At 70.4% G+C, this 85,510-nt stretch carries 79 protein-coding genes and 5 pseudogenes; 35 read left to right on the top strand and 49 right to left on the bottom strand.

What is annotated here, in order from left to right:
* Nucleotides 1–332: 332 nt before the first annotated feature.
* Complete coding sequence (locus ACFT7S_RS30845; RefSeq protein ID WP_382737433.1) at nt 333–1,334, bottom strand: GlxA family transcriptional regulator; 1,002 nt, start codon at nt 1,332–1,334, stop codon at nt 333–335.
* Between the two features lie 73 nt (nt 1,335–1,407).
* On the opposite strand from ACFT7S_RS30845, the gene ACFT7S_RS30840 reads away from it, so the two are divergent.
* Entirely contained in the window at nt 1,408–1,992 is a 585-nt protein-coding gene (locus ACFT7S_RS30840) for a cysteine hydrolase family protein (protein ID WP_382737432.1), read from the top strand.
* Nucleotides 1,993–1,995: 3 nt separating this feature from the next.
* Here ACFT7S_RS30840 and proC read toward each other — a convergent pair whose 3' ends face one another.
* The 3 genes from proC to ACFT7S_RS30825 form a co-directional block, all read right to left on the bottom strand.
* The gene (gene proC / locus ACFT7S_RS30835; protein ID WP_382737431.1) at nt 1,996–2,805 is read right to left on the bottom strand and encodes a pyrroline-5-carboxylate reductase; all 810 of its coding nucleotides are present in this window, start codon (nt 2,803–2,805) and stop codon (nt 1,996–1,998) included.
* Between the two features lie 61 nt (nt 2,806–2,866).
* Entirely contained in the window at nt 2,867–3,628 is a 762-nt protein-coding gene (locus ACFT7S_RS30830) for an ABC transporter permease (RefSeq protein WP_382737430.1), read from the bottom strand.
* Nucleotides 3,625–4,449 (bottom strand): ABC transporter ATP-binding protein, encoded by an 825-nt coding sequence (locus ACFT7S_RS30825; protein ID WP_382737429.1) that lies wholly within the window; start codon nt 4,447–4,449, stop codon nt 3,625–3,627. Before ACFT7S_RS30825 ends, ACFT7S_RS30830 begins: the two co-directional genes overlap by 4 nt.
* A gap of 360 nt (nt 4,450–4,809) precedes the next feature.
* Here ACFT7S_RS30825 and ACFT7S_RS30820 point away from each other — a divergent pair.
* Nucleotides 4,810–5,034, top strand: a pseudogene (locus ACFT7S_RS30820) (SulP family inorganic anion transporter); the annotation flags it as partial.
* Between the two features lie 31 nt (nt 5,035–5,065).
* On the opposite strand, the gene ACFT7S_RS30815 reads toward ACFT7S_RS30820, so the two are convergent.
* On the bottom strand, nt 5,066–5,617 hold the full coding sequence (locus tag ACFT7S_RS30815; protein WP_382737428.1) for a hypothetical protein: 552 nt from the start codon (nt 5,615–5,617) through the stop codon (nt 5,066–5,068).
* A gap of 34 nt (nt 5,618–5,651) precedes the next feature.
* Nucleotides 5,652–5,954: an SH3 domain-containing protein gene (locus tag ACFT7S_RS30810; RefSeq protein ID WP_382737427.1), complete on the bottom strand. Its 303-nt coding sequence runs from the start codon at nt 5,952–5,954 to the stop codon at nt 5,652–5,654.
* A 123-nt stretch (nt 5,955–6,077) separates the two neighbouring features.
* Between ACFT7S_RS30810 and ACFT7S_RS30805 the strand changes: the two genes are divergently transcribed.
* Nucleotides 6,078–8,312 carry a PQQ-binding-like beta-propeller repeat protein gene (locus ACFT7S_RS30805; protein WP_382737442.1) on the top strand — a complete coding sequence of 745 codons (2,235 nt, stop codon included), beginning with the start codon at nt 6,078–6,080 and terminating at the stop codon, nt 8,310–8,312.
* 55 nt (nt 8,313–8,367) lie between these two features.
* On the opposite strand, the gene ilvD is transcribed toward ACFT7S_RS30805, so the two are convergent.
* The 4 genes from ilvD to ACFT7S_RS30785 form a co-directional block, all read right to left on the bottom strand.
* Nucleotides 8,368–10,218, bottom strand: coding sequence for a dihydroxy-acid dehydratase (gene ilvD, locus ACFT7S_RS30800; RefSeq protein WP_382737426.1), 1,851 nt, complete (start codon nt 10,216–10,218; stop codon nt 8,368–8,370).
* 159 nt (nt 10,219–10,377) lie between these two features.
* Nucleotides 10,378–10,995, bottom strand: coding sequence for a TetR family transcriptional regulator (locus ACFT7S_RS30795; protein ID WP_382737425.1), 618 nt, complete (start codon nt 10,993–10,995; stop codon nt 10,378–10,380).
* Nucleotides 10,992–11,816, bottom strand: a complete 825-nt coding sequence (locus ACFT7S_RS30790) for a sugar phosphate isomerase/epimerase family protein (RefSeq protein ID WP_382737424.1) — start codon at nt 11,814–11,816, stop codon at nt 10,992–10,994. The genes ACFT7S_RS30795 and ACFT7S_RS30790 overlap by 4 nt, the downstream gene beginning before the upstream one ends.
* Nucleotides 11,817–11,954: 138 nt before the next feature.
* Nucleotides 11,955–12,902, bottom strand: coding sequence for a Ppx/GppA family phosphatase (locus tag ACFT7S_RS30785; RefSeq protein ID WP_382737423.1), 948 nt, complete (start codon nt 12,900–12,902; stop codon nt 11,955–11,957).
* A 40-nt stretch (nt 12,903–12,942) separates the two neighbouring features.
* On the opposite strand from ACFT7S_RS30785, the gene ACFT7S_RS30780 reads away from it, so the two are divergent.
* The gene (locus tag ACFT7S_RS30780) at nt 12,943–13,785 is read left to right on the top strand and encodes a hypothetical protein (RefSeq protein ID WP_382737422.1); all 843 of its coding nucleotides are present in this window, start codon (nt 12,943–12,945) and stop codon (nt 13,783–13,785) included.
* A 73-nt stretch (nt 13,786–13,858) separates the two neighbouring features.
* Here ACFT7S_RS30780 and ACFT7S_RS30775 read toward each other — a convergent pair whose 3' ends face one another.
* Nucleotides 13,859–15,658 (bottom strand): hypothetical protein, encoded by a 1,800-nt coding sequence (locus ACFT7S_RS30775; protein ID WP_382737421.1) that lies wholly within the window; start codon nt 15,656–15,658, stop codon nt 13,859–13,861.
* Nucleotides 15,659–15,829: 171 nt separating this feature from the next.
* On the opposite strand from ACFT7S_RS30775, the gene radA reads away from it, so the two are divergent.
* Together radA and disA are read left to right on the top strand one after the other, a co-directional pair.
* Entirely contained in the window at nt 15,830–17,242 is a 1,413-nt protein-coding gene (gene radA / locus ACFT7S_RS30770; RefSeq protein ID WP_382737420.1) for a DNA repair protein RadA, read from the top strand.
* A gap of 80 nt (nt 17,243–17,322) precedes the next feature.
* Nucleotides 17,323–18,447 (top strand): DNA integrity scanning diadenylate cyclase DisA, encoded by a 1,125-nt coding sequence (disA, locus tag ACFT7S_RS30765; protein ID WP_382737419.1) that lies wholly within the window; start codon nt 17,323–17,325, stop codon nt 18,445–18,447.
* A gap of 116 nt (nt 18,448–18,563) precedes the next feature.
* Here disA and ACFT7S_RS30760 read toward each other — a convergent pair whose 3' ends face one another.
* Complete coding sequence (locus ACFT7S_RS30760) at nt 18,564–19,304, bottom strand: hypothetical protein (protein WP_382737418.1); 741 nt, start codon at nt 19,302–19,304, stop codon at nt 18,564–18,566.
* Between the two features lie 313 nt (nt 19,305–19,617).
* Here ACFT7S_RS30760 and ACFT7S_RS30755 point away from each other — a divergent pair, with 313 nt between their 5' ends.
* The 5 genes from ACFT7S_RS30755 (at nt 19,618) to cseC (ending at nt 24,198) form a co-directional block, all read left to right on the top strand.
* Nucleotides 19,618–20,520, top strand: a complete 903-nt coding sequence (locus ACFT7S_RS30755; protein WP_382737417.1) for an A/G-specific adenine glycosylase — start codon at nt 19,618–19,620, stop codon at nt 20,518–20,520.
* A 155-nt stretch (nt 20,521–20,675) separates the two neighbouring features.
* The gene (locus tag ACFT7S_RS30750; RefSeq protein WP_382737416.1) at nt 20,676–21,314 is read left to right on the top strand and encodes a SigE family RNA polymerase sigma factor; all 639 of its coding nucleotides are present in this window, start codon (nt 20,676–20,678) and stop codon (nt 21,312–21,314) included.
* A complete protein-coding gene (locus ACFT7S_RS30745; RefSeq protein ID WP_382737415.1) occupies nt 21,302–22,045 on the top strand; it encodes a hypothetical protein in 744 nt (247 codons plus the stop codon). The genes ACFT7S_RS30750 and ACFT7S_RS30745 overlap by 13 nt, the downstream gene beginning before the upstream one ends.
* A 30-nt stretch (nt 22,046–22,075) precedes the next feature.
* Nucleotides 22,076–22,789 carry a two-component system response regulator CseB gene (gene cseB, locus ACFT7S_RS30740; RefSeq protein ID WP_382737414.1) on the top strand — a complete coding sequence of 238 codons (714 nt, stop codon included), beginning with the start codon at nt 22,076–22,078 and terminating at the stop codon, nt 22,787–22,789.
* Nucleotides 22,678–24,198, top strand: a complete 1,521-nt coding sequence (cseC, locus tag ACFT7S_RS30735; protein WP_382737441.1) for a two-component system sensor histidine kinase CseC — start codon at nt 22,678–22,680, stop codon at nt 24,196–24,198. Before cseB ends, cseC begins: the two co-directional genes overlap by 112 nt.
* Nucleotides 24,199–24,254: 56 nt before the next feature.
* Here cseC and ACFT7S_RS30730 read toward each other — a convergent pair whose 3' ends face one another.
* A complete protein-coding gene (locus ACFT7S_RS30730; RefSeq protein WP_382737413.1) occupies nt 24,255–25,838 on the bottom strand; it encodes an MDR family MFS transporter in 1,584 nt (527 codons plus the stop codon).
* Nucleotides 25,839–25,981: 143 nt separating this feature from the next.
* On the opposite strand from ACFT7S_RS30730, the gene ACFT7S_RS30725 reads away from it, so the two are divergent.
* The gene (locus ACFT7S_RS30725; RefSeq protein WP_382737440.1) at nt 25,982–26,566 is read left to right on the top strand and encodes a TetR/AcrR family transcriptional regulator; all 585 of its coding nucleotides are present in this window, start codon (nt 25,982–25,984) and stop codon (nt 26,564–26,566) included.
* A gap of 7 nt (nt 26,567–26,573) precedes the next feature.
* Here the strand turns inward: ACFT7S_RS30725 and ACFT7S_RS30720 are convergent, their stop codons facing one another.
* Nucleotides 26,574–27,293, bottom strand: coding sequence for a M23 family metallopeptidase (locus ACFT7S_RS30720; RefSeq protein ID WP_382737412.1), 720 nt, complete (start codon nt 27,291–27,293; stop codon nt 26,574–26,576).
* 514 nt (nt 27,294–27,807) lie between these two features.
* Here ACFT7S_RS30720 and ACFT7S_RS30715 point away from each other — a divergent pair.
* The 4 genes and pseudogenes from ACFT7S_RS30715 to ACFT7S_RS30700 all read left to right on the top strand — a co-directional run.
* Nucleotides 27,808–27,969, top strand: a pseudogene (locus tag ACFT7S_RS30715) (hypothetical protein); the annotation flags it as partial.
* Between the two features lie 366 nt (nt 27,970–28,335).
* Complete coding sequence (locus tag ACFT7S_RS30710) at nt 28,336–28,773, top strand: NACHT domain-containing protein (RefSeq protein WP_382737443.1); 438 nt, start codon at nt 28,336–28,338, stop codon at nt 28,771–28,773.
* Between the two features lie 19 nt (nt 28,774–28,792).
* Nucleotides 28,793–28,996: pseudogene (locus ACFT7S_RS30705) on the top strand (NACHT domain-containing protein); the annotation flags it as partial.
* A gap of 160 nt (nt 28,997–29,156) precedes the next feature.
* Nucleotides 29,157–29,453 carry a hypothetical protein gene (locus ACFT7S_RS30700; RefSeq protein WP_382737411.1) on the top strand — a complete coding sequence of 99 codons (297 nt, stop codon included), beginning with the start codon at nt 29,157–29,159 and terminating at the stop codon, nt 29,451–29,453.
* 172 nt (nt 29,454–29,625) lie between these two features.
* Here ACFT7S_RS30700 and ACFT7S_RS30695 read toward each other — a convergent pair whose 3' ends face one another.
* Nucleotides 29,626–32,154: an ATP-dependent Clp protease ATP-binding subunit gene (locus ACFT7S_RS30695; RefSeq protein WP_382737410.1), complete on the bottom strand. Its 2,529-nt coding sequence runs from the start codon at nt 32,152–32,154 to the stop codon at nt 29,626–29,628.
* Nucleotides 32,155–32,584: 430 nt separating this feature from the next.
* On the opposite strand from ACFT7S_RS30695, the gene ACFT7S_RS30690 reads away from it, so the two are divergent.
* Nucleotides 32,585–33,169, top strand: a complete 585-nt coding sequence (locus ACFT7S_RS30690; RefSeq protein ID WP_382737409.1) for an SCO3374 family protein — start codon at nt 32,585–32,587, stop codon at nt 33,167–33,169.
* On the opposite strand, the gene ACFT7S_RS30685 is transcribed toward ACFT7S_RS30690, so the two are convergent.
* From ACFT7S_RS30685 to ACFT7S_RS30640, 10 genes are all read right to left on the bottom strand, one after another.
* Entirely contained in the window at nt 33,148–33,483 is a 336-nt protein-coding gene (locus ACFT7S_RS30685) for an Lsr2 family protein (RefSeq protein ID WP_382737408.1), read from the bottom strand. The genes ACFT7S_RS30690 and ACFT7S_RS30685 overlap by 22 nt on opposite strands.
* A gap of 144 nt (nt 33,484–33,627) precedes the next feature.
* Nucleotides 33,628–34,197, bottom strand: a complete 570-nt coding sequence (locus ACFT7S_RS30680) for an amino-acid N-acetyltransferase (RefSeq protein ID WP_382737407.1) — start codon at nt 34,195–34,197, stop codon at nt 33,628–33,630.
* Nucleotides 34,198–34,206: 9 nt separating this feature from the next.
* On the bottom strand, nt 34,207–34,641 hold the full coding sequence (locus ACFT7S_RS30675; RefSeq protein ID WP_382737406.1) for a BlaI/MecI/CopY family transcriptional regulator: 435 nt from the start codon (nt 34,639–34,641) through the stop codon (nt 34,207–34,209).
* 114 nt (nt 34,642–34,755) lie between these two features.
* Nucleotides 34,756–34,935: a hypothetical protein gene (locus ACFT7S_RS30670; protein ID WP_362848058.1), complete on the bottom strand. Its 180-nt coding sequence runs from the start codon at nt 34,933–34,935 to the stop codon at nt 34,756–34,758.
* A gap of 68 nt (nt 34,936–35,003) precedes the next feature.
* The gene (locus tag ACFT7S_RS30665) at nt 35,004–35,603 is read right to left on the bottom strand and encodes a hypothetical protein (RefSeq protein WP_382737439.1); all 600 of its coding nucleotides are present in this window, start codon (nt 35,601–35,603) and stop codon (nt 35,004–35,006) included.
* 136 nt (nt 35,604–35,739) lie between these two features.
* Nucleotides 35,740–36,537 (bottom strand): type III pantothenate kinase, encoded by a 798-nt coding sequence (locus ACFT7S_RS30660; RefSeq protein ID WP_382737405.1) that lies wholly within the window; start codon nt 36,535–36,537, stop codon nt 35,740–35,742.
* Nucleotides 36,537–37,574: a carboxylating nicotinate-nucleotide diphosphorylase gene (gene nadC, locus ACFT7S_RS30655; protein ID WP_382737404.1), complete on the bottom strand. Its 1,038-nt coding sequence runs from the start codon at nt 37,572–37,574 to the stop codon at nt 36,537–36,539. The genes ACFT7S_RS30660 and nadC overlap by 1 nt, the downstream gene beginning before the upstream one ends.
* Nucleotides 37,571–39,316: an L-aspartate oxidase gene (locus ACFT7S_RS30650; RefSeq protein ID WP_382737403.1), complete on the bottom strand. Its 1,746-nt coding sequence runs from the start codon at nt 39,314–39,316 to the stop codon at nt 37,571–37,573. The genes nadC and ACFT7S_RS30650 overlap by 4 nt, the downstream gene beginning before the upstream one ends.
* Entirely contained in the window at nt 39,313–40,365 is a 1,053-nt protein-coding gene (gene panC / locus ACFT7S_RS30645) for a pantoate--beta-alanine ligase (RefSeq protein ID WP_382737402.1), read from the bottom strand. The genes ACFT7S_RS30650 and panC overlap by 4 nt, the downstream gene beginning before the upstream one ends.
* Complete coding sequence (locus ACFT7S_RS30640) at nt 40,362–41,327, bottom strand: Rossmann-like and DUF2520 domain-containing protein (RefSeq protein WP_382737401.1); 966 nt, start codon at nt 41,325–41,327, stop codon at nt 40,362–40,364. The genes panC and ACFT7S_RS30640 overlap by 4 nt, the downstream gene beginning before the upstream one ends.
* Nucleotides 41,328–41,507: 180 nt before the next feature.
* Between ACFT7S_RS30640 and ACFT7S_RS30635 the strand changes: the two are divergent.
* Both ACFT7S_RS30635 and ACFT7S_RS30630 read left to right on the top strand, forming a co-directional pair.
* Nucleotides 41,508–42,330 (top strand): annotated as a pseudogene (locus ACFT7S_RS30635) (beta-eliminating lyase-related protein).
* A 347-nt stretch (nt 42,331–42,677) separates the two neighbouring features.
* Complete coding sequence (locus ACFT7S_RS30630; RefSeq protein ID WP_382737438.1) at nt 42,678–43,790, top strand: DUF5937 family protein; 1,113 nt, start codon at nt 42,678–42,680, stop codon at nt 43,788–43,790.
* A gap of 21 nt (nt 43,791–43,811) precedes the next feature.
* Here ACFT7S_RS30630 and ACFT7S_RS30625 read toward each other — a convergent pair whose 3' ends face one another.
* Nucleotides 43,812–44,486, bottom strand: a complete 675-nt coding sequence (locus ACFT7S_RS30625; RefSeq protein ID WP_382737400.1) for a response regulator — start codon at nt 44,484–44,486, stop codon at nt 43,812–43,814.
* Nucleotides 44,487–44,549: 63 nt separating this feature from the next.
* Nucleotides 44,550–45,755, bottom strand: a complete 1,206-nt coding sequence (locus tag ACFT7S_RS30620) for a sensor histidine kinase (protein WP_382737399.1) — start codon at nt 45,753–45,755, stop codon at nt 44,550–44,552.
* A gap of 96 nt (nt 45,756–45,851) precedes the next feature.
* Between ACFT7S_RS30620 and ACFT7S_RS30615 the strand changes: the two genes are divergently transcribed.
* A complete protein-coding gene (locus tag ACFT7S_RS30615; protein WP_382737398.1) occupies nt 45,852–46,847 on the top strand; it encodes an SAM-dependent methyltransferase in 996 nt (331 codons plus the stop codon).
* A gap of 50 nt (nt 46,848–46,897) precedes the next feature.
* Entirely contained in the window at nt 46,898–48,040 is a 1,143-nt protein-coding gene (locus ACFT7S_RS30610) for an NADH-quinone oxidoreductase subunit D (protein ID WP_382737397.1), read from the top strand.
* Nucleotides 48,041–48,072: 32 nt separating this feature from the next.
* Here the strand turns inward: ACFT7S_RS30610 and ACFT7S_RS30605 are convergent, their stop codons facing one another.
* From ACFT7S_RS30605 to ACFT7S_RS30590, 4 genes are all read right to left on the bottom strand, one after another.
* Entirely contained in the window at nt 48,073–49,104 is a 1,032-nt protein-coding gene (locus ACFT7S_RS30605; RefSeq protein ID WP_382737396.1) for a hypothetical protein, read from the bottom strand.
* 103 nt (nt 49,105–49,207) lie between these two features.
* Complete coding sequence (locus tag ACFT7S_RS30600; RefSeq protein ID WP_382737395.1) at nt 49,208–50,185, bottom strand: glycine betaine ABC transporter substrate-binding protein; 978 nt, start codon at nt 50,183–50,185, stop codon at nt 49,208–49,210.
* A gap of 46 nt (nt 50,186–50,231) precedes the next feature.
* On the bottom strand, nt 50,232–50,906 hold the full coding sequence (locus tag ACFT7S_RS30595) for an ABC transporter permease (protein ID WP_382737394.1): 675 nt from the start codon (nt 50,904–50,906) through the stop codon (nt 50,232–50,234).
* A gap of 3 nt (nt 50,907–50,909) precedes the next feature.
* Nucleotides 50,910–51,629, bottom strand: a complete 720-nt coding sequence (locus ACFT7S_RS30590; protein WP_382737393.1) for an ABC transporter permease — start codon at nt 51,627–51,629, stop codon at nt 50,910–50,912.
* A 141-nt stretch (nt 51,630–51,770) separates the two neighbouring features.
* Here ACFT7S_RS30590 and ACFT7S_RS30585 point away from each other — a divergent pair, with 141 nt between their 5' ends.
* The 6 genes from ACFT7S_RS30585 (at nt 51,771) to ACFT7S_RS30560 (ending at nt 56,107) form a co-directional block, all read left to right on the top strand.
* Nucleotides 51,771–52,958: a betaine/proline/choline family ABC transporter ATP-binding protein gene (locus ACFT7S_RS30585; protein ID WP_382737392.1), complete on the top strand. Its 1,188-nt coding sequence runs from the start codon at nt 51,771–51,773 to the stop codon at nt 52,956–52,958.
* Nucleotides 52,959–53,112: 154 nt separating this feature from the next.
* Entirely contained in the window at nt 53,113–53,910 is a 798-nt protein-coding gene (folP, locus tag ACFT7S_RS30580; protein ID WP_382737437.1) for a dihydropteroate synthase, read from the top strand.
* Nucleotides 53,907–54,389 (top strand): nuclear transport factor 2 family protein, encoded by a 483-nt coding sequence (locus ACFT7S_RS30575; protein WP_382737391.1) that lies wholly within the window; start codon nt 53,907–53,909, stop codon nt 54,387–54,389. Before folP ends, ACFT7S_RS30575 begins: the two co-directional genes overlap by 4 nt.
* A gap of 190 nt (nt 54,390–54,579) precedes the next feature.
* Nucleotides 54,580–54,939 carry a dihydroneopterin aldolase gene (folB, locus tag ACFT7S_RS30570; RefSeq protein ID WP_382737390.1) on the top strand — a complete coding sequence of 120 codons (360 nt, stop codon included), beginning with the start codon at nt 54,580–54,582 and terminating at the stop codon, nt 54,937–54,939.
* On the top strand, nt 54,936–55,547 hold the full coding sequence (folK, locus tag ACFT7S_RS30565) for a 2-amino-4-hydroxy-6-hydroxymethyldihydropteridine diphosphokinase (protein WP_382737389.1): 612 nt from the start codon (nt 54,936–54,938) through the stop codon (nt 55,545–55,547). The genes folB and folK overlap by 4 nt, the downstream gene beginning before the upstream one ends.
* A gap of 68 nt (nt 55,548–55,615) precedes the next feature.
* Complete coding sequence (locus ACFT7S_RS30560) at nt 55,616–56,107, top strand: DUF3180 domain-containing protein (RefSeq protein ID WP_382737436.1); 492 nt, start codon at nt 55,616–55,618, stop codon at nt 56,105–56,107.
* Between the two features lie 162 nt (nt 56,108–56,269).
* On the opposite strand, the gene folE is transcribed toward ACFT7S_RS30560, so the two are convergent.
* The 6 genes from folE to dacB all read right to left on the bottom strand — a co-directional run bounded on the left by folE (nt 56,270) and on the right by dacB (nt 63,889).
* Complete coding sequence (folE, locus tag ACFT7S_RS30555; RefSeq protein WP_382737388.1) at nt 56,270–56,875, bottom strand: GTP cyclohydrolase I FolE; 606 nt, start codon at nt 56,873–56,875, stop codon at nt 56,270–56,272.
* A gap of 160 nt (nt 56,876–57,035) precedes the next feature.
* The gene (ftsH, locus tag ACFT7S_RS30550; RefSeq protein ID WP_382737387.1) at nt 57,036–59,099 is read right to left on the bottom strand and encodes an ATP-dependent zinc metalloprotease FtsH; all 2,064 of its coding nucleotides are present in this window, start codon (nt 59,097–59,099) and stop codon (nt 57,036–57,038) included.
* 217 nt (nt 59,100–59,316) lie between these two features.
* Entirely contained in the window at nt 59,317–59,856 is a 540-nt protein-coding gene (gene hpt / locus ACFT7S_RS30545) for a hypoxanthine phosphoribosyltransferase (RefSeq protein ID WP_382737435.1), read from the bottom strand.
* 84 nt (nt 59,857–59,940) lie between these two features.
* Nucleotides 59,941–61,029 carry a tRNA lysidine(34) synthetase TilS gene (gene tilS, locus ACFT7S_RS30540; RefSeq protein ID WP_382737386.1) on the bottom strand — a complete coding sequence of 363 codons (1,089 nt, stop codon included), beginning with the start codon at nt 61,027–61,029 and terminating at the stop codon, nt 59,941–59,943.
* A 189-nt stretch (nt 61,030–61,218) separates the two neighbouring features.
* Entirely contained in the window at nt 61,219–62,355 is a 1,137-nt protein-coding gene (locus ACFT7S_RS30535; RefSeq protein WP_382737385.1) for a zinc-dependent metalloprotease, read from the bottom strand.
* Nucleotides 62,356–62,404: 49 nt separating this feature from the next.
* Entirely contained in the window at nt 62,405–63,889 is a 1,485-nt protein-coding gene (dacB, locus tag ACFT7S_RS30530) for a D-alanyl-D-alanine carboxypeptidase/D-alanyl-D-alanine-endopeptidase (RefSeq protein WP_382737384.1), read from the bottom strand.
* A gap of 86 nt (nt 63,890–63,975) precedes the next feature.
* Between dacB and ACFT7S_RS30525 the strand changes: the two genes are divergently transcribed.
* Together ACFT7S_RS30525 and ACFT7S_RS30520 are read left to right on the top strand one after the other, a co-directional pair.
* A complete protein-coding gene (locus ACFT7S_RS30525) occupies nt 63,976–64,470 on the top strand; it encodes an inorganic diphosphatase (protein WP_014155500.1) in 495 nt (164 codons plus the stop codon).
* Between the two features lie 177 nt (nt 64,471–64,647).
* On the top strand, nt 64,648–66,342 hold the full coding sequence (locus ACFT7S_RS30520; RefSeq protein WP_382737383.1) for a threonine/serine exporter ThrE family protein: 1,695 nt from the start codon (nt 64,648–64,650) through the stop codon (nt 66,340–66,342).
* Nucleotides 66,343–66,359: 17 nt separating this feature from the next.
* On the opposite strand, the gene ACFT7S_RS30515 is transcribed toward ACFT7S_RS30520, so the two are convergent.
* Nucleotides 66,360–67,085: a DedA family protein gene (locus ACFT7S_RS30515; RefSeq protein WP_382737382.1), complete on the bottom strand. Its 726-nt coding sequence runs from the start codon at nt 67,083–67,085 to the stop codon at nt 66,360–66,362.
* Nucleotides 67,086–67,231: 146 nt separating this feature from the next.
* Between ACFT7S_RS30515 and ACFT7S_RS30510 the strand changes: the two genes are divergently transcribed.
* Entirely contained in the window at nt 67,232–67,597 is a 366-nt protein-coding gene (locus ACFT7S_RS30510) for a YbjQ family protein (protein ID WP_328910891.1), read from the top strand.
* A 45-nt stretch (nt 67,598–67,642) separates the two neighbouring features.
* Here the strand turns inward: ACFT7S_RS30510 and ACFT7S_RS30505 are convergent.
* A pseudogene (locus ACFT7S_RS30505) lies at nt 67,643–68,402 on the bottom strand (MerR family transcriptional regulator).
* A gap of 137 nt (nt 68,403–68,539) precedes the next feature.
* Here ACFT7S_RS30505 and ACFT7S_RS30500 point away from each other — a divergent pair.
* Both ACFT7S_RS30500 and ACFT7S_RS30495 read left to right on the top strand, forming a co-directional pair.
* The gene (locus tag ACFT7S_RS30500; RefSeq protein ID WP_382737381.1) at nt 68,540–69,820 is read left to right on the top strand and encodes an ion channel protein; all 1,281 of its coding nucleotides are present in this window, start codon (nt 68,540–68,542) and stop codon (nt 69,818–69,820) included.
* Nucleotides 69,821–69,970: 150 nt separating this feature from the next.
* Complete coding sequence (locus ACFT7S_RS30495; RefSeq protein ID WP_382737380.1) at nt 69,971–71,398, top strand: glutamate decarboxylase; 1,428 nt, start codon at nt 69,971–69,973, stop codon at nt 71,396–71,398.
* A 12-nt stretch (nt 71,399–71,410) separates the two neighbouring features.
* On the opposite strand, the gene ACFT7S_RS30490 is transcribed toward ACFT7S_RS30495, so the two are convergent.
* The 6 genes from ACFT7S_RS30490 to ACFT7S_RS30465 all read right to left on the bottom strand — a co-directional run bounded on the left by ACFT7S_RS30490 (nt 71,411) and on the right by ACFT7S_RS30465 (nt 76,997).
* Nucleotides 71,411–72,241 (bottom strand): ABC transporter permease, encoded by an 831-nt coding sequence (locus ACFT7S_RS30490; RefSeq protein ID WP_382737379.1) that lies wholly within the window; start codon nt 72,239–72,241, stop codon nt 71,411–71,413.
* The gene (locus tag ACFT7S_RS30485; RefSeq protein WP_382737434.1) at nt 72,238–73,185 is read right to left on the bottom strand and encodes an ATP-binding cassette domain-containing protein; all 948 of its coding nucleotides are present in this window, start codon (nt 73,183–73,185) and stop codon (nt 72,238–72,240) included. Before ACFT7S_RS30485 ends, ACFT7S_RS30490 begins: the two co-directional genes overlap by 4 nt.
* Before the next feature lie 78 nt (nt 73,186–73,263).
* Nucleotides 73,264–73,905 carry a PadR family transcriptional regulator gene (locus ACFT7S_RS30480; protein WP_382737378.1) on the bottom strand — a complete coding sequence of 214 codons (642 nt, stop codon included), beginning with the start codon at nt 73,903–73,905 and terminating at the stop codon, nt 73,264–73,266.
* 30 nt (nt 73,906–73,935) lie between these two features.
* Nucleotides 73,936–74,499: a DinB family protein gene (locus ACFT7S_RS30475; protein ID WP_382737377.1), complete on the bottom strand. Its 564-nt coding sequence runs from the start codon at nt 74,497–74,499 to the stop codon at nt 73,936–73,938.
* A gap of 95 nt (nt 74,500–74,594) precedes the next feature.
* On the bottom strand, nt 74,595–76,052 hold the full coding sequence (locus tag ACFT7S_RS30470) for an aldehyde dehydrogenase family protein (RefSeq protein ID WP_382737376.1): 1,458 nt from the start codon (nt 76,050–76,052) through the stop codon (nt 74,595–74,597).
* Nucleotides 76,053–76,115: 63 nt separating this feature from the next.
* Nucleotides 76,116–76,997, bottom strand: coding sequence for a helix-turn-helix domain-containing protein (locus tag ACFT7S_RS30465; protein ID WP_382737375.1), 882 nt, complete (start codon nt 76,995–76,997; stop codon nt 76,116–76,118).
* 342 nt (nt 76,998–77,339) lie between these two features.
* Here ACFT7S_RS30465 and ACFT7S_RS30460 point away from each other — a divergent pair, with 342 nt between their 5' ends.
* Nucleotides 77,340–77,867 (top strand): ATP-binding protein, encoded by a 528-nt coding sequence (locus tag ACFT7S_RS30460; protein WP_382737374.1) that lies wholly within the window; start codon nt 77,340–77,342, stop codon nt 77,865–77,867.
* 89 nt (nt 77,868–77,956) lie between these two features.
* On the opposite strand, the gene ACFT7S_RS30455 is transcribed toward ACFT7S_RS30460, so the two are convergent.
* Complete coding sequence (locus tag ACFT7S_RS30455; protein ID WP_382737373.1) at nt 77,957–78,199, bottom strand: DUF397 domain-containing protein; 243 nt, start codon at nt 78,197–78,199, stop codon at nt 77,957–77,959.
* A 251-nt stretch (nt 78,200–78,450) separates the two neighbouring features.
* On the opposite strand from ACFT7S_RS30455, the gene ACFT7S_RS30450 reads away from it, so the two are divergent.
* Nucleotides 78,451–78,957 carry a hypothetical protein gene (locus ACFT7S_RS30450; RefSeq protein ID WP_382737372.1) on the top strand — a complete coding sequence of 169 codons (507 nt, stop codon included), beginning with the start codon at nt 78,451–78,453 and terminating at the stop codon, nt 78,955–78,957.
* Between the two features lie 10 nt (nt 78,958–78,967).
* On the opposite strand, the gene ACFT7S_RS30445 is transcribed toward ACFT7S_RS30450, so the two are convergent.
* The 3 genes from ACFT7S_RS30445 to ACFT7S_RS30435 all read right to left on the bottom strand — a co-directional run bounded on the left by ACFT7S_RS30445 (nt 78,968) and on the right by ACFT7S_RS30435 (nt 83,580).
* Entirely contained in the window at nt 78,968–81,124 is a 2,157-nt protein-coding gene (locus tag ACFT7S_RS30445) for an FUSC family protein (protein WP_382737371.1), read from the bottom strand.
* A 97-nt stretch (nt 81,125–81,221) separates the two neighbouring features.
* Complete coding sequence (locus ACFT7S_RS30440; protein WP_382737370.1) at nt 81,222–82,412, bottom strand: DUF2786 domain-containing protein; 1,191 nt, start codon at nt 82,410–82,412, stop codon at nt 81,222–81,224.
* Nucleotides 82,413–82,668: 256 nt separating this feature from the next.
* Nucleotides 82,669–83,580: an NADP-dependent oxidoreductase gene (locus ACFT7S_RS30435; RefSeq protein ID WP_382737369.1), complete on the bottom strand. Its 912-nt coding sequence runs from the start codon at nt 83,578–83,580 to the stop codon at nt 82,669–82,671.
* A 98-nt stretch (nt 83,581–83,678) separates the two neighbouring features.
* Here ACFT7S_RS30435 and ACFT7S_RS30430 point away from each other — a divergent pair, with 98 nt between their 5' ends.
* Nucleotides 83,679–85,394, top strand: coding sequence for a bifunctional 3'-5' exonuclease/DNA polymerase (locus ACFT7S_RS30430; protein ID WP_382737368.1), 1,716 nt, complete (start codon nt 83,679–83,681; stop codon nt 85,392–85,394).
* The last annotated feature ends 116 nt before the right edge of the window (nt 85,395–85,510 follow it).

Raw genomic sequence — 85,510 nt, 5'->3', positions numbered from 1 at the left:
CGATTCCCGGTCGAAGCGGGTTTCGCCTTTAAGTTCTTCGCTTTCGCGTTTCCCTTTCCGGCGAGTCCGACTCTATCAGATCCTTTCGGGCCTGATTCCCAGTCAGTGGGGGGTCGCCTTCCCGGCTGTTGGGCCGTTCCGACGAGTGAGACTTTAGCGAATCCCGGGCCCCGACGCTAATCGGGTCACGCTCGTTCGAACGCGGATTCCTCATTTCGCAAATGCGCACAGAAATCGGTGCGACAGCTGTCGCTCGCTTCACGTGGTTCTTGCGGAATGGCTGTCCGGGGACCGACCGGGGTCGGCGCTCACGTCGGACAACTCGGAGCACATTACGGATCCGTGCGGGGAGTGTCAACCCCCGGCCGGGGCACGGAGTCGTGGAAGGCCAGGCGGTAGTCGCGGGGGCTGGTGGCGAGGTGGGTCGCGAAGTGCTGGCGCATGGTGATCTCGCTGCCGAAGCCCGTGCGGCGGGCCACTTCGGGGAGGGGGAGGTCCGTGCGTTCCAGGAGCTTCTGGGCTGCGGCGATGCGTTGGGTGATCAGCCAGCGCAGGGGTGTCGTGCCCGTCGTCGCCTGGAAGTGGCGGGCGAAGGAGCGCGGGGACATACCGGCGTGGCCGGCCAGGGTCGCGACCGTGTGGGGTTCGGCCAGGTGGGTCAGGGCGTGGGCGCGTACCGAGGCCAGGGTGTCGGCGTTGCGGTCGGTATGAGGGGTGGGGTGCTCGATGAACTGAGCCTGGGTTCCGGTGCGGAACGGGGCCGTGACCATCGAGCGGGCGATCGTGGCCGCGGCTTCCGCGCCATGGGTCGTACGCACCAGGTGGAGGCAGAGGTCGATGCCGGCTGCGGTTCCTGCTGAGGTCCAGATGTTGGTGTCGTGGATGAACAGGGCGTCCTGGACCACCGTGACGTGGGGGTGGTGGGTGCGGAGGAGGCCGCTGAGGTTCCAGTGGGTGACTGCCTGGCGGCCGTCGAGCAGACCCGCCTGGGCCAGGGTGAATGCTCCTCCGCAGAGCGCCGCGATCGGGGTGCCGGCGGTGTGCGCGCGGCGGAGGGCGTCGAGGACCGGGGCAGGGGCGGGTGTCACGTGGTCGTCGAGGCCGGGGACCACGATGAGGTCGGCGCGGGGCAGCCAGGTGAGGGTGCGGTCCGGGGTGAGGGTCAGGCCGCCGCGGAGCGGGATGGGGGCGGGGTGCGCTGCTGTGCGACGCAGGTCGAACGCGGGTACGCCGCGGTCGGTGCGGTCCACGCCCCAGACCTCCGTGATGACGGAGACGTCGAAGGCTCTGATGCCGGGGAAGGCGAGGAGTGCGATGCGCGTCTTGGCGGCCATCGTGGCAGTAAAGCATCGATCGATGGCTTTTGTTGGTCTGGGTCGGCGGCCTGCGGGGGCACAGGATCGGGGCATGGAGATTTCGGAGAACGCGGCGCTGGTTGTGGTGGACGTACAGGAAGGGTTCGAGGAGGAGGCGTACTGGGGACCTCGGAACAATCCCGATGCCGATCAGAACATCGCCGGGCTGATCGATGCCTGGCAGTCGAGTGGGCGGCCCGTCGTCTTCGTACGGCATGACTCGCCCAAGCCCGATTCGCCGCTGCGGGTGGACTATGCCGGTAACGGCTTCAAGAGCTATGTGGAGGAGCGGCGGGGGAAGGGGAGCGGGCCCGAGCTCTTCGTGACGAAGAGTGTGAACTCCGCCTTCTACGGGGAGCCCGATCTGGGTTCCTGGTTGCGGGAGGGCGGAGTGCGGCAGATCGTCGTGGCCGGGATCCAGACCAATATGTGCGCGGAGACGACGGCGCGGATGGGCGGGAACCTCGGGTACGAGGTGTTCTTCCCGCTGGACGCCACGTACACCTTCGACGGGGTGGGGCCCTGGGGGTGGACGCTGAGTGCGGAGGAGCTGGCACGGGCCACCGCCGTGTCGCTGCACGGCGGTGGGTTCGCGCGGGTGGTGCGGAGTGCGGAGCTGGCGGCGGCGGTGGGGTGACGGTCAGCCGTTGCCGGTGGCCAGTTCGCGGCTTCGGTCCCGGGCGGCTTCGAGGGCGGCGATGAGGGCGGCCCGTACGCCGTGGTTCTCCAGCTCACGGATGGCGCTGATGGTGGTGCCGGCGGGGCTGGTGACGGCTTCGCGGAGCTTGACGGGGTGTTCGCCGCTGTCGCGGAGCATGACGGCGGCGCCGATGGCGGCCTGGACGATCAGGTCGTGGGCCTGGGCGCGGGGCAGGCCGAGGAGGATTCCGGCGTCGGTCATCGCTTCGACGAGGAAGTAGAAGTACGCGGGGCCCGAGCCGGAGAGGGCCGTGCAGGCGTCCTGCTGGGATTCGGGGACGCGGAGTGTCTTGCCCACGCTGCCGAAGATCTCCTCGGTGTGGGCGAGATGCTCCGGGGTGGCGTCGCTGCCTGCGGAGATGACGGACATGCCCTCGTCCACCAGGACGGGGGTGTTCGGCATGACGCGTACGACCGGGGTGTGCGCGGCGAGGCGTTCCTCGATGAACGCGGTCGTGATGCCGGCGGCGGCGCTGATGACCAGGCGGTCGGCGGTGAGGTGGGGGGCCAGTTCGTCGAGGAGCTTGCCCATGTCCTGCGGCTTGACCGCGAGGATGAGGGTGTCGGCGCTCTTGGCGGCTGCGGCGTTGGTGACCGGTTCGACCCCGTACCTGGTGCGGAGTTCTTCGGCGCGCTCGGAGCGGCGTGCGGTCACGAGGAGGTCGGCCGGGCGCCAGCCCGCCCGGATCATGCCACTGAGCAGGGCCTCGCCGATCTTGCCTGTGCCGAGGACTGCGACTGTCTGGGTCATGGGTTCACCCTCCGGGCGGTGCTCTGTTCGTCTTTCTCCGCGTCATCCTCGCACCGGGTCGTCAGGCCGTGCGGCGGCGGAGGGTGGCCGCGCCCAGGCAGAGGACGAGGAGCGCGCAGCCCGCGACGACGAGGATGTCGCGGAAGAAGTCGGCGGTGATGTCGGTGTGGAGGAGGACCTCGTTCATTCCGTCGACGGCGTACGACATGGGCAGGACGTTCGAGATCCATTCGAGTACGGGGGCCATCTGGTCCCGCGCGATGAACAGGCCGCAGAGGAGCAGCTGCGGGAAGATCACGGCCGGCATGAACTGGACGGCCTGGAACTCGGACGCTGCGAAGGCGGAGACGAACAGGCCGAGGGCCGTGCCGAGCAGCGCGTCCAGCAGCGCGACCAGGAGCAGCAGCCAGGGTGAGCCGGTGACGTCGAGGCCGAGCACCCAGACGGAGAGTGCGGTGGCCAGGAGGGACTGGGCGACGGCGACCGTGCCGAAGGCCAGGGCGTAGCCGGCGATCAGGTCGCCCTTGCCGAGGGGCATGGCGAGGAGGCGTTCGAGGGTGCCGGAGGTGCGTTCGCGGAGGGTGGCGATCGAGGTCACCAGGAACATCGTGATCAGCGGGAAGATGCCGAGCAGTGAGGCTCCGATGGCGTCGAAGGTCTGCGGGCTGCCGTCGAAGACGTACCTGAGCAGCGTGATCATCAGGACCGGGATGAGCAGCAGCAGCGCGATGGTGCGGGGGTCGTGACGGAGCTGCTGCAGGACGCGGGCGGCCGTGGCCGTGGTGCGGGCGGGGGTCAGGGCGCGTGGGGTGGTGGTGTTCATCGGGTCGTCTCCTGGCGGGTGGCGGTCGCGGATGCCTCGTCGACCAGGTGGAGGAAGGCTGCCTCGACGGTGTCGGAGCCGGTGCGGGTGCGCAGGGCCGCGGGGGTGTCGTCGGCGAGGATCTCGCCCTCGCGCATCAGGAGGAGCCGGTGGCAGCGCTCGGCCTCGTCCATGACGTGCGAGGAGACGAGGATCGTCGTGCCCCGCTCGGCGGCGAGGGTGTGGAAGAGGTTCCACAGGTCGCGGCGCAGGACGGGGTCGAGTCCGACGGTCGGTTCGTCGAGGACCAGGAGTTCGGGTGTGCCGAGGAGGGCGACGGCGAGGGATGCGCGGCTGAGCTGGCCGCCGGAGAGGGCGCCGCCGAGGGAGTCCGCGTGGGAGGCGAGGTCGACGTCGTCGATGGCCCGGGTGACGGCTTCCCGGCGGGCGGTCCGTTGGTGGCGGCCGGGCTGGAGGACGGCCGCGAAGTAGTCCAGGTTCTGCCGGACGGTGAGGTCGGTGTAGACGGACGGGGCCTGGGTGACGTAGCCGATGCGGGGGCGGAGTGCGGGGTGGCCGGCCGGGTGGCCGAGGACGTCGAGGGTGCCGGTGACCCTGGCCTGGGTGCCGACGACGGCGCGCATGAGGGTGGATTTGCCGCAGCCGGAGGGGCCGAGGAGGCCGGTGATCCTGCCGGGTTCGACGGTGAAGCCGAGGCTGCGCAGGACGGTGCGCTCGCCTCGTACGACGGTGAGGGCGCGGGCCTCGATGGCGGGGATGGGCGTGGGTACGGCCGGCTTTTCGGGTGGTTCGGGGCTGTCCGCGTGCAGGAAATTCATCATGTGATGAATTTTGGTTCCGGCCCAGCCCTCTCGTCAAGAGACTGACGGGGCGCGGGCGGTCGGGGGCGTGAACGGAGGTGGTGATTCCACTCCTTTGCGCTTCTACTGGTCCGCCTTCCGGGCCCGGTGGTCGGCTCCCGTAAAACGGGCCTGCCGCCGGGCTGACCGTGTTGGTCTACGAAGCGGTTCAGCTGTACGGGGCACGCGCCCTCGGGGTTCTGGTGCTGGCCGCCGGGCAGCTGTACGTACTTGCGGACGCGACGGCTCCCGAGTCCATGGCCCGGAAGCTCACCGGCCGGAGCGACGGCTCTGTTCGGGCTGCCGGTGCATGTGGAGGTGACGGGCGTGGAACAGGCGGAGGGCACTGTCCGGGTACGGGTGGTGGGCAACACGACCTTTCTCCGGCTGCCGAAGCTGCTCGACGCGCTGGAGGCTCTGCCGCGCGGCCGGAGTGTGGAGCTGGATCCGAGCGGGCTGCGGCACACGGACCACGCGTGCGCGGCCGCGCTGGAGGCGTGGGCCTGGGCGCGGGCGGCGGGTGTGCGGGTGCGGCGTGCGGGCGTGGGCCTGGTGCCCGGCGGGTAGCGGCCGCCTCGGTCCTGGGTGCCGAGCGGGGTTACTTGCGCTTGGGGCGCTTACGGGCTGCCGGGTTTCCCGTACGGGCCGAGCGGCGCTTCGCGTACTGGGCGAGCGCGGCCTCGTACTCCGTACGCCGCAGCTTCTCGCCCGGGGCTTCCGTGAGCGCGCGGAAGAAGTAGGCGAGCAGTGAGCCGACGAAGCCGATGGACTTGAGGCCGCGCAGATTGTCCTCGCGCGCCGGGTCCGCGGGCCGGCGGCCGAAGCCCTCCCAGGTCTTGCGGAAGGCGATGGCGCTGCAGATCGCGAACATCAGGACGACCAGCAGGCCTACGAAGCTGCCGACGTCCGCGATCTCCAGGCCCTGGTAGGCGAAGCGGAGTACGAAGCAGGCGGCGACGGCCGCGGCGAGCGAGCCGACGGCGACGCCGGCCCGCCGCAGCCCGTAACCGCCGTCGTGGCCGACCCAGGTCGTACCGAAGAAACGGATGGGCTCGGGCTGCGGGCCGGCCGCGGTGGAGCCGGCGGGCTTGGGGCCGGGACCGGGACCGGGGGTTTCGCTGTTCTCGCTGTTCTCGCTGTTCTCGCTCACGGAGTCGATTATCCCCGGTCGGCGTCGGTAGCCGTCAGTCGCAGCGCGGGGCGACGTACCCGTCACTGCCGGTCTTGACGTACGCGTCCGCGACGAACTCGCCGTCGGCGACGTTGTCCCAGAGGTTGGTGGTGCCGTAGGGACCGGTGATCCACTCCCCCGGCTTCTGGCAGTAGACCGGGACGCTCATTCCGTACGGGAGCGTCCGGACGATCCCGTACTTGGTGCCCGGTCCGCGCCGGACGTTGACCCGGTATCCAGGTGCGATCGGATAGCGCGTCACGCCGTCCGATGCGATGGTCGCGCTCTCCACAGTGACGTTTTCTTCCACGGCCATGAGGGCCTCCCCCGTTGGAAACAATTCGTGCGACGCGCAGGCTAACAAGCCCCACCCCGATCGCACACACCATCGACTAGGCTCCGTGCGTCGCGCTTGCGCACGAACACACGGGGGTGGGCGATGCCGCCGCTGCGAGGTACCGGATTCGGTCCGGAAGCGGAGCATCCTGAGTACGCCGGGCAGTACCGACTTGAGGCATGTCTCGGAGCGGGCGGCATGGGTGTGGTGCACCTGGCGCGCTCCGCATCCGGGCTCCAGCTCGCGGTGAAGATCGTGCACCGGCAGCATGCGGCGGACCCGGAGTTCCGGGCACGTTTCCGGCAGGAGGTGGCGGCGGCCCGACGGGTCAGCGGCGCGTTCACCGCGCCGGTCGTCGATGCCGATCCGACCGCCGCGCTGCCCTGGATGGCCACGCTGTACGTGCCTGGCCCGACGCTCTCCGAACAGGTGAAGCGGAATGGGCCGATGGCGCCCGCCGAGCTCCGCAGGCTCACCGCGGGCCTGGCCGAGGCGCTGCGCGACATCCATCGGGCCGGTGTCATCCACCGCGATCTCAAGCCGAGCAACGTGCTGCTCTCCGACTCGGGGCCCAAGGTCATCGACTTCGGGATCTCCCGGCCGTACGACAGTGATCTGCGCACGGAGACCGGGAAGCTGATCGGCTCGCCGCCGTACATGGCGCCCGAACAGTTCCAGCGGCCGCGCGAGGTCGGGCCGGCGGCGGATGTGTTCGCTCTGGGGGCCGTGCTGGTCCATGCCTCGACCGGCCGGGGGCCCTTCGACTCGGACAGTCCGTACATCGTGGCCTACCAGGTCGTGCACGACGAGGCCGATCTCGCCGGGGTGCCGGCGGATCTGTCGCCGCTGGTCGCGCGGTGCCTGGCCAAGGACCCGGCGGAGCGGCCCACTCCGGACGAGATCATGACGGCGCTCGCGCTGCAACCTCCGTCGTACGAGGCTGCCGCGTTCATACCTGCGCAGCGTCGGGCGGCCGCGGTGCGGGGGCCGGCGCAGGCGTTGGTGCGGGGAGCGGGCTCGGGCTCGGGCTCGGAGATGGGATCGGGCTCGGGCTCGGATACGGCGACGCACGTACGGGCGTCCGGTGCGGGTTCCGGTTCGGTGCGGATACGGAAGCGCGGGGTCCTTCGGTCTCGGTGGGCGGCGGCCGGCGCGGTGCTGCTCGTCCTGGCCGTCGGGGGCGCGGGTGCGGTCGGGCTCTGGGGCGGGGACGGCTCTTCGGGCGGTTCGGTGCGGGCGGGGAGCGGCAAGGGTGCGGTGCCGGCTGCCTTCGTGCCGTGGGTGACGCCGTTGCCGTCGCCCGGCGGGTCGACGCCGGTCTGTTCGGGGACGGGCGGTGGGCTGTACTGCGCGGCTGCCGGATTCGGTACGGCGCTGCTCGATCCGGTGGACGGCAAGGTGGCCTGGTCCCATCGGCAGTCCTCGGGGGACACGCCGTCGGTGGGGGTGCTTTCGGGCGGAGTCGTCCACGCCTCCGATCCCGGTGAAAGGCTCCGGGTGTACGACGCGGACAAGGGCGGAGAGCTCTGGGACAAGGACCTGTCCGCGTACCTCGGTGTCCCCTTCTCGGCCGGGGACACCCTGCTGATGACCCGGGAGAACGGCACCGCCGAAGGACTGGACGGCAGGACCGGCGCGTCCCGCTGGGTGCGGGCGGTGCCCGGTCATCTGCGGCCCGACTACGCGCTGCACGACGAGGGGTCCGGGCTCGCGTACGCCTTCGAGCACGCGGCCGACGGCGCCACGACGCTGGTCACGGCCCTCGAAGCCGCTACGGGGCGCACCGCGTGGCAGCACCGGCTGGACGGGACGCTCACCCCGGTGGGCGCGCCGGGCGGTGCGCTGGTGCTGACGGCCATGAACGCAGAGGCCCAGACCGTGGGGCTCGTCCGCTACGAACCGGTGCACACGGCGGTCACACGGCTGGCGCTGCCCTTCCGGATGAACGAACCGGAAGTGGTGATGGGCGGAGACAACGCCTATCTGCTCGCACGGGACGGCACGCTGCTCGCCATGGACACCAGCAGCCCGGATGGCACGGACGCGGGAAGCGGGAAAGCCGAGCTGTGGCGCCTGGAGACCGCGGCCGGGCGGACCTCACCACCCGTACTGGCAGGTGGGAACCGGCTGTGCTTCTCGGCGGCCGACGGACGGCTGCTGGCCGTCGACACGGAGCGCGGAACGCTGCTCGGTCAGACCCGGCCCCGGCTGCGGGCGGGAAAGCTCACGTACGCCTCGACGCTGCCCGCGCCCGTGGCCATCGGACGGACCGTCTACGGAATGTCCCCCGACGGTTCCGTATTCGCGGTCGACGGGCGCAGTCCCGCCGACTGGTGAGGCCCTGGGAACCGGTCGGTGACCGGGGCCCAGGGCCGTGGAGCGGTCCGACCGGTCAGCCGAGCTTGGAGACGTCGCGCACGGCGCCCCGGTCCGCGCTCGTCGCCATCGCCGCGTAGGCGCGCAGGGCGGCCGAGACCTTGCGCTCGCGGTTCTTCGGCGCGTAGACCCCGTTCAGTGCCTCGCGGCGGGTGGCCAGCTCGGCTTCGGGCACGAGGAGTTCGATGGAACGGTTCGGGATGTCGATCCTGATCCGGTCGCCGTCCGCGACGAGCGCGATCGTGCCGCCCGATGCCGCCTCCGGCGAGGCGTGGCCGATGGAGAGGCCCGACGTACCGCCGGAGAAGCGGCCGTCGGTGATCAGGGCGCAGCTCTTACCGAAGCCGCGGCCCTTGAGGAAGGAGGTGGGGTAGAGCATCTCCTGCATGCCGGGGCCGCCGCGCGGACCCTCGTAACGGATGACGACGACGTCTCCGTGGGTGATCTCCTTGCGGAGGATCTTGTCGACGGCCTCGTCCTGGGACTCGCAGACGACGGCCGGGCCCTCGAAGGTCCAGATCGACTCGTCGACGCCCGCGGTCTTCACGACGCAGCCGTCCTCGGCGAGGTTGCCCTTGAGGACGGCCAGGCCGCCGTCCTTGGAGTACGCGTGCTCGACGGAGCGGATGCAGCCGCCCTCGGCGTCCGTGTCCAGGGTGTCCCAGCGCTCGGACTGCGAGAAGGCGGTCGCCGAACGGACGCAGCCGGGCGCCGCGTGCCACAGCTCGGCGGCCTCGGCGGACGGTGAACCGCCGCGCACGTCCCACGTCTTGAGCCACTCGGCGAGGGTGGCGGAGTGGACCGTGTGCACGTCCTCGTTCAGCAGGCCGCCGCGGTAGAGCTCACCGAGGATGGCGGGGATGCCGCCCGCTCGGTGCACGTCCTCCATGTAGTACGTGCCGCCGGGGGCCACGTTCGGCGCGACCTTGGCCAGGCACGGGACGCGGCGCGAGACCGCGTCCATGTCCGCGAGACCGAAGTCCAGCTCGGCCTCCTGGGCCGCGGCCAGCAGGTGCAGGATCGTGTTGGTGGAGCCGCCCATCGCGATGTCGAGGGCCATGGCGTTCTCGAAGGCGGCGCGGGTGGCGATGTTGCGCGGCAGGACGCTCATGTCGTCCTGCTCGTAGTGGCGCTTGGTGATCTCGACGATCGTGCGGCCGGCGTTCTCGTACAGAGCCTTGCGCGCGGTGTGCGTGGCGAGGACCGACCCGTTGCCGGGCAGGGCCAGGCCGATGGCCTCGGCCAGGCAGTTCATCGAGTTGGCGGTGAACATGCCGGAACAGGAGCCGCAGGTCGGACAGGCGTTCTCCTCGATACGGAGCATGTCCTCGTCCGAGATCTTGTCGTTGACCGCGTCGGACATCGCGTCGACCAGGTCGAGACTGCGGACCGTGCCGTCGACCAGCGTGGCCTTGCCGGCCTCCATCGGGCCGCCGGAGACGAAGATCGTCGGGATGTTGAGGCGCAGCGCGGCCATCAGCATGCCGGGCGTGATCTTGTCGCAGTTGGAGATGCAGATGAGTGCGTCCGCGCAGTGCGCCTCGACCATGTACTCGACGGAGTCGGCGATCAGGTCGCGGGAGGGGAGGCTGTAGAGCATGCCGCCGTGGCCCATCGCGATGCCGTCGTCGACGGCGATCGTGTTGAACTCACGGGGGACGGCGCCCGCCGCCAGGATCGCGTCGGAGACGATGCGGCCGACCGGCGCGAGGTGGGTGTGCCCCGGGACGAACTCGGTGAAGGAGTTGGCCACCGCGATGATCGGCTTGCCGATGTCCTCGCTCGCTACGCCCGAGGCCCGCATAAGGGCGCGGGCGCCCGCCATGTTGCGGCCGTGGGTGACAGTGCGGGACCTCAGCTGGGGCATCTCGCTCGCTCCTTCGACAGAAAAGACTGTCTTCGAGCCTACGCCTCGGCTCCAAGATCTGGACAGTGTGTCCGGAATGCGGGATGTGGTGCTCGGTGGGTGGGCGAGTGGGCGGACCGGGGTGGAATGGGCGGGCTGGGATGCGCGGCCCCGGAATGGTCAGGGCGCCGTCAAGTACCTCTGGAGCGTCGGTGCCACCATCTCGATGATCTTCTCCGGGTCCGCCGACGCCAGCGGTTCGGCCTGGATGACGTACCGCAGGATCGCGATGCCGATCATGTGCGAGGCGGCCAGTTCCGCGCGGAAGGTCGGATCGGGTACGTCCAGTTCCGCCGCGATCCGCTCCAGCAGACGCCTCAGCACGAAGCCCCGCAGTACCTTCGCGGCCGCCTCGTGGGTGAGGGCGGAGCGGATGATCGCCAGCAGGGGGGCCCGGGTCGCCGGGTTCTCCCATACGGAGATGAAGTAGCGGGCCAGCCGCTCCCCCAGGCCGTCCGTGGAGCCGCCGAGGACGGCGGGGATCACCAGGGCGGGCTCGAAGGAGACCTCGATGGCCGCCGCGAAGACCTCGTCCTTCGTACCGAAGTAGTGGTGGACCAGTGCGGCGTCCACGCCCGCCGCCTTGGCGATGCCCCGGATCGAGGTCTTGTCGTAGCCGCGCTCGGCGAATTCGGTGCGGGCGGCTTCGAGGATGCGGGTACGGGCGTCGGGGCCGGCGGCCTCCGTCGTACGCGAGGGACGGCCCCGGCGGCGGGGGGCGGGAGCGTCCGGCGTCATGCGCGAGGGACCTGCGCGGCGGACGCCAGGTGCAGCCGGGTGAAGGCCAGCGCCTCCGCGAGGTCGGCCTCACGTTCGGCGGAGGACATGGCGCGGCGGGTGTTGACCTCGATGACGACATGGCCGTCGAAGGAGGTGCGGGCCAGCCGCTCCAGCAGCTCCGCGCAGGGCTGGTCGCCGCGGCCCGGCACCAGGTGCTCGTCCTTGCTGGAACCCTTGCCGTCGGCGAGGTGGATGTGGGCGAGCCGGTCGCCCATCCGGTCGACCATGGCCAGCCCGTCGGTGCGGGCGGTGGCGGTGTGCGAGAGGTCCACCGTGAAGTGCCGGTAGTCGTCGTTCGTGACGTCCCAGTCGGGGGCGTACGCGAGCATCTCGCGGTCCCGGTAGCGCCACGGGTACATGTTCTCGACGGCGAACCTGACGTCCGTCTCGTCGGCCATGCGCCAGATGCCGGTGACGAAGTCGCGTGCGTAATTGCGCTGCCAACGGAACGGCGGGTGTACGACGACGGTCGACGCCCCGAGCTTCTCCGCCGCCGCCTTCGCCCGCTGGAGCTTCACCCACGGGTCGGTGGACCAGACGCGCTGCGTGATGAGGAGACAGGGGGCGTGGACCGCCAGGATCGGCACCTGGTGATAGTCCGAGAGCCGCTTCAGTGCCTCGATGTCCTGGCTGACCGGGTCGGTCCAGACCATGATCTCGACACCGTCGTAGCCCAGGCGCGCAGCAATCTCGAAGGCCGTCGCCGTCGACTCCGGATAGACCGAAGCAGTCGACAGGGCGACCTTCGCATCCGGAACGCGCACCACTGGTTCTGCCACCAGAACAGGGTACGGGCAGCGGTGCGCGTCGCCGGGGGATCTTGACCGAAAGTGACCAGGGCCATGGCAGATGGGTGGGTGGGTGTCCTCGTGCCCGGCCCCGGGGACCGGACAGAGCGGCCCCCGGCGGCGGTGCCGTCAGTTCAGGGCGGCCTGTCCCGTCGGGAGGTGGTCCAGTCGGCGCAGGATGACGCCCTCGCGCAGCGCCCAGGGGCAGATCTCCAGCTCCTCGACGCCGAACAGGTCCATCGCCCCCTCGGCGACCAGCGCCCCGGCCAGCAGCTGCGCGGACCGTCCCTCGGAGACCCCGGGCAGGTCACCCCGCTGCTCGACGGTCATCGCCGCCAGCTTCGGGACCCACTCCTCCAGCGCCTTGCGGGTGAGGACGCGCTGTACGTACAAACCCTCCGTGGAGCGGGCGGCGCCCGCGATCCTGGCGAGCTGCTTGAAGGTCTTGGAGGTGCCGACGACACGGTCGGGGCCGCCGAAGCGGGTGAACTCGCCGACGCTCCGGGCGATCCTGGCCCGCACATGGCGGCGCAGCGCCTTCACCTCCAGCGGGTCCGTCGGGTCGCTGGGCAGCCAGGCCGCGGTGAGGCGCCCCGCCCCGAGCGGCAGCGACACCGCGGCGTCGGGCTCCTCGTCGATCCCGAACGCGACCTCCAGCGAGCCCCCGCCGATGTCCAGGACGAGCAGCTTCCCCGCCGACCAGCCGAACCAGCGGCGGGCCGCGAGGAACGTGAGCCGCGCCTCCTCCTCGCCGTTGAGGACGGCGAGGTCGACGCCCGTCTCGTCCCGCACCCGCGCCAGCACCGTATCGGCGTTGGTCGCCTCCCGTACGGCGGAGGTGGCGAAGGGCAGCACGTCCTCGCAGCCCTTGTCCTCGGCAGCCTGGACCGCACCGGCGATGGTCGACACGAGCCGGTCCACCCCCACCGGGCCGATCGCCCCGTCCGCGTCGAGGAGCTCGGCCAGCCGAAGCTCCGCCTTGTGCGAGTGCGCGGGCAGCGGGCGGGCGCCGGGGTGAGCGTCCACCACCAGCAGATGAACCGTGTTCGACCCCACGTCGAGGACTCCGAGTCTCATACCCGGAACGCTACTGCTCCGACGGACTTACTCTTGGCGCGTGCCAAAGACGAAAAAGGCGAAGCCGGACAAAGCCACGAAGAAGCAGAAAACGAAGCGGGAGATGCAGCAGCCGGAAGCGAAGGGACAGGCCAGGCCCGACGAGACAGGGATCGACTTCGCGCGGGCCTGGGTGGAGTTCCCGGACCCGGCGGACGACGAGCAGATCTTCCGCTGCGACCTGACCTGGCTGACCTCCAGGTGGAGCTGCATCTTCGGAAGCGGCTGCCAGGGCATCCAGGCGGGCCGCGCGGACGACGGGTGCTGCACGCTGGGCGCCCACTTCTCCGACGAGGACGACGAGAAGCGGGTGGCCGGCCATGTCGCGCGGCTGACTCCTGATCTGTGGCAGTTCCACGACGTCGGTACGGAGACGGGCTGGGTCGGCATCGACGAGGACGGCGAGCGCCAGACCAGGCGCTGGGAGGGCTCCTGCATCTTCCAGAACCGGCCCGGTTTCGCGGCCGGCGCCGGCTGCTCCCTGCACATCCTGGCGCTGCGCGAGGGCAAGGAGCCTCTCGAAACCAAGCCGGACGTGTGCTGGCAGCTGCCGATCCGGCGTACGTACGACTGGATCGACCGCCCGGACGACACACGGGTGCTCCAGGTCTCGATCGGGGAGTACGACCGCAGGGGCTGGGGCCCGGGCGGTCACGACCTGCACTGGTGGTGCACCTCGGCGACGTCGGCGCACGGGGCCGGGGACCCGGTGTACGTGTCCTACCGCCCGGAGCTCGTCGAGCTGATGGGCAAGCAGGCGTACGACCGCTTGGTCGAGCTGTGCGAGGAGCGGTTGTCCTCGCTCCTGCCGATGGCACCGCACCCGGCCGACCCGACGGGCTGATGCGGCCCTTTGGGCTGACGCGACCTTCGGGCTGAGGTGGCTTTCGGGCTTACGTCAGCCCGTCGGGCTTACGTCAGCCCGTCGGGTCCGGGGTCGTCGGGCTCGTTCCCGGGTCCGTGGGCGTGGTGGGGTCGCTCGGGCCGGGCGACGACGGCGGGTCGGTCGGCTCCGTCGGGGTCGGGGTCGGGGTCGGCTCGGTGGGAGTCGGGGTCGGGTCAGGTGACGGCGTCGGGTCCGTGGGGGTGGGCGTAGGAGTCGGTGTCGGTGTCGGCGTCGGCTCCGCCGGCTCCGACGGGGTGGAGGGCTCCGAGGGGCTGATCGGGTCCCCGGGCGGCGGCGCCGTGGCCCCGTACCCGTCGATCACGACCACGGACCCTTCGGGGTCGAGGCCGACCCGTGCGCGCCACGGTCCGTCCGGCTCGGCCGCGTGGTTCACGGAGACACGGATCGTGACGCTCCGGCCGGGGGCGAGCGTGCCGGACGTGCTGCTGAGGTGGAGCCAGGGCGCGTCCACCCAGGCCGACCAGGAGACCGGTTCGCTTCCGGAGGCCGTCAGGGTGATCGTCGTGCGGTCGCCGGACGTGCGGGCCGTGACTGACAGGCTGCCGGGAGCATGTCGGCCGCCGGTGCTGATCACCTCGGCCGAGACGTCCGGGGTGCGGGCACCGGGCGTGAAGCGGCCGTTCTTGTCGGGGCGGGCGTTGCCCGCGTTCTCGTAGTGGTCGTACGCCTCGTCTTCGAGGCCGCCCGCACCATCCATCTCCGTCGCCGCGACCGAGGCACCGGCATGCCCCTCCCCCGTCTGCGGCGCCCCCCGGTAGGCGGCCCACAGGGCGATCACGGGGGCGGCGACGACGGTCGCGACCACCGTGGTCGTCAGGACCCGGGCGCGCAGCCGGTCCCGGCGGGCCGCGTGGTCCTTGGGGTCCAGCGGGAAGCCCGCCCGGTCGAAGCGCGGGCCGCCCGACCGGGAGCGCTGGGCGTGGGCCATGGCGACCTGGACGGAGGGGAGCGGCGCCTCGACGACCGGGAGCCCGGCGGTGGGGCTGACGGTCGCGCCGGGCCAGGGGCCTGCGGCGCCGGCCCGTTCGGCGGCGCGGCGGCAGCGAGGGCAGTCGTCGACGTGCCGGACGAGTTCGCGGCGCAGGGCGGCGGAGAGCAGGACCTGGTGGTCGCCGGTGAGCCGGGCGACGGTGGGGCAGTTGCCGGTCTCGACGACGGCGAGGGCGGCCCGGGTCCGCTCCACCTCGCAGGCGGCGGCGGCCAGGAGTTCCCGGGCGACGAGGGGTTCGAGGCCGAGGACGGCGGCTACGGCGCGTGGGGGGAGCCGGTGGCGCACCGCGAGTTCCAGTGCTTCGCGCTGCTCGGGGGTGGTGCCTGCGGCCTCGGGCCAGGCCAGCTGGGCGAGTTCGCGGCGGTGCGCCTCCGCAGCGGGGGACTCGGAGGGCGCCGGGACGGCTGCTTCCTCGGGGTCCCCCGCGGCGGGTGCGGGGGCTTCCGGTGCGTTCCTGGGCGTGCGGCGGGTGGCGCGCGCGCCCCCTTTGGCCGACTGGCGGTGGGCCTGGCGGCCGCGCTTCTGCTCGGTGAGCTTGCGCAGGCACATCCACCTGGCCAGGGCGTACAGCCAGGATTTACGTTCCTCCTCGCCGGTCGGGCACCGGCTGTCCTGCCGTTCGGCGACGACGAGGACCGCGCCGAGCGCCTCCGTCGCCGCCTCGTGATCGCACAGTACGGAGAGGCAGTAGGTGAACAGGCCGTCGAGATACGGCTCGTAACGTGCGGGCGGTCGCTGAGCCGACGAGTGGGGAGCGCGGCGGTGCGCCCGGTGTGCGCCGGTGATGTGTGTGGAGGTCTCCAGCCTGGTGCTCGTCACCTGGCGACCGTAGGCAGGGAAGGCACACCCTTAGCACCTCTTGACCACATTTAATCCTTACGGGTGAACGTATCCCTCAAAAGAGGACAGCAATTCCGGTTTCTGGCGGAAGCCCCCGTGTGCGCCCCTGCGCCGGTCGGGACTGTCAGACCTCACCTATACGGTGGCGCCATGGCTGCCCGTACGAAATCCGCGAAGGACCGGCCGTCCTACCGCTGCACCGAGTGCGGCTGGACGACCGCCAAGTGGCTCGGCCGTTGCCCCGAATGCCAGGCATGGGGGACGGTCGAGGAATTCGGCGGCGCCCCTGCCGTGCGCACGACGGCTGCCGGCCGCGTCTCCACCGCCGCCGTCCCCATCGGCCAGGTCGACAGCCGCCAGGCCACCGCCCGCTCGACCGGCGTCGGCGAGCTCGACCGCGTCCTGGGCGGGGGGCTCGTGCCGGGCGCCGTCGTGCTGCTCGCGGGCGAACCAGGTGTCGGGAAGTCGACGCTGCTGCTGGATGTGGCGGCCAAGGCGGCGAGCGAGGACCACCGCACGCTGTACGTCACGGCCGAGGAGTCCGCGAGTCAGGTGCGGATGCGCGCCGACCGGATCAAGGCCATCAACGACCACCTCTACCTCGCGGCGGAGACCGACCTGTCCGCGGTCCTCGGCCACCTGGACGCGGTCAAGCCGTCCTTGCTCGTCCTCGACTCCGTACAGACCGTGGCCTCGCCCGAGATCGAGGGCGCGCCCGGCGGTATGGCACAGGTCCGGGAGGTGGCCGGGGCACTCATCCGGGCCTCCAAGGAGCGCGGCATGGCGACGCTGCTGGTCGGCCATGTCACCAAGGACGGCGCGATCGCCGGGCCGCGGCTCCTGGAGCACCTCGTCGATGTGGTGCTGTCCTTCGAGGGCGACCGCCATGCCCGTCTCCGTCTCGTCCGGGGCGTCAAGAACCGCTACGGGGCGACGGACGAGGTCGGCTGTTTCGAGCTCCACGACGAGGGGATCACCGGTCTCGCCGACCCCTCGGGCCTCTTCCTCACGCGGCGCGACGCGCCGGTTCCGGGGACGTGCCTGACGGTCACGCTGGAGGGCAAGCGGCCGCTCGTCGCCGAAGTGCAGGCGCTGACGGTCGACTCGCAGATCCCTTCGCCCCGGCGCACGACCTCCGGTCTGGAGACGTCCCGGGTGTCGATGATGCTGGCGGTGCTGGAGCAGCGGGGGCGGATCAGTGCGCTCGGCAAGCGGGACATCTACAGTGCGACGGTCGGCGGCGTGAAGCTGACCGAGCCCGCCGCGGACCTGGCGATCGCGCTGGCCCTGGCCAGTGCGGCGAGCGACACCCCGCTCCCCAAGAACCTGGTCGCGATCGGCGAAGTTGGCCTTGCGGGCGAGGTCAGGCGCGTGACGGGGGTGCAACGCCGACTGGCCGAGGCGTACCGCCTCGGGTTCACGCACGCACTCGTGCCGAGCGACCCGGGAAAGGTGCCGTCGGGTATGAAGGTCACGGAAGTCGCCGACATAGGCGATGCCCTCAGAGTGCTCCCGCGCCGGTCTCGTCCGGACGGACCACAGGAGGACAATGCGCGCCGGTAGACTTTGCCCTGGTCTCGCCCGCCCGTACGAACGGTATTAGGGACGCAAGGGCACCGCAAACCTGTGACCGGAGGAGTGCAGTGGCAGCCAACGACCGGGCAGCATCGCCCGGAAAGTCCGGCCAAGGCACCAGTAACGAGGCGCTGATGCGCGCCTCGTTGAGCGCGGTCGCGCCCGGAATGGCCCTGCGGGACGGCCTGGAGCGCATCCTCCGGGGCAACACCGGCGGGCTGATCGTTCTCGGCATGGACAAAACAGTCGAATCCATGTGTACCGGCGGATTCGTGCTGGACGTGGAGTTCACCGCGACGCGGCTGCGTGAGCTGTGCAAGCTCGACGGTGCGTTGATCCTGGACAAGGACATGACGAAGATCCTGCGGGCCGGCGTGCAGCTGGTTCCGGACGCGTCCATCCCCACGGAGGAGACCGGCACCCGGCACCGCACGGCGGACCGGGTCTCGAAGGCCTGCGCCTTCCCGGTCGTATCGGTCTCCCAGTCGATGCGCCTGATCGCGCTGTACGTGGACGGGGAGCGCCGGGTCCTGGAGGAGTCCTCCGCGATCCTGTCGCGCGCCAACCAGGCGCTCGCCACGCTGGAGCGGTACAAGCTCCGGCTGGACGAGGTCGCGGGCACGCTCTCCGCGCTGGAGATCGAGGACCTGGTGACCGTCCGGGACGTGACGGCCGTCGCGCAGCGCCTGGAAATGGTCCGCCGGATCGCGACGGAGATCGCCGAGTACGTGGTGGAGCTGGGCACGGACGGCCGGCTCCTCTCCCTTCAGCTGGACGAGCTGATCGCGGGCGTGGAACCGGAGCGGGAGCTTGTCGTACGCGACTATGTGCCGGAGCCGACGGCGAAACGATCCCGTACGGTCGCCGAGGCGCTGACCGAGCTGGACGCGCTGTCCCATACGGAGCTGCTGGAACTGCCGGTCGTCGCACGGGCCTTGGGGTACAGCGGCTCGCCGGAGACGCTGGACTCCGCGGTGTCGCCGCGGGGATTCCGGCTGCTGGCGAAGGTGCCGAGGCTGCCGGGCGCGATCATCGACCGGCTGGTGGAGCACTTCGGTGGTCTGCAGAAGCTGCTTGCCGCGAGCGTGGACGACCTTCAGACGGTCGACGGGGTCGGGGAGGCGCGGGCGCGGAGCGTGCGCGAGGGGCTTTCGCGGCTGGCGGAGTCTTCGATTCTCGAGCGGTACGTCTAGAGGGGCGGCGAGGTGGGGCGGGTGCCGGTGCGTCGGCGGCCGCCCTTGTCCTCAAACGCCGGACGGGTTGCGGCGGATCAGGGTCGTGACCCCGGCCATGATCCGCCGGACAGGTCCTAGTCCTTCGGCAGGACGAAGGAGGCTCGTTGGAGCGGTTCGCCCGGGGCCTTGGCTTCGAGGAGGTACGTGCCGGGGCCTGCCTCCGTTGTGGGGGCGGAAGCGCACTCGGGACTGCTCTTCTTACGGTTCCACTCCACCGTGTGGACGACCGTCGCGCCCGCGGGGACCTTCAGGAACAGGTGGCCCGGGGCTGCCGGGCAGTCCTCGGAGGACCAGATGCGGTCGTCCTCGCCGCCGGCCTCGGTGATGGTGAGCACCGCGTTCTTCGGGCCGAAGTCGGCCTTGCAGGCGGTGGCCGAGGTGTTCTTGGCGATCAGCTGGAACACCGGCTTGTCGTCGGGGCCGTAACTGACCGCCGTCTTCAGGCTCAGCCGCAGCGCCGCGGGCTTGCAGTCGGGGAGCGAGGAACCGGCCGGTACCTGCTCGGCACCCGAAGAGCCTCCGGAAGCGCTGCCCGAAGCCCCGCCGGAACCGGCGGTGTCCGTGCTGCCCGTACCGCCTGTGTCGCCGGGCCCGGTGTCGCCCGTGTCGCCCGGCCCGGTGTCGCCGTTGCTTCCGTCCGAGCCCGCGTCCCCGTCGGAGCCGGACTCGTCGCGGCCGCCCGGCTGTTGGCTGATCGCGGGTCCCGAACCCGAAGGCCCGGGCGTGATCGAGGGTGCGGGATCAGGTCCGCCGGCCTTCGCGTCGCCGGTGTTCCCGTCGCCCCCACCGAAGGTGACGGCCCATGCGATCAGCAATGCGAGCAGCCCAATCAGCGATGCCGCAACTGCCCTCCGTCGCCAGTAGATGGAGGAGGGAAGCGGCCCGACCGGATTGCGCATAGATCCCACGGCGCAAACTCTACGAGAGATCCGGCCCAACTCCCGCCCCACCCGCCGCTCTGATCGTCAAGTTTTGCGGATCATCATCACGGAGTTCCCCGAAGACAGGTCCCCGACACGGGCACAGGGGACAGAACGGGTGGCGTCATCACCCCGTGGGCCCTCCGGAAGGGCGACACCCCTGCGCCCGTGACCATCGCCCTCCCTTCCGTGCCAGGATCGTCGGGCGATGACTGCCACGACTTCGACACACACGCCCCCCGCATCCCTCCATACCCCCGTCATCGGATGGTTCGAGCAGCACGCCCGCGATCTCCCCTGGCGCCGCCCCGAAGCGGGCGCCTGGGGTGTGATGGTGAGCGAGTTCATGCTGCAGCAGACCCCGGTGAGCCGCGTTCTCCCCGTATACGAGCGGTGGGTGGCCCGCTGGCCACGCCCCGCCGACCTGGCCGCCGACGCGCCGGGTGAAGCGGTCCGCGCCTGGGGCCGCCTCGGTTATCCCCGCCGGGCCCTGCGCCTGCACGGGGCCGCGCAGGCGATAACGGAACGGCACGGCGGCGACGTGCCGAGCGAGCACAACCAGTTGCTGGCGCTGCCCGGCATCGGCGAGTACACGGCGGCGGCCGTGGCCTCGTTCGCGTACGGCCAACGGCACGCGGTGCTCGATACGAACGTCCGCCGGGTGTTCGCCCGCGCGGCCACCGGCATCCAGTACCCGCCGAACGCGACCACCGCCGCCGAGCGCAAGCTCGCCCGGGCGCTGCTCCCCGAGGAGGACGAACGCGCGGCCCGCTGGGCCGCCGCGACGATGGAACTCGGCGCGCTGGTGTGCACCGCCAAGAACGAGGACTGCTCGCAGTGCCCCATCGCCGGGCAGTGTGCCTGGCTGCTCGCCGGGAAGCCCGCGCACCAGGGACCGCCGCGCCGGGGCCAGACGTACGCCGGTACCGACCGGCAGGTGCGGGGCAGGCTGCTCGCCGTCCTGCGTGAGGCGGTGGCACCGGTCGGTCAGTCCGCGCTCGACGCGGTGTGGGACGAGCCCGTACAGCGTGCGCGGGCGCTCGACGGCCTGGTCGCCGACGGCCTGGTCGAACCGCTGCCGGACGGCCAGTACCGGCTGCCGCTGACCTGAGCCCCCGGCCGGGCCCCCGGCCGCCTGCGCTGTTACACAACCGATGGGCAGCCGTGCGTCCGCGTATGGCTGCTCCGGACAGCCTCGTGACAACGCCTCCGTAGCGTCTCCGACAGCAGTGAACACGGGGTTCCACGGGGACGGAGGCGGTTGTAATGGCGCAGGGCGAGGTGCTCGCATTCGAGGACTACGTACGCACCCGGCAGGATGCCCTGCTGCGCAGTGCACGGCGTCTCGTCCCCGACCCCGTGGACGCGCAGGACCTGTTGCAGACCGCTCTGGTGCGTACGTACGGCCGCTGGGACGGCATCGCCGACAAGTCCCTCGCCGACGCCTACCTGCGCCGCGTCATGATCAACACGCGTACGGAGTGGTGGCGGGCCCGCAAGCTCGAAGAGGTCCCCACCGAGCAGCTTCCCGACGCGAGCGTCGAGGACGGTACGGAGCAGCGCGCCGACCGTGCCCTGCTGATGGACGTCCTGGGTGTACTGGCTCCCAAGCAGCGCAGCGTCGTCGTGCTGCGACACTGGGAGCAGATGAGCACGGAGGAGACGGCTGCTGCACTCGGTATGTCGGCGGGTACGGTGAAGAGCACGCTGCACCGGGCGCTGGCGCGACTGCGCCAGGAACTGGAGAGCCGCGAGGCTGCGAGCCAGGAGGCCCGCAGCCGCGAGGCAGCCGCGCGTCGCGCGCCCGGATCGCCGGTGCGTGCGCACACACCGGCACGTGCACACACACCGGTGCGGCACGACGGGCGTCACGACGAGCGGGGGCGGGAGCGGTGCGCGGCCTGACAGGCACCAGCGACGGCACAGACAGCGGCGGCGCACCACATGACGGCCAGGGAACGGCCGGCACGGCCCGCCGGAGCAGCGGACTCCGTGCCGGACTGGCGGCGAGCAGCACGGCAATGGCCGGGCTCGCCGCCTTCGGGCTGTTCTGCGTCAGCTGTTCCGCGGGCGGTACGGGCACCCGGGACGAGGGCCCGGCCGGTTCGCAGCCGGTCGCCCGGGTCACGCCCTCGCTCGCCGCTCCCTCGACGACGTCACAGCCCACCAAGCGGGTGAACGCCGTGGCGCTCCTGAAGCGGGACTCCGAGGTGAGCCCACGGGTCAGGACCGATCTCAGGCCCTGCTCCGGGGACGAGTACCCCGTCGACACCTCGTACGGATCACTGACCGACGGCCCGGCCGCCGATGTCGTGGTCAACGTGATGACCTGCGGGGATTCGGTGGGCATCGGCACGTACGTCTACCGGCCGCGCGACGACGGCTCGTACGAGAACGTCTTCGCGGCCGAGATGCCCGCGGTCTACGGCACGATCGACCGCGGTGATCTGGTGGTGACGACGCAGGTGTACGGATCGAAGGACTCGGTCGCGTACCCCTCCGGCGAGGAAGTGATCACGTACCACTGGGCGGACGACCGGTTCAGCGAGCACGACCGCGTGCAGAACGACTTCAACCGGGCCGTCAGCAGCGGAGAGGGCGAGCTCCCCACGCAGGTCGAGCCGTCCAAGAACTGACCGAGAACCGACCGTACGGAAAGCAGTCGCATGGCCGAGACCCACGTCCTCTTCGTCGAGGACGACGACGTGATCCGCGAGGCCACCCAGCTCGCGCTGGAGCGGGACGGATTCGTCGTCACCGCGATGCCGGACGGCCTCTCCGGCCTGGAGGCGTTCCGGGCCGACCGCCCGGACATCGCTCTCCTCGACGTGATGGTGCCGGGCCTGGACGGCGTCAGCCTGTGCCGTCGCATCCGGGACGAGTCGACCGTGCCCGTGATCATGCTGTCGGCGCGCGCCGACTCGATCGATGTGGTGCTCGGCCTGGAGGCCGGGGCGGACGACTACGTCACCAAGCCGTTCGACGGAGCGGTGCTCGTCGCCCGCATCCGCGCCGTGCTGCGCCGCTTCGGTCATGCGGCCGGGACGAGCGGGCAGCAGGGCGGTACGGGCAGCGAGTCGCCGTACGAGACCGACGGCGTGCTGGTCTTCGGTGACCTGGAGATCGACACCGAGGGCATGGAGGTACGCCGCGGGGGCCGGCAGGTGGGGCTCACGCCCACCGAGATGCGGCTGCTGCTCGAGTTCTCCTCCACGCCCGGCACCGTGCTCTCGCGCGACAAGCTGATGGAGCGGGTCTGGGACTACGGCTGGGGCGGGGACACCCGGGTCGTCGACGTCCATGTGCAGCGGCTGCGGACCAAGATCGGGCAGGACCGGATCGAGACGGTCCGCGGCTTCGGCTACAAGCTCAGAGCATGAACGGGCGGGCCCTGCGGACCGGTGTCCGCTGGAAGATCAGCATCGCGATCGCGGCCGTCGGCGCGCTCATCGCGGTGGCGCTGAGCCTGGTCGTCCACAACGCCGCGCGCGTCTCGATGATCGAGAACGCGCGCGAGGTGCAGCTGGAACGGCTCCTGTTCGCGCAGCGGCTGTACGAGGCCACGAACGCGAAGAACAGCACGCCCAAGTTCGGTGCGAAGCTCAACGACTCCGCGATGCCCAAGAGCCTGCGCGACGAGGTCCGCGGCAACCGCCGTGCCACCCATGTCGACGAGTACGAGAACGGCGTGCCCGACGTCTGGGCGGCCGTCCCGCTGGCCAACGGCGACATCCTCTCGCTGCACACCCGCTTCGCCGACCGCAGCGCCACGATCATGAGTGACCTCGACCGTGCCCTGATCATCGGCTCGGTCTGCGCCGTGCTGGGTGGCTCCGCGCTGGGCGTGCTGATCGGCGGACAGCTGTCCCGTCGGCTGCGCAAGGCGGCAGCGGCGGCGGGCAAGGTCGCGCAGGGCAATACGGAGGTACGTGTCAGGGAGGCCGTCGGCGGAGTTGTCCGCGACGAGACCGATGAGCTGGCCGGCGCGGTGGACGCGCTCACGGACGCGCTGAACGAACGCATCGAGGCGGAGCGCCGGGTCACCGCCGATATCGCCCATGAGCTGCGTACGCCGGTGACGGGGCTCCTCACGGCGGCCGAGCTGCTGCCGCCGGGGCGTCCCACGGAGCTCGTACGCGACCGGGCGCAGGCGATGCGGACGCTGGTCGAGGACGTGCTGGAGGTCGCGAGGCTGGACAGTGCCTCGGAGCGGGCGGAGCTTCAGGAACTGCCGCTCGGCGAGTTCGTCAGCCGACGGATCGCCCGGCTGGGCCCGGACGTCACGGTGCGGGTGATCCACGAGTCGTGGGTCTCCACCGATCCGCGGCGCCTGGAACGCATTCTGGGCAACCTGCTGGGGAACGCGGCCAAGCACGGGGCCTCGCCGGTGGAGGTCACGGTCGAGGGCCGGGTGGTGCGGGTACGCGACCACGGGCCGGGGTTCCCGGAGGAGCTGCTGCGGGAGGGGCCGAGCCGGTTCCGTACCGGGAGCAGCGACCGGGCCGGGCAGGGGCACGGCCTGGGGCTGACGATCGCGGCGGGCCAGGCGCGGGTGCTGGGCGCCCGGCTCACCTTCCGCAATGTGGCCCGGGAGGACGGGGCCGAGCGGCCGGGCGGCGCGATCGCAGTGCTGTGGCTCCCGGAGCACGCGCCGACGGACACCGGCAGTTTCCCGGTCCTCAAGCTCGCGGAGCAGCGGCGGCCGGACGGGCTCAGGAAGCGGGACAGGCTCACAAGGAAACGGACGGGCTCGAAGGACCGAGCCCGCCCGTTGACCGAGGACGAATGACCGAGGACGAATGACCGAGGACGAAAGGGATACCTGAAGGAACCGGTGAGCGTGTCCTAGACGGTCTGCGACTCCTTGGCCGTCGGAGTCGGCTCATCGACGGGGGCCGCGGGGGCCGCCGCGCCCCGCAGCGGGACCTCCTTGACGAACAGCGCCGCCACCAGGGCGAGTACGGCGACCGAGCCGCCCACCAGGAAGGCGATGTGCGTGCCGGATGCCACGGCGAACTCGTACGCCTCACGCACCGGGTCCGGAAGCTTCGCCAGGCTCGCCGCGTCCAGTTGCGCGGACTTCTCGGTGGCGCCTCCGCCGCCGCGCGCCGCCATTTCGTCCTGCACCTTTCCGGTGAACAGTGCGCCCATGATCGCGACACCGAAGGAGCTGCCGAGCGTACGGAAGAGGGTGGTCGCGGACGAGGCGACGCCCATGTCCTTGAGCTCGACGCTGTTCTGCGCGACGAGCATCGTGATCTGCATCAGGAAGCCCATGCCGGCCCCGAGCACCGCCATGTAGATGCCGGAGGTGAACTCCGACGTACTGGTGTCCATCTGCGCGAGCAGGAACAGGCCCGCCACCATCAGGGCGCTGCCCACGATCGGGAAGATCTTGTATTTGCCGGTGCTGGTGGTGACACGGCCGGCGATCAGCGAGACGATCATCATCGCGAGCAGCATCGGCAGGAGCAGCAGACCGGAGTTGGTTGCCGACGCGCCCTGGACCGTCTGCTGGAAGAGCGGCAGGAAGAGCACGGCGCCGAACATCACGAAGCCGGCCATGAAGCCGATGACCGACATCAGCGTGAAGTTGAGATTCCGGAAGATGTGCAGCGGAATGATCGGCTCGGCCGCCTTCGTCTCGACGAAGACGAAGCCGACGAGGGAGGCCACGCCGACGGCGATGAGCTCCATGATCACGGCCGAGCTCCAGGCGTACTCCGTACCGCCCCAGGTGGTGACCAGCACGATCGCGGTGATGCCCACGGTCAGCAGCCCGGCACCCAGATAGTCGACCTTCGCCTTCCTGCGCTGCGTCTTCGGCAGGTGCAGCACGGCGGTGACCATGGCCAGCGCGACCGCGCCGAGCGGCAGGTTGATGTAGAAGCTCCAGCGCCAGCCCAGGTGGTCGGTGATGGTGCCGCCGACCAGCGGGCCGCCGATCATGGCGATCGCCATGACGCCGGCCATCATGCCCTGGTACTTGCCGCGCTCCCGCGGCGGCACCAGATCGCCGATGATCGCCATGACGCCGACCATCAGTCCGCCCGCGCCGAGGCCCTGGATCGCCCGGAAGCCGATGAGCTGGCTCATGTCCTGGGCCATTCCGCTCAGGACGGAGCCGATCAGGAAGATCACGATGGACGTGAGGAAGATGCCCTTGCGCCCGTACATGTCACCGAGCTTGCCCCAGATGGGGGTGGAGGCGGCCGTGGCCAGGGTGTAGGAGGTGACCACCCAGGACAGATGCTCCAGGCCGCCGAGGTCACCGACGATGGTCGGCATGGCGGTGCCGACGATCAGGTTGTCGAGCATGGCCAGCAGCATCGCGATCATCAGCGCCAGAATCACCACCCGTACGCTGCGCGCCTGTGGTTCCGGTTTCCCGGACGCCGTGCTGTCCGCCGCCTTCTTCAGGTCCGCCATGGTTCCCACTCCCCCTGTTTCCCCGGTTCACTGTCACCCGCCCGCCGGGGGACTTACTTGCCGCCCGGCTAGCTCACTACACTGGGGAAAGTTAGACCCGTAACTAGCCGGGCGTCAAGTAAGTATGGGAGAGCACCATGAGCATGGGCAGCACGCCGCAGCCCCGGCGCGGCAACACGCGCCAGCGCATTCAGGATGTGGCTCTGGAGCTCTTCGCCGAACAGGGGTACGAGAAGACGTCGCTCCGCGAGATCGCCGAGCACCTCGATGTCACCAAGGCCGCGCTGTACTACCACTTCAAGACCAAGGAAGACATCCTCAACAGCATCTTCGAGGACCTCAACCGGCCCATCGAGGAGCTGCTGGTCTGGGGCAAGGAGCAGCCCCGCACCCTGGAGACGAAGAAGGAGATCCTGGTCCGCTACGGCGACGCGCTCGCCGGCGCCGCCCCCCTCTTCCGCTTCATGCAGGAGAACCAGGCGACCGTACGCGACCTGAGCATCGGCGAGACCATCAAGGGCCGGGTCATCGCCCTGATCGACCTGATCAAGGACCCCGAGGCGTCACTCTCCGACCAGGTGCGCTGCATCAGCGCGCTCTTCACGATGCACGCCGGCATGTTCGCCCTCAAAGACATCGACGGCGACCCCGAGGAGAAGCGCAAGGCTGTCCTCGAGGTCGCCGTCGAACTGGTCACCCGGGCACACGACCCGGGTCACTCCGCATAGTGCTGCGTCAGAGCGAGACGTTCACGGAACGCAGGAACGAGACCGGGTCGAGCGCGGAACCGTAGTTCGGGGTGGTCCGGATCTCGAAGTGAAGGTGCGGGCCGCTGGAGTTTCCGGTGTTGCCGGACAGGGCTATCTTCTGGCCGGTCTTCACGGTCTGGCCGATCTTCACGTTGATCTGCGACAGGTGCGCGTACTGCGAGTACTTGCCGTTGGAGTGCTTGATCACGACGGCGTTGCCGTACGCGGGGCCGTCGCCGCCGCCGTTCGGGCCCGCCTTGACGACGGTACCGGCGTGCGCGGCCTCGACCTTGGTGCCGATCGGGACGGCGAAGTCCTGACCGGAGTGCTTCGCGGCCCAGCGGGCGCCGCCGGTGCCGTAGGTGGCGCTCAGGGTGTACTTCTCGACGGGGGCCTCCCAGGAGGAGGCCTTCTTCTTCGCGGCGGCGGCCTTCTTCTTCGCCGCCTCCTTCGCCTTGACCGACTTCTCGGCTGCTGCCTTCTTCGCGGACGCGGCGGCCTTGCTCTGCACCTCCGCCTGCTGGGCGACGGAGCCGGCGGCACCGGCGAGAGCCACAGTGCTGGTGGTGTTCGCCGTACCGGAGGCCGCGAACGCCGCGCCCGCACCGAGCACCATCGATGCACCCACGGATGCGGCGACCACGGTGCCACGGACTCGGGACAGGGACGGGCGGGCGGACTGCTGGAACGTAACGCGCTTCGACATACGGGGAAGTCCTCCGGTTGTGAGTGAACCCGGCGTTCTGCCGGACGTGCTCCACCTTGGTAACCCGCACCCCCATCCCGGTTCAAACACCCCATCTACGAAGAAAAGCCGTAGTCGGTGCATCGGGAATCCGTTGGCGACGGCCCCGCGCGCAGGCCTTCGCGACACCCGGAAATCTATTTTCCGGAATGCGTTTAAGCCCAGTTCGAAACGGCCCTAATCGGACATGGGGCGGCCTTCCGGGCACATCGCTCCGTTTCACCGAAGGACCCCTCCCTGCCCGGGACGGAAGTCCCATCCGCGATCACGGCAACCTCTCCTAAGGCAGCTAGTAGGCCCCGGAAGGGCTGTGCGCCTTGTCACCGCCGGTGGGACCAAAGACCGTCCGATTCGGGACCTTCGGCCTGCGGGCTGACTACGCTGACGGGGAAGCGGCCCAGCTCTCGGGGGACACCATGGCCAGCGACGACACCCACGGCCCGGCGGCAGCGGCGTCCTGCTCACCGACCGGCTGGTGCTGACCTGCGCCCATGTGGTCAAGGGCGGCAGCCGGAGCCGGGTGGCACACCCCGGCCTGGCGGGGCACCGGGACGCGACCGTCGCCTGGATCGACCACGACCTGGACGCCGCGCTCCTCCTCGCCGCGGAACCGGTGCTTCTCGTCCCACCGGTACGGCTGGCCGCTCCACGACTGCGAGATCACCGGCTTCCCGGACATCCAGCGGTACGGCCCCGGGGAGCATCTGGAGACCGACCAGTGCACGGCCACGGTCCTGCCCATGGCGAGCCGGATGCGCAGCCTGATGGTCTGCGAGCTCGACGGCCCGCCCCCGGCCACCGACGACCACGGCGTCCCCACGCTCCGGGGCCTGTCCGGCGGCCCGGTCTTCGCCGGGAACGTGCTCCTCGCCGTCGCCCGCCAGATCCCCCGGCAGCGCGGCGGCCGACGGGTGGAGTGCGTCGCGCTCTCCACGCTCGCCGCCGCCCGGCCGGTCCAGCTCCTGTACGAACAGGCCACCGGCAAGCCGCTGCCTGCGAGAAGGTGCACGGCCACCACCCGAGGGACCGGCAGTACGAGGAGGAGTACGCGGCCTCGGTCGGCGCCGCCTACCGGCGTACGAAGGTCTTCGGCCTCGATGAGCTGAACAAGAACGAGACCGAGTGGGACCTCGACACCGCGTATCTGAGCCTGGAGGCCCAGCCTCCCGACGACAGTGCGGGGCAGCGCCCGCCCTCGGCGCCGCAGCGCATCTACGCGCTGCTCTCCGACCGCCCCCGGGTGCTGCTGCGCGGCAACGCGGGCACCGGGAAGACCACCCTGATCCGGCGGCTGGCCGCGCACGCCTCGGCGCGCACCCTCCCCGAGCGGCTGGACGCCCTCAACGGCCTGGTGCCCTTCGTCGTCCCCCTGCGCACGCTGCGCGCCCGGGGCGGCATCTTCCCCGGGCCCGCCGGCTGCCCGCCGCCGCCCGGCTGGTGATCGACGACCCGCCGGAGGGCTGGGCGGGCCGGGTCCTGGAATCCGGCCGGGCGCGCTGCTGCTGGTCGACGGCCTGGACGAGGTCCCGCAGGAGGACCGCGACGAGGCCCACGACTGGCTGTCCCGGCTGCTGGAGCGCTACCCCGGCATCCGGTGCGTGGCGACCGTACGCCCACTGGCCGTCGAACCGGACTGGCTGAGGTCGCAGGACTTCGAGGAGTTACGCCTGCTGCCGATGCGGAACGAGGACATCCGGTCCTTTGTGGGGGCGTGGCACAGGGCCGCCCGGCTGGACGGTGACGACCACGAGCATCTGACCGAGCTGGAACAGGACCTGGCGCACCGTTTCACCCAGAACACCGCCCTGCGCGACGGGCATCACGATGGACGTCGAGGAGCAGATCCAGCTGCTCCAGCGCATCGCGGTCTGGCTGGTGCGCGAGGGGCAGTCGGAATTCTCCCGCGAACAGGCACTGCGACAGCTGGACCCTGCCCTGTCGGGCATGGAACGCGTACGTGCCCAGGGCGCGGCGGAGGAGATCCTGACGCACCTTCTGAACCGCAACGGCCTCCTCCAGGAACGCACCGACGACACCTACCAGTTCGTCCACCGCACCTTCCAGGACTTCCTGGCGGCCAAGGAGTTGATCGAGGACGGCCACCGGAGCCGCTGGACCTGACCCCGCTCCAGGCTCTGCCCGGCCTCGAGGTCACCGTCAAGGACCCCACAGTGCAACTCGTCGGCACCGACGGCCTGCGCATTGCGCGCTGACCGGGCCGCAGAACAAGGGGCTGCCCCGGAACCGATAACGGTCCGGGGCAGCCCCTTCGTACCTGCTGACTACGACGCTGCTAGGCGTCCTTCGTCATGTTCGGGCCGGCGCCGCCTGCCGCCTGCTCGATCGGAGGAACGTCGGGCAGTGCCGACTTCTCCTCGCCGCGGAACGAGAACTTCTTCTCCTCGCCCTCGCCTTCCGTACCGACGACCACGATGTGACCGGGGCGCAGCTCACCGAAGAGGATCTTCTCGGAGAGGATGTCCTCGATCTCGCGCTGGATCGTCCGGCGCAGCGGCCGGGCGCCCATCACGGGGTCGTAGCCCTTCTTCGCCAGGAGAGCCTTGGCCTCGGCACTGAGCTCGATGCCCATGTCGCGGTCCTTGAGGCGCTCATCCACCTTGGCGACCATGAGGTCGACGATCTGGATGATGTCTTCCTCGGTCAGCTGGTGGAAGACGACCGTGTCGTCGACGCGGTTGAGGAATTCGGGCCTGAAGTGCTGCTTGAGCTCTTCGTTGACCTTGGTCTTCATCCGCTCGTAGTTCGTCTTGACGTCGCCCTGGGCGGCGAAGCCCAGGTTGAAGCCCTTGGAGATGTCCCGGGTCCCGAGGTTGGTCGTCATGATGATGACCGTGTTCTTGAAGTCCACGACCCGGCCCTGGGAGTCGGTCAGGCGACCGTCTTCCAGAATCTGGAGCAGGGAATTGAAGATATCGGGGTGGGCCTTCTCGACCTCGTCGAAGAGGACGACGGAGAACGGCTTGCGGCGCACCTTCTCGGTGAGCTGTCCGCCCTCTTCGTAGCCCACGTAGCCGGGGGGCGAACCGAAGAGACGGGAAACCGTGTGCTTCTCACTGAACTCCGACATATCGAGGGAGATCAGTGCGTCCTCGTCGCCGAAGAGGAATTCGGCGAGCGTCTTGGAGAGCTCGGTCTTACCGACACCGGACGGACCGGCGAAGATGAACGAGCCACCGGGGCGCTTCGGGTCCTTCAGACCGGCTCGCGTACGGCGAATCGCCTGCGAAAGGGCCTTGATGGCGTCCTTCTGCCCGATGACGCGCTTGTGAAGCTCGTCCTCCATGCGCAGCAGACGGGAGGACTCCTCCTCCGTCAGCTTGAAGACCGGGATTCCGGTGGCCGTGGCCAGGACTTCGGCGATGAGCTCGCCGTCGACCTCGGCGACGACGTCCATGTCGCCGGCCTTCCACTCCTTCTCGCGCTTGGTCTTCGCCGCCAGCAGCTGCTTCTCCTTGTCGCGGAGAGACGCCGCCTTCTCGAAGTCCTGGGAGTCGATGGCCGACTCCTTGTCGCGGCGGACACCCGCGATCTTCTCGTCGAACTCGCGGAGGTCCGGCGGCGCGGTCATCCGGCGGATGCGCATCCGGGAGCCGGCCTCGTCGATCAGGTCGATCGCCTTGTCCGGCAGGAAGCGGTCCGAGATGTACCGGTCGGCCAGCGTCGCGGCCTGGACCAGCGCCTCGTCCGTGATGGAGACCCGGTGATGGGCCTCGTAACGGTCGCGCAGACCCTTGAGGATCTCGATGGTGTGGGGCAGCGACGGCTCCGCGACCTGGATGGGCTGGAAGCGTCGCTCGAGAGCGGCGTCCTTCTCCAGGTGCTTGCGGTACTCGTCGAGCGTCGTGGCACCGATGGTCTGGAGCTCGCCTCGCGCCAGCATGGGCTTGAGGATGCTCGCGGCGTCGATCGCGCCCTCGGCGGCGCCCGCACCCACCAGGGTGTGGAGCTCGTCGATGAACAGGATGATGTCGCCGCGGGTGCGGATCTCCTTGAGGACCTTCTTCAGGCGCTCCTCGAAGTCACCGCGGTAGCGGGAACCCGCGACCAGGGCGCCGAGGTCAAGCGTGTAGAGGTGCTTGTCCTTGAGGGTCTCGGGCACCTCGCCCTTGACGATGGCCTGTGCCAGGCCCTCGACGACCGCCGTCTTGCCGACGCCGGGCTCGCCGATGAGAACCGGGTTGTTCTTGGTACGGCGGGACAGCACCTGCATGACCCGCTCGATCTCCTTCTCGCGCCCGATGACCGGGTCGAGCTTGGATTCACGAGCGGCCTGGGTGAGATTCCGGCCGAACTGGTCGAGCACCAGGGACGTGGAGGGCGTGCCCTCCGCGGGGCCGCCCGCTGTGGCCGCCTCCTTGCCTCCCGAGTACCCGGAGAGCAGCTGGATGACCTGCTGCCGCACCCGGTTCAGGTCGGCGCCCAGCTTCACGAGGACCTGGGCTGCGACGCCCTCGCCCTCGCGGATCAGGCCGAGCAGGATGTGCTCGGTGCCGATGTAGTTGTGACCCAGCTGAAGGGCCTCGCGGAGCGAAAGCTCCAGGACCTTCTTGGCTCGGGGGGTGAAGGGGATGTGTCCGGACGGGGCCTGCTGGCCCTGACCGATGATCTCCTCCACCTGCTGGCGGACCGCCTCGAGCGAAATCCCGAGGCTCTCCAGGGCCTTAGCGGCGACACCCTCACCCTCGTGGATCAGGCCCAGGAGGATGTGCTCGGTGCCGATGTAGTTGTGGTTGAGCATCCGGGCTTCTTCCTGAGCCAGGACGACAACCCGCCGCGCGCGGTCGGTGAACCTCTCGAACATCGTTAATCGCTCCTCAGAGCGGTCAGGCAGTAAGGGGTCGGTCCCCTCCCTGTCCTTCCGCAGCTTAGTCCCGCAAGCGGGGACCGCTCATTCCAACTGCCGACACCCGTTCTTGGCCTCCTGCCCGGAACGCCGACAACTGCTCCAACCCGATGGTGCGAGACGATGTTCCCGCAGGCCAGGCAGATACCCCTTTCGCCAGTACGCCGATGGCGAACGTGAGACGGTATCGGCCTGCGTGTCGCCCCTTCCCACTAGGGATGTCTTACCCGCAACTACTGACAGTCCATGCGGCGTGCCCCGGTTCCCTCAGCTACGGGCGAACATCTTTGCGCTGCCGGATGCGCCCGCACGCCCCCATACCGGGCACGCAGGGCAATCGGTCACCGACTCCGCGTAACCCCGGGGGTGCTTCGACGGTTCATCGGGCATGACCCTCACCGTCCCGTCTCCCCGCTCGTCGCCCGACGCCGACGACAGGGCGCTGTGGTACGAGCGGGAGCTGGGCTGGGCCACCGCGGAGGGGACGCCGGTGCGTCTGCTGACCGGGCTGCGTTTCGATGTGCTGGAGCTGCCTGCCGACGCCGGTCACGCCGCGCTGCGGCGGCTGGGGCGTACGGGTCCGGTGGCACTGACCGGGCAGCGGATGGGACTGCTGGTGGCTGCGGGAAGCGCCGATGAGCTGCCGGGGCTGCTCGACTGGCTGGAATGGGGCGGAATCGCCCTCGATCTGACCGCCGTCGGCAGCGGCGGGCGGATCACCGCCCCGGCACCGCCCGGCTGGACGGCCGGCTCGCCGGGGGCCGCGCTCTGGCTGCGGCCCCCCGAGCCGAGGCAGGAGGTCGAGCCGATGCTCCCGGCCCTCGTCGACTTCGGGAACAGGGGTGGGGATGTTCCCGATCTCGCACGGCTGGTGAACGTCGCCGCGACGGAATGCCACCGGGCGCGACTGACGCGTGCCCGGACCGGACTGCTGACCGAAAGGCCGACAGCTCAGCCGTTGGCCTTCTCGTAAGCCTCGCGGATCTCCGCGGGAACACGGCCGCGGTCATTCACATTGTGGCCGTTCTCGCGAGCCCACTTACGGATCTCGGCGGTGTCCTTGTTGCCACCGGTGACGGCGCGGCCCTTGCCACGGCCCGTCGCGGCGCGGCCACCGGTACGACGGCCACCCTTGGTGTACGGCTCAAGAAGACCACGGAGCTTGTCCGCGTTGGTCGTGGTGAGGTCGATCTCGTACGTCTTGCCGTCAAGTGCGAACGTCACTGTCTCGTCCGCCTCGACACCGTCGAGGTCATCGACAAGAAGGACCTGAACCTTCTGTGCCACTGGATTTCCTTTCATCGAAAATGTAGTACGCGGAAAGGAAACCGCTTTTCCCCGAAAAACACAAACCCCTGGGAGAGGTTCAGGAGTGCAAGAACACGGGAAACATGCGCGATTCGGACATAGGGTTACGGCGGCTTCTGCCGATCACAGGTGCAGAAGCATCCGGCTGTTGCCCAAGGTGTTCGGCTTCACTCGTTCGAGACCGAGGAACTCCGCGACACCCTCGTCATAGGAACGCAGCAGCTCACTGTAGACATCTGTGTCGACCGGCGTCTCTCCGATCTCGACGAAGCCGTGCTTCGCGAAGAAGTCGACTTCGAAGGTGAGACAGAAAACCCGGCGCACGCCCAGCCAGCGCGCGGTCTGCAAGAGCTTGTCCAGCACTTGGTGCCCCACTCCGGCGCCCTTGATGCTGTGATCGACGGCAAGAGTGCGCACTTCGGCGAGGTCTTCCCACATCACATGGAGTGCACCGCAACCGATGACACGGGCGTCCTCGTCGCGTTCCGCGACCCAGAACTCCTGGATGTCCTCGTAAAGCGTCACTGTTGCTTTGTCGAGCAGGATGCCTTCGGAGACGTACCCGTCAAGGAGGCTGCGGACCGACGTCACATCGGTCGTCCTGGCACGGCGGACGGTGATGGCGGGACTATTTACCGACGGGTCGGTATGAAACTCGGTATCCGGCTGGGTTTGCGGCAGCTCTGAGGACATGCCCAGACGCTATCGCCCGGTCTCCGGCTCCGTGTCATCGGCCGGGGTTGTCTCACCGACCGGACTTGCGGGCGGTTCGGGGAAGGTAGGCAGAACGATGCGCATCGCGTCCTGCAGAGCCTCGCGCTGTTCGGCCGACATCATGCCGAAGAAGGCGACAAGAGCCGCAGCCGGGTTGTCACTGTGGGACCAGGCTTCGTTCATCAGTGCGGCCGAGTACGCGGCACGGGTGGAGACCGCCGTATATCGATATGCGCGGCCGTCGACTTCCCTGCGGACCCAGCCCTTCTGATGGAGATTGTCCATTACCGTCATGACCGTCGTGTACGCGATGGACCGTTCCTGCTGAAGGTCCTCGAGAACTTCCCGCACGGTGACCGGACGGTTCCATTGCCAGACCCGTGTCATCACGGCGTCTTCCAGCTCTCCCAATTGGCGAGGCACAGCGTCACCTTAGTGCTAGATGTCTGGAATGGATGGTTATTTACACAGCAAAAGGGCGTACAGCTCGTCACTCACGAGCCGTACGCCCTTACTCGGTTCCTGGGTCGGGCGCGGTCAGGCGCCCTCGGCCCGTGGGGTCTGCTGGACCGATTCCGCGCGGGAGATCGCGGCATCCACGGCCGCGTCCTCCTTGGTCTTGTTCGGACCGCCCTGACTCTTGACGATCGTCACGACGAGACCGATGAAGAAAGCGGCCATCACCACGGGGGGCAGAAGCGCGGATACGTAGTCCATACCGTCCAGAGTAGCGAGCCCGGTGCGGCCGGAGTCCGCGCCCTCCCGGGGAGGGCGCGGCGGACCGGTCAGCCCGCGGCGCGCTCCTCGGACGGAGTGACGGGGCGGCGGCGGGGCGGGAAGACCTCGGAAGGCTTCGGCATGGGGCGCTCCCCGGGCACGGGCGGGCGGGCCGGGGCCGGCGGGGCCTTCGGGGTCTTCGGGGTCTTCGGCCGGTCGGGCTCCTGCGCTGCGGCGAGGCCGCCCGGCAGGGCGAGCAGGCGACTGCGCGGCGCCGGGGCCGTCACGGGGACGGCGCGTCCCGCGAGGCGGGCACGGACGGAGCGTTCGGCGAGCACCTGGCAGCGTTCCAGGAGGGCCGCCGCGAGGGGTTTCCCGCGCAGTGCGCGCAGTGCGGCCAGATCGTCGGGGCGGGGGTCGTATCCGGCGGCCAGGGCGTCCTGGAGGAGCTCCAGATAGCCGGAGACGGAGCCGGGGAGGGCTCCACGGTAGCGGGCGAGATCGGCGAGGAGGAAGGCGCGCAGCCTGCCGGCCTCACCGACCGCCTCGTCCACGGCCTCCGCGAGCCGCAGGCAGTCCTGGACATCCTCTTCGGGCAAGGGCGTGGGGTGGAGGGCGATGGCGAGGACGCGTCGGAGCACACGCAGCTCGTCCGCACTGAACGCCATGCCGCCGCGTGATCCGTAGGGCGTGGGCATAGCGCGACAATACGTGCTAAATGGACAAAATCCTCTTAACTGGCCGTGGCGGCGCGGCGCCTGCCAAGCGCCGCCACGGCCATTCCCGCAGGTGCGGGCGCCTGCGTCAGAGGCGGGCGATGTTGCGCTCGTACACGAGGCGCAGACCGATGAGTGTCAGCCAGGGCTCGTGCTCGTCGATGACGGAGGACTCGCCCAACACCATCGGAGCAAGGCCGCCGGTCGCGATGACGGTGACGTCGTCGGGGTCGGCCGCGAGCTCCTTCTTCATCCGTTCGACGACGCCGTCGATCTGGCCCGCGAAGCCGTACACGATGCCGGACTGCATGGCTTCGACGGTGTTCTTGCCGATGACGTTGCGCGGCCTGGCCAGCTCGATCTTGCGGAGCTGGGCGCCCTTGACGCCGAGCGCTTCCACCGAGATCTCGATGCCGGGTGCGATCACACCGCCCGTGTACTCGCCGCGCGCGGAGACCGCGTCGAAGGTGGTGGCCGTACCGAGGTCCACGACGATCGCCGGGCCTCCGTAGAGCTCGACCGCGGCGACCGCGTTGATGATGCGGTCCGCGCCGACCTCCTTGGGGTTGTCGGTCAGGACCGGCACACCGGTCTTGACGCCCGGCTCCACGAGGATCGCGGGGACGTCGCCGTAGTAGCGGCGGGTGACGTCGCGGAGCTCGTGCAGGACGGCGGGGACGGTGGAGCAGATCGCGATGCCCTCGATGCCGTCGCCGAGCTCCACACCCAGCAGCGGGTGCATGCCCATCAGGCCCTGGAGCAGCACGGCGAGCTCGTCGGCCGTACGGCGGGAATCGGTCGAGATCCGCCAGTGCTCGACGATCTCCTCACCGTCGAACAGGCCGAGGACCGTGTGCGAGTTGCCGACGTCGATGGTGAGCAGCATCAGACGCCGGCCCCATCGGTGTCGCGGAAGTCCAGACCGATGTCGAGGATCGGCGAGGAGTGGGTGAGCGCGCCGACGGCCAGGTAGTCGACACCCGCTTCGGCGTAGGCGCGCGCCGATGCGAGCGAGAGCCGGCCGGAGGACTCCAGTACGGCGCGGCCGCCGACCAGGGCGACGGCCTCCGCCGTCTGCTCGGGGGTGAAGTTGTCCAGCAGGATCAGGTCGACGCCCGCGTCGAGGACCTCGCGTACCTGCTCCAGGGTGTCGACCTCGACCTCGATCGGTACGTCCGGGAACGCGTCCCTGACCCGCTTGAACGCCTCCGCGACGCCGCCCGCCGCGACGACGTGGTTGTCCTTGACGAGCGCCGCGTCCGAGAGCGACATGCGGTGGTTGACGCCGCCGCCGCAGCGCACCGCGTACTTCTCCATCGCACGCAGTCCGGGGGTCGTCTTGCGGGTGTCGCGGACCTTGGCCTTCGTGCCGTCGAGCACATCGGCCCAGGCGCGCGTCGCGGTCGCGATGCCCGAGAGCCTGCAGAGCAGGTTGAGGGCGCTGCGCTCGCCGGTGAGCAGGTCACGGGTGCGGGTGGTGACCGTCAGCAGCTTCTGGCCTGCGGCGATGCGGTCGCCGTCCTCGACGTGCCGCTCGACCTCGAACTCGTCCGTACAGACGATCGAGAGCACCGCTTCCGCGATGTGGATTCCGGCGACAACGCCCGCCTCGCGCGCGGTGAAGTCACCGGTCGCGACGGCGTCCTCGGGGACCGTCGCCACGGTCGTGACGTCCACGCCGCCGTCGAGGTCCTCCTCGATCGCCACATGGGCGACGTCCTCGACCTGGACGGGGTCCAGACCGGACTCGGCGAGCAGCTGGGCGAGGGCGGGGTCGAGACCGCACTCCAGGCCGTCGGGGTCGTAACCGTCGCCACAGCCGCAGCCGTCGCCGCAGCCGTCCGTGGCGGGAGCGGGCGCGCCGATATGGATCAGCGGTACATCCACGGGCGTGGGGCGCGGATTCTCTTCGGGCGTGCTCACGGTTGCGGCTCCTCGGGGGCGTCGGCGGGGTGGTTCGTGGTGCTTGAGCAGTCTGGTGTCCCGGTGGCGCGTACGGGCGGGAATGCGGCGGTCTCCGTACGGCTGACGACCAGCCGCCGGTCCGGGGCGATCCGTACGACGAGGTGGCGGCGCCAGTTCTCGTCGTCCCGGTCGGGCCGGTCCTCGCGCCAGTGGCAGCCGCGGGTCTCCTCGCGCTCGCGGGCCGCTGCGACCAGGACCCGCGAGACCAGGAGCAGGTTGGTGGCCTCCCAGGCGTCCACGCCGGGCACGGCCACCTTGGGTTCGGCCGCGTCCGCTTCGTCGGCGGCGGTGCGGTGCAGGGCCTCCAGCTCATCGGCCGCGGTGGCGAGACTGGCCGCGGAACGGATGACTCCGGCGCCCTTCGTCATGATCCGCTGGATCGCCGCCCGGGACTCGGGGACCAGGAGGGGCGCGGTGCTGCCGCCGACGGGTTCCACCGCCTCGGTCCGCTCCGGCCGGTCCCGCACGATGTCGGCCGCGATGCGCTCCGCGAAGACCAGGCCCTCCAGGAGGGAGTTGGAGGCCAGCCGGTTCGCGCCGTGCACGCCCGTACAGGCGACCTCGCCACAGGCGTACAGGCCGGGGACCGTCGTACGGCCTGCGAGGTCGGTGCGGATGCCGCCCGATGCGTAGTGCGCGGCCGGGGCGACCGGGACCGGTTCGGTGACCGGGTCGATGCCGTGGGACCGGCAGGCGGCCAGGATCGTGGGGAAGCGGTGCTCCCACATCTCGGCGCCGAAGTGGCGGGCGTCCAGATACATGTGCTCGGTGCCGTGGTGGTGCATCTGGCGGGTGATGGCCTTGGCGACGATGTCGCGCGGGGCCAGCTCCGCCAGCTCGTGCTGCCCGAGCATGAAGCGGGTGCCGGACGCGTCGACGAGGTGGGCGCCCTCGCCCCGTACCGCTTCCGATACGAGGGGCTGCTGGCCCTCCGCGTCGGCGCCGAGGAACAGGACCGTCGGGTGGAACTGGACGAACTCCAGGTCGGAGACCTCCGCGCCGGCCCGCAGCGCCAGGGCCACCCCGTCGCCTGTGGAGACCGACGGGTTGGTGGTGGCGGAGAACACCTGGCCCATGCCGCCGGTGGCGAGGACGACCGCGGGGGCACGGACCGCGCCCACGCCGTCGTGCTGTCCCTCGCCCATGACGTGCAGGGTGACTCCCGCCGTACGGCCTTCGGCGTCGTTGAGGAGATCCAGGACCAGGGCGTTCTCCACGGTGTGGAGGGCTGCCGAGCGCACCGCCTCGACCAGGGCACGGGAGATCTCGGCGCCCGTGGCGTCGCCTCCGGCGTGCGCGATGCGGCGGCGGTGGTGGCCGCCCTCGCGGGTCAGGGCGATGTCGCCGCTCTCCGTCTTGTCGAAGAGCGCGCCGGTCTCGATCAGCCTGCGTACGGCGTCGGGGCCCTCGGTGACCAGGGCCCGTACCGCCGTCTCGTCGCACAGGCCCGCGCCCGCTACGAGGGTGTCGGCCAGGTGCTGCTCGGGGGTGTCGCCCTCGCCGAGGGCCGCCGCGATGCCGCCCTGCGCCCAGCGGGTGGAGCCGTCGTCGAGGCGCGCCTTGGTGACGACGACGGTGTCGAGGCCCGCGGCGGCGCAGCGCAGTGCGGTGGTGAGACCGGCCACGCCCGAGCCGACCACGACGACGTCCGCGTCGATGGCCCAGCCGGGGGCGGGGGCGGTCAGCCGTATTCCGGTCACGTGAGGGCTCCGAAGGTCAGCGGGATGTTGTCGATCAGGCGGGTGGCGCCCACCCGTGCCGCCACGGCGAGGATCGCCTCGCCGTGGTCGCGGTCGTCGGGGATCTCGGTGAAGTCCGCCGGGTCGACGAGGGCGAGATAGTCCACGGCGAGCGGCGGCTGTTCCTTGGACGCGTCGTCCAGGACGAGGCGGGCCGCGGCGCGGACCGCGGCGGGGCCGCCGCTCGGCCGGGCCAGTGCGACCGCCTGGGTGTCGGCGGCCGCGCGGGACTCACCGAGCGCGGCGAGCCCGGCGACCCGGCTCGCGTTCGCCGTGGTGGCCGTCGCGCGCTCGTGCAGTGCCTGCTGGGCGGCCAGCCGGTCGCGGGCCGCGAACAGGGCCCGGGGCAGCGCGAGCGCGGTGTGCCGCTCCTCGGCGGAGAGGAAACGGTTGCGGCTGGAGAGTGCGAGACCGTCGGGGTCGCGGACAGTGGGTACGCCCGTGATCTCGACGCCGAAGTTGAGATCGCGCACCATGCGGCGGATCAGTGCCAGCTGCTGGGCGTCCTTCTGCCCGTACAACGCCTCGTCGGGGCGGGTGAGGTGGAGCAGCTTGGCGACGACGGTGAGCATGCCGTCGAAGTGCCCGGGGCGTGCGGCGCCTTCGAGGCGCTCGCCCATGGGACCGGCGGTGATGCGGACCTGGGGTTCGCCCCCGGGGTAGACCTCGTCGACCGAGGGCGCGAAGACCGCGTCCGCGCCCGCCCCGGCGGCGACCGCGAGGTCGGCGTCGAGCGTGCGCGGGTATCGGTCGAGGTCGGCCGCCTCGCCGAACTGGAGCGGGTTCACGAAGACGGTGACAACGACCTGGCCGGCCGGGCCCGCGGCGGAGCGCGCGGTACGGATCAGGGTGGCGTGGCCTTCGTGGAGTGCGCCCATCGTCATGACGACGACGCGCCGTGCCCCGGCCGGGCGGCGCAGGGCGTCGAGCTCGGCCGCGGTGTGCAGGAGGGCGGGGGTGGTGGCCCTCGCCCCGGAGTCCTGGGCCGCACCGGAATCCTGGGTGTTCATCGGGCCTCCCCCGGTCCGGCGCCTTCGGTACCGCCGGGCCCGGCCGTGCGGCCACCGTCGGCCAGGACGCCGAGCAGGTCCTCCGCGAGCTCCGCCTTGAGCATGCCGTGCGCGAGGGCCCGGTCGGCGGTGGCGCGGGCCATCGCGATGTAACCGGCCACCATCTCCGGAGCGTGCGCGCGGAGCTCGCCGATGTGGGCCGCGACCGTGCCCGCATCGCCGCGGGCGACGGGTCCGGTCAGTGCTGCGTCGCCCGAGCGCAGGGCGTTGTCGAGGGCCGCCCCGAGGAGCGGGCCGAGCATCCGGTCGGGGGCGGTCACCCCGGCCTTGGTGAGCAGTTCCATGGCCTCGGCGACCAGCGTGACCAGGTGGTTCGCACCGAGGGCGAGGGCCGCGTGGTAGAGCGGACGGGACTCCTCCGCGATCCATTCGGGCTCGCCGCCCATCTCGATGACCAGCGCCTCGGCGGCGAGTCTGAGCTCCACGGGGGCGGTGACGCCGAACGAACAGCCCGCGAGCCGCTGGACGTCGACGGAGCTGCCGGTGAACGTCATCGCCGGGTGCAGGGCGAGGGGCAGCGCCCCGGCCCGCCGGGCGGGGTCGAGCACCTTGGTCCCGTACCGCCCCGAGGTGTGGACGATCAGCTGTCCCGGCCGTACGGCACCGGTCTCGGCGAGGCCCTCGACCAGCCCGGGCAGCGCGTCGTCGGGGACGGTCAGCAGCACCAGATCGGCGCGTGCCAGCACCTCGGCGGGCGTTACCAGGGGTACGTCGGGGAGCAGGGCGGCCGCCCGGCGCACCGAGGCGTCGGAGACGCCCGATACGGCCACCGGGCGGTGCCCGGCGAGCTGGAGCGAGGCGGCGAGGGCGGGGCCGACCCGGCCCGCGCCGACGACACCGACCGTGAGGCGGGCGGGGCGGTCCCTCGCGTCGAGGGGGTCCTTCGAAGTTGTCGTATTCACGCGGCGATGGCCTTCCGTTCCAGTCCGCGGGGGGTACCGGACGATTTCTCTGCATGCTACGCCAGCGTTTCGCGCCACCTCACGGCTGTCCACAGCCTGTGGGTAACTCTGCGGCTCAGGCGGAAATCCGGTCGGACGATGTCAGTGGTCCGGGTAATGATCGTCCCATGACGGACACCGATGGGCAGAAGGAGAGAGCGCAGGCTGGCCGCGTGGCGGCAGTCGGAGCGGGTCCTTGCACGGGTGTCCGCGGAAGCCACGATCGGCGAACAGCTCGCCGCGCTGGCGGCCGACGCGAGCGCGGTCCACGACCTGGACGACTGGACCGATGTGTACGGCGACGGGTGGTCGGCAAGGTCGAGCGACGGGTGGCGGAGCTGCTCGGCACGGAGGCCGCCGCGTTCTGCCCGACCGGGACGATGGCGCAGCAGATCGCGCTGCGCTGCTGGGCGGGGCGGACCGGCAATCCGACCGTGGCCCTGCACCCTCTCGCCCATCCAGAGGTGCACGAACGGGGCGCGCTGAGCGCGGTGAGCGGGCTGCGTACGGTGCATCCGACGCCCGAACCCCGGCTGCCCACGGCGGACGAGCACCGGTACGGCGGAGACGTCTTCCACCGCACCCGGCGGCACTCTCCGCGCTGCTCGGCCTGGAACGGGAACTGCCGCGGCTGCCGGCGTACGTGGCGCACGCGAAGGTGGTGGCCGGGGCGTTGGCCGAGGGCTTCGAGGAGTCGGCCGCCCCGTGGTTCCGGGTGCATCCGGAACCTCCGCACACCCATCAGTTCCAGGTCTGGCTGCCGTACGGGGCGGGCGTGCTGAACGAGGCGTCGGTGCGGCAGGCGGAGGAGACGGGGGTGGCACTGTTCCACCGGTGGTTCACCGGGCCCTCGACGCCGCCCGGGGTCTCGTTCACGGAGGTCACGGTGGCTGCGGAGGGGCTGGAGTGGACCGCGCAGGATGTGCGGGATGCGGTGGGGGAGTTCATCGAGCGCCTGGTGTAGGCGGGGCGTGGGGACCGGGCCGTCCGGTGGCCGGTTCCGTCCTCAAGCGCCGGACGGGCTGGATGGGCCTCCGCGGTGGTTACGGACGGGGTTGTGTGCGGGGCGTGGGCGTCCAGGTCCGGAGGCGTCTGCGGAGTTCCCGCAGCACCTCCCTGTCGTGCCGGCCGGGCAGTGGTGGAGGCGTTTCCCTGTGCTGGGCTGCGCGGTAGCTGTCGAGCATGTGCTGCTGAATGGCGTCCATGTCTCCCAGGGTGAGCCGGTCGCGGCCAGGTCGGCGCGTGGATTGACGAGCACCGTCAAATGGCGCGTGGCCCCGTCCCCGTACCCCCCACTATGGAGACGTGAGCGTGAACATCGACATCGCGGGACTGCCCGCCGACCGCATCGTCTTCGAGACCTCGCCCCTCGCCGAGCTGGGGCTGGCTCTGCATGCGCTCTCCGAGCCCGGCCACCATCCGGGCCTGCACGGCTGGGCGACCGCGACCGCCGCCTCCCTGGAGCCCGACCTGGCGGACCGGCTCCACGAGGCGGAGTTCCTGTGGCGCAACACCTTCTCGGACGTCTTCATGCCGTTCGCCGGGGTGCGCGGCGGTGACGGCAGGACCGGGGCCACCCTCGCCGAGGACCTGGACATCCTCGACAAGCTGGACGACGAGCGGTTCGTCGCCGCCGCTCTGGAATTCACCTGCGCCAGCCACTACGGCACCGGCTCGCCCTCCCCGCTGACCGACGCGACGATGCGGGCCCGCGCACTGGACATGGCGGCCGCCCGTGGACCTCAGCAGGTGCAGTTCACCCAGCAGTTGCTGGGTGACCCCATCTCGGTACGCAGCTGGGTCCGGCGCCTCTTCGAGGACTGCGATCAGGCGTTCTTCGCGGACACCTGGCGGCGGGTGCAGGTCCAGCTCGTCGCCGATGCCCGGCACAAGACGGAGCTGCTGCGGCGCAAGGGGCTCGACGAGGCGGTGCGTGCGGTCTCCGCCGCCCTTTCGCTGAACGAGGACGGCACCCGGATCAGTGTCGACAAGCTGACCGAGGGCCGGACCAACGCCGCCGACCCGGCCGTCGGCCCCGGGCTCACGCTCATACCGACCACGTTCGGCTGGCCGCACCTCATGGTGCTGCACGCCCCGGGCTGGCGGCCGGTGATCCACTACCCGGTGCACCGCCCCGAACTGCCCTCCCCCGCCTCCGTCGAGCTGCTCCAGCTCCGGATGGAGGCGCTGGCCCATCCGATGCGGATGCGCCTGTGCCGCAACCTCGCCCGTTCTCCGTACACCACCGGCGAACTCGCCGACTCGCACGGGATCACGGCCCCCGAGGTCTCCCGCCACCTCTCGGTACTGAAGAAGGCCGGTCTCGTCACCACCCGGCGGCGCGGCCGGTACGTCCTGCACCAGCTCGACCTGACCGCGGTGACCCGGCTCGGCAGCGACTTCCTGGAGGGGATCCTGCGCTGAGGCGGCGCACGGTCCGTGCGGTCAGCCCGTTCCGCCGCCGGCCCGGACCAGGCCCGTCTCGTACGCGAGGACGACGACCTGCACCCGGTCGCGCAGGTTCAGCTTCGTCAGGATGCGGCCGACATGCGTCTTCACGGTCGCCTCGGACAGCACGAGCCGCGCCGCGATCTCACCGTTCGACAGCCCCTGGGCGACCAGCATCATCACTTCGCGTTCCCGCTCGGTGAGCTTCTCGATGTGCTTCTGGTTGGGGTCCTTGACGCCGCTGGGCAGCATCGAGGAGAACCGGTCCAGCAGCCGACGAGTGGTGGACGGCGCGACGACCGCGTCACCACTGTGCACGGCACGGATCGCGGCGAGCAGTTCGCCGGGCGGCACGTCCTTGAGCATGAAACCGCTGGCCCCCGCCTTCAGCCCGGAGAAGGCGTACTCGTCCAGGTCGAACGTGGTCAGGATGAGCACCTTCGGCGGATCGGTCTGCGCACAGATGCGCCGGGTCGCCTCGACGCCGTCCAGCCTCGGCATACGTACGTCCATCAGCACCACGTCGACAGCAGTGGCACGCAGCACCTCGATCGCCTCGGCGCCGTCACCGGCCTCGGCCACGACCTCCATGTCCGGCTGGGCGGCGAGCACCATCCGGAATCCGGTGCGCAGCAGCACCTGGTCGTCGACGAGCATCACGCGGATCGCCATGAGGTGTCCTGTTCTCCTGGTCAGAGGGATGGGGCGGGCTTTCAGCAGGTCAACCGCACACGTCTAATGGCCGGGCTTCAGCGGCAGCAGGGCACTGATCCGGAATCCGCCGCCGGGGCGCGGTCCCGCATCCAGCGTGCCGCCGACCATGCCGACCCGCTCCCGCATGCCGATCATGCCGTGACCGGCTCCGTCGGCGCCGCCGTCCTCGTACAGCTCGTGTGCGGCCCCCCGGCCGTCGTCCTCCACGAGGAGCCCGAGGCCGTCGTCGAAGTAGACCAGCCGCACGCTGGCACCCGCATCCGGGCCGCCGTGCTTGCGGGTGTTGGTGAGGGCTTCCTGCACGATGCGGTACGCGGTCAGTTCCACCCCGCTGGGCAGGGGGCGCGGAGTGCCCTCGATCTTGAAGTCCACCGCCAGGCCGGTCTGCCGGACCCGCTCGATCAGGTCCTCGATCTGTCCGACATCGGGCTGCGGTACGTACTCCCCGCTCTCCGGGGCGTCACCGGTGCGCAGCACCCCGAGCAGCCTGCGCATCTCGGCGAGCGCCTGGCGGCCGGTGCTCGAAATGGTCTCCAGCGCCTGCCTCGCCTGGTCCGGGGCCGCGTCCATGACGTACGCGGCCCCGTCGGCCTGGACCACCATCACGGAGACGTTGTGGGCGACGACGTCGTGCAGTTCGCGGGCGATCCGGGCGCGCTCGGCAGCCACCGCGACCTTCGACTGCGCCTCGCGCTCCCGTTCCAGCCGGGCCGCGCGCTCCTCCAGCTGGTCGAAGTAGGCCCGGCGGGTCCGCATCGAGTCGCCGAGCACCCAGGCGAGTACGAACGGCACCGTCATGACGACCACGACGAAGACGGCCTGGGCCCAGCTGCCCTGGGAGCCCTCGTCCGGCCAGCGCAGCTGCGAGAGGCCGGCCGCGCCGAGACTGCAGACCAGGGCCAGCCGGGACGCCCAGCGCTCCCCGACGGTGGCCACGGTGAAGATGATCACGAGCATGGCGAAGTCCGCGACACCGGGCGCGACATCCAGCACCAGCTGCGCGATGCCCATCGCGACGGTGAGCAGCAGCATCTTCTCGGGTGCCCGCCGACGCAGCGCGACGACGGTGCAGAGGCCCAGGACGATCGGCACCGAGAGGAGGCGCTCCCGCGCGTGACCGGGCTGTTCGGCCACCATCGACACGCCGGAGAGCCCGAGGAGGAAGACAGCCCAGAAACTGTCGACGCCCGTCGGGTGTCTGCGGATGAAGTCGTAGAGACGCTGCACGTAACCCAGCGTAGGGATAGCAGATCGGTGCCCGGGTCAGCCGGAGGGCCGATCCAGGTCCTGGGACCGTACTCCCCAAGGTGGAGACTTGCCTACGTGACGGATGACTGGTGCGGGTGGCGGGAAGCGGCCGAGACCGCTTTGTACGGGGACGAGGGCTTTTACCGAAGGCCGGAAGGGCCCGCGGGACATTTCCGCACGTCGGTGCACGCCTCTGCGCTGTTCGCCGCCGCCGTCGCCCGGCTGCTGGCCGGGACCGCGCGGCAGCTGGACACGGACGAGGTCTCCCTGGTGGATGTCGGCGCGGGCCGGGGCGAGCTGCTGACGGGGGTGCTGGCGGCAGCGCCCGCCGGGCTGAAGGTGCGGGCGTACGCGGTGGAGATCGCCGGACGCCCGCCCGGCCTCGATCCCCGGATCGAGTGGTGCGCCGAGCCTCCGCAAGGGGTCACCGGGCTGCTCTTCGCCAACGAATGGCTGGACAACGTCCCGACGGACATCGCGGAGGCCGACGCCGACGGAGTGGCGCGCCATGTCCTCGTCCGGCGGGCCGACGGTACGGAGCGGCTGGGCGACCCGGTGAGCGGGGCGGACGCGGAGTGGCTGCGGCGCTGGTGGCCGCTGACGCAGCCCGGCGACCGCGCGGAGATCGGCCGCCCGCGCGACGAGGCCTGGGCGCGGGCGGTCACGTCGCTGGCCGGGGGCCTGGCGGTGGCGGTGGACTACGGGCACGTACGGGAGGCGAGGCCGCCGTACGGAACGCTGACCGGTTTCCGGGCGGGCCGCGAGGTGCGCCCGGTGCCGGACGGCAGCTGCGACCTCACGTCCCATGTGGCGCTGGACGCGTGCGCGGAGGCGGGGAGCGTCGTGGCCGGCGTGCCGGCCGAGGTGCGTGACCAGCGTGCGGCGCTCCGGGAGCTGGGCGTCAGCGGTGAACGGCCGCCGCTCTCCCTGGCGTCGGCCGACCCCGCCGGGTACGTCCGGGCGCTCTCCGCGTCGGGCGAGGCGGCGGAGCTCACGGCGCGCGGCGGACTGGGCGATTTCGGCTGGCTGTCCCAACAGGTGCGGGCGTCCTTCGCCCCCTCCGGCGTCTGAGGAGCGGGGTCCCGGGCGGAGCCCCGGGTACCCGGGGGATACTGTCCGGCATGACGGAGACGACGGTCGGCATCGGCGGCGCGGCAGAGAGCACCGACATGGTGCTCAACATCGGCCCCCAGCATCCCTCGACCCACGGGGTGCTCCGCCTGCGGCTCGTCCTCGACGGCGAGCGCATCCAGCACGCCGAGCCGGTCATCGGCTATATGCACCGGGGCGCCGAGAAGCTTTTCGAGGCGCGCGACTACCGGCAGATCGTGATGCTCGCCAACCGCCACGACTGGCTGTCGGCGTTCTCCAACGAGCTGGGTGTCGTCATGGCCGTCGAGCGCATGCTCGGCATGGAGGTCCCCGAGCGCGCCGTGTGGACGCGGACCCTGCTCGCCGAACTGAACCGGGTCCTGAACCATCTGATGTTCCTCGGCTCCTACCCCCTCGAACTGGGCGGGATCACCCCGATGTTCCACGCGTTCCGGGAGCGCGAGGAACTCCAGGCCGTGATGGAGGAGGTCTCCGGCGGCCGGATGCACTACATGTTCAACCGGGTAGGCGGGCTCAAGGAGGACCTTCCCGCGGGCTGGCTCGGCCGCGCGCGGGACGCGATCGCGTCGGTGCGGTCCCGGATGGACGTGTACGACAATCTGGTGCTGGGCAACGAGATCTTCCGGGCCCGTACCCGCGGGGTGGGCGTGCTCTCCGTGGAGGCCGTGCACGCGTACGGGGTGTCCGGGCCGATCGCCCGCGCCTCCGGGGTCGACTTCGACCTGCGGCGTGACGAGCCGTATCTCGCGTACGGAGAGCTTCAGGACACGCTCAAGGTCGTCACCGCCACCGAGGGCGACTGCCTGGCACGGTTCGAATGCCTGCTGGGTCAGTCGCACAACGCGCTGGATCTCGCGGACGCCTGCCTGGACCGGATGGCCGGCCTGGCGCCGGGGCCGATCAACCAGCGGCTGCCCAAGGTGCTGAAGGCACCGGAGGGCCACACCTACGCGTGGACCGAGAACCCGCTCGGTATCAACGGCTACTACCTGGTGTCCAAGGGCGAGAAGACCCCGTACCGGCTGAAGCTCCGCTCCGCCTCGTTCAACAACATCCAGGCCCTCACCGAGCTGCTGCCCGGCACCCTGGTCGCCGACATGGTGGCCATCCTGGGATCGCTCTTCTTCGTCGTCGGCGACATCGACAAGTAGGCGCCCGCCGGAGCCCCCGGCGGGCCCGGCCGCTACGAAGAGATGGCGCTGCGCAGCCCGGCGACGTCCAGCTGCTCGGTCTCGTCGTGCGCGGTGAGGTCGATGACCTTGCCCACGGCTCGGTTCTCCGTCACGCCCGTCCGGTGGGCGGCGAGCGCTTCCTCGCCCACCACGTCGGCCAGGTCCTCGTTCTGTACGGCCTCGATCGCGGCGTTCGCCTTCTGCGTACCGAAGAAGTCGAAGCTGCCCTGCGGGACGAGGTGCCGGCGCGCTGCCGCGTACGGAACGACGGCCGAAGCGGCCGGGATCGGACGCGGCACCGGAACGGGTACGGGCGAGAGCTGCGGGGCCGGCAGGGCGACCGACGGGCGGCGGTGCTGGTGGTCGCCCGCCCCGGCGGCCGCCGCGTGCTTCCCCTTCGGGCCCTCCGCCTCCACGTCCCGTGTCCTGGCACGCTCGGCGAGGTCGCGCCGCCTGGCCTGTTCGGCGGTGCGGTGCGCCTCCTGGAGTTTGGCGTTGCGCGAGAGGTCCCGCAGCGCCTGGGAGGCACGGAGATACGCGCCCGGGGTGGGCGTGGAACGGGCGGCGGGCAACTCCCGGGGCGCGGCGGCCGCTTCGAGCGCCAGCTGCCTGCGGCCCTCCAGTGCGGTGGCCCGCTCGGTCTCGGCGTTCGCGTACCGGCGCAGCAGGGCGGCGTGTTCGCCCCGCAGACCGGCGAGCTCCACCCGCTTGCGGCGCAGCTTCGTCTCCAGCCGGGTGCGCAGCTCCCTCGATTCCTCGAGATCGGCCTCGAGCTCGGCTACGCGCTCCTCGGTCTTCCACTCGTCGCTGGCACGGGCGCGCGTCAGTTCCGCGACGCGCAGTCCCGCGGCCCGGTCCCAGCTGCGCATCAGGTACGCGCCGGAGACGGCGGCGGCCGCCGTGGCGGCCACCAGACCGCGCAGGGCGAGAGGTTCGGCGAGCAGCCAGGCGCCGGCCGCACAGACGACCGACACTCCGGCGACCAGGGAAGGCGGCAGGATTCTGTGCAGGGGTGGCGAATGGCGGTGACGTCCACGTGGCATGGCTCGAAATTTACCGTGCGTACGGGTCACTTGGGAGACCGCCCGGCAATCTGTTCCCCGCCGGTTACCTGACGGCCTCCCGAAGCACCCGAATCATCGCTCTCTACTTCTTGAGCAAGCCTTTCGCCCGGAGATACTCCTTGGCCACATCGGCGGGCTTGGCGCGCTCGGCGTCGACCTTGCGGTTCAGTTCCGCGAGGTCCTGCGTGGTGAGTGCCCCGGTGAGCTTCCCCAGCGCATCGGCAATGTCCTGCGCGCCCGCGTCCTTGGCATTGAGCACCGGCAGGACGTTGTCGGCGTTCTGGAGCTTCTTGTCGTCCTCCAGGAACACCAGGCCGTAACTGTCCAGCACCGCGTCCGTGGTGGTCGTCAGAACCAGCTGGTCCTTGCCGTCCTTGACGGCCTGCTTCGACTGCGGAGTGCCGACACCCTTGGGGTCGATACCGGTGACATCAATGCCGTACGTCTTCTTCAGACCCGGCGCGCAGAACGGCCTGACCTCGCACTCGTCACCGGCGGCGATCTTCACCTTGATCTTCGACCCGCCGAGGTCCGAAAGGGTCTTGAGGTTGTTCTTCTCGGCGAATTCCTTCGTCACGGCGAAGGCGTTCTGGTCGACGGCGTCGCCGGGCGGGAGCACCTTCAGACCGAGTGGCGTGGCGAGCTTCTCCAGGGCGGCGACCGTGGCAGCGGCATCTCCGGAGGCGACAGGCTTCTTCTCCGCCGCGCTCGCCCCGTTCACCTTGGCGTTGAGGAATTCGGCGATCGTCGCCGCGTATTCCGGTACGACGTCGATCTCGCCCTTCTCCAGGGAGGGTTCGTACAGCTCACGGTTCTTCACGGTGGTGATCGAGGTGCTGTATCCGGCGTCGCCGAGGACCTGTGCGTACAGCTCGGCGAGCACCTTGGACTCGGTGAACGACGCGGCGCCCACGACGAGCGAGCCCTTCTTGGAGCCCGAGCCCGACGCGGTGTCCGAACCGCTCTTCTCCTTCTCCAGGCTGCCGCCGCACGCGGCGAGCGACCCGGCCAGCGCGACCATCCCGATGACCGCACCCGCTATGCGCGAGGTCCTGTTCATGATGTTCTCCGTCCACAGCGAAAAGGTGACAAACAGCTGCACAGCATCAGGCGCTCCGCCGGCGGCGCAGAGGGGACAGCAGCCGCTCCAGCGCCATCAGCGTCCCCTCGGCCACCAGGGCGAGCCCGGCGACCAGCACCGCGCCCGCGAAGACCTGCGCGGTGTCGTACGTGTTGAATCCGGCGGTGATGATCCGGCCCAGGCCGCCGAGGCCGACCATCGCCGCGATGGAGGCGGTGGCCACCACCTGGACGGCGGCGGAGCGGAGCCCGGTCATGATCAGGGGGTAGGCGAGCGGGAGCTCGACCCTTGCGAAGAGTTGCCGGCCGGACATCCCCATGCCTCTGGCCGCCTCGACCACGGAGCGGTCGACCTCCGTCATCCCGACGTAGGCGTTGGTCAGGAGCGGCGGCACCGCGAACAGCACCAGCGCGATGATCGTGGGCCAGTAGCCGGAGTTGCGCAGCGGCGTGAGCATGAAGAGGGCCAGCACCGCGAAGACGGGCACGGCGCGCCCCACGTTGGAGATGTTGACCGCGAGCGCACCCCCCTTGCCGAGGTGTCCCAGATACAGCGCGAGCGGCAGGGCGATCGCGCAGGCCAGCGCGAGGGCCACCCCACTGACGTACAGATGCTCACCGAGCCGGTGCGCAGCCCCGCTCTCCCCCGACCAGTTGGACCCGGTGGTGAGCCAGGTCCAGGCGTCGCCGATGACTCCCACGGATCAGCCCGCCTCCACCTTCGTGACCAGGGGCCCGCCCACGGAGCCGGTCGTCGCGCGTATGCGGGTCCAGGGCGTGAGCAGTCGCTGCACGCCGAGCAGCAGCAGGTCGGCGGCGACCGCGAGCAGCACACAGAGCACCGACGCGGTCAGCACCTGGGCCTTGAAGAGGCTCGGCAGCGCGTCCTCGATGAGATTGCCGAGGCCGCCCTTGCCGACGAGCGAACCCACCGTCGTCAGCGCGACCGTCGACACGGTGGCTATCCGCAGGCCCGCCATCAACGCGGGCAGCGCAAGCGGCAGTTCGACCTCCCACAGCAGCCGCGCCGGACCGTACCCCATGCCCTTCGCGGCGTCCTTCGCCTCCTGGGGAACCGCTTCGAGACCCGCCAGGATGTTCCGTACGAGAATGGTCAGCGAGTAGAGCACCAGGCCGGTGACGACCAGGGACGCCGACAGCCCGAACAGGGGCAGCAGCAGCGAGAACATCGCCAGCGACGGCACGGTGTAGAGCACTGTCGTCAGCCCAAGCACAGGTCCCGCGAAGTGCCGGCCGCGGCGGGCCAGGAGCGCCAGCGGAAAGGCCACGGCCAGCCCGATCAGCACCGAAACAGCGGTGATCCAGATGTGCTGGACGGTCGCGTCGGTCAACTCCTGGCTGCGGGAACGCAGATACTCGCCGCAGATCCAGTCGTTCGCCACGAGGCAGTTCTCTCCGGCCACCCGTCCCACCCCCTGATTTACCGTCGCGCTTCTTGTACCGAACTGATGTCTGGCGACCCTATCCTCGACCACTGACAATCGCCGAGGCCGTCGCATTCCGGCAACACGGCCTTCACAGAACGCGCGTCACAATGGGGAACCATGATCCGTTTCGAGCACGTCACCAAGCGGTACGCCGACGGCACCACCGCCGTCGACGACCTTTCCTTCGAGGTCGGCGAGGGTGAACTGGTCACGCTCGTCGGACCTTCCGGCTGCGGCAAGACGACCACCATGAAGATGGTGAACCGGCTGATCGAACCGACCGAGGGACGGATATTCCTCGACGGGGACGACATATCCGCCATCGACCCCGTCCGACTCCGGCGCCGCATCGGCTATGTGATCCAGCAGGTCGGCCTCTTCCCGCACCGGACCGTGCTGGAGAACACCGCCACCGTCCCCCATCTCCTGGGCTGGAAACGCGGAAAGGGCCGCGAGCGGGCGGCCGAACTTCTCGATCTGGTCGGACTCGATCCTTCCGTTTATGGTGACCGCTATCCCGAACAGCTCTCCGGAGGCCAGCGCCAACGCGTGGGCGTCGCCCGCGCCTTGGCCGCCGACCCGCCCGTACTGCTGATGGACGAACCTTTCGGCGCGGTCGACCCCGTCGTACGGGAACATCTGCAGAACGAATTCCTGAAGCTCCAGGCACAGGTCCGCAAAACCGTCCTGTTCGTCACCCACGACATCGAGGAAGCCGTCCGGCTCGGTGACCGGATCGCCGTGTACGGGCAGGGCCGCATCGAGCAGTTCGACTCCCCCGCCACCGTCCTCGGCGCCCCCGCGACCCCGTACGTCGCGGACTTCGTCGGCGCCGACCGCGGTCTGAAGCGGCTCTCCGTCACCCCGATCGAGGAGAGCGACCTGGACCAGCCGCCGGTCGTCCACCTCGACGACCCCCTCGCGAAGGCGACCGAACGCCTGCGCTCCGAGGGCGCGCGCTGGGCCGTGGTGCTCGACGGGGACGACAAGCTGCATGGCTGGATTCCGGCAGGCGACGCCGCCACGGCCACCTCCAAGGGCACCGTCCGCGAGCACGCCCGCCGGATGGAGGCATGGCTCCCCCTCGGCGCGCCGCTCAAGCAGGCATTCGCCACGATGCTCCAGCACGACGCGGGCTGGATCGCGGTGATCGACAAGAAGAGCACCGGCCGCTTCCTCGGCGTCCTCACCCCCGCCCGCCTCCACGAGGCCCTGCGCCGCTCGATCGACGCGGACGCCCAGGACGTACCGCGCGCCGCCGTCGCGGTGGAGACCGTGGCGAGCGTGACGAAGGCGGCCCCGTGACCGCACCGGCCCGCTCCCGGAGCGCGCGGACCGTGCCGAGCATGCCGACCGTGCGGCGCAACGGGTCTCCCGGCGGGCCTACGCTGGGCGTATGAGTACGTTGCGCGGACGCGGCACGGTGCAGGACCTGCCGGAGTGGGACCGGTGTGCGGTCATGGGAGTCGTCAATGTGACGCCCGACTCCTTCTCCGACGGAGGCCGGTGGTTCGACACCACGGCCGCGATCAAGCACGGCCTCGTGCTGGTCGGCGAGGGCGCCGACCTGATCGATGTCGGCGGCGAGTCGACCCGCCCGGGTGCCAGCCGGGTGGACGAGTCCGAGGAGCTGCGGCGCGTGGTCCCGGTCGTGCGGGGGCTGGCCTCCGAGGGGGTCACGGTCTCCGTCGACACCATGCGGGCCCGCGTCGCCGAGCAGGCCGTCGCCGCCGGCGCGGCGCTCGTCAACGACGTGAGCGGCGGCCTCGCCGACCCGGACATGGTCCCGGTCGTCGCCGCAGCGGACGTCCCGTTCGTCGTCATGCACTGGCGCGGCTTCAGCGAGTCCATGAACAGCAGAGCCGTGTACGAGGACGTCGTCGCCGAGGTCGTCGAGGAACTGCGCGCACGCATGGAAGCCGTGATCGCGGGCGGGGTGTCCCCCGAACGGCTCGTGATCGATCCCGGTCTCGGATTCGCCAAGGACGCCTCCCACGACCTGTCGCTCGTCGCCCACCTCGCCGAGCTGCGCACCCTGGGCCGCCCGCTGCTCGTGGCCGCCTCCCGCAAGCGGTTCCTCGGCCACGTCCTGGCCGGCGAGGGAGCCGCCCCACCGCCCGCCCGCGAACGCGACGCCGCCACGGCCGCGATCTCCGCCCTGTCCGCCCAGGCGGGCGCATGGGCGGTACGGGTGCACGAGGTACGGGCCACAGCCGACGCCGTACGGGTCGCCCGCGCCATCGAGGGAGCCGCGTGAGCGGGCCGCACGACGAGCACGCGGAGGCGGCCGCCGACATCCAGGCCGTCGAGCAGGCCAATACCGCCTTCTACGAGGCGATGGAGCGCGGTGACTTCGACACGCTCTCCGGCCTCTGGCTGCCCGGGGAGGACCTCACCATCTCCTGCGTCCACCCGGGGTGGCCGGTGCTCACCGGGCGCGGCGAAGTGCTGCGCAGCTATGCGCTGATCATGGCGAACACGGAGTACATCCAGTTCTTCCTGACCGATGTCGGCGTCTCGATGACCGGCGACACCGCCCTCGTGACCTGCACCGAGAACATCCTCAGCGGTGGTCCTGCCGAGGAGGGCAACGCGCTCGGCCCGCTCGTCGGCCAGCTCGTCGTCGCGACCAATGTGTTCCGCCGCACACCCGAGGGCTGGAAGCTGTGGTCCCACCACGGTTCCCCCGTACTGGCCGAAACCGGTGAGGAAGAGGACGAAGACACACCCTCCTGAGTGGGTACGCCTTCGTTGTGGGTTGGTTTCCCGGGGCCCGGGGTATGGGCGGCTACCAGCCCTCCGGGGTCCTGTCCAGAGCCCCGCGGGCGAGCACTGTCGGTGCTCGCAGGTAGATTCGAAAGAGGGCACTTCGCCGCCCGCACGCAGCCGGGTGTCCCAACGACCAACGACAGCAGGAGTGATTCGCGTGGATCGTGTCGCGCTGCGCGGCCTCAAGGCCCGTGGGCACCATGGTGTGTTTCCCAAGGAGCGGGCAGAGGGCCAGACGTTCATCGTCGACCTGGTGCTCGGTCTGGACACCCGGCCCGCGGCGGCCACCGATGACCTGACGAAGACCGTGCACTACGGCGTGGTCGCGGAGGAAGTCGTCGACGTGGTCAAGGGCGAGCCGGTCGATCTGATCGAGACCCTCGCGGAACGCATCGCCCAGCAGTGCCTCAAGCACGAGGGCGTCCAGGAGGTCGAGGTGGTCGTCCACAAGCCGGACGCCCCGATCACCGTCCCGTTCGACGACGTGACCATCACCATCACCCGGAGCCGAGCATGACTGCATTTTCCACCGAGGGGCAGAGCGACCCGACCGTACAGCCGGTTCCCGCCGCCGTGGTCGAGCAGGTGGATGCCGCGGACACCACCCTCTCCAACCCCAAACGGGCCGTGATCTCGCTGGGCTCCAACCTCGGCAACCGCCTGGAGACCCTCCAGGGTGCCATCGACGCCCTGGAGGACACCCCCGGCCTCCGGGTCAAGGCGGTCTCCCCGGTGTACGAGACGGAGCCCTGGGGCGTCGCTCCCGGCTCCCAGCCGTCGTACTTCAACGCGGTGATCGTCGTGAAGACGACGCTGCCCCCGTCCTCCCTGCTGGAGCGCGGCCAGGCCATCGAGGAGGCCTTCGACCGGGTCCGCGAGGAGCGCTGGGGTCCGCGCACCATCGACGTCGACATCGTCGCGTACGCCGATGTGGTCTCCGACGACCCGCAGCTCACCCTGCCCCACCCCCGCGCCCGTGAGCGGGCCTTCGTGCTCGCCCCCTGGCACGACGTGGACCCCGAGGCCGAGCTGCCGGGCGCCGGCGCGGTCGCCGACCTGCTGACCGGAATCGGCGATGCCGGTGTACTCCCACGGGCCGACCTGGAACTCCGTCTGCCCGAGTAGTCGTTAGGCTCGACGAACACCCATACATGCATTCCACGGACACCCGGCGGCGAAGGGCGGCTCTCTCGGTGAAGCAACTACGGCTCGGGGTACTGGCCGGACTCTTCGCCGCCGCCGGCGTGCTGTCCTGGGGCGCGGCCCGTCTCTGGGACTCCCTGGGGACCCTGCCGAGCGTCCCCCTCGCGGCCCCGGTGGTACTGGCGGCCATCGCCGTCATCCTGCTCGCGACGGCGCTCTCCATCCGCACCCGCCTGCGGGCCCAGCGGGAGCGGCGGCCGGGCGCGAAGGGCGTCGAGCCGCTGATGGCGGCCCGCGCGGTCGTCTTCGGCCAGGCCAGCGCCCTCGTCGCGGCTCTGGTCTCCGGGATGTACGGCGGCACGGGCGTCTTCCTGCTCGGCTCCCTCGACATCCCGCCCCGCCGCGAACAGGCCATCTACGCCGGCTTCGCGGTCCTGGCGGGCATCGCGGTCATCGCCGCCGCCCTGTTCCTGGAGCGCGTCTGCAAGCTCCCGGACGACAAGGACAACGGCGACGACGACCGGAGCGCGGCGTCCGCGTAGCGTTGCGACCGGGCCAGGAAAGGTCCACCGGGTCGTCCGGTCACCGTTTCGTCCTCAATCTCCCCCATTGCCTAAAAGGCATGGCGGGACCCCCTCGACGGGCTTGATTTTCAAGCCCGTCCGGCGGTTGAGGACAGAATGCGGCCGAAGATCAGGCGACCGTCAGCGGGCCATGATGAGGCTCATGGCCTCGGCGCGCGTCGCGGGGTCGCGGAGCTGGCCGCGGACGGCCGAGGTGATCGTCTTCGCGCCCGGCTTGCGGATGCCCCGCATCGACATGCACATGTGCTCGCACTCGATCACGACGATGACCCCCCGCGGCTCCAGGATCTCCATCAGCGCCTCGGCGACCTGTGTGGTCAGCCGCTCCTGGACCTGCGGACGCCGCGCGTAGACGTCGACCAGCCGGGCCAGCTTCGAGAGTCCGGTGATCTTGCCGGAGGTCGCCGGGATGTATCCGACGTGCGCAACACCCCTGAACGGCACCAGGTGGTGCTCACAGGTGCTGAACACCTCGATGTCCTTCACCAGCACCATCTCGTCGTGGCCGAGATCGAACGTCGTCGTCAGGACGTCCTCGGGCTCCTGGTACAGCCCGGCGAATATCTCCTTGTACGCACGCGCCACCCGCCCCGGTGTCTCGCGCAGACCCTCGCGGTCCGGGTCCTCCCCGACCGCGATGAGCAGTTCACGTACGGCGGCCTCGGCCCGCTTCTCGTCGAACTCGCCGATCGTGCCCTCGCCGTCCAGCGTCACCGGGTCGGTCATCTGTCCTCGTTCCTCGTGCTGTCGCGTGCGCGTGCTTCGCGCAAACCTCGCAGGCATACGAAAAGCCGCGCCCCCACAGGCTAAAACCTGGGGGGCGCGGCATCCATTCCGGGCCCGGTGGGACGCCCGTGACGGGGGCCACACCGGAGTCGGTACGGGTCTAACTCTCCGGACGCTCCTCCGGAATCGACTCCGTTGCCGGGCCGATGTCCTTCGGGGCGATGTCCTTCGGCGCGATCTCCGCCGGGGCGGCCGAACCATTGGCGGTGGTGACGCCGTTGGTGAGGGCCAGCTCCTTGGGAGAGAGGACCGGCGGCCGCGTCGACGGCGTGCGCCGCGAGGAGCCGGTCCAGGCCGGGCGGGCCGGGCGCTTGACGATCGGAGCGAAGATCTCGGCGATCTGCTCCTTGCCGAGCGTCTCCTTCTCGAGGAGTTCGAGGACCAGGGCGTCGAGAATGTCGCGGTTCTCGACGAGAATTTCCCAGGCCTCGTTGTGCGCGGTCTCGATGAGCTTCTTGACCTCTTCGTCGACCAGCGCGGCGACCTCTTCCGAGTAGTCGCGCTGGTGGCCGCCCATCTCACGGCCCACGAACGGCTCGGTGTTGTCGCCACCGAACTTGATCGCACCGAGCCGCTCCGTCATGCCGTACTGCGTGACCATCGCGCGGGCCGTCGCACTGGCCTTCTCGATGTCGTTCGCAGCGCCGGTGGTCGGGTCGTGGAAGACCAGCTCCTCGGCCGCGCGCCCGCCCAGCATGTACGCGAGCTGGTCGAGCATCTCGTTGCGCGTCGTGGAGTACCTGTCCTCTTCCGGGAGCACCATCGTGTAACCGAGGGCGCGGCCGCGGGAGAGGATCGTGATCTTGTGGACCGGGTCCGACTGGGGGGAAGCCGCCGCGACCAGGGCGTGTCCGCCCTCGTGGTACGCGGTGATCTTCTTTTCCTTCTCGGACATGATCCGGGTCCGCTTCTGCGGACCCGCCACGACGCGGTCGATGGCCTCGTCGAGCATGGCGTTGTCGATCAGCGTCTTGTTGCCGCGCGCCGTGAGGAGCGCCGCTTCGTTCAGCACGTTCGCCAGGTCGGCACCGGTGAAGCCGGGGGTACGGCGGGCGACGGCGTTGAGATCGACGTCGTCCGTTACCGGCTTGCCCTTCTTGTGCACCTTCAGGATTTCGAGACGGCCCAGCATGTCCGGGCGGTCGACCGCGATCTGCCGGTCGAAGCGTCCCGGGCGCAGCAGTGCCGGGTCGAGGATGTCCGGCCGGTTCGTGGCGGCGATCAGGATGACGCCGCCCTTCACGTCGAAGCCGTCCATCTCGACGAGCAGCTGGTTGAGGGTCTGCTCGCGTTCGTCGTGACCGCCGCCCATGCCGGCACCGCGGTGCCGGCCTACGGCGTCGATCTCGTCGACGAAGACGATCGCCGGAGCGTTCGCCTTGGCCTGCTCGAAGAGGTCACGCACTCGGGAAGCACCGACACCGACGAACATCTCGACGAAGTCGGAACCGGAGATCGAGTAGAACGGGACGCCCGCCTCGCCGGCAACCGCGCGGGCGAGCAGCGTCTTGCCCGTACCGGGAGGCCCGTACAGCAGGACACCCTTGGGGATCTTGGCGCCGACGGCCTGGAACTTCGCCGGCTCCTGGAGGAACTCCTTGATCTCGTGGAGTTCCTCGACAGCCTCGTCCGACCCCGCCACGTCGGCGAACGTCGTCTTCGGCGTGTCCTTGGTGATCAGCTTCGCCTTGGACTTGCCGAACTGCATGACCTTGGAACCGCCGCCCTGCATCTGATTCATCAGAAACAGGAAGACGACCACGATCAGAACGAACGGCAGCAGCGAGAGGAGGATCGAGACGAACGGGGACTGCTTCGACGGCGAGACGGTGTAACCCTTCTCGATGTCACCGCTCTCGAACTTCTGCTGCAGGGTGTCCGCCAGCTCGACGCCCTGGTTGCCGATGTAGCTCGCCTGGAACTTGCTGCCGGACTCGCCTTCGAGTTTCTGGCCGTCCTTCAGCTCAATCTTGAGAATCTGTTCGTCACCAGTGGTGAGCTTGGCCTGCTCAACCTGGTTCTTACTGATCGCCTGGATCACTTCGCCGGTGTCTACCGTCTTGTAGCCGCCCGACGAGCCGACGACCTGCATCAACACGACCACGGCGAGGACGGCCAGCACGATCCACATGACCGGCCCACGGAAGTATCGCTTCACGTCCATCCATACGGAGCGAAGTCGCCCCGTCCCTCCTGCCCGTAGGTAAATGCTGCTGTGAGAAAAGACTGTTCTTCGGACGGTACCCCAGCATTGTCACCCGCGACTGCAGGGGACGTCTGACAAATCCCGCCTTCGAAGCTCCAACGGCGGGAAGCCGGTGAGGGTTCCCCGCCGCCCGTCCGGGTTGACCGGGCGGCCGGGCAGGGCGGGCGGCCGGGCGTCAGCCGCCGTAGACGTGCGGGGCGAGCGTGCCGACAAAGGGGAGGTTGCGGTACTTCTCCGCGTAGTCCAGCCCGTAGCCGACGACGAACTCGTTGGGAATGTCGAAGCCGATCCACTTCACGTCGATCGCGACCTTTGCGGCATCCGGCTTGCGCAGCAGGGTGCAGACCTCCAGCGACGCGGGTTCGCGCGAGCCCAGGTTGGACAGCAGCCAGGACAGCGTCAGGCCGGAGTCGATGATGTCCTCGACGATCAGGACGTGCTTGCCCTTGATGTCGGTGTCCAGGTCCTTGAGGATGCGGACCACCCCGGAGGACTGGGTGCCCGCGCCGTACGAGGAGACGGCCATCCAGTCCATCGTGACGGGGGTGGACAGAGCGCGAGCCAGGTCCGCCATGACCATCACCGCACCCTTGAGGACGCCGACGAGGAGCAGATCCTTGCCCGCGTACTCCGCGTCGATCTTCGCGGCCAGCTCGACGAGCTTCGCGTCGATCTCTTCCTTGATGAGGAGCACCGACTGAAGGTCGGTACCCATGTCCTTCTCGTTCACCCGCGTCTCTTTCTTAGCCCGCCGGTCCCGGAGTGGTGCCCCGGGCCGGCCGGCCGTTTCGCCTGCACTTCAGCCGCTTGCGCTACAGCTCTGCCGAATGACCAGTCTGCCACCCTGCCGCTGGGCTTCGACGCGGCCCGGCAGGTTGATGGCGCGCTGGCCGCGCCAGCCGGTGATGAGACGGTCGACTTCCTCGATATGACGGGCGAACAGGGAACCGGCGGGGGCTCCGGCCTCGATCAGCGCCCGGCGCAGCACTCTGCGGCGCACGGCGGTCGGCAGGACGTGGAGCTTGGCGCACTCCAGCTGCCCCGCGGCGTCGCGTACGGAACGGTCGGCCTCGGCGGCCCAGGTGTCGAGGGCGTCGGCATCGTCGCGGGAGAGCTGGGCCGTACGGGCGAGAGCTTCGACGACCCCCTTGCCGAGGGCCTTCTCCAGGGCGGGAAGGCCCTCGTGGCGGAGCCGGGAGCGGGTGTAGGCCGGGTCGATGTTGTGCGGGTCGTCCCAGACGGGCAGCGACTGGACCAGGCAGGCCTTGCGGGCGGTCTGCCGGTCGAGCTGGAGGAACGGGCGCCGGTAGCGGCCGGCGGGTCCCGAAGCGGCGGCCATCCCGGACAGGGAGCGGATGCCGGAGCCGCGGGCGAGGCCGAGCAGAACGGTTTCCGCCTGGTCGTCGCGGGTGTGGCCGAGAAGGACTGCGGCGGCGCCGTGGCGCTCGGCCGCTGCGTCCAGGGCCGCGTAGCGCGCGTCACGGGCGGCGGCTTCGGGGCCGCCGTCACGGCCGACGTGCACGGAGACCGCTTCGACCGGGTCGAGGTCCATGGCGCCGAGCCGGGTGACGACCTCGGCGGCGCGCAGGGCCGACCCCGGCTGGAGGTTGTGGTCGACGGTGATTCCGCCCGCCCGGACGGCGAGCTTGCGGGACTCGAAGGCGAGGGCGGAGGCGAGCGCCATGGAATCGGCGCCGCCGGAGCATGCCACGAGCACGAGTGGGGTATCGGGTCGTTCGGGAAGTGTGGCGCGCTGCCTGCCGGCGCCTGCTTCGGCGAACTCGGCCCGGCCGGTGTTGTCGGTGTGGCGGTCGTATTCGGTGAGTACGTCGTGGAGTACGCGGCGAACCGCCAGGCGTATCGCCGCGACCGCAGGATGGGGACCCATGTCCGGTGCCCTTCGTGAAGGTTTTTCGGGGGGTGCCTCGAAGGGACAGAACGTGAGTCCCGTCACTCAGAGTGCGTCGATGGTGACAGAGCCAAGCTGTTCATCGAGCATTGCACGCCTTCCCATGCCCCTATGGTCCCTCGGATGGGTGATTGAAGGGGCATTCTTCGGCCTGCGGGCGGTTCAAGATCACGCCTCTGGCTTACGGTGCACCCTCGCGATCCAGTCCGCCGGTTTGGCAATCTCGGCCTTCGTCGGGAGGGTGTTGGGCGAGGTCCAGACCCGGTTGAAGCCGTCCATACCGACCTCGCCGACCACGGCACTGACGAAGCGCTCCCCGTCGCGGTACTGACGGAGCTTTGCGTCGAGTCCCAGGAGCTTGCGGAGCGCCTGGTCGAGGCGGCCGGCGCCCCGGGCCCTGCGCTGCTGGAACTTCTCCCGGATCTCGGAGACGGAGCCGACGACCTCGGGTCCCACACCGTCCATCACGAAGTCCGCGTGCCCTTCGAGCAGGGACATCACCGCGGTGAGGCGGCCGAGGATCTCGCGCTGAGCAGGCGTCTGGACGATCTCGACGAGGCTGCGGCCCTCGCCCTCCCCCTCCTCGCCCTCGGGGCGGCCCGCGCCGGACAGCGACTGGGCGGCCTCGCGCAGGCGCTCCAGGACGGTCATCGGGTCGACGTCCGTCTCGTCCAGGAACGACTGGATCTCGCCCTTGAGATGGTCACGGAGCCACGGCACGCCGGTGAACTGGGTGCGGTGCGTCTCCTCGTGCAGGGCCACCCACAGCCTGAAGTCGTGCGGGTCGACTTCGAGTTCGCGCTCGACGTGGACGATGTTCGGGGCGACGAGCAGCAGTCGGCCGCCGCCCTTGGCGGAGGCCGGGAGTGCGGGGGCGGCGGGGGCGAACGTCTCGTACTGCCCCAGCACTCGGGAGGCCAGGAACGACAGCAGCATGCCCAGCTCCACGCCGGTCACCTTGCCGCCGACCGCGCCGAGGACGGTGCCGCCGGGGCCGTCGGGGCGCCGGTCCTGCATCTTCTCCAGCAGGGGGCGGAGCAGTTCGCGGAAGCCCGCGACGTTGGCCCTGATCCAGCCGGCCCGGTCGACGACCAGGACCGGGGTGTCCTCCGGTTCGTGCCCGTCCGGAATCATCCGGGTGAAGGAACGGACGTGCTCCTCCGAGGCCTTGGCATGCCGGCGGAGTTCCGCGACGACGGCGCGGGCCTCCTCGCGGCTGATCTCGGGCCCCGGCCGCACGAACCGGGTCGCGGTCGCCACCGCAAGATTCCAGTCGACCATCTCGGCACCACCGATGCTCGTCATGCGTCAACCGTACGTGAGGGGGTCGCCCCGTGGAGGGGTGTTGGGGCGCTCATCGGGGGCCGTCGACGAGAGCGGTGGCCAGGGTGTCGAGCGCGGACTGGGCCTCGGACGGGGATGTCGTGCCGGTGGCGAGGAAGGCGAACGCAAGGAGCCTGCCCTGCGTGTCGACGACGGTTCCGGCGAGTGTGTTCACTCCGGTGAGGGTGCCGGTCTTGGCGCGGATCAGGCCGGTGCCCTGGGACTTCTCGGTGTAGCGGCCCTTGAGGGTGCCGCTGAATCCGGCGACCGGGAGGCCGGTGAGGACGGGGCGGAGTTCGGGGTGTGCGGGGTCCGCCGCGCGGGCCAGGAGGCCGGCGAGCAGGGCGGCGCTCACCCGGTCGTTCCGGTCGAGGCCGCTTCCGTCGGCGAGGTTCGCGCCCGCCGTCGGCAGGCCCAGCTTCTTCAGCTGTGCGGTGACGGCCCGTCGGCCGCCCGCGAAGTCGGGCCGTTCGCCCGTCGCCAGCGCGGTCTCGCGGACGAGGGCCTCGGCGATGTCGTTGTCGCTGTTGGTCAGGGCCCGCTCGACGAGCAGGGACAGCGGCTTCGAGCGGTGGGTGGCGACCGTACGGGACTTGGCCGGGGCGCGGTGGCGGGTGGGCGCGGCCTCGGTGGCGATGCCGGCCTCGTCGAGCAGTGCGGCGAAGGTACGCGCGGCGTCTCCGGCCGGGTCGGCGGTGCGCGGGGCGGGACCGTGGGTGGAGCCGTCGAGCCGGCCTTCGTCGATCATGAGCGCGCTGACCGGGGCGATGTTCTCGTTGGGGCCGATGGGGTGCAGCGGGGGCCCGGTGTAGCGGGAGGTGTCGTAGGTGAGCTCGACGGTGCTGATCTCCTGCTCCCGCAGCGCTTCCGCCGCGCCGGCGGCGAGGCGGCGCAGGGCGGCCTTGTCGAGGGTGGGGTCGCCGCCGCCGACGAGGGTGAGGGTCCGCGAGTCCGCGGACGCCCGGACGGTCGTGGCGATGCGGTGGTCGGGGCCGAGGGCGTGGAGCGCGGCGACGGTGGTGGCGATCTTCACCGTGGAGGCGGGTGTCATCGGGGTGCCGGTGCCCTGTCCGTACAGCTGCTTCCCGGTGGCCGTGTCGATGACGGCGCCGGTGCGGCGGGTGCCGAGGGCGGGGCCGTTCAGGAGGGAGCCCAGGGCGGCGGTGAGGCCGGCGGCGTCCTTGGGCGCTGTCCGGACGACGGGGCCGCCCAGTGCGGTGAGTACGGCGGGGGCGCTGGGCGCGGGCTTCGGCGCGGCGGGTGCGCTGGGCTCGTGATGTGCGCCACCTGTACGTTCCCGGGCGACCACCCGGTCCCGCTCGGCCTTACGCTGACCGGAGTCCCAGGGACCGGCGGCGATGACGGCGCCGGTGGCGACGAGCAGTCCGAGCACCGCGGAGCCTGCTACGAACTGCCGACTGCCCGACCCGATCAGCCGTTTCCGGTTCTTCGGGTCTTTCAGCCTGTCCCACATGTTCGACGGACGGATCGACGGTCTTTCCACCGGCTCGGCCACCGTTGACCAGCCCCTTTCGCGAGCACCCATCTGCGTGGGGGACACTTAATCACCAGTCGTATGTGTTGATCATGGAGGAGCCACCCGTGGAGTTCGACGTCGTTATCGAGATCCCTAAGGGTTCGCGGAACAAGTACGAGGTGGACCACGAGACCGGCAGGATCCGCCTGGACCGTCGACTCTTCACCTCGACCAGTTACCCGGCCGACTACGGCTTCGTCGAGAACACCCTCGGCGAGGACGGCGACCCGCTGGACGCGCTGGTCATCCTGGAGGAGCCGACCTTCCCCGGTTGCCTCATCAAGTGCCGTGCCATCGGCATGTTCCGCATGACGGACGAGGCCGGCGGCGACGACAAGCTGCTGTGCGTCCCGGCGTCCGACCCCCGGGTGGAGCACCTGCGCGACATCCACCACGTGTCGGAGTTCGACCGCCTGGAGATCCAGCACTTCTTCGAGGTCTACAAGGACCTGGAGCCCGGCAAGTCCGTCGAGGGTGCCGACTGGGTGGGCCGTACCGAGGCCGAGGCCGAGATCGAGGCGTCCTACAAGCGTCTTGAGGCGCAGGGCGGCGCGCACTGACGTAACGCTTCCGGTTCCGCTCGGGCCAGTCGGTCCGGGCGGGTCGGCGAACGGGCGGCACACCTTCACCGGTGTGCCGCCCGTTTCGCGTACCGGGCCATGTCCGTGCCCATACTGGGCACGAGACAGAGCCCTGGGCGCAGCCGAGGAAGCGCAGCCGATGAGGAGCGAGGTCGAGTGGTGGCGGAACAGGGCGGTCCGGAGGACCAGAAGCCCCAGTCCGACGAGGCGCGCAGCGCCTTCGTGGCACCGCCGGGCGTGGACCAGCCCGCCGCGCCCGTCGAGGACGACCATCCGACATCCGAGTTCGCACTTCCGGCCGGTCTGCACACGGATCCTTCGGGGGCGCCGGGAGCGGGCCCCGGAGCAGGTTCCGGTTCGGACACGCTGACGTCCGCGTTCGTGCCGCCGCGCGCCTACAGCGCCCAGCACGCACCGCCCGCCTTCACCCCGGCGCACGGCAGCCCGATGATCCGGCTGACCAAGGAAGCCCCCTGGCAGGACCGGATGCGCACCATGCTGCGGATGCCGGTGACCGAGCGGCCCGCGCCCGAGAGCATCCAGAAGACCGATGACACCGGGCCTGCCGTACCGCGGGTGCTCGACCTGACGCTGCGTATCGGGGAGCTGCTGCTGGCGGGCGGCGAGGGCGCCGAGGACGTCGAGGCCGCCATGTTCGCGGTGACGCGTTCGTACGGACTCGACCGCTCCGAGCCGACCGTCACCTTCACGCTGCTGTCGATCTCGCACCAGCCGTCGCTGATCGATGACCCGGTGACGGCGAGCCGGACCGTACGCCGCCGCGGCACGGACTACACCCGGCTGGCCGCCGTGTTCCGGCTGGTCGACGACATCACGACGGAGGACGTCGAGGTCTCGCTGGAGGACGCGTACGGGCGGCTCGCCGAGATCCGCCGTAACCGGCATCCGTACGCCGGCTGGGTGCTGACGGCCGCCGCCGGTCTGCTGGCCGGTTCGGCGTCGGTGCTGGTCGGTGGTGGTGTGCTGGTCTTCATCGTGGCGGCGGCCGGCGCGATGCTCGGGGACCGGCTGGCGTGGCTCTGCGCGGGGCGCGGACTGCCGGAGTTCTACCAGTTCCTGGTCGCGGCGATGCCGCCCGCGGCCATGGGCGTCCTGCTGACGCTGACCCATTCCACGGACATCCGCCCGTCCGCGGTGATCACCGGTGGGCTGTTCGCGCTGCTGCCGGGGCGGGCCCTGGTGGCGGGGGTGCAGGACGGCCTGACCGGCTACTACATCACCGCCGCGGCCCGGCTCCTGGAAGTCATGTACTTCTTCATCGGCATCGTCACCGGGGTGCTGCTGATCCTCTATCTGGGCGTCCAGCTCGGAGTCGGGCTGAACCCCGAGGCGCGCTTCGTGGCCGTCGACCGGCCCGTGCTCCAGATCCTGGCGTCGATGGCGCTGAGCCTGGCCTTCGCGGTGCTGCTCCAGCAGGAGCGCTCCACCGTTCTCATGGTCACCCTCAACGGAGGCGTGGCCTGGATCATCTACGGGGCCATGGCCCGTACGGGCGACATCTCACCGGTGGCGGCGACGGCGGTGGCGGCCGGTCTGGTGGGGCTCTTCGGCCAGTTGTTCTCGCGCTACCAGTACACCTCGTCGCTGCCCTTCATCACGGCGGCGATCGGTCCGCTGCTGCCTGGCTCCGCGACGTACTTCGGTCTGCTGGGTGTGGCTCAGGGGGAGCTGGACACGGGGCTCGCGTCCCTGTCGACCGCGGTGGCGACGGCGCTGGCCATCGCGATCGGGGTGAATCTGGGGAGCGAGATCTCGCGGCTGTTCATGCGGGTGCCCGGGGCCGTCGGGGGTGCGGGCCGCCGCGCGGCCAAGCGGACGCGCGGCTTCTGAGCCCGTACGCGAGCGGGTCAGCGCTTGGCGTGCCGGCCGCGCTGGCCCGAGGACGGGCCGCCGCCCTCGCCCGGACCGCCGCCGGAGTGCCCCGGGCCGTCCTGCCCGTGCGCGGCTTCCTTCTTCGACTTGCTGCGGGCGCGCAGGAACTCGAAGGCGATCGGCAGCACCGAGACGAGCACGATCAGGATCAGGATCAATTCGATGTGCGCGTGCACGAAGTCGATCTTGCCGAGCAGGGCTCCGAGGACGGTGACGCCGATGCCCCAGAGGATGCCGCCGATGATGTTGTACGTGATGAACGAGCGGTAGTTCATCCGGCTCACACCGGCGATGATCGGCGTGAACGTACGCACCACGGGCACGAAGCGGGCCAGGACCAGGGACTTCGGACCGTACTTCTCGAAGAAGTCGTGGGCCTTCTCGACGTTCTCCTGCTTGAAGAGGCGGGAGTCGGGTCGCTTGAAGAGGGACGGGCCCACCTTGCGGCCGAAGAGATAGCCGACCTGGTCGCCGATGATCGCGGCCAGCGCGACCAGGGTGCACACCAGCCACAACGGCGTCGTCAGCTTCCCCGTCGTCACCAGCAGCCCCGTGGTGAACAGCAGGGAGTCACCGGGCAGGAAGAAGCCGATCAGCAGACCGGACTCGGCGAAAACGATGGCCAGGACGCCGATCAGACCGAACTGGTTGATCAGATGGTCCGGGTCCAGCCAGCTCGGGCCGAGCGCAAGCGTATTCAAGGGTCCGGGCTCCAGGATCGTCGATGGCGGCTGCGTGGCCGCCCCAAGCTATCAACGCTGCGAGGCTCCTCCCGGTTCCAACGGCGTAGGCGGACATGCAAAGGGAGCGAACCGGGGCAAAGCTTTCCCCAGGAGGTGCCACAACCATGGGCATTGAGGACTACGGCGGCGGACAGACGGCTCAGGCCGATGTGCTCATCGTCACGACGAACGACGTTCCCGGACACCAGGTGACGCAGGTGATCGGCGAGGTGTTCGGCCTGACGGTGCGCTCGCGCCATCTGGGCAGCCAGATCGGCGCCGGGCTGAAGTCGATGATCGGCGGCGAGCTGAAGGGGCTGACGAAGACCCTGGTGGAGACCCGCAACCAGGCGATGGAACGGCTCGTCGAGCAGGCCAGGTCGCGGGGCGCCAACGCGGTGCTGATGATGCGGTTCGACGTGAGCGAGGCTGCCGACGTGGGTACGGAGGTCTGCGCGTACGGGACGGCGGCGGTGATCAGCAAGCTGTGAGAGGTACGGGGGTGGGGCGCCCCACCCCCGTACCCACAGGCGCGGTCAGGCCTGGCGCTCGGCGTTGGCGTCGATCGCGTCCCGCAGGTGTTCGGCCAGGCCCGGCCTCATCGACTCGTAGTAGGCGCGGAACTGCGGGTCGGAGACGTACATCTCGCCCAGCCCGCGGTGGATCGTGAGCGTGCAGTTGTAGAACCACGTGGTGATGTGCTGCCTGTGGGCCTCTGCCAGGTCCATGGCCCGCTCACCGGTGGCCGGCTCGCCCGCCTCCATCAGCGCGTTGTAGCGCTCGCCCCAGTCGGCGACCTCCGCCTGCATCCGCTTCCAGTCGTCCTTGGTGTAGCGGGCGACCCGTCGCTGCGACTCGGCGTAGGTCTCGGTACCTCCCCAACGGCGCTCGGACTCCTCCGCGTACGCCTCCGGGTCCTTGCCCCCGAAGACTTCGAACTTCTCCTCGGGTGTGAGCTTGATGCCCATCTTCTTCGCCTCCATGGCTGTTTCGACGGCGGCGGCCATCTTCCGCAGTGCGGCGATCCGGTCGGACAGCAGCGCGTGCTGGCGGCGCAGGTGTTCCTGCGGGTCCGCTTCCGGGTCGTCGAGCAGGACCGCGATGTCGTCGAGCGGGAAGCCGAGCTCCCGGTAGAAACAGGATCTGCTGCAGCCGGTCGAGGTCCCCGTCGCCGTAACGGCGGTGGCCCGCGTGGCTGCGCGCGCTGGGCGACAGCAGACCGATTCCGTCGTAGTGGTGCAGCGTGCGCACCGTGATTCCGGCGAATTCGGCGACCTGGCCTACGGAGTAGCTCACGGTTTCCCGCTCCCTTCTGTTTCTCGGTACGTCCCTCAGCCTGGGACCTGACGTCACGTGAGGTGCAAGCCGTAAATCGCGTGACGTGGTGGATACTTTGAGGGTTATGAGGGCTTTTACGCCGTTATGGTGAGCCGGTGGCCCCTGAATCGCCTTCCCCCGCGCCCACCGCACCCACACCGGCCCATCGGCTGCTGCTGATCACCGTGCCCGCCCTCCTCGTGGGAGTGGCCTCCGCGCTCGTACTGCTCGGCGTCAGCCTCCTCGCGGACGAACTCCAGGACGTGCTCTGGAAGACCCTTCCCGACGCGCTCGGCGTGGGCGGGTACTCCTCGCTGTGGATGATCGTCATGCTCACCGCGACCGGCCTCGCGGTCGGCCTGGTCGTCCGCACCGTGCACGGACACGCCGGCCCCGACCCGGCCACCACCGGGCTGGTGGATGCCCCGATGGCGCCCGGCGTGCTCCCCGGTCTGCTCCTGGTGACCGTGCTGGCGCTGGCCGGCGGGGTGAGCCTCGGGCCCGAGAACCCGATCACCGCCGCGAACATCGCGCTGGCCTTCTGGCTCGGCCGCCGTGCGCTGCCCGGAGCGCCCGCCGAGATGTGGATCTACCTCGCGGCGGCCGGCACCATCGGCGCCCTGTTCGGCACACCCGTGGCCGCGGCGCTGATCCTCTCCGAGAGCCTCGCCTCGCGCCCCGCCCCCGGGGCGCTCTGGGACCGGCTCTTCGCTCCGCTCGCGGCGGGCGCCGCGGGTGCGCTCACCATGACGCTGACCGCCCATCCGAGCTTCGACCTGTCGCTGCCCGACTACACGAAGCCGGGCTGGGACGACCTGCTCTCCTCGGTCGTGATCGCCTCCGCGGGGGCACTGCTCGGACTGGTGGCGGTGTACGCGTTCCCGGTGACCCACCGGCTGTTCCGGACACTGAGGTATCCGGTGCTCGCGATGACCCTGGGGGGGCTGCTGCTCGGCCTGCTGGGGGTACTGGGGGGCCATCTCACGCTCTTCAAGGGGCTCGAAGAGGCGAAGGAGCTCGCCGCGGACCCCGGCAACTGGACGGCCGGGGAGTTCGCCGTCATGGCGGTGGTGAAGACGGTGGCACTGATCGTCGCCGCCACCTGTGGTTTCCGGGGCGGGCGGATCTTCCCCGCCGTCTTCGCCGGGGTCGCGCTCGGGCTCTGCGCGAACGCCCTGGTCGACTCCGTACCGCCCGCGCTCGCCGTGTCCTGCGCGGTGCTGGGCATCCTGCTCGCCGTGACCCGCCAGGGCTGGCTGAGCCTGTTCACCGCGGCCGTCCTGGTCAGCGACACGGCCGTACTGCCCATGCTCTGCATCGCCTCGCTGCCGGCCTGGCTGCTGGTGACGGGACGCCCGCAGATGCAGTTGCGCGAGGACGGTACGCCGCTGAGGTGAGGTGACGGGCGGTCGGCCCCTGGGGCGTTCGCCCCGCGCGCCGGTTGGGGCGAATATCCGTATCGTCGCATTCGTGCGGTCTCGTCCGGTCGGCATTCCGTCCGGCGCAGACCCCGACCGCCGCCGAGAGCCGAGAAGGGCTGCCCGCCGATGCCGCTTCACAAAGGTGCCCACGGGCACGAGGACGAACCCCCCGAGGAGCGGCGCAAGCTCGCCCTCAACCCGTTCTTCGGCGAGGCCGATCCGGCCGCGGGGATGGCATCGGCGCCGCCCAGGCACCGGCTGCCGGACGGGCCCATGCCGCCGTCGACCGCGTACGGCCTCGTGCACGACGAGCTGATGCTCGACGGCAACTCCCGGCTGAACCTGGCCACCTTCGTCACCACCTGGATGGAGCCTCAGGCCGGGGTGCTGATGGGTGAGTGCCGCGACAAGAACATGATCGACAAGGACGAGTACCCGCGCACGGCCGAGCTGGAGCGGCGCTGTGTGTCGATGCTCGCCGATCTGTGGCACGCGCCCGACCCGGCTGCCGCCGTGGGCTGTTCGACCACGGGTTCCAGCGAGGCGTGCATGCTGGCCGGGATGGCGCTGAAGCGGCGGTGGGCGGCGCGGAACTCCGACCGCTACCCGGCCACCGCCCGGCCCAATCTGGTGATGGGCGTCAACGTGCAGGTCTGCTGGGACAAGTTCTGTACGTTCTGGGAGGTCGAGGCCCGCCAGGTCCCGATGGAGGGGGGCCGCTTCCATCTCGATCCGCAGGCCGCCGCCGAGCTCTGCGACGAGAACACGATCGGGGTGGTCGGGATTCTCGGCTCCACGTTCGACGGTTCGTACGAGCCGATCGCGGAGCTGTGCGCGGCGCTGGACGCGCTCCAGGAGCACACCGGCCTGGACATCCCCGTCCATGTGGACGGGGCGTCCGGGGCGATGGTGGCGCCGTTCCTCGACGAGGACCTGGTGTGGGACTTCCGGCTTCCCCGCGTCTCGTCGATCAACACCTCCGGGCACAAGTACGGCCTCGTCTATCCCGGTGTGGGCTGGGCGTTGTGGCGTACGGCTGCGGAGCTGCCGGAGGAGCTGGTCTTCCGGGTCAACTATCTGGGCGGCGACATGCCGACGTTCGCGCTGAACTTCTCCCGGCCCGGCGCGCAGGTGGTAGCGCAGTACTACACGTTTCTGCGGCTGGGGCGGGAGGGGTACCGGGCGGTGCAGCAGGCGTCGCGGGAGGTGGCGCGGGAGCTGGCCCTCGGGATCGAGAGCCTGGGCGACTTCCAACTCCTCACACATGGCGACGAATTGCCGGTGTTCGCGTTCACGACGACGCCGGATGTGAAGGCGTACGACGTGTTCGACGTGTCACGGCGGTTGCGGGAGTACGGGTGGCTGGTGCCGGCGTACACGTTCCCGGCCAACCGGCAGGATCTGTCCGTGCTGCGGATGGTGTGCCGCAACGGGTTCTCCTCGGACCTCGCGGAGTTGCTGCTGGGGGACCTTGGGTCGTTGCTGCCGGAGCTTCGGGCTCAGCGGCATCCGCTGAGCCATGACCACGGGGTGCCTACGTCGTTCCACCACTGAGGGGGTTGCGCATCAGTTGTCGAGGTTCTTGAAGCGGGTTACCGCCAAGGGGAAGAACACCGCCGTCAGCGCCAGCGGCCAGGCCACCGCCAGGAGTTCGGCGTGGTCCGAGGCCCAGGTGCCGCCCGCTGCACCCGGGTTGCCGAACAGGTCGCGTACCGCTGTCGCCGTGGCCGACATCGGGTTCCATTCGACGACCGCGCCCAGCCAGCCCGGCATCGACTCCGGGGTCGCGAAGACGTTGGAGAGGAAGCCCACCGGCCAGACCAGGATCTGTACCGCCTGCACCATCTCCGGCTTGCCCGCCACCATCGCCAGCTGGATGCCGATCCACAGCATCGCGAACCGGAGCAGCAGCAGAAGGCCGACCGCGCCGAGTGCGGCGGCGATGCCGTTGTGCCAGCGCCAGCCGACCGCGTAACCGACGCCGATCATCACGGCGAGCGCTGCCACCGACTGGAGCATGTCCGCGACGCTCCGGCCGACCAGTACCGCGCCCGAGACCATCGGCATGGAGCGGAAACGGTCGATGACGCCCTTGCCGAGGTCCTGGGTGACGGCAAGCATCGTCCCCTCCAGGCCGAAGGCCATGGTGAGCGCGAGCATGCCGGGCACCAGGAACTCGGTGGTGTCGCCGTCGACGCCCCGGCCGCCGCCGACCAGGTAGTTGAACATCAGGAGCAGCATCACCGGGAAGACCAGGCCGACGACCACCTGGACCGGCTGTCGCGCCCAGCGCGCCAGTTCGCGCCGGGTCATCGTCCAGGAGTCGGCCAGCGCCCAGCCGATGCGGCTCGTTCCCGTGAGCTTCGTCGCTGTCACCGTTGCCGTACCCGCACTCATGCCGCCACCTCCGCGTCGTCCGGCGTCCGTTCCGTGAGGGACAGGAACACCTCGTCCAGGGTCGGACGCCGTACCGCGATGTCCTCCGCCACGATGCCCGCGTCCTCCAGCGCCCGTACGGTCCGGGTCAGTGCCGCCATTCGGTCCGGGGCAGGTGCGTTGAGCAGCCGCCGGTCCTCGTCCACGACCACGCCGTCCCCGAGGAGCGCTGCCGCTTCCCCGAGCCGGGCCTCGTCACGCAGGACCACGTCGATCCGGTCGCCGCCCACCATCGCCTTCAGCGCGTCGGCGGTCCCGTCCGCGATGGCCCGCCCCCGGTCGATCACCGAGATGCAGTCGGCCAGCTGGTCCGCCTCGTCCAGATACTGCGTGGTCAGCAGTACGGTCGTACCGCCGCCCACCAGGGAACGCACCGCGCTCCAGACCTCGGCCCTGCCGCGTGGGTCCAGGCCGGTCGTGGGTTCGTCCAGGAACAGCACCTCCGGGTCCGTGATCAGCGAGGCGGCCAGGTCGAGCCGCCGCCGCATGCCGCCGCTGTACTGCTTGACGGGCTTGCGGCCGGTGTCGGCGAGCCCGAACCGTTCCAGCAGGGAGTCCGCCCGTACGCCCGCCCGGCGTGCGCCCAGGTGGTACAGCCGGCCGAACATCTCCAGGTTCTGCCGGCCGCCCAGCTCCTCGTCCACCGCCGCGTGCTGCCCGAGCAGGCCGATCCGCTGCCGGACCTCACGCGCATCGGTGCGTACGTCGAGTCCCGCCACCTCGACCCGGCCCTCGTCGTGCCGGAGCAGCGTCGACAGGATGCGTACGGCCGTGGTCTTGCCCGCGCCGTTGGGGCCGAGCACGCCGTGCACGGTGCCGCGGCGGACGGTGAGGTCCAGCCCGTCCAGGGCGCGCTTGTCCCCGTACCGCTTGTGGACGCCTTCTACGACGATCGCGTCGGTCACAGGTTCCATCCGTCCTCGTGTAGTCAAATTTGACTAGGTGGCGAAGGTAACCCGCCGGAACCTATTCGTCAAACTTGATTAGTGATTGTCTCCGGGATCGGGGACGCCGGTCGCGTAGGGGTTCTCCTCACCCTCGCCGAGCACCCCGACGAACGGCTCCCCCTCGCCCGCGAAGGTGTACGCGCCCCCCTCGATCCGGGCGATCAGACCGCGCGTCCATTCGGCGCCCGCATCCGCCGAGTACACCCACAGGTGCATGATCTCGCCGATGTGCCCGAGCGATTCCGGGCCGTCCTCGGGGGTGTAGTGCTCGGTCACCGAGCACCGCCACGCCTCGATGGCCGCGATCCGCTGCCGCAGCAGCGCGAGCGCCTCGGACCGCTCCAGGTCGACGACGAAGCCGATGGCCGCCGAGAGCACGTCCATTTTCTGGTCGTACGAGGTGATCGCCTCACGCAGCAGGGTCAGGAACTCCCGCGTGCCCTGCTCGGTGATCTCGTACTCGGTGCGCGGCGGGCCGCCGGCCGTGGACGGCGCGACCTCGTGCGCGACCAGCAGGCCCTGCTTCGCCATCTGCTTGAGAGCGTGGTAGATCGATCCGGGTTTCGCGTTGGACCACTCGTGCGCGCCCCAGTACTCCAGGTCGTTGCGGACCTGATAGCCGTGCGCACGACCGTGCTGACGCACGGCACCGAGGACGAGCAGCCGGATCGCGGACATTCCCACACTCTTTCTCTTCAGTGTTTCTATTCAATTTTGACTAGGGGCGTCCTCAGCGTAGCCCGCGTCCAGGGCGACCAGTTCGAAGGCCGTCCTGCCGTCGAGGGACTCCCGGATGATGTCCGCATGACCGGCGTGCCTGCCGATCTCCTCCACGAGGTGGACCAGCAGCCAGCGCATCGAGACCCGGCCGTCCTTCGGGAACCAGGGCGCCTCGGGGAGCGGGAAGGTGTCGTTCATGCTGGCCACCGAGGCGATGAACTCCTCCGTCTCCGCCGAGACCTTCGCCCAGAAGGCGAGGATCTCGGGGATCGACTCGCCCTCGACCAGGCGGAAGCTGTCGCCCCAGGTCTCCTGGGTGCGCGCCTTGTCGTTCGGTTGCTGCTGAGCCATCCGGAGCCAGTTCAGCTCGGTCTCGGCCACATGCTTGAGCAGCCCGGACAGCGAGAGCTCGCTGGCGCTGGGGCGGCTCGCGGCCTGCTCCTCGGAGAGACCGATGAGCGAGCGGCGGACGGCGCCGCGCTGCGCCTCGACGAAGGCCAGAAGGGCACCGCGCTCGTCGCCGTGCGCCTCGGAGGGAACGTGAGTAACCATGGTGACCGCCTTGGGGATCCGTGCCGGTGTCTTTCTTCCTGACACCGACTACGTTACGAACCCTTGCGGTCAGCTCCTGTCCTCAACACGGGACTTCAGAGCGGGAATTGGGTCCGTCCGTGCTGGATGGACATCCACTTCTGCGTGGTGAACGCCTCCACCGCGGCCTCGCCGTTCAGCCGGCCCATCCCGGACATCTTCTCGCCGCCGAAGGCCACGAGCGGGTCGTCCTGGACGGTGGAGTCGTTGACGTGGAACATCCCGCTGACGATGCGCCGCGCGAAGCGGACACCGCGCTCCACGTCCTTCGTGTGCACGGCACCGCTCAGTCCGTACGGGCTGTCGTTGACGATCCGTACGGCCTCGTCCTCGCCCTCGAACGGCACCAGCAGCGCCACCGGGCCGAAAATCTCCTGGGCCAGCAGCGGGGAGCCCTCGGGCAGTCCTGCCAGCACCGTCGGCTCGACGAGATTGCCGCGCGTACGGCCCCGTACCAGCGCCGTGGCACCGTCGGCGATCGCCTGGTCGACCAGGGCGGTCAGGGCGTCCGCCTGGAAGGCGCTGATGACCGGGCCGATGCGGGTCTCCGGATCGCGTGGGTCACCGGTCCTGAGGGCGGCCACCGCGGCCGTGAACCGCTCGGTGAACTCGGGCTCGACCGCCCGGTCCACCAGGATGCGGTTGGCGGCCATGCTGACCTGTCCCTGGTACAGGAAGCGACTGAAGACGGCGGCCTGGACCGCGTAGTCGATGTCCGCGTCCTCCAGCACCACCAGGGCGCTGTTGCCGCTGAGTTCGAGGATGACCCGCTTGAAGAGGCCGCCCGCCGTCGCGGCAATATGGCGGCCCACGCGGTCCGAGCCGGTGAATGAGATCACCTTGGGCACGGGGTGCGCGATGAACGAGTCGCCTATCTCCGCGCTGTCCGTGACCACGACGTTGAGCAGCCCGGCCGGAAGCCCCGCGTCCTCGAAGATCTTGGCCACCAGAGCGCCGCCGACAATGGGCGCGTTCTGGTGGGGCTTCACGACGACCGCGTTGCCGAGGGCCAGGGCGGGGGCCACGGACTTCATGGTCACCAGGAAGGGGAAGTTGAAGGCGGAGATCACGCCGATGACGCCGACGGGCACCCGGTGGACGCGGTTCTCCTTGCCGTCCACCGGTGAGGGCAGCAGCCGGCCCATGGGGCGCAGCGCCTGGCCGGCCGCCGCACGCAGGAACTCCTGGCAGATACGGACCTCGTACTCCGCCTTGAGGCGGGTGCCACCCAGTTCGTCGACGATCGTTTCGACGATCGCGTCGGCGCGCTCCTCGATGATGTCCACGGCGCGGCTCAGTACGGCACGGCGTTCGTACGCGCCGGACGCGGCCCACTTCCGCTGGGCGCATTCCGCGGCGCGGTAGGCCCTGTCCACCTCCAGCGAGGTGGCGACGGTGATCGAGCTCAGCTTCTCGCCGTTGTAGGGATTGATATCGATGATGTCCCACGAGCCGCTGCCGGTCAGCCACTCGCCGTCGATGTACTGGTGGGCCAGTTCATTGAAGTAGGACATGCAATCCCTTACTGCAGACGCAGACTCCCGGCACGGCTGATACTGCGTCATCGTACTGATAAATCACGTCAGTTGAAGGAGACCACGAAGCAGATCGCGGCTCTCTTCAGGGCCGGGACTGTCCTCCTGGAGCCGAATCATGGCCTTTTCGTACTGGGCGACTTCCTCGGCCTTGTCCAGATAAAGCGCACTTGTCAGCTGCTCCAGATAGACCAGATCCGACAGATCGGATTCCGGGAATCGCAGCATCGTAAATGCGCCGCTCTCTCCCGCGTGCCCACCAAAACTGAAGGGCATCACTTGGAGCGTGATGTTCGGCTGCTCCGACATATCGATCAGATGCCGCAATTGCGCACGCATCACCTCGCGCTCGCCGTACGGACGGCGCAGCGCCGCCTCGTCGAGCACGGCGTGGAAGCGGGGGGCCCGCTCGGAGACGAGTGCCTTCTGGCGCTCCAGCCGCAGCGCGACCCGGCGGTCGATCTCGGCCGCGGGAGCGCCGCGCATACCCCGGGAGACCACAGCATGGGCGTACGCCTCGGTCTGCAACAGGCCGTGGACGAACTGGACTTCGTAGATCCGGATGAGCGACGCCGCCCCTTCCAGACCGATGTACGTCTGGAACCAGCCAGGCAGCACATCTCCGAAACTGTGCCACCAGCCTGCCACGTTGGCCTCACGGGCCAGGCCGAGGAGGGAGTCGCGCTCCACCTCGTCGGCGACGCCGTAGAGCGTGAGCAGGTCCTCGACGTCCCTGGCCTTGAAGCTCACCCGTCCCAACTCCATGCGGCTGATCTTCGATTCGGAGGCGCGGATGGAGTAGCCGGCCGCCTCACGGGTGATGCCGCGCGACTCGCGCAGGCGTCTGAGCTGTGAGCCCAGCAGGATGCGCCGCACCACAGAACCACTCGACTCGCCTGCCGGCACTGGTCCAACCCTCCTCATCGCTTCCCGGGCACCGAGGTTCCCCCGAACCCCGAGTGCCGGATTCTGCCACCAAAACGCTTCAGCCCGTACTCATTCGATTACGGAAATGGGAAGACTTGCAGAAAGCTTCAAATCTGCCCAGGGGAAGAAATGAGTAAGAACCGGCACGCTGTCGGGCAGGTCCGGCGCGTGCACGTGCATCTGCCCTTGCATCTGCCCTGCGCATTCGGAACCATGGCCCTCACGCACCTGCGTGCTCGTTCGTGTTGTGCCGCTGTACCCCCCGCAGTACCGCTACAGGCAGTGCCGCTACAGCCGCGAATCCCGGGAGTGCCTCGCATGGGGACGAATGGATCGACGATGCTCGAGCCGTTACGGCTGGGGCTTCCACCTACCGACCCCTCAGCGGTCGCGGGATCGGCCTCCTGCACGTTGCCGGCTCGCTACGAGGCGGTGGGCGGCGCACGGCAGTTCACCAGGACGACGCTCACCCAGTGGGAACTGACCGAGCGGTTCGACGACGTCGCCCTGGTCGTTTCCGAACTCGTCACCAACGCCCTGCGCCATGCCCTGCCGGCGGATGTCGCCAGGGACCCGCAGGACCCGCCCGTACGGCTGCACCTGATGCACTGGACGTCACGCCTGGTGTGCGCGGTGCGCGATCCCAGCCGGTCGGGGCCGGTGGCCGGTGAGGCCGCGGACTCGGCGGAGTCGGGTCGCGGCCTGTTCCTGGTGGAGTCCTTCAGCGACTCGTGGGGCTGGCACCCCTCCCCCGTACTGGCCGGGGAGAAGCTGCCCGCCGCAGCGATGCGCGGCAAGGTGGTCTGGGCGCTGTTCCGGCTGCCGGACGACGGAACGGCCGACGGCGCGCAGCAGATCGCGCAGTAGATCGCTGAGCGCCGACGCGCGTAGAGGACGCAGTCGGCGCGGGCGTGCGCAGGGGCCGGACCGGCACGGTCGGCCGCGGGTAGATGCGATCAGCCGCCGGTGGCCAGGTGGTCGAACTCCCCATCCTTGACGCCGAGCAGCAGCGCCTCTATCTCGGCCGGCGTATAGACCAGGGCGGGCCCGTCGGGGTGGCGCGAGTTCCGCATCGCCACATTCCCTCCGGGCAGTTTGGCGAACTCCACACAGGAGCCCTGGGAGTTGCTGTGTCTGCTCTTCTGCCAGACGACTCCGCGAAGCTCTCTGGCCGCCATGCCGTTGTACACGTGGTGCACAGGACGCTCCCCGAGTTGCAAGGTGCAAGTGTCAACTAGCTCGGATCATAGCTGTGTTCATATGCCAATGCATGAGCAGATGCACGTGCACGCGGGGTGTTCCTTTGATTACAGCTTCGCCCCCACCTGCCCACCCTCCCGGTGAAGAGACGAACGGCACGTCTATTCGGCTCCGTCTTAAGGGAGTTGCTTCTGCGTCGCTGGTAGTTTGGCGCGGTCTTTCGACCGAAAATCAACAGGGGGAAGTCCACGTGGACAGGTTTGTACGTACCGGAGCCGTCGTTGCCGCGAGCCTTGTGGCCGCGCTCGCACTGACGGCCTGCGGCAGTGACGGGGACGGTGGCGGCGGCCGGAAGGGCGGCTCGAGCAAGGGTTCCAGTTCTGGTTCCGATTCCAGCTCCGGTTCCGATTCCGGTTCGACCTCCGGGCAGACCGGGAAGCCCGGCGCCGGTGCTTCACAGCTCGAAGGCACCTGGGCGGGGCTGAGCGACGGGAAGGCCGTCGCCCTGTCCGTCGCCTCCGGCAAGGTCGCGCTCGTCGCCGAACAGCACGTCTGCCAGGGCGAGGTGACGGACCACGGCAAGGTGATGCTGACGCTGAAGTGCACCGACGGCAACACCGACCGCACCATGGGGGCCATCGAGTCCAACGACGGCACCACCCTCGTCGTCTCGTGGGATGCCGGAGCCACGGACACGCTCACCAAGACCGACGGCACGGAGCTGCCCACGGAGCTGCCGGGCATGCCGACCCCCTGACGGCTGCGGCTCAGCCCCGGTCCGTGTCGCGGTCTCCTTTGCCTGTGTCCAGGCTCCGCGAGAACTCCTCCAGCGCTTCGAGGAGCAGGCCGGCACCCTCGCGCACGACCGGGTTGGGCACCGGAGCGGGGATCGCCGTGGTGGCGTCCGTGATGGCGTCCTCCCCCGTCACGGCGTGCGAGCCCGACTCCTCGGTGTCCCAGTGCGCCACCGCTTCGCGTACCGCTTCCCACTCCGGTACGCGACGCTCCCGCACCGCCTTCGCCCCCTTCTCGGTCGCCTTCCGCAGGGCCGCGGCCAGCTCGGCGGCGCCCGGTACGGGGGCGGCCGAACCCGCCGGCAGATGCGCCTCCAGCACCATCGCGACCCGGCCGAGCCGCCCCAGCGCGTGCTGGGCGTCGTCGGCGGCCGAGCGGGAGATGCCCCGGTGGCGTACGGGCTCGTACTGGGCGGTCGCCAGCGCCTCCTGCCAGGCGATCCGGGCCTCCCGGGTGGCCAGCAGGGCGGCGCGTACGTCCTCGTTGCTCCGGGCCGCCGGATCGGCGTACTGGTCGACGACCGTGGCCGCGTACCGCCCGTCCGAGATCAGCCAGGCGGCGAGGCGGTTGCGCAGCCGGGGTGTCTCCCAGGCCGGGTAGACGGCGTACGAGACCATCGCGAGGATGCCGCCCGCGAAGGTCAGACCGACGCGTTCGGTGACGGTCTGGGACCAGTCGTCGCCCGCCATGCCCAGCAGGAAGACGACGTAGGCGGAGACGCAGATCTGGCTGATCACGTAGCCGGTGCGCATCAGCAGGTACATCAGCAGGGCGCAGACCACCGACAGGGCGGCCAGGACCGTGGTGTCGGGGTGGGCGGTCTGCACGATGACTCCGGCGAGCGTGACCCCGACGACGGTTCCGCCGAAGCGGGCCACGGAACGGGAGTACGTCTGCGAGAAGTCCGGGCGCATCACCATGACGGCGACCATCGGCGCCCAGTATCCGTGGCCGAACGGCAGGGCCACGCCGACCAGGTAGCCCGCCGCCACGACCGCCGAGACCCGGATGGCGTGGCGCAGGATCGGTGAACCGCGCCGCAGCTCGCCACGCATCGACCTCAGCACGACGGGGACCAGCCGCAGCAGCGTGGGGCGGCGGCGGTGCGGGGCGTCCGGGGTGGCGCTGTCCCCGTCGTCCGTGCCGCCGCCCTCGGCGATCTCGATGACGTCGTCGAGCAGCGCGGTGAGCCGGTCGACGGCGCGGCGGGGCGGGCCGGTGAAGATCGCCTCGGTGTCCGGGGTCCTGAGCGCGGCGAGGGCGGGTGCGGGGAGTCGCACCGGGTCGCCCTGCCGGATCGCGCGGGCCGCCGCGTCGAGCACGGACGCGGCGGCGGCGAGCAGTTCGCGGGCCCGGTCGCGTTCCGGCCCCTCCACCGGGACGCCCAGCGCGGGGTCCGCGAGCGAGGCCAGCACGGGCCTGATCCGCTCGGCGGCCCCGCGGGCCCCGTGCAGTTCGGCGGGCCTGTGGCGGGCCTGACGGGGGGTGACGGCGGCGGCGCTGCGGGCGGTCATCATCGGGACGGGGTCGAAGTCGGCCAGCGGGTCGTGGCGCAGCCGTCGGGCGTAGTCGCCCACGCCGGCGAGGGCGTCGGCGAGCGCGTCCCGCTGGGCGCCCCATCTGCGTACCGGAAACAGGACGATCAGCGCGGCCTGGACCACGCCGCCGACCGCGATCATCGCCGCGTGCACGGCCGCTTCGGCGACGGAGGTGGGCAGGGTGATCGTCACCAGCATGATCGCGACGTTGGACGAGGCGATGATGCCTGCGGTCGGCCCCGTCGCCCAGGCCAGACCGGACACGAACGTCCAGAGCACGAGCACGGCGACGAACAGGGCGGTGTGCGAGACGGTGAGGTAGCCGATGAACGTCGATACGGCGAGGCTGGCACCGGAGACCAGGGCGAGGACGGGCCTCGGCCGCCAACTGCGCTGGAAGGTGGCGATCGCCGCCTGGTACGCGCCGAACGCGGAACTGGCGGCGATCACGGGCCCGAAGAGGGCCAGGCTCGCCCCGAGGACGAGCGCGAGACCGGCTGCCCCGCGGATCGCGATGAGCGGTTCGAGGCGCCGCCGCTCGAACGTCAGCCCCGAGCGGGCGGTCTCCTTCAGCGCCCGGAGCCAGCTCACGCGGCGAGCCTAGCCGCAATACCTGACAAGGCCGACTTGGGTGGAGGATCGTGCTTTAACGGGCCGATCCTGTGCCTAACAGTTGATTCCCGGCCCGTTAACGGTCGATTCCCGGACCGCTTCTTCCCATCCGGGCCCGGTCCGCGGCGGCCGTGCCGTGGGTCCAGCCGTCGAGGTCCGTGGCGCCGCGTACCCGGGTGGTGGTCGTCTTCGGGAACATCCGCTCGGCCGTGTCCGTGACCGCGACGTCCCTGGCGGCGAGGACCGGCAGCAGGCTGCCGGGAGCGGCGTGTTCCGTGCCGCCCTCGGTCTCGTTGCCCGCGTCGCCCGCGTCGGCTGCCGCGGTGACCCGGGCGGTGTCGGATGCGAGGCGGCTGCCGAGCCGTTGGGCGTACGCCATCAGGAACGACTGCCGGAACGCCTTGGTCCGCTTGCGTCCGCCGGCTCGCTGGCCTGCCTCGGCCTTCGTCATCGCGGATGTGCCCTGCACGAGCAGGGAGGTGAAGAGCAGTTCCACGGCCTCCAGGTCCGGTTCGAAACCGACGACGGTCGTGAAGCCGACCTCGCTGTTCCACACGGCCTGGCAACGGTTCGCGGAGGCGACGGCGTCGAGCAGGATCGCCTTCGCCGTCTCGTACGGGGCATCGACCCCGATCCGGCAGGCACCCGGCGTCTCGTCGCTGTGGGTACGGGCGGCGAGGAGGGCCTCGTCGATGCTGTGCCGGGCCATCAGCTCCTGCGCCTTGGTGGTGAGGGCCTCGGCCTCCTCCGGGAAGTCGGTGCCCTCCGCCTTGGCGAGGAGTGCGCGAATCCGCGTGAGCATGCGGGATTCGCCGTGGGCGGGAGGCTGGTGGAGACGGTCGGCGGCGGTCCCGGGGGGCGGGCCGACGGGCTCGATGGAGGGGAGGCCCAGCAGCAGGCGGTACAGGTCGAGGAGGGCGGAGGCGTACGAGAAGCGGTCGGGCCGGTTCCGGGGTGCCGGTGCGGGCAGTGCGGCGAGCTGGTCGGCCCAGCGGGGTGGGAGGTGCGGGTACCTGGCGGTCTCGGCCGCGATCAGGGTGGCCGCGAGCGCGGCCCCGCTCTCGTCCAGCTCGCGCCGGACGATCCGGATGAGGTCGGCGGGCTGCCAGCCGCGGCCCCAGGCACGCCGCACGAACTCCTCACCGCGGGCGTGCACCTCGTCGTCGGCGGTGGGGGCGGCGGCGAGGAGGGAGGCGCCGGTGTCGAGGCCCGTGTCGTCGTGCGCGTACAGGGCTGCTGCGAATGCCTGGTCGATCACCGGTTCCATGAGGTCAGGGTAGGTGGGGGCGTGGGGGGTGCGGTGCGGTGGCGGGGTGGGCGCCTGCGGCGGGCGTTCCCCTGCCCGCCCCTTCCCGAACCTGGGGCGGGGCACCAGACCCCGCTCCTCAAACGCCGGAGGGGCTGGAACCGGCCTTCGGAGTGGGCCCCGCGTCCAGGACCGGGGTCCGGGGCAGCGCCGCCCCGGCGACCGTGGCGGCAGGGTCCGGCGGCACAAGCCGGCACCGCAAGGAACCCCCGGCCCCTCACGGCATCAGAACCACCTTCCCCCGTACATGCCCCGTCTCGCTCGCCTCGTGCGCCTTCGTCGCATCGGACAGGGCGAACGTCTGCGCCACCGGCACCCGCAGCTCCCCCATCGCCGCCAGGCGGGCGTTCTCCGCGAGGTGTTCGCCGGGCACGCTGCCGGCGCCGGAAGAGAACGCCACTCCCAGCTTCGCGGCGTCGGCGTCCGCGATGGTGACGATCCGGTCCGTACCGCCGCGCAGCTCGATCGAGTCCGGCAGCGCACCCCGGCCCGAGGCGTCGAAGACCGCGTCCACACCCTGCGGAGCGACCTGGTGGACCCGGTCGACCAGGCCGTCCCCGTACGTCACCGGGACCGCGCCGAGTACGCGCAGGTAGTCGTGGTTGGCCGGGGACGCGGTGCCGATGACCGTGGCTCCCCGGGCCGTCGCCAGCTGGACCGCCGCGGTGCCCACCGCTCCGGCCGCCCCGTGCAGCAGCAGCGTGTCCCCCTCGGTCACCGCGAGTTCGTCCAGCACGCGGGCGGCCGTTCCGGAAGCGATCGGCAGCGCGGCCGCCTCCTCCCAGCTCAGCTCCTCCGGCTTGCGGGTGACAGCCCGCACGTCCGCCAGCGCGTGGGTGGCGTAGGAGCCGGTGGCGGACGTACCGAAGACCTCGTCGCCGGGCGCGAAGGCCGTGACACCCTCGCCGATTTCGTCGACCACCCCGGCGACATCGCTGCCGGGTGTCGCGGGCAGCGGGGTGGTGAAGACCTGTTCCATCCAGCCGTGCCGGATCTTGTAGTCGATCGGGTTGACCCCGGCCGCCCTGACCTCCACACGGACCTGGCCGGGGCCCGGGTGCACCTCGTCCACCTGGGTCAGGTGCAGCACCTCGGGGCCGCCGAACTTCTCGTACACGATCGCTTCCATACGTCGATCCTCACGGCCCGGATTCGCTCCCGCGACCCGGAGCCGCCGTCCGGGCCACGGTCCGGGCCGTTGTCAGTGGCGGGTGCCAGACTCGATCCATGACCGAACGTTGGGCTCTGGCCACGGCAGAGGGCGGCGGTGCACTGCTCGCACCGCTGGATCGGGACGGGCTGCCCGCCGGTCCCGTCCTCACCGAGCCCGACCTCGTCGAGGCCGTCCGGTCACGGCCCGATGTGGTGCGCTGGGTCTGGCGGTCCACCGCCGAGATCTATCCGCGGCTGCTCGCGGCCGGGGTCCGGGTCGAGCGGTGTTACGACGTGGAGTGCGCCGAGCTCCTGCTGCTCGGCCACGAGGGGCGCTTCGGGGAGCCCCGCTCCGCAGCCGCCGCCTTTGCCCGCCTGCAGAACGCCCCCGTGCCGCCCGATCCGCCGCCCCGGTCCGCCGAACCCGGATCGCAGTCCTCCCTCTTCGAGCCGCAGTCGGGGACGGACGTCCCCTTCGACGCGCTCCTCGCCGTCTATGCCGACCAGGTACGCCGTCATGACGCGGCGGCGCATCCGGGCCGCATGCGGCTGCTCACCGCGTCCGAGTCGGCCGGCATGCTCGTCGCCACCGAGATGAACAGGGCGGGCCTGCCCTGGCGGGCGGATGTGCACCGGGACCTGCTGCACGAGCTGCTGGGCGAGCGGTACGCGGGCGGCGGGGAGCCCCGCCGGCTGGCCGAGCTGGCGGAGGAGGTGTCGGCGGCGTTCGGCAGACGGGTGCGTCCCGATCTGCCCGCCGATGTGCTGAAGGCGTTCGCGCAGGCCGGGATCAAGGTGAAGTCGACCCGGCGCTGGGAGCTGGAGGAGCTGGACCACGCGGCCGTGGAGCCGCTGATCGCGTACAAGAAGCTGTACCGGATCTGGACGGCGCACGGCTGGAGCTGGCTCCAGGACTGGGTCCGTGACGGCCGGTTCAGACCGGAGTACCAGCCGGGCGGCACGGTCAGCGGCCGCTGGACGACCAACGGCGGCGGGGCCCTCCAGATCCCCAAGGTCATACGGCAGGCCGTCGTCGCGGACGAGGGCTGGCGGCTGGTCGTCGCCGACGCCGACCAGATGGAGCCGCGCGTCCTGGCCGCGATCTCCCGCGACCGGGGGCTGATGGAGGTGGCCGGGCATGACGGCGACCTCTACAAGGCCCTGTCCGACCGGGCGTTCCACGGCGACCGCGACCACGCGAAGATCGCCCTGCTCGGCGCGATCTACGGCCAGACGTCCGGCGACGGACTGAAGAATCTTGCCGCGCTGCGCCGGAGGTTCCCGCAGGCTGTCGCCTATGTCGACGATGCGGCGAAGGCCGGTGAGGAGGGCCGGCTCGTACGGACCTGGCTGGGCCGGACGAGCCCACCGGCCGCCGGGGCCGGGGAGGACGAGGAGGCGGGCATCCCGCAGGAGGCCGAGGAGGGGCCGGGCGGGGGCGGCGCAGGGGGCTCGGGAGACACCGAGTTCACTCCGGGCTACGCCTCGTCGAACGCCCGGGCGCGCGGCCGTTTCACGCGGAACTTCGTGGTGCAGGGCAGCGCCGCCGACTGGGCGCTGCTGCTCCTGGCCGCGCTGCGGCGGACACTCGCCGCCGGACAGCTGCGGGCCGAGCTGGTCTTCTTCCAGCACGACGAGGTGATCGTGCACTGCCCGGCCGAGGAGGCCGAGAGCGTGGTGGAGGCGATCCGCGCCGCCGGGGAGCTGGCCGGGCGGACGGCCTTCGGCGAGACACCGGTGCGGTTTCCGTTCACGACGGCGGTGGTGGAGCGGTACTCGGACGCAAAGTGAACGCGGCCGGTACGAGGGCCCGGCCCAGGGCCTGTCCGGCGGATCAGGGTCGGATAGGGCGCGGCGTCTGGTGCGGTGCATCGCAAGGCGCCGGAGCGTCCTCAGGTGGGGTCTCC

Origin of the sequence: Streptomyces sp. NPDC057136 (assembly GCF_042670885.1) — a bacterium.
Lineage (GTDB): Bacteria > Actinomycetota > Actinomycetes > Streptomycetales > Streptomycetaceae > Streptomyces.
Note: the sequence above shows the minus strand (reverse complement) of the source record. Positions and strands in the feature narration are given on the sequence as shown.

What these genes read in the sequence shown, in the direction of transcription:
- tilS (WP_382737386.1), bottom strand. Translation starts at nt 61,029, where the DNA reads ATGGGTCCCCATCCTGCGGTCGCGGCGATACGCCTGGCGGTTCGCCGC.
- folE (WP_382737388.1), bottom strand. Translation starts at nt 56,875, where the DNA reads ATGACCGACCCGGTGACGCTGGACGGCGAGGGCACGATCGGCGAGTTC.
- ACFT7S_RS30475 (WP_382737377.1), bottom strand. Translation starts at nt 74,499, where the DNA reads ATGGTTACTCACGTTCCCTCCGAGGCGCACGGCGACGAGCGCGGTGCC.
- ACFT7S_RS30465 (WP_382737375.1), bottom strand. Translation starts at nt 76,997, where the DNA reads ATGAGGAGGGTTGGACCAGTGCCGGCAGGCGAGTCGAGTGGTTCTGTG.
- ACFT7S_RS30680 (WP_382737407.1), bottom strand. Translation starts at nt 34,197, where the DNA reads ATGTCCTCAGAGCTGCCGCAAACCCAGCCGGATACCGAGTTTCATACC.
- ACFT7S_RS30660 (WP_382737405.1), bottom strand. Translation starts at nt 36,537, where the DNA reads ATGCTGCTCACCATCGACGTCGGCAACTCGCACACGGTCCTCGGCCTG.
- ACFT7S_RS30825 (WP_382737429.1), bottom strand. Translation starts at nt 4,449, where the DNA reads ATGATGAATTTCCTGCACGCGGACAGCCCCGAACCACCCGAAAAGCCG.
- ACFT7S_RS30725 (WP_382737440.1), top strand. Translation starts at nt 25,982, where the DNA reads ATGGGCAGCACGCCGCAGCCCCGGCGCGGCAACACGCGCCAGCGCATT.
- ACFT7S_RS30480 (WP_382737378.1), bottom strand. Translation starts at nt 73,905, where the DNA reads ATGTCCGCGATCCGGCTGCTCGTCCTCGGTGCCGTGCGTCAGCACGGT.
- ACFT7S_RS30535 (WP_382737385.1), bottom strand. Translation starts at nt 62,355, where the DNA reads ATGACGAGCATCGGTGGTGCCGAGATGGTCGACTGGAATCTTGCGGTG.
- ACFT7S_RS30730 (WP_382737413.1), bottom strand. Translation starts at nt 25,838, where the DNA reads ATGGCGGACCTGAAGAAGGCGGCGGACAGCACGGCGTCCGGGAAACCG.
- ACFT7S_RS30810 (WP_382737427.1), bottom strand. Translation starts at nt 5,954, where the DNA reads ATGGCCGTGGAAGAAAACGTCACTGTGGAGAGCGCGACCATCGCATCG.
- ACFT7S_RS30490 (WP_382737379.1), bottom strand. Translation starts at nt 72,241, where the DNA reads ATGAGTGCGGGTACGGCAACGGTGACAGCGACGAAGCTCACGGGAACG.
- ACFT7S_RS30805 (WP_382737442.1), top strand. Translation starts at nt 6,078, where the DNA reads ATGCCGCCGCTGCGAGGTACCGGATTCGGTCCGGAAGCGGAGCATCCT.
- ACFT7S_RS30460 (WP_382737374.1), top strand. Translation starts at nt 77,340, where the DNA reads ATGCTCGAGCCGTTACGGCTGGGGCTTCCACCTACCGACCCCTCAGCG.
- ACFT7S_RS30695 (WP_382737410.1), bottom strand. Translation starts at nt 32,154, where the DNA reads ATGTTCGAGAGGTTCACCGACCGCGCGCGGCGGGTTGTCGTCCTGGCT.
- ACFT7S_RS30840 (WP_382737432.1), top strand. Translation starts at nt 1,408, where the DNA reads ATGGAGATTTCGGAGAACGCGGCGCTGGTTGTGGTGGACGTACAGGAA.
- radA (WP_382737420.1), top strand. Translation starts at nt 15,830, where the DNA reads ATGGCTGCCCGTACGAAATCCGCGAAGGACCGGCCGTCCTACCGCTGC.
- ACFT7S_RS30470 (WP_382737376.1), bottom strand. Translation starts at nt 76,052, where the DNA reads ATGTCCTACTTCAATGAACTGGCCCACCAGTACATCGACGGCGAGTGG.
- ACFT7S_RS30510 (WP_328910891.1), top strand. Translation starts at nt 67,232, where the DNA reads ATGGGCATTGAGGACTACGGCGGCGGACAGACGGCTCAGGCCGATGTG.
- ACFT7S_RS30690 (WP_382737409.1), top strand. Translation starts at nt 32,585, where the DNA reads ATGACCCTCACCGTCCCGTCTCCCCGCTCGTCGCCCGACGCCGACGAC.
- ACFT7S_RS30610 (WP_382737397.1), top strand. Translation starts at nt 46,898, where the DNA reads ATGACGGAGACGACGGTCGGCATCGGCGGCGCGGCAGAGAGCACCGAC.
- ACFT7S_RS30430 (WP_382737368.1), top strand. Translation starts at nt 83,679, where the DNA reads ATGACCGAACGTTGGGCTCTGGCCACGGCAGAGGGCGGCGGTGCACTG.
- ACFT7S_RS30435 (WP_382737369.1), bottom strand. Translation starts at nt 83,580, where the DNA reads ATGGAAGCGATCGTGTACGAGAAGTTCGGCGGCCCCGAGGTGCTGCAC.
- panC (WP_382737402.1), bottom strand. Translation starts at nt 40,365, where the DNA reads ATGAACACCCAGGATTCCGGTGCGGCCCAGGACTCCGGGGCGAGGGCC.
- ACFT7S_RS30795 (WP_382737425.1), bottom strand. Translation starts at nt 10,995, where the DNA reads ATGACGCCGGACGCTCCCGCCCCCCGCCGCCGGGGCCGTCCCTCGCGT.
- ACFT7S_RS30830 (WP_382737430.1), bottom strand. Translation starts at nt 3,628, where the DNA reads ATGAACACCACCACCCCACGCGCCCTGACCCCCGCCCGCACCACGGCC.
- ACFT7S_RS30440 (WP_382737370.1), bottom strand. Translation starts at nt 82,412, where the DNA reads ATGGAACCGGTGATCGACCAGGCATTCGCAGCAGCCCTGTACGCGCAC.
- ilvD (WP_382737426.1), bottom strand. Translation starts at nt 10,218, where the DNA reads ATGCCCCAGCTGAGGTCCCGCACTGTCACCCACGGCCGCAACATGGCG.
- ACFT7S_RS30600 (WP_382737395.1), bottom strand. Translation starts at nt 50,185, where the DNA reads ATGAACAGGACCTCGCGCATAGCGGGTGCGGTCATCGGGATGGTCGCG.
- folP (WP_382737437.1), top strand. Translation starts at nt 53,113, where the DNA reads ATGGGAGTCGTCAATGTGACGCCCGACTCCTTCTCCGACGGAGGCCGG.
- ACFT7S_RS30750 (WP_382737416.1), top strand. Translation starts at nt 20,676, where the DNA reads ATGGCGCAGGGCGAGGTGCTCGCATTCGAGGACTACGTACGCACCCGG.
- cseB (WP_382737414.1), top strand. Translation starts at nt 22,076, where the DNA reads ATGGCCGAGACCCACGTCCTCTTCGTCGAGGACGACGACGTGATCCGC.
- ACFT7S_RS30670 (WP_362848058.1), bottom strand. Translation starts at nt 34,935, where the DNA reads ATGGACTACGTATCCGCGCTTCTGCCCCCCGTGGTGATGGCCGCTTTC.
- ACFT7S_RS30665 (WP_382737439.1), bottom strand. Translation starts at nt 35,603, where the DNA reads ATGGCGTTCAGTGCGGACGAGCTGCGTGTGCTCCGACGCGTCCTCGCC.
- ACFT7S_RS30585 (WP_382737392.1), top strand. Translation starts at nt 51,771, where the DNA reads ATGATCCGTTTCGAGCACGTCACCAAGCGGTACGCCGACGGCACCACC.
- proC (WP_382737431.1), bottom strand. Translation starts at nt 2,805, where the DNA reads ATGACCCAGACAGTCGCAGTCCTCGGCACAGGCAAGATCGGCGAGGCC.
- ACFT7S_RS30625 (WP_382737400.1), bottom strand. Translation starts at nt 44,486, where the DNA reads ATGGCGATCCGCGTGATGCTCGTCGACGACCAGGTGCTGCTGCGCACC.
- ACFT7S_RS30755 (WP_382737417.1), top strand. Translation starts at nt 19,618, where the DNA reads ATGACTGCCACGACTTCGACACACACGCCCCCCGCATCCCTCCATACC.
- ACFT7S_RS30495 (WP_382737380.1), top strand. Translation starts at nt 69,971, where the DNA reads ATGCCGCTTCACAAAGGTGCCCACGGGCACGAGGACGAACCCCCCGAG.
- ACFT7S_RS30700 (WP_382737411.1), top strand. Translation starts at nt 29,157, where the DNA reads ATGGACGTCGAGGAGCAGATCCAGCTGCTCCAGCGCATCGCGGTCTGG.
- ACFT7S_RS30845 (WP_382737433.1), bottom strand. Translation starts at nt 1,334, where the DNA reads ATGGCCGCCAAGACGCGCATCGCACTCCTCGCCTTCCCCGGCATCAGA.
- ACFT7S_RS30605 (WP_382737396.1), bottom strand. Translation starts at nt 49,104, where the DNA reads ATGCCACGTGGACGTCACCGCCATTCGCCACCCCTGCACAGAATCCTG.
- ACFT7S_RS30785 (WP_382737423.1), bottom strand. Translation starts at nt 12,902, where the DNA reads ATGAGACTCGGAGTCCTCGACGTGGGGTCGAACACGGTTCATCTGCTG.
- ACFT7S_RS30720 (WP_382737412.1), bottom strand. Translation starts at nt 27,293, where the DNA reads ATGTCGAAGCGCGTTACGTTCCAGCAGTCCGCCCGCCCGTCCCTGTCC.
- folK (WP_382737389.1), top strand. Translation starts at nt 54,936, where the DNA reads ATGACTGCATTTTCCACCGAGGGGCAGAGCGACCCGACCGTACAGCCG.
- hpt (WP_382737435.1), bottom strand. Translation starts at nt 59,856, where the DNA reads ATGGGTACCGACCTTCAGTCGGTGCTCCTCATCAAGGAAGAGATCGAC.
- ftsH (WP_382737387.1), bottom strand. Translation starts at nt 59,099, where the DNA reads ATGGACGTGAAGCGATACTTCCGTGGGCCGGTCATGTGGATCGTGCTG.